The following is a 112251-nucleotide window of genomic DNA, read 5'->3' as shown; positions in this document are numbered from 1 at the left end:
CCTGTCTTCACCACGCGGCGCACCCGCCACGGCGACGTGGCGGCCTGCCCGGACTGCGGCACGGTCATCACCGACCTCGACGGCGAGCCGGTCAACCCGATCGCGCTCCAAGCCGAGGAGTGCCGCAGGAAGTGCGGCCACTGCGCCGCGCCCCTGTGGACACTGATCCGCCCGCGCAGTCTGTCCGGCAGCGACCAGTCCTCGGCCGTGCTCAAAGCCTTAAAGCGCATACCGACCATCGGAGAGGTCACCGCGCAGAAGCTGATGCAAAAGTTCGGTGACGGGTTCCTGGCGTCGATGCTCGGCGACAACATCCATGAGTTCATCAACCTCATGGATGGCAACGGCGAGCTGGTGTTTTCCGACCGTCAGGCCACGCGCATGGAACGTGCGATGGCCAACATGGAGTTCGGCTTTGGCGAGGGCGGCTATCAGCCGTCCGAGTTCATCAAACGCTACCTGCCGCAAGGCACGTTCGACCTGCTCATCGCCGATGAGGCACATGAGTACAAGAACGGGGGCAGTGCCCAGGGCCAGGCCATGGGCGTGCTGGCGGCGAAGGCTCGCAAGACCTTGCTGCTGACCGGCACGTTGATGGGCGGCTACGGGGACGACCTGTTCCACCTGCTGTTCCGAGCCCTTCCGGGGCGGATGATCGAAGACGGCTACCGCCCGACCACGAGCGGCAGCATGACCTCGGCTGCGATGGCGTTCATGCGCGATCACGGGGTGTTGAAGGACATCTACTCCGAGAGCACCGGCACGGCGCACAAGACGGCCAAGGGCACCAAGGTATCGGTGCGCACGGTCAAGGCCCCGGGGTTTGGCCCCAAGGGCGTGCTGCGCTGCATCCTGCCGTTCACGATCTTTCTCAAGCTCAAGGACATCGGTGGCAACGTCCTGCCGCCGTATGACGAGGAGTTCCGTGAAGTCGCGATGGACACGGCGCAAGCCGCGGCCTACCGCGATCTGGCGGGTCGGCTGACCGCGGAGCTGAAACAGGCTCTGGCGCGACGCGATACGACCTTGCTGGGTGTGGTCCTCAACGTGCTGCTGGCCTGGCCGGATTGCTGCTTCCGGTCGGAGACCGTGGTGCATCCGCGCACGCGCAACACCTTGGCGTTTGTCCCGGCTCAGTTCAACGAGTTCGAGATCAGCCCCAAGGAGCGTGAGCTGATCGACATCTGCAAAGCGGAGAAGGCGCAGGGCCGCAAGGTTCTGGCCTACACGGTCTATACCGGCACGCGGGACACCACGTCGCGCCTGAAGGTGCTGCTGGAGCAAGAAGGCTTCAAGGTGGCGGTGCTGCGCGCAAGCGTGGATGCCAGCCGCCGCGAAGACTGGATCGCTGAGCAACTGGATCGTGGCATCGACGTGCTCATCACCAATCCCGAGCTGGTCAAGACGGGATTGGACTTGCTGGAGTTTCCGACGATCGTGTTCATGCAGTCGGGCTACAACGTGTACTCGCTCCAGCAGGCGGCACGCCGCTCCTGGCGCATCGGGCAGAAGTTGCCGGTGCGCGTGATCTACCTCGGCTACGCCGGTTCTTCGCAGATGACCTGCCTGGAACTGATGGCCAAGAAGATCATGGTCTCGCAGTCCACCTCGGGCGACGTGCCCGAATCGGGGCTGGATGTCCTGAACCAGGATGGTGATTCCGTCGAGGTCGCACTGGCCCGGCAACTGGTCGCCGCCTGAACTTCACGCAATGCCGACGACCGAGAGGTCGTCGGCTCTTTTTTCAGCGCCTCGCAGCGTCAAATTGCACCTTGCCGTACACGCCTGGACAGTGATTCAGCGCTTTCCTTGCGCTCGCTGTAACGATCCACCAGATACGGCGCCACGTCGCGCGTGAGCAGCGTGAACTTCATCAGTTCTTCCATCACGTCCACCACGCGGTCGTAGTAGGCCGAGGGCCTCATGCGTCCGGCCTCGTCGAACTCCTGGTACGCCTTGGCGACCGAGGACTGGTTCGGGATGGTCAGCATCCGCATCCAGCGGCCCAGCACGCGCATCTGGTTGACGGCGTTGAACGACTGCGAGCCGCCCGATACCTGCATCACCGCCAGCGTCTTGCCCTGGGTCGGGCGCACCGCGCCGACCGACAGCGGAATCCAGTCGATTTGGGTCTTCATCAGGCCGGTCATCGCGCCGTGGCGCTCCGGCGAACTCCACACCATGCCCTCGGCCCATTGCACCAGTTCGTGCAGTTCCTTGACCTTCGGGTGATCGGCCGGCGCATCGTCCACCAGAGGCAGCCCGGACGGATTGAACAATCGGGTCTCGCCGCCCAGCGCCCGCAAGATGCGTGCGGCTTCTTCGGCTGCGAGGCGGCTGAACGAGCGTTCGCGCAGCGAACCATAGAGCAGCAGGAAGCGCGGCGCGTGCGTGGCCCGTGCCGGCGCGAACAGATGTTCGGTGTCCGGTTGCTGGAACAGCGCCGTGTCGATGTTCGGCAGGTCGAGACGAGATTCAGACACGGCGGCCGTCCTGATCGACCACCGGCTCGCCGTCTTCCTTGTTGAACGCGCCGCGCTGCGGCTGCGGCAGCAGGTCGAGCACGGCTTCCGAAGGCCGGCACAGGCGCGTGCCTAGCGGCGTGACCACGATAGGCCGGTTGATGAGGATGGGATGCTGGAGCATGAAGCCGATCAGGTCGTCGTCGCTCCACTTCGGGTTGCCCAGGTCGAGGTCGGCATAGGGCGTGCCTTTCTCGCGCAGCACGTCTCGCACCGGCACGCCCATCGCCGCGATCAGCGCCTGGAGCGTGTCGCGGTCGGGCGGCGTTTTCAGGTACTCGATGATGGTCGGTTCCTCGCCGCTGTTGCGGATCAGGCCCAGCACGTTGCGCGAGGTGCCGCAGGCTGGGTTGTGGTAGATCGTGATGGTGCTCATGGATGCCTCTTAGAGGTTACGAAGTGGTCGCGCGGCGTTCGTACCAGCCGCGTGAGCGATTGACCACGCGCACCACCAGCAGCATGACCGGCACCTCGATGAGCACGCCGACCACTGTTGCGAGTGCTGCGCCGGAATGGAAGCCGAACAGGCTGATGGCGGCGGCCACGGCCAGCTCGAAGAAGTTGCTGGCACCAATCAACGCGGATGGCCCAGCGACGCAGTGCTTTTCGCCCACCTGGCGGTTGAGCCAGTACGCCAGACCGGAATTGAAGAACACCTGGATCAGGATCGGCACCGCCAGCATGGCGATCACCAGCGGCTGCCGGATGATGGCCTCGCCCTGGAAGGCGAACAGCAGCACCAGCGTCAGCAACAGCGCGGCGATGGACAATGGGCCGATGCGTTCCAGTGCCCTGTCGAACACGGCCTGCCCCTTGCGCAGCAGCGCCCGGCGCCAGAGCTGGGCCAGGATGACCGGAATGACGATGTACAAACCCACCGACACCAGCAAGGTGTCCCACGGCACCGTGATCGACGACAGGCCCAGCAGCAGGCCGACGATGGGTGCGAAGGCGAACACCATGATGGTGTCGTTCAAGGCCACTTGCGACAGCGTAAATACCGGATCACCGCCAGTCAGCCGACTCCAAACGAAAACCATTGCGGTACACGGTGCAGCAGCCAGCAGGATCAGGCCGGCGATATAGCTGTCGAGCTGATCGGCGGGCAGCCAGTCGGCAAAGACGTGGCGGATGAAGATCCACGCCAGCAACGCCATTGAGAACGGCTTGACGGCCCAATTGATGAACAGCGTGACCCCCATGCCCCGCCAATGCTGGCGCACCTGGCCAAGCGCGGCGAAGTCCACCTTCAGCAGCATGGGGATGATCATTACCCAGATCAGCAGGCCGACCGGCAGGTTGACCTTGGCAATCTCCATGCGGCCGATGGCCTGGAATGCGGCGGGCGCGAACTGGCCCAGAGCGATCCCCGCGATGATGCACACCGCCACCCATAGCGTCAGGTAACGCTCAAAGCCGCTCATGGCGGAGTTTGCTGGCGCGGGGCCGGCAGTATCGGTTGCGCTCATCGGGCGGGCCTCACTGGCGGCCGATGTCGCGCAGTTCACGCTGCAACGACATGGCATCGAGACTCTTGATCGGAAGCGACAGGAACAACTCGATACGTCGGCGCAGCGTCATGGCGGTATCGAAGAACGCCTTGCTTTGTCGTTCCAGGGTGCCTTCCACGGCTGCCGGGTCAGGCACGCCCCAATGCGCCGACACCGGCTTGCCCGGCCACAGCGGACACGCCTCGCCGGCTGCGTTGTCGCAGACGGTGAAGATGAAATCGAACACCGGCGCATCGGGCTTCACGAACTCGTCCCAGCTCTTGCTGCGGTAGCCCGTTGTCGGAAGGTGCAGCCGCTCCAGCGTGGCGAGTGCCAGCGGGTGAACTTCGCCTTTCGGATGGCTACCTGCCGACCAGGCGTGAAACCGCCCTTGGCCCATGTCGTTGAGGATGCCTTCGGCGAGGATGGAGCGGGCCGAATTGCCCGTACAGATGAACAAGGCGTTGTAAGTGGTATCGGTCATGGTCAGCAGCAGGTCTTGGATGGAGAAACCTCGCATACGCCACCTTGGCAGCAATGCTCGGTCAGGTAACCGATCAGACCGTCCATGCGGCCGTACTCGGCGCGATAAATCAGGTTGCGGCCCTGCTGCTCGATGCTGACGAGGCCAGCATGGGCCAGTTCCTTCAAGTGGAAGGACAAGGTGTTGCGGGCCACGTCGAGCTGGTCAGCTAGCGTGCTCGGCGTCAGTCCGCCCGGGCCAGCAACGACCAAGGCGCGGAACACGCGCAGGCGCTGGGTGTGAGCCAGGGCGTTTAAGGCGGAAATGGCTTGATCCTCTTTCATGATTCGATAATACAACATTTATAGAATTAATGTGCAAACCACAGTTGGATTTGCGGGTTGCGCTATGTGTTGGACTGCAAAAGCGGGCACCCCCCAGTTCGCATTTCTGACTGACCGCGCAGCCGCGCGCAGCCAAGGTATCGGCATCGCAACAGAAGAGCCGATGCCATGCCTGCAATCCATGTATCCCGGTGTCTGGTCGGTACCAGCCTCCTGGCCGCAGCCTTGGCCAGCGGCTGCGCGACCACGCCACCGCCGCTGGCCGCCAGCACCGTCGAGGACGTCCCACCCGCGCCCGAGGCTGCACCGCCCGAGTTCATTCCCGTCGTGCGCTATGGCCGCTACACCCTGGTGGAGCTGGCGCCGATGGCGGCGCAGCGCGATCTGCTGGTGCAGACCATCGACGTGTCCATGCCCGAGGAGGTCCGCGCCACGGTCGGCGACGGGCTGCGGCATGTGCTCAAACGCAGCGGCTACCAGCTTTGCGAGACCCCGCATGCGGTGATCGAGCTGTACGCGCTGCCGCTGCCGGCGGCGCACTTGCATCTCGGCCCCATGACCTTGCGCGATGCACTGCTCACCCTGGCCGGTCCGGCTTGGGAACTGCACGCCGATGACCGGACGCGGCAGGTCTGCTTCGAGCGGCCTGGTCGCGACACCGGTGCCGAGCCGGTGTCCGAGCCGCCTGCTGCCGAGGCCGTGCAGACGTTCCCCTTTGCGGGAGGCCAGCCATGAACGCGGCACAGCCGCTCCGGCGCCCGACCGCCGCCGTGGTGTTGCAAAGCCTGCTCTGGCTTTGGCTGCTGGGTCTCAGTGTCTTCGCGATCCTGGGCCACCAGACGATGACCGATCAGGCCGACCAGCAGCAGCTCGATGTCCGGTTGCAGCGCCTCGAAGCCCAGGTGACCGGGCTGGCCGAGACCACGCGGGCCTTGCAGCAGCAGCCCGCAGCCGCCACCGCCGCAGGCCTGCAAGACGCTCGGCAGGCAATGGAGGCGCGCATCGTTCAAGCCGAACAGGCGCTGGGTGGCTATGCCACCGCCGAGGACGTTCAGGCGCTGCGTACCGAAGTCGAGCAGATCAAGGTGCGCCAAGCGACTGCGCGTGCAGCGGCGCCTACCCAGCGGCGCACCCCGAGCCAACCGGCCACCGCCAAGTCCGAACCGCCGCCGCTGCCATTTCGTGTCGTCGGCGCTGAGCTGCGCGCGGGTCAGCGCAGCGTGTCCGTCGCCCCGAGTGCCGGAGATTTCACGCCCGATCAGCTCCAGGTGCTGCTGCCGGGTGATGCGCTGGGTCCGTGGCGCCTGCAGGCGATCGAGGGCAATGCCGCGGTGTTCCAGGCCGGCGACCAGACCCGTCGCGTGGCGATTCCTTGACCGGAGCCCACCACATGAAGCCGTCGATCATCCTGTACGCGTTCCTGCTGGGCTCCATGCAGTTGCCCGCCTGGGCGCAGCAGCCCGCCACGACCCCCGCCCGCAATGCGCAGAGCCAGGAGCGCCCGCTGGCCGCCCGCATCCTGGACGACCGGGTGGCAGGCGAATGGGGCCTGCAACCGCAGGAATGGGCGCGCTATCGCGACTTGATGGATGGGCCGCTGGGCATCTACTCGCTAAATCTGGACCCGCTGTCCGCCCTGGGCATCGAGGCGCGCACCGACGAAGAACGGCGGCGCTACGCAGAGCTGCAGGTGCAAGTCGAAGCGCGCCGCGTGGAGAAGCTGCTCGCGTACCAGCGCGCCTACGACGAGGCCTGGCAGCGCCTGAACCCCGGCATGCAGCGGGTGAACCTGTCTGACGAGAGGCCAGGCGCCGCCGCTGCGCGGGGCAGCGGTCGCACGGCAGTGTTCATCAAGGACGGCTGCGCGGCTTGCGGGCAACTCGTCCAACGCCTGCAATCCTCGGGTGCCGAGTTCGACCTTTACATGGTCGGCAGCCGCCAGGACGATGCGCGCATCCGCGACTGGGCCAAGCGCGCCCAGATCGACCCGGCCCGGGTGCGCAGCGGCGGCATCACGCTCAACCACGACGGCGGCCGCTGGCTGTCGCTGAGCCTGCCCGGCGATTTGCCTGCGGTTGTGCGCGAAGTGAACGGCCAATGGCAACGCCAGCCGTAACGGCGCTGCTGCGCGCACTGGCGCTCACTGCGGGCCTGTTCGCCTGCGCCGCCCATGCCCAGGAGGTTCCGCCACCGGCCTACCAGCTTGCCGCACAGCGCGCGGGCATTCCCTCGACGGTGCTCTACGCCGTGGCCTTGCAGGAGAGCGGCATGCGACGCAATGGACGCATCGTCCCATGGCCGTGGACCCTGAATGTCGCCGGCCAGTCGCGGCGCTTCGCCACCCGTGCCGATGCCTGCGCCGGTTTGCAGCAGGCGATGCGATCTACGCCACCCACGCGCATCGACGCGGGCCTGGGCCAGATCAACCTGGGCTACCACCCGCACCGCTACACCCATGCCTGCGACTTGTTGGACCCGTACCGCAATCTCGCCAGCGCCGCCGAGATCCTCAAGGAGCAGTACACCCCCGGTGAAGACTGGCTGCTGGCCATGGGCCGCTACCACCGGCCCGCGGGCGGTGAGCCTGCCGCCCGCTATCGACGCAGCGTATCCCGACACCTCGCCCGCGTGCAGGGCACGCACTCAATCGCCACGGCGCGAGCCGTGCGTCAGGAGTCGACCCCATGACGAAACCGCTCTGGACCCTGCGGGGCCTGCTCGCGCTGCTGGCGGCGCTGCCGTTGGTCGCGCATGCCGCCGAACCGCTGATCGTGGTCGAGGACCGCGGCGGCGCGTCGGCGCTGCCGTACTACGAAGCGCTTAACCTGCAGCCACGCGCCAACAGCGCGTTGCGGCCTCCCATTCCGACGCCGCAGATTCCCGCCACCCCCGCTGACGAGGCAGCGATGCTGCCGGTACGCAGCGCGAAGCTGATGCCCGGCTTCGTCGCGCGGCGCGTGATCGAGGCACCGGGCCTGCGGCCTTTCGTGGTCATCGGCGACGATGAGACCTCGCAAGCCTGGCTGCGCCGTCACGCGGCGTCGCTGCACGACCGCGGCGCGGTCGGCCTGGTGGTCAATGTCGAGACCGCGCAGGCTTTGGCGCGGTTGCGCGCACTGGCGCCTGGCGTGCCGATGGCCCCCGTGGCCGGCGATGATCTGGCCGAACGCCTGGGCCTGCGGCACTACCCGGCGCTGATCACGGCGACCGGCATCGAGCAATGAGGCCATGTCGGGGAAACAGCCCGTCGAAGTCCTGTTGCGCCCAGCGGTGGAGCTATACACCGTCGCGGCATGTGCGGGCGCCGCGTTTCTGTCCCTGGTGGCCCCGTGGTCGCTCGCGCTGAGCCCAGCCATGGGCGTCGGTGCCGCACTGGCGTTCGGCGCCTATGGCGCGATCCGCTACCGCGATGCGCGGGTGATCCTGCGCTACCGCCGCAACATCCGGCGCCTGCCGCGCTACGTGATGACGAGCAGGGACGTGCCGGTCAGCCAGCAGCGCCTGTTCGTGGGGCGCGGTTTCCTGTGGGAACAGAAGCACACCCACAGGCTGATGCAGACGTACCGGCCGGAATTTCGTCGCTACGTCGAGCCAACACCGGCATACCGGCTGGCGCGACGCCTGGAGGAGCGGCTGGAGTTCGCACCGTTTCCACTGTCTCGCCTCGTACGGCTCACGGGCTGGGATGTGTCATTCAACCCCGTGCGGCCACTGCCACCGGTAGGCGGCCTGCCGCGATTGCACGGCATCGAACCCGACGAGGTCGACGTCAGCCTGCCACTGGGTGAGCGCGTCGGCCATTCGCTGGTGCTGGGCACCACGCGCGTGGGGAAGACGCGGCTGGCCGAGTTGTTCGTCACCCAGGACATCCGTCGCACGAATGCAGACGGTGAGCATGAGGTCGTGATCGTCATCGACCCCAAGGGCGACGCGGATCTCTTGAAACGCATGTACGTCGAAGCCAAGCGAGCGGGTCGCGAGGGCGAGTTCTACGTCTTTCACCTCGGCTGGCCCGAGTTCTCTGCACGCTACAACGCGGTGGGGCGCTTCGGACGCATCAGTGAAGTCGCCACGCGCATTGCCGGGCAACTCTCCGGCGAGGGCAACAGTGCAGCGTTCCGCGAGTTCGCATGGCGCTTCGTCAACATCATTGCGCGCGCATTGGTGGAACTGGGGCAGCGCCCGGACTACATGCTGATCCAGCGGCACGTAATCAACATCGACGCGCTGTTCATGGAGTACGCCCAACACTACTTCGCCAAGACCGAGCCCAAGACCTGGGAGGTGATCGTCCAGATCGAGGCCAAGCTCAACGAGAAGAACATCCCAAGGAACATGATCGGGCGCGAGAAGCGTGTGGTGGCGCTGGAGCAATACCTCTCCCAGGCGCGCAACTACGACCCTGTGCTCGATGGCCTGCGCTCGGCGGTGCGCTACGACAAGACCTACTTCGACAAGATCGTTGCATCGCTGCTGCCGCTGCTGGAAAAGCTCACCAGCGGCAAGATCGCCCAACTCCTGGCGCCGAATTACTCCGACCTGTCTGACGCGCGCCCGATCTTCGACTGGATGCAAGTCATCAGGAAGCGCGCCGTGGTCTATGTCGGCCTGGATGCGCTGTCGGATGCTGAAGTCGCCGCGGCGGTCGGCAACTCCATGTTCTCCGACCTGGTGTCGGTAGCCGGGCACATCTACAAGCACGGGATCGACGACGGCCTGCCGGGTGCCTCGGCTGGCACGCGCATTCCCATCAACGTCCATGCCGACGAGTTCAACGAACTGATGGGCGACGAGTTCATCCCCCTTATCAACAAGGGCGGCGGTGCCGGGCTGCAGGTGACCGCGTATACGCAGACGCTCTCGGACATCGAGGCCCGCATCGGCAACCGCGCGAAGGCCGGCCAGGTGATCGGCAACTTCAACAACCTGTTCATGCTGCGGGTTCGGGAAACCGCCACCGCGGAATTGTTGACCCGTCAATTGCCCAAGGTGGAGGTCTATACCACCACCATCGTCTCCGGCGCGACCGATGCCTCGGACATCCGCGGGACGACGGACTTCACCAGCAACACGCAAGACCGCATCAGCATGTCGAGCGTGCCGATGATCGAGCCATCCCACGTCGTCGGCCTGCCCAAAGGCCAATGCTTCGCGCTGCTGCAGGGTGGTCAGCTCTGGAAGGTCCGGATGCCACTGCCAGCGCCTGACCCCGATGAAGTGATGCCGGCGGACTTGCAGCAACTGGCTGGGTACATGCGTCAGAGCTACAGCGAGGCCACGCAATGGTGGGAGTTCACCAGTTCCCCAGCCTTGCAGGAGGCTGCCTTGCCCGACGACCTGCTGGATGACGCCGCTCCGGCCGAGCCTGACGCGGTGGCCACCGGCGCCGACGACAGCACCGGCGAGGCCGCACCATGAAGGATGCCGCCTCGACCGCGCAGCGGGAGCAGAACCAGCGCCAGGGGCTGATCGTCGGCACCATCACCTTGCCGTTCAGGCTGCTCGGGGTGCTGATCGGTTCGCTGCTGTTCTCGATCGTGGTGGAGTGCGTCGGCATGCACCTGTTCTGGAAGGACCAGGGCTGGCGCCACTCCCAGCAGATGCTGCAGTACGAACTCGGGCACCTGTCGAACCACTTCACGCGCAGCGTGGTGGTGCAGGAGCCCGGGCGCACGGCGCACGAGCTGGTGGATACCGGGTACGGGTGGGTGTTCGTGCGCTCGGGGTTGCTGGAGCGCATGAGCCAGACCGCCGAGCGCGCCCGTGCGCCCAGCCGCGAGCCGACGCGCAACTTCCGCTATTACATCAGCCAGGCCTATGTCTGGGCCGAGAGCTACCTGATCGCCGCGGCCTTCACGACGCTCACGTTCCTCGTGCGCCTGCTGGTCCTGGTGCTCACGCTGCCGCTGATCCTCACTGCGGCATTCGTCGGCCTGATCGACGGCCTGGTGCGGCGGGACGTGCGGCGGTTCGGCGCGGGCCGGGAATCCGGCTTCATCTACCACCGCGCGAAAGCGAGCCTGATGCCGCTGGCCGTGCTGCCCTGGATCACCTACCTCGCGCTGCCGATCTCGGTGCATCCGCTGCTGATCCTGCTGCCCAGCGCAGCCTTGCTGGGACTGGCCGTGAGCCTGACCGCGGGCAGCTTCAAAAAGTACCTCTAGGCCATCAATCCGGTCGCTTCCGGGTTCCTATTGTTTGCGGCCTGAAACAGCCCTGATCTCCACGATCAACCCATTGCTGATCACACAGGAATGGCGCGATGTTGGCTTCGATCTGGCTGCGCGCCGCGCATCGCGGCGTGCCCACTTTTCTCGTGACGGCCCTCGTGCTGGGCCGGTCCCCGATGGCCTTGGCCGAGTCCCCGGCGCAGCGCCAGGAGTTGGTCGCCGCGCTGCGCCAGCTCGACGCGCTGGAACGCACCGTCGCGGACAGCGCCGCGCATACCCCCATCACACCGGGCGAGCGCTACCACTTCGATTACCCGCGGCTCCAGGCTGACTTGGCGCGCGTGCGCGCCGGCATCCAATTTCACCTGACGCCATCGCGCGCTCAACCGCGCGCCCCCTCCGAACTGGCCGGCGAATACCGCACCGAACGGGCGACCGAGCCGCTGCCGGCGACGACTGCGGAGGGCAAGCAATGAACGGCGCCCAGGTCTCGGCATTTCAAGCCAACAGCGGTATCGCGCCTTCCGCGATGGCGACCGTTCTGGTCGGCGTCGTGTTCGCGGTCCTGCTCGTGTGGGGCGTCTGGGCCATCCGAACGGCCTACGTGGGGTGGTCCGAGAGCCGCCTCAACCAGCGCCAGTTCCTCGGCGTCTGCATCCGCTTCGTCGCGATGTACCTCGTCCTGAGTTTCTTCCTTCTGTCCTGACCTGAAAGGCCCGACCATGCACAACCGCAACCTCACTTCCCGTTTTGCCCAGCGCGCCGCCGTGGCCCTGGGCGCCGCCGCGCTGCCGGCGCTGTCGTTCGCGCAAGGTCTGCCGCAATTGGAGAACCCCACGCGCGGCACCGGCAACGGCATCATGGAGACGATCCGCAACTACGGCTACGACATCATCATGCTCGTGGCCCTGCTGGTGGTGGCGTCGATGTTCATCGGCGTCTGCTACCACGCCTACGGGACCTACGCGGAGATCCACACCGGCCGCAAGACGTGGGGCCAGTTCGGCCTCACGGTCGCTATCGGCGCCGTGCTGCTTGTGATCGGCATCTGGCTGCTCACCGAAGCCACCGGCATCCTGTAAGCGAGGCCGGTATGTCCGAGCAGCAGCACGTCCGTGCGGACGGAACGGTCACCTTCCTTCCGCACCGGCTCAACCGCCATCCCGTTGTGGTGCGCGGCCTCACCGCTGACGAACTCTGGATTTGCTGCGGCCTGTCCGGTGCCGCCGGCCTGCTGGTCGGCGCGCCGCTGTCCTGGGTGTTCCGCACGATCGCGCTGGCGCCGACCTTCGTCGTCCTGGGCGTGGCGCTCGGCGTCTTCATCGGCGGCGGCATCCTGCGCCGCCTCAAGCGTGGGCGTCCCGACACCTGGCTGTATCGGCAACTGCAATGGCGCATCGCCACGCGCCATCCGCTGATGGCCGGCTGGGTGGGTGGCCATGTGCTGATCTCGCGCTCGGGCTTCTGGTCCACCCGCAGGAGCATGCGATGAGCCGCTTCAAAAACGAGATCACCCACCTGCAGGCGCACATCAAGACCTTGCGGCTGGCCGCGGGCGCGCTGGTCGTCGTCGCCCTGGTCATGGGCGGCGGCTGGTGGAGCGCGCCGCGCGACCTGACCATCCACGTCCCGCCCGACCTGCGCTCTGGCAGTACCCGCAAGTGGTGGGAAGTGCCGCCCGAATCGGTCTATGCGTTCACGTTCTACGTGTTCCAGACGCTGAACCGCTGGCCAACCAATGGCGAGGAAGACTACTCGCGCAACCTCCACACGCTCTCGCCGTACCTCACCCCGTCCTGCCAGGCCTTCCTGCGGGCGGACTATGACTACCGCCGCTCCACGGGCGAGCTGCGTCAGCGCGTGCGCGGCATCTACGAGATTCCCGGCCGCGGCTATGGCGACGACCCCACGGCGCGCGTGCGCACCGTGTCCGATCGCGACTGGGTGGTGACGCTGGACATCACGGCGGACGAGTACTACGGCGCCGAGCAGGTCAAGCGCGCCCTGGTGCGCTATCCGATCAAGGTCACGCGGGTGGACGTCGATCCCGCCCGTAACCCGTTCGGCCTGGCGCTGGACTGCTACGACGGCGCGCCCCAGCGCATCAGTGCACCGGAGCCGACGCGCCCGGCGCCGAGTGGCCTGTCTCCGCAAGCGCCTCAAGGAGGAAACACCCCATGAAGCACCCTGTACTCGCGCTGCTGGGGCTACTGGCCGTGGCCGCGGCACCCGTCGCCCATGCAGTGGAAATCCTGCGCTGGGAACGCATGCCACTGGCAGTGCCGCTGAAGGTCGGTCAGGAACGCATCGTGTTCATCGACCGCAACGTGCGCGTGGGCGTGCCCGCGGGCGTGGGCGAACGCCTGCGCGTGCAGAGTGCGGGGGGCGCGGTGTACCTGCGCGCCAGCGAGCCGATCGAGCCCACGCGGTTGCAACTGCAGGACGCCGACACGGGCGCGCTGATCCTGCTGGACATCGCAGCCGAACCACCCAAGGACGGGGAAGCCGAGCTGGAGCCGGTGCGCATCGTCGAGGGTGACAGCGCACCGGGACGCTATGGCGAGCAGGCCGACAGTGCCGAGGCCCCGGCACGCGCCCAGGGCCAAGCAGGTGCGCGGACCGCGCGGCGCGAAACTCCGGTCCCTGTCGTGCTGACGCGCTTCGCCGCGCAGAACCTCTACGCACCGCTGCGCACCGTCGAGCCGCTTCCGGGCGTCATGCGGGTCAACCTGCCCCGCGACCTCGACCTGGACACACTGATGCCAACGCTGCCCGTGCGCGCGGTCGCACTCGCGTCGTGGCGCCTGGAGGACCAGTGGGTCACTGCCGTGCGCCTAACCAACGGCAGCGGCGGCTGGATCACGCTCGACCCGCGCGTGCTGCAAGGCGATTTCCTCACCGCCACCTTCCAGCACGAGGCGCTGGGCCCGCGCGGCACGCCCGAGGACACGACCGTCCTGTACCTGGTCACGCGCGGCCGCGGTCTCGCGCAGTCGCTGCTGCCGGCGATTCACCGCTTCGACCCGGCCGTGCATCTGCCGCAGCCGGACGGCGACGAGAACACCAAGGAGGCCCGCCATGCGCAGTAACGGCCTGCTCAAGTGGCTGATGATCCCTGTTGCCATCCTGGTGCTGTTCGTCGGTATCCGGCTGTTCTCGGGTGGAGGCAGCACGGCGCCACCCGCGGCGGACAACGGCGCCCAGCTCACGCCCGATGAAATGAAGGCGCTGGGCATCGAAGGCGACACCCCGCGCGACACCGTGGCGACGCTCGTTGCCCAAGTGAAGCAGTTGCGCACCGAGCTTCAGACCGCGCTCTCGGACAACAAGTCGCAGCGTGAAGAGAACCAGCGACTGCGCCAGCGCGAGAACTCCATCGACCAGCGCATCAACTCGGCGCTCGAATCCGAGCGGTCCAACCTGCGCCGCGACCAAGAGCAGGCGGCCAGCGCGCGCCAGCAGACCGAAGGGCTGCTCGCCGACCTGCAGCGGCGTCTGGACAGCATCGGCGGGCGCGGCGGCGGCCATGCGGACCTGCCCGTGGGCCTGGGGCTGCAGGGCGGCGACGAGGCAGGCATGGAGGGCGGCGTGCGGTGGGTCGAGCCGGACGACGCAAAGCCCGCCGAGGGGCGCAACGGGGGGCGTGGCGCGAGCGGCGGCATGAGCTTCCCCACGAGCTTCGGCCCGGCGCAGAGCACGCTCGAAACCACTGCGGAAACCGTGGCCAACGCGGGCGCCCGCGCCGCCGGGGTCAAGAGTGCCAAGCCGGTCTACACCGTGCCGACCAACTCCACGCTCATGGGTTCGGTCGCCATGACAGCGCTGATCGGCCGCGTGCCGATCGACGGCACGGTCAACGATCCCTATCCGTTCAAAGTTCTGGTCGGGCCGGACAACCTGACCGCCAATGGCATCGACATTCCCGACGTGGCCGGCGCCGTGTTCAGCGGCACCGCTTCGGGCGACTGGACGCTCTCGTGCGTGCGCGGCCAGGTGCGCAGCATCACGTTCGTCTTCCACGACGGCACGATTCGCACGATCCCCGAAGACCGCGAGGGCAACCAGCAGAACAACCAACAGCGCGATGGCTTGGGCTGGATCAGCGATCCCCACGGCATTCCTTGCGTCAGCGGCGAGCGGCGCAGCAACGCCCAGCAATACCTCGGCTCGCAGGCCCTGATCACCGCGGCCGGCGCCGGTGTGGCCTCACTCATCGAGAGCGACAGCGGCCGCATGTCCTATGTCGGCTCGGACGGCTCCATCGGCACCGTGGGCATCACCGGCCAGGAAGCGGTCGGCCAGATTCTGGCGGGCGGCGTGCGGGACATGTCGGCCTGGGTCAACAAGTTGTACGGCCAGGCGTTCGCCGCCGTCTATGTCCAGCCCGGCGCCAAGGTTGCCGTCCACCTCGAAAAGCCGCTCGCCATCGACTTCGATCCCGAAGGCCGCAAGGTCGATCACCGCGCAGGAGAAAGCCATGCACTCGAACTTGACTAACCTGGCCCGTGGCCTGGCACTGGCCCTCGCCGTCGCGGTGCTTGGCGGCTGCGCCACCAGCAAGGAAAAGCTGCTGACCCACGGTGACCGCACGATGATGGACATCTGGCAGCAGGAGGCCGGCGACGGCGGTGGCGCAGCCGGACGGAACGCCGGCCGCCAGCTGCTCGATGCGCGCCAGAGCCTGCGTCGGCCCCTGACCGACGCCGACGTGCAGGTCGCACCCGTCGAGCAGATGCGCTACACGCGCACCGCGCGCAATGAGGTCCACCGCCAGTTCCAGCGTCTGCCCAATCCCGATCTCGTCATGTACGTGTATCCGCACCTGGCGGGCACGGACCCCGTGCCGGTGCCGGGCTACACGACGGTCTTCCCGCTCAACCAGCGCATCCAGTACGCCATGCCAGGCGAGCGCGTGGAGGCCTACTGATGCGGTGGAAACTTCCCTGGCCTAAGCCGGCCGCGCCGAAGCTGGCCGCATCCGGCGCTGGTGATGATGAGCAGCCGGACGGCTGGCAGCGCCACGTCGAGGCCTTGCGGCAGGTCGGCATCCCCGAACCCGGCTCGGCAGTCCGGGGCCGCAAGCCGGCGACGGAGGCCGACGAGCAGGCGCTGTACGACGTCGCACCGTCCTTCGTGGAACTGCTGCCCTGGGTGGAGTTCTTGCCCGAGTCGAAATCGATGCTCCTGGAGGACGGCCAATCGGTGGCCGCCTTCTTCGAGCTGGTGCCGCTGGGGACCGAGGGCCGGGAACCCGGCTGGCTCGCGCACGCCCGCGACGCCTTAGAAAACGCGCTCCAGGACAGCTTCGATGAACTGGACGAGAACCCCTGGGTGTTGCAGCTCTACGCCCAGGACGAACCGAGCTTCGACCAGTACATGCAGACGTTGCGCGACTACGTGCAGCCGCGCGCCCGTGGCACGGTGTTCACGGAGTTCTACCTGCGGTTCTTTGCCCACCATCTGCGCGCGGTGGCCAAGCCCGGTGGCTTGTTCCAGGACACGGTGGTCACACGCTTGCGCTGGCGCGGCCAGACGAGGCGTGTGCGCATGGTCGTCTATCGCCGCGTGACCGGACAAGGACAGGGCCAGGCAAACCGCCGGGGCCAGACACCCGAGCAGATGCTGAACATCGTCTGCGACCGCCTGTGCGGCGGGCTGGCGAACGCCGGCATCCAGGCTCGCCGCCTGGGTGCGGCAGACGTCCATGACTGGCTGCTGCGCTGGTTCAACCCGCGTCCGACGCTGCTCGGGCCTGGGGTCGAGGACCGGGAGCGCTTCTATGCGTTCGCGCGCTACCCCGCCGACACCGAGGCTGGCGAGATCGAACTGGCGAGCGGGCGGGATTTTAGCCAGCGGCTTTTCTTCAGCCAGCCACGCTCGGACGTGGAGCATGGCACCTGGCACTTCGACGGCATACCGCACCGTGTGTTGGTCACTGACCGGCTGCGCATGCCGCCCGGAACGGGACACCTGACTGGCGAAACCCGCAAGGGCGATGCGATCAACACGCTGTTCGATCAGATGCCCGAGGACACGACGATGTGTCTGACCATGGTGGCGACGCCCCAGGACATTCTCGAATCGCACCTGAACCACCTGGCGAAGAAGGCAGTCGGCGAAACACTGGCATCGGAGCAGACGCTCAAGGACGTGCAGGAGGCGCGCTCGCTCATCGGCAGCGCGCACAAACTCTACCGCGGCACGCTGGCCTTCTATCTGCGCGGACGCGACGAAGCCGAGCTTGACCGGCGCGGTCTGGACCTCGCCAACGTGATGCTCAACGCGGGGTTGCAGCCCGTTCGCGAGGACGATGAAGTCGCGCCGCTCAACAGCTATCTGCGCTGGCTACCGTGCTGCTACAACCCCGCGCAGGATCGGCGAAACTGGTTCACCCAACTGATGTTCGCCCAGCATGTGGCGAATCTCTCGCCGGCGTGGGGTCGCAGCCAGGGTACGGGCCATCCGGGCAACACGTTCTTCAACCGCGGTGGCGGGCCGATCACGTTTGATCCGCTGAACCGCTTAGACAGGCAGATGAATGCCCATCTATTCCTGTTCGGCCCCACCGGCTCGGGCAAGAGCGCCACGCTCAACAACCTGCTGAACCAGGTCACGGCCATCTACCGGCCGCGCCTCTTCATCGTGGAAGCCGGCAACAGCTTCGGGCTGTTCAGCGACTTCGCCAGGCGCCTGGGCCTGACGGTGAACCGGGTCAAGCTGGCCCCCGGATCGGGCATCAGCCTGGCACCGTTCGCGGATGCCCGCCGGCTGATCGAAACACCCAGCGACGTGCAGACGCTCGATGCCGATGCGTTGGACGAAGACCTGCCACCGGATGCCTCGGTCATGGAGGCAGACGAACAGCGTGACGTGTTGGGCGAGTTGGAGATCACGGCACGGCTGATGATCACCGGCGGCGAGGACAAGGAGGAAGCCCGGATGACGCGGGCCGACCGTTCGCTGATCCGCCAGTGCATCCTCGACGCCGCCGAACACTGCGTGGCTGAGAAGCGCACGGTGCTCACTCGCGACGTGCGCAACGCGCTGCGCGCCCGCGGTCAGGACTCGACGCTTCCCGAGATGCGGCGCATGCGGCTGCTGGAGATGGCGGACGCGATGGACATGTTCTGCCAAGGCACCGATGGCGAGATGTTCGACCGCGATGGCACGCCGTGGCCCGAGGCCGACATCACGCTGGTGGATCTGGCGACCTATGCCCGCGAGGGCTACAACGCGCAGCTCTCCATCGCCTACATCAGCCTGATCAGCACGGTGAACAACATCGCCGAGCGCGACCAGTACCTGGGTCGTCCGATCATCAATGTGACCGACGAAGGCCACATCATCACGAAGAACCCGTTGCTCGCGCCCTACGTCGTGAAAATTACCAAGATGTGGCGCAAATTGGGCGCCTGGTTCTGGCTGGCGACCCAGAACATCGACGACCTGCCGCGTGCCGCAGAGCCCATGCTCAACATGATTGAGTGGTGGATCTGCCTGTCGATGCCGCCCGATGAGGTCGAGAAGATTGCACGCTTCCGTGAACTCTCACCAGCGCAGAAAGCGCTGATGCTTTCTGCGCGCAAGGAGGGGGGGAAATTCACCGAGGGCGTGATCCTGTCGAAGTCGATGGAAGTGTTGTTCCGCGCGGTGCCGCCGAGCCTTTACCTCGCGCTTGCGCAGACCGAACCCGAGGAGAAGGCCGAGCGCTACCAGCTCATGCAGCAATACGGCTGCACCGAGCTGGAAGCCGCCTTCAAGGTGGCCGAGAAGATCGACCAGGCACGCGGCATCGAGTCGCCCGCCTTGGAACTGTCGTAAGCCGGAGAACGCCATGGAACACAAACATCCTTCCATCCCGATGCAGGTGCAGGCGTTCCGCCGTCGGCGCTGGGGGACCCGCTGGCCGTGGGCGTTGGCTGCAGTGCTGGTTGCGCTGCTGCTGATCTGGCTCGTGTCCCGTTCGCCAGGCGGGTCCACACCTCAGACTTCGGCGCCAGTCAGCGAGACACAGGTGGCAGGGCCTCCGTGGCAGATGGGCAATCCGGAAGGTCGTTTCACACTGACGCTGTACGCGGACCTCGAATGCCCGTTCTGCCGGTCCTATTTCCCTGTGCTCAAACGTTGGGTGGCCGGCAATGCCGACGTGGCCTTGCAATGGCACCACCTGCCGTTGGCCGCACATGAACCGGCCGCTTCTGCCGAAGCGCGTCTGGCGGAATGCGCCGGCGAAGCCGGCGGGCATGCCACCTTCTGGCAAGCCGTCGAGTGGGTATATGCCCACACGCGCAGCGACGGCCAGGGCTTGCCCGAGGACCTGCGCTACCCCGACCTGACGCCAGCCATCGAGCAGTGCATCGCGAGCGAGCGGCCCGACGCGGCGATTCGTACCCAAACTGCGGAAGCCACGAACAGCGGCGTGACCGCCACGCCGTCGCTGCGGCTGCACGATCGCGAAAGCGGCAAGGCGATCCTGCTGCAGGGTCCGATCGAGGGCGATGCCTTGCTGTCAGCCATGGACATGCTCGCCGCCGGCGATCCCGCCACCACACCCACATCGGAAATGCCTGCCGACGTCGTCGGCGACATGCCCAGGTAGCCCCGGTCTTCAAGGCTACGGCGCAGTCCGCTGCGCTGACCGCAACCCGTTCGCCTCGCGTCCTGGCCGCGAACGATCACCGCTACCGCGGTGATGGATGCACCTTGTTCGTTCCCCAGGAGGGCTTGCCCTCCCAGGGCGCGCGCCCTCCGATCTCACCGTCTGGAGGTTCGCCATGTCTTTCGTCGTCAATGACTCCTACCTGGAGTCGCTTTCCGCCATCGCTACCCAACACGAGGACTGGATCATCCAGCAAGCCATCGTGCTGCTGGAGAGACGGATCTTCAAAGCTGGACCGTGCCTCAGCCGACCGGCCGCTGTGCGGGACTACCTGCGTCTGAAACTGGTCGCTGAGCCCAATGAGATATTCGCCGCTGTGTTCCTGGACAGCATGCACCAGGTGCTGGCCTACGAGCCGTTGTTCAGGGGCACGATCAACTCGACATCGGTCTATCCGCGTGTCGTCGCGCAGCGTGTGCTGGAGTTGAATGCCGCCGCGGTGGTCTTCAGCCACCAGCACCCCTCGGGCATCTCCGAACCGTCGAGCGCGGATCGCATGCTGACCCAGCAACTGCAGGTCGCGCTGGCGCTCATCGATGTGCGGGTACTGGACCACATCATCGTCGGCCAGGGTGCCCCGTTCTCCTTTGCGGAGTCCGGCCTGCTGTAAAGGTTGCACTGCTTCGTTGATCAGCGCGGAGGCTTCGGCCTCCGCTTTTTCTTCGCAGCGACGCAAGCAGGTATGCGGGGTGGCCGCGATGCGCATTGTTTGTTGGGGCCGCGTGGGGTTCGGCGTTTGACTATGGCCCTGATCAACTTCCGGGGCGCATGACATGCCAGCAGCTTTTACCCGGTTCGCACCAGGCTGGCGAACCCTTGGCCTGGCCGTGGCGCTGCCGGCATCTCTGGCCGTGTTCAGCCCGGCCACCTTCGCCGCCGACGTGGTGGTCGTCACCGACAGCCGCCACCCGGTCAAGACCGCCGGCGGCGAGCGGCTGATCGAGTTGGACGAAGCGCCCCGGATCGAGGCCGAGCTTTCCGCGGATCTGCCGGCCGACCCCGAGCGGGCAGCAGCCATCGTCCGGCAACGACTGAACCAAGGCGGCACCGATCTTCAGCGCCGCATCGGCACCGCCTACCAGGGCGTCGCCGATGCATGGAGCCTGGGCGTCGCCGCCATCCCGGCCGTCGTGGTAGATCAACGCTATGTGGTCTATGGCGAGCCGGACGTGGCCCGGGCGGTGTCCCGCATCGAGCAGTACCGGAGGACGCAGCCGTGACCCATCGCCCATTCGACTTGCTGCGCCGCCTGCGCGTCGCCGTGGCCTCGCTGCTGTTGGTCAGCGCCACCGGCAGCTACGCCCTGAACACCGCCACCATCGTGTCCTCCGTCATGTCGCCGGACTGCCTGGAATACCGGGTGGTGGGCATCTGCTACTGGCTCTACTGCACCTGGACGGGCTGCACGGTGCGCACGTCCACCAAGGTCCGGCACTACGTGCCCGATGCGGTCGTCTCCAGCTACAGCAACACCGGGGAGAACCCCTGGGTCGAAGTGCAGGCGATGAGCACGCCCAACCCATCCGCACAGGCAGGTGGGGATGGGACCACGAACGAAGACCACGAAAACAACCTCGCCAAATTCAAGAACAGCGATGTCATCGGCCATCCTGGCGGCGAGGTATTCAACCAGTTCGCATCGTCGTCGGGCTATTTCTGCCAAGGCGCGGGCACGGCCTTCATGCCGTATCTACTCAGCACGCTGGACACGCTGGCTTGGCGCTACAACGTGCCTGAAATGGCCTACCCGGAGGCGTTGATTCCGGGCATGCGCGAGGTCGGTGCGCGCACCACGATGAATCTCTGGGGCAACGTCTATCCGCGCGGCGGCTTCCTGCACCAGACCGACGACCAAAAATCCGGGGCTGTGGTGGCCCAGCGCGCGGGCGATGTCGTCACGCGCCGCGGGCAGATCCACGTGTACCAGCCGCTGCTTGCCAACGCCCGCGACGGCTACTGGCCGGCCGGCGAGCTGATGGAGGGTGATGCCTCTACGGGCAAGTGGCAGGAGCTGACGCCGCGCCTGTCCAACACCTGCGTGGTGTTCCCGCACAGCGGCACGCTGACCCAGGCCCAGCAAGGCGACTACGCCTGGGCGCTGTGGCGTCCCTATGCGTGCTGCGAACGCCGCGGTCAGGTGTTCCTGGGCAGCGTCGATTTCCTCTGAGGTGCCACGATGAAGCGTCCTGAACCGATGAACCTTTCCGCCAAGGCGTGCCGCCTGCTGCGCCCGACGGCGCTGGCCGGCACGCTCGCTCTGGTCTGCGGCATGGCGTGGGCGCAGGTCGGATACCAGAACAGCGGCCCCGTCCTCGGCGATGACGTCATGTACTCGATCGGCGGTGGCAGTGCGGTGTCCATGGGCCGCGCGGCCGGCATGCGTTCCATCGGGGTCGGCGTGGGGTGGAACAGCAACCTGATCTGCGGCGACATGAGCATCCAGACCACGCTGCGCAATCAGCTTAACGGCATCACGAACGGCTTTCAGCAGATCATGAGCAACGTGATCCAGAGCGCGACCAGCGCGGTTGCATCGCTGCCGGCGCTGATCATTCAGCGCGCCGATCCGGGCCTGTACAACCTGCTGACTAACGGCGTGCTGCAGGCGCGGCTGGACTTCGACCGCTCCAAGCTGACGTGCCGCGCCATGGCGGAGAAGATGGCCGAGACGGCGGGTGGCCAGCTTGGCTGGAGCCAGATGGCCGAAGGCATGGCCCTGCGTGACGCGGTTGGCAGCAACGATGCCGTATCGGCCGTCGAGCAGGCCGAGACGCGCCGCGGCAACGACGGCGTGCCCTGGGTGGGCGGCAGCAATGCCGGTGGCGCGGGCCAGTCCGCCATCCGGGTGGTCGGCGACGTCACCCGCGCGGGCTACAACCTGGTCAACGGTCGCGGCGTGACGGACACCTCCTCCATCGCGTCCACCAGTTGCGCGAGCCTGTCCTGCCAGACCTGGACGTCGCCGCAGCAGGCGACCGAATGGGCCACGCGCGCCCTCGGAGAGCAGGTGCAGCGCACGTGCGACTCCTGCACTAAGACCGAGACGGTGCCCGGCGTCGGGCTGACGCCGCTGATCCAGGAGGAGTACGAAGCCAAGCTGGAGGTCTTGCAGGAGCTGGTTTCCGGCACGCGTAATACCACCTTCGAGAACTTGCGCGAGGCCGGCAGCACGTCGCTGCCGATCACCCGCGGCGTGATCGAGGCGCTGCGCGACGAGCCGGACCAGGACCTGCTGGCGCGGCGCCTCGCGTCCGAAGTGGCGCTGTCATCGGTGCTGGAGAAGGCGCTCCTGCTCCAACGCACGCTGCTCACGGGCAAGAAGGAGCCCAACGTCGCAGCCAACGAACTTGCGGTGCAGGCCGTGAACCATGAGAGCGACACGCTCGACCGGGAGATCCGCAACCTGAAGACGGAATTGGAGCTGCGGCGCGAACTGGCGAACAACTCGCCGATGGCCATCATCCAGCGCCACGGCACGCGGGCGGCCGGCTCGCGCGGCATCTACGAGGGCGATCCGGTACCCGACCGCCTTGACCAGTTGCAGAAGGGCAATCCCGGAGCCAGGCCATGAACGCGGAGCGCATGGCCTGGCGCCCCTTGCGCTGGTCAGCGTGGCGCAGCCCGCGGATACCGGCTGGTCGCAGTCCTTCAGCACCATCAACAACCAGTCGGCGAAGGTGCCGGTGTGGTGGGCGTTCATGCACGCGCTCTCGCGCGCCGTCACGGGCGCTTCGGTGGCGGCAATCCCGTGCGGCACGGACCTGCGGCAGATGCGCATGGAGATCGACGCCACGCGCATCGATGATCCGGTGCTGGCTCAGGAAGTAGCGGATTTCTCTCGGGATTGCTATGGGCCTGCACGGGCCAAATTGTTCATGCAGCGCCCTCAACTTGATGAGCAGCAGATGCACGACGTGACCTGGATCGGATCGCGGTTCTTCACCGACACGAACGGGTACTACGACACGTATCGCTCCAGCACGCCGCGCGATGACTGGCCCTATGACAGCAACCGCGACGCTGGGCTGGCCCAGGTATCCAGTGGCGGTGGCTACCCGACCTGCAGGCAATGGTGGGCTGATGGCAGCAATGGCCTGCGGGCACGGCTGCTGGGACAGGTGGACCCGAGCCTGCTCAATCGCCTGGCGGGCTGGGCTGGCTTCCTGAGCCGGGCCGAGGTGGACAATTCGGTGATCCGCGCGATCGCGTCACCGCGGCAGCAGAAGCTGAACCAAGGCAGCGTCTATACCGACTACGGCGGCCAGATCGACAAGACCTTGCCAAACATCGTGACGCGGGCTACGGGAGACGTTGGAATGGCAGTTGGCGCGATTGCCTCGTTTCCCGCGATGGACGTCGTGCGGCAGGCGCTGCCGATGGTGCTCGCCTTGCTCAAGATGGCATTGGTAATCTGCATCCCGCTCGTGCTGGTCGTGGGCACCTATGACTTGAAGACGGTCGTCACGGTCAGCGTCGTGCAGTTCGCGCTGTTCTTCACGGATTTCTGGTTTCAGCTTGCGCGCTGGATCGATTCGACGATCCTGGACGCACTTTATGGCTGGGGGTTCGGCTGGAACCGGCCGCACACCAACTTCGACCCGCTGGTGGGGCTGAACAACGCCTTCGGCGACATGCTCCTGATGTTCGTCACAGGCACGATGTTTCTGGTCCTGCCGACGTTTTGGGTCGCTGCTTTGGGGTGGGTCGGAGTTAAGGCTGGGGTGATTGCTCAGAACCTTGCTGTCGGCTCCAAGGAAGCGCGTGATAGCGCCGGGTCAGGTGTAAACAAGGTAGCCGGCAAGGTTCTGTGACAAACAGGCCAAACCTCAGTCATCGAACGGATCGTTCGGGTTGTGAGGGTCGAGCCGCTGGCCATTGGAAGAATACAGGCCAAAGCCCGCCTCGCCATTGCGCAATTCATCCTGTTGCGTCCAGCGGTCTTCATCTCTAGCCGAATTGCCAGCCATCCATACCGCCGCAACGCCCAGCAGTAGCAACACCGCCAGCCAGAAGGTGGTGTACAGCAGCACCCCGAGCGCAACCAGCTTGACCACCCACACGAGCGCGGTGGCACCGGCCGCCGCCCCCCCCTTTGACACCAACCAGCTCGATGCCCGGCGTTCGCCGCGCACGTAGGCACGCCATCCGCGACCCAAGGTGCGGCCGAGTCGTTCTGCGGTACGGATGCGTGTCGTGGTGTTCATGGTCGTCTCCTGCTATTGAGCGATGCCTATTCCAGTTTGCTCCAATCCTGCTTGCTTGCCTGTATCAGCGCATGCCAGTCGTCTGGTGGGTTCCCGCGCCCGAGCATCTTCTCGAACACGACATACGGGTCCGATTTGCTACCCGAAGACCGCAGGGTCTGTTCATCGTTGACCCAGGCGTACACGATGACCTTCGCCTTCGAGTCATACCGGAAGAACAGCCGGAACCGCCGTCCGATCTTGGCCCTTCGCCAGTGGCGGTGGGCAGGTCCCAAGGTGTTGCCCTGGCGGTACTCGTCGCGTGCCGGATCGCCTGGCACCACATCCAAGATCAACTGGCTCAAGGCCCGGAAGAGCTTGACGTTGGCATTGGACTCGAAGCCCGTCGGGTCGTTCTCCTGCGCGCGCCTCGCGGTCGCATGCAGTTTCTGCAACTGCTCGATCACGCAGTCGTGGAAGAGCAGCGTCCAGCCATGCCGTTGCATCAGAGTTCCACTTTCCCGTCGATCTCCTCGTCCAGGTCCAGACCGTGGCCAGCATGCTCCAGCATGGCGCGGGCCAGATCCTCGGGCAGGCCCTGGACGTTCCGGCCAGCTTCGATGTCGCGGGCCAGCAGGCTCAGGAATGCGCCGATGGCGGGGTCCTCATGCTCGGCATCGACGCGGGTGACGACGACTTCGCTGCCCCGCAGATCGAACGCGAGCTTGCCACCGGCATCGACGCCGAGCGCCTGCCGGATGGGCTTGGGCAGCGTGATCTGGCCTTTGGAGGTCAGCGTGGCAACTTCGTGGATGGCAGGCATGGCGGCTCTCCTGATTGCGATACCCGCATGGTAAGGAAATTTCCTTACTTTGTCAACGTGAAGCCTCACGGCGTTCTCCGAGTCCAAGAATCGGCCCATCGTAGGGCGTGAACAGCCAGCCTTCCTGCATCAATCCGGCCCTGCTGCAACCCGCATTGGCGGTGGACGGTCAGCACCCGTCGCCCTATACCCAAAGGCTGTAAAGGGTCGAAATGGCAAGGGAATGGGGTGCAAGGGGAAAGGCTCTATCCCGAAAAGGCAAAAAGGCCTCCCCGCTCGGCCCGCGACAGGACACCCGCATGCTCTCTCTGTTCCAGCGAAAACGGCCCGCGGTTGCTGCTGCTCCGACGCCACCATCGGTCACCGACCTCCCGAAAGGGTTGATGCGGCCCGAGTCGGCCGCATCGCTGCTGGCCACCCCGCGCCGGCAGAAGCTGCTGGAGCACATCTGGCAGCGCACGTCGCTCTCACGTAAGCAGTTCGCCACCTTGTACCGGGCGCCACTGGAACGCTACGCCGAGCTGGTCCAGGCTTTCCCGGCTTCCGAGGCGCATCATCACGCTTACCCCGGCGGCATGCTGGACCATGGCCTGGAAATCGTCGCCTACAGTCTGAAGCTGCGGCAGTCCCATCTGCTTCCCATCGGCGCAAGCCCCGAGGACCAGGCTGCGCAGGCTGAGGCCTGGACTGCTGCAGTCGCCTATGCCGCGTTGTTGCACGACATCGGCAAGATCGCCGTCGATCTGCACGTCGAACTGGCCGATGGCTCGCTGTGGCACCCGTGGTACGGTCCGCTGCACCAGCCGTACCGCTTCCGCTACCGCGACGATCGCGAATACCACCTGCACAGCGCGGCGACGGGCTTGCTCTACCGCCAACTGTTGGACACCCAACTCCTGGACTGGCTCAGTGGCTATCCCGACCTGTGGGGACCGCTGCTCTACGTCCTGGCCGGCCAGTACGAGCACGCCGGTGTGCTGGGCGAACTGGTCGTGCAGGCCGACCGCGCTTCCGTGGCCCAGGAACTGGGCGGCGATCCGGCGCGCGCCATGGCCGCTCCCAAGCACGCGCTGCAACGCAAGCTGCTCGACGGGCTGCGCTACCTGCTCAAGGAACAGTTGAAGCTGAACCAGCCGGAAGCCTCCGATGGCTGGCTCACCGAGGACGCGCTGTGGCTGGTGAGCAAGACGGTATCGGACAAACTGCGTGCGCACCTGCTGTCCCAAGGCGTTGACGGCATTCCTGCGAACAACACCGCGGTGTTCAACGTCCTCCAGGATCACGGCATGTTGCAGCCGACGCCCGACGGCAAGGCGATCTGGCGCGCGACCGTGACCAGTTCCACCGGCTGGTGTCACTCGTTCACGCTGTTGCGCCTCGGGCCCGCGCTGATCTGGGAGCCAAGCGAGAGGCCGGCGCTGTTCGCCGGCACAGTGGCGATCGACGCGGCGGCCACGGACAAAGGGCCCGATGTGTCAGCCACTACTCCGCCGGCCGGAGCGCAGTCAGCCTCGGAGGGCCAAGAGGTTCCGCCATGGGAGGGAGGTAACCCCTCTCGTCCAGCGAAAGGTGAACCGCTGCCCGACGCCATGGAAGACATGCTTTCGATGGTGGGCATGGTGAATTCACCCGCAACCCGGCAGGACGCTGAAGCACCTTCGGAGCCGGTGTCTGCCGCGCGTACTGAAGCGACGACCTTGACCGCACCTCAGCGTTCGTCCCCAGCGCCCAAGCCCACGACAGCGCCATCCGGAGAGCACTTCATGGCGTGGCTGAAACAAGGCATCGCTTCCCGCCGGCTCATCATCAACGACGCGAAAGCGCTCGTGCATACCGCGAGCGGCACCGCCTACCTGGTCAGCCCCGGCGTATTCCAGCGCTATGCGCAGGAGCATCCGCAAGTCAGCGCGCTGGCCAAGCAGGAGAGCCAGCAAGACTGGCAGTGGATACAAAAGCGCTTCGAGAGGCTGCAGCTGCATCGCAAGCAACCGAACGGCCTGAACATCTGGACCTGTGAAGTAACCGGGCCTAGAAAATCCCGCCGTCTGCATGGATACCTTCTGGAAGATCCGAGCCTGCTTTTCTCGGAAACGCCTCCGAGCAATCCCTATCTATCCCTGTTGGGTGAGACCAGACACTGCGAACAGACTTCAGGAAAGCAAGGGGCGTCAACATGACCTCCTCAATTTCGCCGGGGCAGTCTATTGCCGCCAAAGCGCACCTTTATTCAGACAGAGCCAAAGGCCCGATGAGCGCAGCGATGATGGAACAAGGCAGCGCCTCTCCCGTCTCTGGGCTGCACTACGCCGGCAAGAAGCATAAGGTCATCGCTCCCGACCGGGAGATTGTCTTCGAGTTCTCGCAGGACTGTCTGGACTCGGGCCGATTCGCTCCTTGACACCACAAATACAGCTAACAGGAAAGAGCATTCATGAAGTCGATCAACGTTGAAGTCGGAGGGCTTGTATCGAGCCTGAGCGGTGAGGGAGTGCGCCGCAAGCTGCTGTATCTTCACGGCGTCCATAATGCGGATGCCAACTATGTTGCGGGAAGCGCAACGATTCATCTCGACGAGCGATGCCTCAGGGTCAAGGATCTGCGCCATTGCATCTCCGAATGCGGCTATCCGGCACCGAAGCTCACCCGGACTACTGCCGCAGATGGGGCAGTGCCAAGTCAAATCTTGTGACAAGCTCGCTGGAGGTCACGGCAACAGAACCACCATGCGCCTCCGCAATCGATTTCACGATGGCAAGGCCAAGACCGGCGCCCGCCGTATTTCGTTGCCGTGCCGGATCAACTCGGTAGAATCGATTGAAGAGCTTTGGTAGATCGGGCTCAGGAATTTTCTCACCGGGATTGACCACACTGATCGTTGTCCACTGCTCATCCTGCGAGAGCAAGACCGTGATGCTCTTCCCGCGAGGAGTGTGTCGAATTGCGTTCGAGAGAAGATTGTTCAGCGCCCGGGTGAGCATTTCCCGATCCGCCGCTATGCTGCCGATCGCCCCTTTAACGCCAAGCGTAATGCCGCTATCTTCTGCCAGCGCCTCGAAATAGTCGAACAGACTCCGCACCAATTCGGACAGATCAATTGTAGACAAGCGCAAGTTGCGGGGATCATTTTCCGTTTGGGCAAGAAACAGCATGTCTCCAATCATGCGTCCCATCCGATCAAACTCTTCCAAATTTGAATAGAGGATTTCTCTGTATTCCTCGTTGCTGCGCGGCTGGCCAAGCGCTACGTGAGTCTGCGTGACCAGGTTGGTGACGGGCGTGCGCAACTCGTGCGCTATGTCTGCGGAAAAGTGTGATAGCCGGGTGAAGCCTTCCTCGATTCTCGCCAACATATCGTTGAAGGCAAATACCAGTTCCGCCAGTTCGATCGGCACATCCCGAGGATCCAACCTCACATCCAGCTTTGAAGAGCGAATCGCCCGAATCTCTTCATTGACCTTGCGAATCGGCAGATGGCCCCACTGCACCGCCAGCCAAGCCACACCGAGCGCCAGACACATGACCAAGCCGGTTGCCCACCAAAGCATGCGCTTGAACTCCGCCAGGAAGTCGAGATGAAAGCCGATGTCCATGGCGGCGACGATGCGGTAGCCGGACGCCGCTGAATCGTCAGCAGGCAGTTGTACCACCACACCTCGATATGACCTCTGATCCTCGTGCCACACGATCAAATCGTCAGCGGTGATGCGGTTCACCAACTTTTTGTTACTGTCAAGTTTCGACAGGTCAGGACCGGGCGTGGCATAGATGCTATTGCCAGACCCATCGTAGACGCCGTACGTCATCCCATGATGTCCTGCGACTGCGTTGGCCAAGTGTTGCTTCAGTTCGTCGCTTGCGATGTCACTTGCAAGCTGGTGCAAGGGCTGAGCCAAAGCGGCTGTCACTGCCTCCAGTTCGTGGGCATCCTGTTGAGCAAAGTGGTGCTCCAACGACCGGAGAATGACCCAGTTGAACACAAGAAACACCAAGGTCGTGGCGATACCAACCAGGGCCGTGACCCTCAATGCAAGCGACGCTGGACGGCTTTGCCGCGGCTTATGGCGCAGGGGCATCATCGGGCGCATCGAGCGTGTATCCCATTCCACGCACGGTGTGGATGAGCTTCGGATTGAACGCATCGTCTATCTTCGCGCGTAGGCGGCGGATGGCTACATCGATGACGTTGCTGTCGCTGTCGAAATTCATGTCCCATACCTGCGACGCGATCAGAGAACGTGGAAGGACTTCCCCCTGGCGACGGGCCAGGAGCTCAAGCAACGCGAACTCCTTGCTGGTGAGATTGATGCGTTGGCCAGCGCGCGTTGCACGTCGGCGCGCCAAGTCCAGTACCAAATCGGCAACCTGGATGCGATCAGGCTGGCTCGGAGCGCTTCCGCGTCGCAGCAGCGTCCGCACCCGCGCCAGCAACTCAGAGAAGGCGAATGGCTTGACGAGGTAGTCGTCCGCTCCCAGTTCCAATCCCTTGACACGGTCGTCCACACCGCCACGCGCCGTCAGAAAGAGTACAGGGACCTGTTTACCGGCATCTCGAAGGGCACGCACGATGCGCCAGCCATCGACATCCGGCAGCATGACATCCAAGACCACCAGATCGTATGTCTCGCCCATGGCCAGGTGGTGTCCGTCCAATCCGTTGCGCGCCAGATCCACTACGAATCCCGCCTCCATGAGACCTTGGCGGACGTAATCCGCCGTCTTGTTCTCGTCTTCAACGACCAGCAGTTTCATCGCATGTCCCATGAAATCGCTGCGGCGCAGAAAAATAGCCGCTCACGATGTACGCATTCATCCACTTCAATCAGCAATTTACTGGTTGCCAGCTTCCACGAACATGACACGAACATTACATGAATGTAATTCAAGGGTCATTCGGTGGAAAGTGCCCAACCCATAGCATGACCTGCATTGCGTCGAACTGTGCCGCTCAGGATGGGGTGGCGTTTAGAACGACTTCCGAGTCATCTATGGAGGATTTCAGGCCATGCCGCCTCGTTCACCCTTTTTTATCGTGCCCCCACAGGGCCTTTCTCGTCGGCGTTTCGTCCAAGGGTTAGCCGCCGGCGGCGTTCTCGCTGGGCTGTCCACGCCGGCGTTCAAGGCATTTGCCCAGCAAGGCTCCGCGACGCGCGGTGCCGCCCCTGTGCTAAAAGGCACCGAGTTCGACTTGGTGATCGCCGAATCGCCCGTGAACTTCACGGGCAAGCCAGGCGTGGCTACGACCATCAACGGCTCGCTGCCGGCACCGACATTGCGTTGGCGCGAGGGTGACACCGTCACAATCCGTGTGACCAACAAGCTGCGTGAAGCCACATCCATCCACTGGCACGGGATCATCCTGCCGTATCAGATGGATGGCGTGCCGGGCATTAGCTTCAAAGGCATCGCTCCCGGCGAGACCTTCACGTACCGCTTCAAGGTTCAGCAAAGCGGCTCCTACTGGTACCACTCGCACTCCGGCTTCCAGGAACTCACGGGCATGTACGGGGCGATCATCATCGACCCCGCTGGCGCCGAGACCATCCGCGCCGACCGTGACCACGTGCTGCTGTTCTCGGATTGGACCGACGAAGACCCGATGCGGGTGTTCACCAAGCTCAAGTCCCAAAGCGACTACTACAACTACAACCAACCTACCGTCTTCGACTTCTTCCGGGACGCCTCGCGCGACGGCATGGCCGCTGCGATCGACAAGCGCAAGATGTGGAACGAGATGCGGATGAATCCGACGGATCTCGCCGATCTGTCCGCCGCCACGCTGACCTATCTGGCCAACGGCGTCACCCCCGCCGGCAATTGGACGGCGTTGTTCCGACCGGGGGAGCGCGTGCGGCTGCGCATGGTCAACGGTGCGGGCAACACCTTCTACGACGTACGCATTCCCGGACTGAAACTCACGGTGGTGCACGTCGATGGTGTTGACGTGGAGCCGGTGACGGTCGATGAGTTCCGATTCGGTCCGGGCGAAACCGTCGATGTGATCGTCCAGCCACGGGATGACGCTTACACGATCTTCGCCCAGGCGATGGACCGGACAGGCTACGCGCGTGCCACGCTGGCCGTGCGTGAAGGTCTTCAAGCTCCCGTGCCTGCCCTCGATCCGGTCGAATGGCTGACCATGAACGACATGATGGGCGGCATGATGGGGGGCATGGACCATGGCGGGTCCGGCCAGGCCATGGAGATGACCGGGATGACGGGCATGACGGGCATGACGGGCATGACCGGGATGACCGGGATGACCGGGATGACCGGGATGGGCTCGGGTTCGATGTCCGGGATGGATCATGGGGCGATGGCTGGCATGAACCACGGTGGCATGGCGATGGATCACAGCCAACACGCCGCGGCTGCGGGGGGACTGGCCGTGCCCAGCACTACTGCCCGCCACGCTCGCACCGAGTATGGTGCCAGCACGGACATGCGCGTTGACATGGCGCGCACCAACCTCGATGACCCCGGCATTGGACTGCGCAACAACGGTCGGCGCGTGTTGACCCTCGCGGATCTGCATACCCCGTCGGGGCCGCTGGACAAGAGAGGCCCTGGCCGGGAGGTCGAATTGCACCTCACGGGCAACATGGAACGCTACGCATGGTCCCTGGACGGGCTGGAGTTCGGAAAGTCCACGCCGGTGCACTTCAAACACGGCGAGCGGCTGCGGGTCATTCTGCACAACGACACCATGATGACCCATCCCATGCACCTGCACGGCATGTGGAGCGAGCTGGAAAGCCCCGACGGTCGCTTCCTTGCGCGCCGCCACACCCTGCCGGTGCAGCCGGCACAACGCATCAGCTTCCTGGTGACAGCCGACGCGCTCGGCCGCTGGGCGTGGCACTGCCACCTGATGTTCCACATGGATGCCGGCATGTTCCGCGAAGTCGTGGTGTCTTGAACCCAGCGCACAAGGAAGACCAAGAATGTCCAAAGCACTCCCCACTCGCGCACTGGCCACGACGCTACTGGCCCTGGTAAGCGTCGCCGCACAGGCACAAGCACAGAACGACCATGCTGCGCACGGCCAGGCCGACTCTCAAACGGCCGCGCCATCCACTCAGACCGTGGCTCCTGCCGCCGACCCGCACGCGGGTCACGCGGCGTCGGCGAGCGGCTCGACCGCGGCCCCGGCCATGGATCACGGCAACATGCAGATGCAGGGCGGGTCGGCGCCTCCTGACGCCCGCGATCCGCATGGCTACTCCAATGGCCTGACATTGGGATCGGGCGACTACGCCGTACCCGGTGTGCCGCGGCTGATGCTGGCCGACGAACACAGGTTCTTCTCGTTGCGCGGCGAAACCCTGGAACGCCGCTTCACGCGCAAAGGGGACGATTCCACGGCCTACGACCTCCAGGCGTGGTATGGGACGACCTACAACAAGGCCGTCGTGAAGGCCGAAGGCGATATCGCCAAAGGAAAGCTCGAAGAATCGCGTACCGAGCTTCTCTGGGGGCACGCCGTCGCACCGTACTGGGACACCCAGCTCGGCATTCGGGTGGATAACGGCGAAGGCCCGAGCCGTCAATGGTTGGCTTTCGGCATCCAGGGCCTCGCCCCCTACTGGTTCGAGCTGGAGGCGACGGGCTACGTGGGAAGTGGCGGACGTACGGCGCTGCGTGTCGAAGGCAGCTACGAGCTGCTGCTGACCCAGCGACTGATTCTGGAGCCTCGCGCCGAGTTGCAGTTCTATGGCAAGGACGACCCGGAACGCGGTATCGGCAAGGGCTTGGCCGAAGCGTCTGCTGGCTTGCGCCTGCGCTATGAATTCAGTCGCCAGTTCGCCCCCTATATCGGCGTGGAACGGGCGGGCAGCTTCGGACGCACCGCGGACTATGTGCGTGCCGAAGGCGGCCGCGCGCAGCAGACGCGCTGGGTGGCTGGCGTGCGATTCTGGTTCTAGAACCTAGCGGGTTTGATCATCTGATGAGAGGCAATCTATGAACATGCACTACGACAGAAGCCAGGGCAAAGTGCCGAGACGCCAGGCATTGATCGCTGGCTTGTTGGTGATGGCACTCGCAGGACCGAGCCTGGCGCAGAGCCGACCGATTGCCAAGGTCTGGAAGGACCCGAGCTGCGGATGCTGCAAGGACTGGGTCTCACACCTGCAAGGCGCAGGCTTCGATGTGCAGGTTCTCGACACCGGGAACACGGCAGCGCGCACGCGGCTGGGCATCCCGCAGAAGTACGGTTCGTGCCACACGGCGCAGATCGGCAGCTATGCCATCGAGGGTCATGTGCCTGCCTCGGACATTCAACGCTTGCTGCGCGAAGCCCCGCAGGCCATCGGCCTTGCGGCGCCCGGCATGCCGGTCGGTTCGCCCGGCATGGATGGTCCGGCCTATGGTGGACGCAAGGACGCCTACGACGTGCTGCTGATCGGGAAAAACGGTAGCAGCACGGTCTATCAGTCGCATCGCTGACCATCCATCAACCCTTCTCCGTGGAGATATGCCATGCAGCATCAGCACACACATACCCCCAGCGATCGTCCCCGGTTCTGGCGATCGCGCTACGGCGTGGCGTTCCTCATCATCGCCGCTGTCGCCGCGTATTTCCTGCTCAAGGAGCACACGGCACATGTTGCCGGCTATCTCCCCTTCCTGCTGCTGGCGGCTTGTCCGCTGATGCACCTGTTCATGCACCGTGGTCACGGCCACGGCGGACACGATCATGCCGCGCGTCAGGGTGAGGAAGGTGCCGCAGCCTCCAAGGAGCAGAAGCAATGAGTCGAGGCACTCGCACCGTGCGAGCACGCGACGCCGCGCTTGTCTCCTTGCGCGCGTGCGGCCTGCTGCGATCACCAGACACCAACGGTTAACGGCGGAGGGCACTTGTCACTATGAATTCACCCAGCAAGTCTTCAGGACATGAGCACGCAGGCATGGCGGCGGGTGCCACAACGTCCGGCACGCATACCCACCACCATCACGCCAGCCATGCTGGAAGTGACGATGCGGGCGGGCCCTCAAGCCACTCGCAGCCCGATGCCTCGACACGAGATCCGGTGTGTGGGATGGCGGTCACGGCGGCGTCGGAGCACCGCTCCACGCACTTGGGGAACACGTACCTGTTTTGCAGCACCGGATGCAAGGCCAAATTCGACGCCGATCCGGCGCGATATGCCAGCGGTGGCGCGGGCATAGGCACAGGCAGCGGCCATGCACCGCATCACCATGCCAGCACCGCGATTTCACCGGCCCCGGCGGCATCGCCAACCGCACCCGGAACAATCTACACCTGCCCGATGCACCCGGAGATCCGCCAGGATCATCCGGGAATCTGCCCCAAGTGCGGGATGACGCTGGAGCCTCTGCTGCCCGACCTCGACGACGACAACCCGGAGTTGCGTGACTTCTCGCGTCGCTTCTGGTGGACCTTGCCGTTGACGCTCGTGGTCCTGGCGCTGGCGATGCTGGGCGAGCGGCTACACCTGATGGACATGGCTACACAGAGCTGGGTCGAGTTGGTGCTGTCGTTGCCGATCGTGCTGTGGGCCGGCTGGCCCTTCTTCTCCCGCGGCTGGCTGTCCGTGGTCAACCGCAGCCCGAACATGTGGACACTGATCGGCCTGGGAACGGGTGCGGCATTCATCTACAGCGTCGTGGCAACCGTTGCGCCGGAAGTGTTTCCAGCTTCCTTCATGTCCATGGGACGGGTCGGCGTGTATTTCGAGGCCGCCGCCGTCATCATCTCGCTGACACTGCTCGGCCAGGTGCTGGAACTCAAGGCGCGCTCCCAGACTTCGGCGGCCATCAAGTCGCTGCTGGGGCTGGCGCCCAAGACCGCGCGGCGCATCAATGCGGACGGCAGCGAGGAAGACGTGCCGCTCAGCCATGTGCACGTCGGCGATCTGCTGCGCATCCGACCCGGCGAGAAGGTGCCGGTGGATGGCATCGTGCACGAGGGCAGCAGCTCGATTGACGAATCCATGCTGACCGGCGAACCGCTGCCCGTAAGCAAGCGCGCGGGCGACAAGGTCATCGGGGCCACACTCAACACCAGCGGCGCGCTGGTCATGCGTTCGGAGCGGATCGGCTCGGACACCGTTCTGTCGCAGATCGTCCAGATGGTCGCCCAGGCGCAGCGTTCCAAGGCGCCGATGCAACGCATGGCCGATGTCGTTGCCGGCTACTTCGTGATGGCCGTCGTTGCCATTGCGGTCACGACGCTCTTTGTATGGGGATTCTTCGGGCCGCAGCCCACCTGGGTCTATGGACTCATCAATGCGGTGGCCGTTCTGATCATCGCCTGCCCGTGCGCGCTGGGTCTGGCCACGCCGATGTCGATCATGGTCGCAACGGGCCGTGGCGCCACGCAGGGCGTGCTATTCCGCGATGCCGCGGCGATCGAGAATCTTCGCAAGGTCGATACCCTCGTCATCGACAAGACAGGAACCCTGACCGAAGGCCGACCTGCTTTCGATCAGGTCGTCGCAGCACCCGGCTTTACGAACGATGAGGTGCTGCGTCTTGCGGCCAGCCTGGACCAGGGCAGTGAACACCCCCTGGCCGACGCCATCGTGCAGGCCGCGCGTGCCCAGGGCCTCCAACTCGTGAAGCCTCAGAGCTTTGAATCGGGAACCGGCATCGGCGTGCGCGGAAAGGTTGAGCACCGGCAACTCGCGTTGGGCAACACAGTGCTGATGGAACAGTCTGGCGTATCGGTGGAACCGCTCGTACCCCAGGCCGAAGCTCTGCGCGGCGAAGGGGCAAGCGTCATGTACTTGGCTGTGGACGGGCAGCTCGCGGGCTTGCTCGCCGTATCCGATCCGGTCAAGGGCAGCACCCCCGAGGCCCTGGCCGCGTTGAAGGCTGCGGGCCTGCGGGTCATCATGGCCACCGGGGACGGGCAGACCACCGCCAAAGCCGTCGGTGCACGCCTAGGCATCGACGAGGTGCATGGTGAGGTCAAGCCGGCGGACAAGCTCATGTTGATCGAGCGGCTGCAGAAAGAAGGACGCATCGTCGCCATGGCCGGAGACGGCATCAACGACGCGCCGGCCTTGGCGAAGGCAGACGTGGGCATCGCCATGGGAACGGGGACCGACGTGGCGATGAACAGCGCCCAGGTCACGCTGGTCAAGGGCGACCTGCGTGGCATCGCTGTCGCTCGCACGCTCTCGGTGAGTACCGTGCGCAACATGAAGCAGAACCTCATGTTCGCCTTCCTCTACAACGCGCTGGGCATCCCCATCGCCGCCGGGGTTCTCTATCCCCTCACGGGCTGGCTGCTGTCGCCGCTGATCGCAGCATTGGCGATGAGCCTGAGTTCGGCGTCGGTCGTTGGCAACGCCTTGCGCCTGAGAGCGAGCCGACTGTGACCGGATTTTCTTTCTGAACCTACAGGAGCCTGCTATCGCCCAGCGAACCGTTTCTTTCGTTCCACGCCGTTGCGAAGGTGCAAGCCTTATCTCGGCACTTCGTTCTTAAACCACTCCTCACACATCAAGGTAGAAATCTCTATGACCCGTTCACATTTCATCGCCAAGCTCGTCGCGCCGATCGCTGCTGGTCTGTTCGCCACCGCCGCATTCGCGCATCCTTCGCTGGTGTCTTCAACGCCAGCCGACAAGTCGCAGGTTTCCGCGCCAGCCACCATCGAGCTGAAGTTCTCCGAAACGCTGGTGCCGCAGTTCTCCGCCGCGAGCCTTGTCATGACTGGCATGCCGGGAATGGCGAGCCATGGCCCGATGAAGATCAACGCCAGCGTCGCGGGTGCCGGCGACGGCAAGACCATGGTCATCACGCCAGCACAGGCGCTCCAGCCCGGCGACTATCGCGTCGAATGGCGTGCCGTCTCCTCGGACACGCATCCGATCACGGGTAACGTCACCTTCAAGGTGAAGTAAGCCCATGGCCGGGGATTGGTTGACCATCGTCCTGCGCCTGGCGCTTTATCTGGACCTGGCGGCGGCGTTTGGCGTCGCCATGTTCGGACTCTATGCTTTGGGCAACGACGAGCGATCCTCGACGATCTCGCGCCGCTATCGCGTCCTCATTGGCGCATCCGCTGCCATCGGCATTGCCCTGTCGATGTGGGGCATGACGGTCATGGCCAAGGCCATGTCCGGCGCCCAAAGCTACGCGGAGCTGTCAACGCACGTTTTCGACATGCTCATTACGGGCACGCACATGGGCATCGCCTGGTGCATTCGCATCCTCGCGCTGTTGGTGTGTGTGCTCGTCGCAATGTTGAAATTGAACGCTACCTTGCGATTTGCAGTGATGGCGCTCTCCACCGGCGTGGCGCTGGCGACCCTTGCGTGGGCAGGCCACGGCGCCATGGACGACGGCGTTCGCGGCTACATCCATCTTGCGTCGGATATCACCCACCTCTGGGCAGCGGGCGCTTGGGTGGGCGCATTGTTGGCGTTCTTGATGCTGGCATCCCACAAGCGGGATGTCGCGCAAGACCCGGTAGCGGTCCTCAGTCGGACGTCGAATGGCTTTGCTCGCATAGGTACAGCGATCGTGGCTGCACTCGTCGTGAGTGGAACTCTCAATTACCTGTTGATCGCCGGACCATCGTTTGATCCGCTCATCTCGACGCTGTATGGCCGGCTGCTGATGGTAAAGCTCCTGCTTTTCGCAGGCATGCTGGCGTTGGCTGCTGCCAATCGGTATCGGTTGAGCCCGAGCCTGGAGGCAGCTTTGAAGGCAGGCAATCGCGCACAGGCAGTCATCAAGCTTAGGCAGAGTCTGTTCACGGAGGCAACCTTGGCCGTTTTGGTTCTGGCGAGCGTTGCATGGCTTGGCATCTTGTCTCCCACTGGAACCTAATCCTTCATGGGCGGCAGATGACAGCGCATGAATTGAATGTAATGCACGGGTAAGCCCTCTGTAGACCGCCTGCTTCTACATTTAACGACGCGGCGCAAGTTGTCGTCGTTTTTACAAAGGAGTCGATCATGAAATCGCAAATTGTCATTGCCGCCCTGTTGAGCGCTCTCTCCGTGCCAGCCTTCGCCGGTCATGCAGCAGCCCAAGCAGCCAAGGAGATGGTTCCCTTGGCTGACGGGGGAACGCTGTACATCTTCAAGGACGGAAAGATGGCACAGGAAAGCCGCTTCGGGCGCGCCGTCTATCTCAATGTCGGGGCTTCGGTGTCGACGAAGGATGGGCGCAACATCGCGATCACCAGCAATGAAGTCGCTCGCCTCGGCTCGCTGCTACAAAAAGAGCACGGCGGATGACGCCGCGGGTGTGCGGTGCTTTTCAAAGCTTCTGCACAGTGTGACAGAGACGCGCGCCCCGATTGGGCGCGCGCGATTGGGACGCGTCACGAGCAACCACGAGCGCTCAAGATGCCAGTTTTTGCGATGTCAAGCGCATCAACTTCCCTGGAATGGATCCAGCCTCCACATCCACCGTGATTCGTCCACGGGACATCTTGCGCGAATGAGAACCTGCGAGGAGCCCGATTTATGGAGTTGCGTCATCTACGATGCTTTGTCGTCTTGGCAGAGGAGTTGCATTTCACGCGGGCGGCCGAGAGGCTGCATATAGAGCAACCCCCCTTGTCTCGCGCGATCAAGGAATTGGAAGATGAGCTTGGGGTCACGCTGTTTGACCGCGACCGCAGGGGTACACGGCTGACCGTGGCGGGGGCGGCATTCTTGCAGGACACCCGCCGACTCTTCACTGTCCTGGAGCAAGCGCGTGAGAATGCCAGAGCCATTGCCGCGGGCCTGAGGGGCAGCCTGCGCATTGCAATTTCCGATGGTGCGATGGACCCACGACTATCGGCGTTCCTAGCTCGTTGCCGCGCGGAAGAGCCCGAGGTCGAGATACGTCTCTCCGAGGTACCGCTGACCGAGCAGATACGGGGCCTACGGTCTGGCGACTTCACGATCGGATTTGCACACGCGGCGGATGTTGGCGAAGGCATCGTGGCTGAACCGATCTGGCGAGACCCGATTGTGATCGCCGTGCCAGCGCGGCACTCGCTTCTTGCGCACAAGCAAGTTCCGCTCAACGAACTTCAGGGTCACCCACTGGTTCTGTGCGACAAACTGGCCTGCGAAGGCTACTGCCGAGAACTAAATCGGCTGCTACAGGTTCTGGAACACAGGCTCAACGTTGTCGAAGAAGTGTCGTCGCTGGACATGATGCTAACGCTGGTCGGCGCAGGCTATGGGATTGGTTTCATGACAGCGACCAAGATTCCCATCAGCCAGAGGCCGGACGTGGTGATTCGCCCTCTGGCGCAGGACACGGCGGTAATCACAACCTATCTGCTTCGGCCAGAAAGCAGCAACTCATCGGTTTCGCTGGATCGCTTCATGGAACGTCTGCGAGGACCTCCGGATGACTAAAGCGTCAATGCCCATCTGAATCGTGCGCCGCAGCACGAAGATTGCGTTCGGCTGCGCTGACGAGTTCCGCAGCACTAAGCTTGAGTCCGGCGGCGATTCTTAAGATCAGAGCGAGAGTGGGCATGTGCTCCCCACGCTCTATTTTGCCCATGTGCGATCGCTCGATCCCTGCTTTCGCAGCCAGTTCTTCCTGAGCAATACCTTGCGTCAGGCGGGCGACACGAACGGCCGCTCCGAATGCCAACGCTGGCTCGGCGTCGAAAGTGGTAGTGCCTGGGGGACGGCCTCGTCGGACAGTTCGCTTCTCCATCCTTGGAAGCGTCGAACAGTCCCGACAATTTAACCACGTTAAGTTTAACTCAAACTAGCTATCATGAAGACTTTCCATCCTTGTCTTATCGCTTCTTGGGGCCTCTCATGCACGACGCCACCAGCCCACGCCCACAGCTCAGGCTCGCCATAGCGCCTGGTGTGGCCTCTTCGAACCTAGCTGCATTGCTTGCCCTGCAGCGCGCGGAGGAGCCCGAAGTTTTTATGGAATTTAATGAGGTTACGACGAGCGATCTCATTACAGGCCTCTACAAACGGCGCTTCGACGTCGGCCTTTCTCTGAAGCAGGTGAGCGATTCTTCGCTGAAGAGTCTTTCTCTTTGGTTTGAGGCGACAGCTCTTGCCACGCCGCTGGGATACCCACTGCTCCGGCAGCAGTCAATCAGAATAGACGAACTTAAGGAGCACTCCGTGTTTCGATGGAAGGCCGAATATTCTCCTTCGCTGGACCAGTACCTGTCCTCCATGTCATCAACGGAAAGGCCGAATGTCCAGCATGTCAGTTCTTTTGAGATGTTGTTGCTCTGGGTCGCAGCTGGATATGGCGTAGGGATTTCTTCGCGATCACGCATCGAAACCGCTAGCCAGTGCGGAATCTGCACGCGTCCAATAGCCGATGGCCCCTACGAGGTCATTACGCACCTGCAGCGACTCTCGGGACAGACGAATCTTGTAGCTGATCGATTTGAGCTTAGAGCCTTGCGAGTTGCCGAGGCGCGTAAAGCATGACAGCCACGTGCGGTGCCCGCCCTTGCCGGTGGATTTGCAGTGGATGCCGGTTCGGGCCAAGGCGCCGTCCAGACGCATCAATTCATCCTGGAAACTGACCTTGATCAATTCAACTCCCCACAACTTCCAATAGTATGTCCACATGATCGGCTTAAGGCGCCTTCTCGCAAGATGGAGCCGCTGGATTACCAGCGGCCTAGTCGTAACCTTGCTTTTCTCGCAGGTTGCGATGGCGATGTACGTCTGTCCCAAGCCAGACCCGAGGGCATCTGTGGAAACCACGCAAATGCGTGCCACGATCTCGATGCAGCAGGCTGACAAGTTGCCAATGTCGGATTGCACCGGCATGCCTGATTCCATGGACAGCGAAGCGCCACAGTTGTGCCACGCTCATTGCAGTGGCGATCGGGAGTCGGCGCTTTCATGGCAGGGGCTGGACATTCAGTTTCTCGCGGCGCACGTGATGTGGCTCGCCAACTCGCTGCCCGGGTTGGTTCTCGACCGGGTAGCCCTCAGGCGGCACGTTACCTACATTCCTCCCAATCCCCGCGCGGGCTTTCCGCCGATCTACCTCACGTTCCAAGTCCTGCGGAATTGATTTATGTGTCCGTGCTCGCCGCGCACCGATGCGGCAGACCACGTGATTTCGTGAACACCAATTCCGAGGACAACCATGTTTACTCCCTTTTTTGGCGCCCCCGAGGGATGCTCTGAACAATTCCTCGGCGACAATAGCGCAAGGTTCGACGGATGACGACGATGCAGCTGAGCTTCGGGGACGCGGAACACACGGGCAAGCGGAAGAAGACGCGACGCGAGATCTTCCTGGCGGAGATGGAGCAGGTTGTGCCGTGGAACGCATTGCTGGCGCTGATCGCACCGCACTACCCGAAGATGGGCCAGCGTGGCCGGCAGCCGTACGCGCTGGCGACGATGCTGCGCATCCACTTCCTGCAGCAGTGGTACGCGCTCAGTGACCCGGCCATGGAAGAGGCGCTGTACGACACGGCGGTGATGCGCCGCTTCGCCCGCCTCAGCGGGCTGGACAACATTCCGGACGAGACCACGATCTTCAGCTTCCGCCGGCTGCTGGAGACGCATGATCTGGCGCCGCAGCTCCTGGAGCGCGTGAACGCGCACCTGGCGCGCAAGGGCCAGAGCTTGAAGGCCGGCACGATCGTGGACGCCACGATCATCGCGGCGCCGAGTTCGACCAAGAACAGGGACGGCAAGCGCGATCCGGAGATGCACCAGACGAAGAAGGGCAACCAGTGGCACTTCGGGATGAAGGCGCACATTGGCGTGGACGAGGAGTCGGGCCTGGTGCACCACGTGGAGTGCACGGCGGCGAACGTCAACGACGTGACGCAGGTGCACAAGCTGCTGCACGGCAAGGAAGACACAATCTGCGGCGACAGCGGCTACACGGGCGCGGACAAGCGCGAGGAGCTGCAAGGCGTGGAGGCTGCGTTCTGGATCGCGGAGAAGCCGTCGAAGCTTCGTGCGATGAAGAACAAGCGTGATCGCAAATACGCCGAACGCTGGGAGCACTTCAAGGCCAGCCTGCGGGCGAAGGTGGAGCATCCGTTCCGAGTGGTGAAGCGGCAGTTCGGTTACACCAAGGTGCGCTATCGCGGGTTGGCGAAGAACACGGCGCAGGTGTTGACGCTGTTCGCGCTGTCGAATCTGTGGATGGCGCGGCGACGTCTGTTGCTGCCGACGGGGTAAATCCGTCTGTTGGACGGGGAAAGCCGTCGAAAAGCGTCAGAAACGGCGCAAAATCCATCATATCGAGGTCGACTTGGCGCCTTGACGCTGAAATCCAAGCATCAGAGCGCTTTGATCAGACCTTCCCGAGGGGCGCCCGTCAGCGTACGGCCGAGGCACAACGCCGGCCTCGATGCGATTGCATCGTCTGAAAGCTATCAGCATCGCGTTGGCAGGCAGTGCGCTTGTTTCGCCTGTGGCCTACGCCCTCGATTTTGCTGAGGCACGCCTTATCGCGGAGCAGCAGAGCCCGCGCATAAGCGCGCAGCAGTTGCAGGTCAACGTCGCCGAATCCGTGCAGAAGGCAGCAGGCTCGCTGCCCGACCCCAAGCTCTCGCTCGGCATCGAAAACTATCCCATCAGCGGCATGGATCGCTGGAGCATGACGCGCGAATCCATGACGATGCAGCGCCTGGCGCTCATGCAGGAAGTGCCCAACAGGGCCAAGCGCGACGCCCAGGTCGCCAGTGCGCAGGCGCGTGTGGATCGAGAGCGCGCGGCGCTGGTTTTGCAGCGATTGCAGATCCGCCAGGAACTCAGCCTGGCGTGGATCGCCGCGCAGGCGGTGGAGCAACGGGAGATACTGCTGACGGAACTGCTCGCGGAGAACCAGCGCCTGCAAGACAGTCTCCCCGCTCGCGTCGCCGGCGGCACGGCCCAGACTGGCGACCTGTTGGTCGCGCAACAGGAGGCGCTGACACTCACGGACCGCCGTGACGATCTACAGCGGGACCGGGCCAAGGCCAGGGCCGCATTGCGGCGCTGGGTGGGCTCCAGGGCCGACGAAGCACTGCAAGGCGATCCAGGCCCGCTCACTCACCCCGTCGCGCAACTGCGCACAGAACTGGCGAATCACGCGGAGCTTGAACTCTATCCGGCGATGCAAAGCATGGCCCGGGCCGAGTCCCGCGAAGCCCAATCAGAGACCCGCGGCGATTGGGCCTGGGAGATTGCCTATAGCCGGCGGGATCGCCGATGGGGCGACATGGTGTCATTCCAGGTGACATTCGATCTGCCATGGCAGAAGGATCGACGCCAAGTGCCCATGATCGAGGCAAAACGGCACGAGTTGGAGCGTCTGGACGCCGAACGCGAAGACGTGGCGCGGCGTCATTTGCAGGAGCTGGACGACAGCGCCGCCGAACTCCAAGCGTTGAACAGCCAGATCGACCGCCTGCAGACCGCAGGCTTGCAGCTGGTACGGAACCGAGCGGCGCTTGCGTTGAGCAACTACCGATCCGCCAAGGGGGACCTGAGCGCTGTGCTCAGTGCACGCGCCCAGGTACTGGAGACGCGCATGCGTCTGATCGACCTCGGAGCGCAGCGCGACAGCCTCGTCGCCCGACTGAACAGCCTGATCGCGGACTGAGTGGAGACCCTCGCCATGAACACCTCTTCGAGAAACATCCTTGCCGGCTTGACGCTGATTGCTGCCGGTATTGCCGTTGGATGGAGCGTCGCCCAATGGCGCGCCGGCCACCTCAGCGGCTCCCCCGCTGCCACCATTGCAAGTGCTCCGACCGAGCGCAAGGTGCTGTATTGGTACGACCCGATGGTGCCGGCCCAGAAGTTCGACAAGCCCGGCAAATCGCCCTACATGGACATGGCGTTGATGCCGAAGTACGCAGATGAAGACACTCAGGACAGCACGGGCCTGAGCGTGTCGGCGCAAGCGGTGCAAGCCCTGGGCCTGCGTACAACCGAAGTCGTGCAAGGCAAGATCGGCGCAGATGTGAACGTCGTGGGCACCGTGCTGCTCAACGACCGCGACGTCAGCATCGTGCAGGCGCGGACCGCTGGCTTCGTCGAGCGTGTCTACGCACGGGCTGCGGGCGACGTGATCGCAGCAGGGGCACCGCTGCCTGACCTATTGCTGCCGGAGTGGATCGCCGCACAGCGCGAGTTTCTCTCGGTTCGCGCGATGGGCGACGCACCGTTGACCGCAGCTGCCCGCCAACGGCTGCTGCTGCTCGGCATGCCGCAAGCCCTGATCGCCCAGGTGGAGCGCACAGGCGAGCCCAAGGGGCTGTACACGGTCACAACACCTCAAGGCGGCTTGGTGGCCGAACTGATGGTGCGTCAGGGCATGACGGTTTCCGCCGGGGAAAGCCTGGCCCGGGTGAATGGCTTGGCCACGGTGTGGATCGAAGCGGCTGTCCCCGAAGCACAAAGCGGGCCATTGCAGGTCGGCCAAACGGCGCAGGTCCGGCTGGCGGCGTTTCCCGGTGAAGTGCTCCAGGCGCATCGTGAGCATCCTGCCCGAAGCCAACCGCGACACCCGTACGGTGCGAGTGCGGCTTGAAATGGCCAATCCCGGCCAGCGCCTGAAGGCCGGCATGTCCGGCCAGATCGCGCTCAAAGGCAACGAACAGCCCGCGCTGCTTGTTCCCAGCGAGGCGGTCATCCGCACCGGCAAGCGCGCACTGGCCTATGTGGTCGATGGACCCGGCAAGTTCCATCCCGTGGAGGTCCAGGTGGGCGCGGAGGTAGGCGATCAACTGGTGGTCAACGGCGGGCTCGCGGCGGGACAGCAGGTGGTGGCCTCGGCGCAGTTCCTGATCGATTCGGAAGCCAGCCTGCGGGGCGTGCTGCCTGCAGGTGCCGCGGCGTCCGCGCCTGCATCGCCGCACAACGGGCACGGCACCTCGTCGCCACCGGCCGCGGCCACCAACGCTTTCGTGGTGCGCGGCGTGATCGAGGAGATGTCGCCCACCGAGCTGACGCTGGCGCACGAGGCCGTGCCAGCCCTCCAATGGCCGGCCATGACCATGGGCTTCAAGCTGAGCAGCCCGCAGCTCGCCGCGGGTCTTTCGGTTCGGCAGCAGGTGCGATTCACCTTCTCCAAGCAAGGTGAGGACTACGTGATCACCGCCATCGAAAAGGTGCAGCCATGATCGCCAAACTGATTCGATGGTCGGTGGCCAATCGCTTCCTGGTGCTGCTGGCCACCGCCATGCTCACGGCATGGGGCGTGTGGGGCGTTCGCAGCACGCCCGTGGATGCGCTGCCGGACTTGTCAGACGTGCAGGTCATCATTCGCACCAACTACCCAGGACAGGCGCCGCAGATCGTCGAGAACCAGGTCACCTACCCGTTGGCCACCACCATGCTGTCGGTGCCAGGGGCCAAGACCGTGCGCGGCTTCTCGTTCTTTGGCGACTCGTTCGTCTATGTCTTGTTCGAGGACGGAACCGACCTGTACTGGGCCCGCTCACGGGTACTGGAATACCTGAACCAGGTCCAGGGCCGATTGCCCGCCACGGCGAAGCCGGCCCTGGGTCCGGACGCCACAGGCGTCGGCTGGATCTTCCAGTACGCGCTCGTGGATCGCACGGGCAAGAACGATCTGGCGCAACTGCGTGCGTTGCAGGACTGGTTCCTGAAGTTCGAACTCAAGAGCCTGCCCAACGTGGCCGAAGTGGCATCGGTGGGGGGCATGGTCAAGCAGTACCAGGTCGTGCTCGACCCGATCAAGTTGGCGTCCTATGGCCTCAGTCAGGCTCAAGTCCGCGATGCCCTGATGGGGGCCAACCAGGAGACCGGCGGCTCCGTCCTGGAATTGTCAGGCGCGGAGTACATGGTCCGCGCGAGCGGATACCTCAAGACCCTGGACGAGTTCCGGGAGATCCCCTTGACGGCACGCGGCGGTGTGCCGGTGCGGCTGGGGGATGTGGCGACGCTCCAGATAGGCCCGGAGATGCGGCGTGGCATTGCCGAACTCGACGGAGAAGGCGAGGTCGCCGGCGGCGTGGTGGTGCTGCGCTCCGGCAAGAATGCCCAGGAGACGATCGCTGCCGTCAAGGCCAAGCTCGCGGAGCTGCAGGGCAGCCTGCCGCCGGGCGTCGAGATCGTCACCAGCTACGACCGCAGCGCGCTGATCGAGCGGGCCATTCGCAATCTCACGACCAAGCTGGGCGAAGAGTTTCTGGTGGTGGCGCTGGTCTGCGCACTGTTCCTTTGGCATCTTCGTTCTGCGCTGGTGGCCATCATCTCGCTACCTCTGGGCGTGATGACGGCGTTCCTGGTCATGCGCTACCAGGGCATCAACGCCAACATCATGTCGCTGGGGGGGATTGCCATCGCCGTGGGGGCGATGGTGGATGCAGCGGTGGTGATGATCGAGAACGCCCACAAGAAGCTGGAGGCTTGGCAGCACGCGCACCCGGATCAACGACTGCAGGGCAAGGAACGGTGGGACGTGATCACACAGGCCGCAGAGGAAGTCGGTCCTGCGCTCTTCTTCTCGCTGCTCATCATCACGCTCTCGTTCATCCCGGTCTTCACCCTAGAAGCGCAGGAAGGCCGGCTGTTCGGCCCGCTGGCGTTCACCAAGACCTACGCGATGGCCGCGGCCGCAGGGCTGTCAGTGACGCTGATTCCCGTACTCATGGGCTACTGGATTCGCGGGCGTATCCCGGATGAGCAGAAGAACCCCATCACCCGCATCCTGATTGCAGCCTACCGGCCAGCACTGGAGTGGGTACTGCGCCGGCCTAAGGCGACGCTGCTGATCGCCGTGCTGGCCTTGGCGACCACGGCCTGGCCCTTGGCGCGGCTCGGCGGTGAGTTTCTGCCGAGGTTGGACGAAGGGGACCTGCTCTACATGCCCTCGGCCCTGCCGGGACTCTCGGCGCAGCGCGCCACGGAGTTGCTGCAGCTGAGCAACCGCATGATCAAGACCGTACCTGAAGTGGACAAGGTGTTCGGCAAGGCAGGACGGGCCGAAACTGCGACCGATCCGGCGCCCCTTGAGATGTTCGAGACCACGGTGAAGCTCAAGCCCAGGGAACAATGGCGTCCAGGCATGACGCCCGAGAAGCTCGTGGAAGAGCTGGATCGTGCCGTGAAGATCCCGGGCCTGTCCAATATCTGGATTCCCCCTATCCGCAATCGCATCGACATGCTGGCTACCGGCATCAAGAGCCCGATCGGGGTGAAGGTGACCGGCAACGACCTGGGCGTGATCGATCGCATCGCTGCAGAGGTCGAGCAGGTCGCCAAGGGCATTCCCGGCGTGACGTCATCCCTCGCGGAGCGCTTGACGGGCGGGCGCTACGTGGATGTTCAGATCGACCGCGTAGCCGCCGGTCGCTACGGCCTGAACATCGCCGATGTCCAGGCCGTCATCGCCGGCGCGGTGGGTGGCGAAAACGTCTCGGAAACGGTCGAGGGGCTTGCCCGCTTTCCGATCAATCTGCGCTACGCGCGAGAATGGCGTGATTCACCACAACGGCTGGCAGAACTACCCATCTTCACGCCGATGGGTCAGCAGATCACGTTGGGGACCGTGGCACGCATCGCGATCACCGATGGGCCGCCCATGCTCAAGAGCGAGAACGCACGGCCCTCCGGTTGGGTCTATGTCGATGTGCGCGGCCGTGATCTAGCCTCGGTGGCCAACGAACTGCGCGATGCCATCGGGCAGCAGGTCAAGCTGGAGCCGGGTGTGAGCATCACCTACTCCGGGCAGTTCGAATACATGGAGCGGGCCAATGCACGCCTGAAGGTTGTGGTGCCTGCCACCCTGTTGATCATCTTCGTTCTGTTGTACCTGACCTTCGCGCGTGTGGACGAAGCGGGCTTGATCATGGCGACCTTGCCCTTCGCGCTCACGGGGGGCATCTGGTTCCTGTACCTGCTGAACTACAACCTGTCCATCGCCACCGGCGTGGGATTCATCGCGCTGGCAGGTGTGGCGGCGGAGTTCGGCGTGGTGATGCTCATCTATCTGAAGCAGGCCTTGGCGGAACGTTGCCCCGATGGACGCGACCCGACGCGAGAAGAACTGCTCGATGCGATCCGGGAGGGTGCCGTGCTGCGCGTGCGGCCCAAGGCGATGACCGTCGCCGTCATCCTGGCGGGCCTGGTACCCATTGTCTGGAGCAGCGGTACGGGCTCGGAGGTCATGAGCCGCATCGCAGCCCCGATGCTTGGAGGGATGGTGACCGCTCCGTTGCTGTCGCTCTTCGTGATTCCGGCTGCCTACATGCTGATGCGTAAGCCGCGCTAACGTTGCAACGCGGCAGGGTCTCATAACCAAGGCCCTGCCGTTTCCGGTGCGGCCTATCGGCACCCGAGCGAATAACCATTCGACACATGCGCTTTAGCCGGCGTAAGAACTGGCCGAAGGCGCGGAGGCACGACTAACCGCTTGGCAGTGACGAGCCATATCAGGGAACAAAACCTGACCCCGGCCGTTCAGACAGAATCGTCAGCATTTCTATGACAGCCCGAACCTTGGGCTGCAGGTAACGCGATTGCGGCCACACTGCATGGATAGGCATCTCACCACCTGCCCAGTCCGGCAGCAAGGGGATCAAGCGCCCCTGCCGTATATCTTCGGCCACCAGCCATGTCGGCATCTGCATGATGCCGCAGCCGGCCAGACCCGCCGCCAACATTGCTTCACCATCACTGAATTCATGGCGCGGATAGATTTCCTGCCGACGTACGCGCTGGTCCGATACGCGGAGCAACCAAGTGGGTCTCTGCCGTCCCCGAGGACCAGTGATGCAGTCCCGATGCCTTACCCCATTACTTCTCGGTAATTACTGCGGCGCGCTCACTAATACGACCACTACATTCTGGGACGACGTAGGGGCTGACTCAGTCCGGTTGTAGGCGCTCAGAAGGCTATGGCCTTCAGGATGGCCGCACGCCTCATCGCGCCGCGCCGTATGCGCTGCGGACTGCAAAGGCCCGCATCCTGTAGCTCACTTCCGACGGCCAAAGCATCCATCTTTGGCCGTCGGCCAGCGTCAGGCACTTTCGAGCATTGCCGCATCATTTAGCAACCGTTGAATGCGCTGGCGAATCTCCTCTGGAATACCTTGCGCAGACGAATCAGGTCCGGGCCTGTTTGGCTGCTGCTGGGTGCCCGCGATGACCCGCACGACCATGCCCAAATTTCCGGGTGTCACGATGTCGATGGCCGCGCGATCACCCAGATCCGGGTGTACGCGGGTCAGCATCCGGTACAAGTCCCACGAATCCGCGTGCGGACACTGGTTCATGAGCACCTGGGCCAGTTTGTGCTTGAGCGGCACCAGTTGCCAGTCGGGCACACGTTGCCCGCGATTGCCCAAGCTGATGGACAGCAGTTTGCCCGCCTTCAGCTCGCGGTTTATCTGGTCCTTGGACTTTCCGGCCAGCTTACCGAACAGCGGAACCGGCAAACTGCTCGGCGATTCGTAGATGGCGAGCATTTCCTCGCGCTCGCGCTGGATGGCGGATACTTCCGGCGCCGGCGCCGGCGCACGCGTCGGGGGCGGTGGCACCTGCGACAGCCGCTGGAAGGTGATTCCCGCGTCGTTTGGCGTCACGACAATGGGGGTGACCACCACGGGCGGAGCCGAAGCCGCAGAAGTGCCTGCAACGATGGCGTCGGGGTTGTCCTCCCCTGCGATGGCTGGCACGCCCTCGATATGGATGGTGAGGTGGGCGCTGGCCGCTTCGACCTGGCCCTGTTCGAGTAAGTCGAGGCGATCCGCCCAGTCCTGCATCATCCGACGGCGCGGCTCAACATACTTGGCGTGGTTGTAGGCCGAACTCACCTTGTTCGGGTCCGAGTGCGAAAGCTGCGCGTCCACCCAAATCTTGGGATAGCCGATCTCGTTGAGCGCCGTCGAGATGGTTCCGCGGATGCCGTGCCCGGTCAGTTGATCCTCGTAGCCCATTCGTTTCAAGGCCGCGTTGAGGGTGTTCTCGCTGATGCGCTTCTTGAGTTCGCTGCGGTGCGTGAGCAGATGGACCTGGGCCGGCTTCATCACACCCAACAGGTAGCGCACGATCTCGATGGCCTGCACGGACAACGGCACGATGTAGGGCGGAACGTCCTGCGGGCGCTTGCCGGCCTTGCGCATCTCGTCCTGGAGTTGTTTGACAATCTGCGGCGGGATGATCCACAGGCCACGGTCGAGATCGAACTGGTCCGGGGTCGCCAGCCGCAGCTCGCCGGTACGCACGCCGGTCAGGAACAGCAGCCGGATGCCGAGTTGGGTCTGCCAACCACGAGGGTTGTAGAGCCTGAGCTTGTGCAGGAACTCGGGAAGCTCCCGAAGATGCAGGTAGGGGTTGTGGTTCACCGGGGGCTTGGGCTCGGCCACCACGTCCAGGTCGGAGGCCGGATTGGCTTCCAGCCCCTCCACGATGACGAGGGCATAGCGGAACAACTGCCCCAGCCAGGTGCGGACCTTCTCGGCAGTGGTGAACGCCTTGCGCTCCTCGATCCTCGCCAGGACGCCCAGGAGTTGGGGCCGGCGAATGTCGTAGATCGACATCTGCTTGAGGCTGGGCAGCACGTCCTTGTTGAAGATCCGCAGGATCTGCGACAGCGTGCTGTTCCTGCCCTCCTTGATTTCCTTGCGGCGATGCTCGACCCACGCATCGAAGACGGCCTTGAAGGTGTAGTCGGCCGCAAGCTTGACCGCGTGTCGCTTCTGTTTGCGATCGGTATGGGGGTTGATGCCCTTTGCCAGAAGCGCCCGGGCTTCGTCGCGCAAGGTGCGCGCTTCGCGCAAACCGATCTCGGGGTAGTTCCCCAGGGAGATGCGCTTTTGCTTGCCGAGCCAGTAATAGCGCAAATGCCACGACTTGCCGCCGGTGGGGGCGACCACCAGGCCGAGGCCATCGGTGTCGGGGATGCTGTACGTTTTCTCGGCGGCCTTGGCTTGCCGCACGGTCAGATCAGAGAGTGTCATCATCAAGCTCCTAAGTCTTGGACTTAGGCCCGATGCTGCTTGTCATCCCGATCCAACCCCAGCAACAACCCGGAACCGGCACCACCCGCATTCTTTGGCCTTGTTTTTGGCCTCAAAAACGCTGGCTGTCAGTGGATTTCCGTGGCTTTCGCTGGAATGAAAAAAGGAGCCGAAGCTCCTCTTTTCAACGACTTACAGACGTCAGTGGAAGTCCGTAGATCATAACTTGGAGCGGGAGACGAGTCTCGAACTCGCGACCTCAACCTTGGCAAGGTTGCGCTCTACCAACTGAGCTACTCCCGCGGGGGTACTGCTGGGGTCCTGCTTATTACTACTAAGCTACAAGCTTTCGCTTGTTTTGATGAATGCCTGTTTTGGTATCAGGGCTGTTCACCAAAGACAGCGATTGTACATACTTTTAAGGGTCTTTGCACGGCAGACCGAAATCTGGAGCGGGAGACGAGTCTCGAACTCGCGACCTCAACCTTGGCAAGGTTGCGCTCTACCAACTGAGCTACTCCCGCATTTGCTAATACCCTCATCGCTGGCTGTGCGCTTGAGTCTTCAAGAAGAATCTTCAAGAATCTGGCGGCTGTCCAATCAGCGAGGCGAGAGTATACATTAATTTTTTCATCCATCAAGCCGGCTCGCATGTGCTGCATGAACTGGCTTTTCAGGCATGAAAAAAGGGCCTTTCGGCCCTTACTTTCAAAGATCTGTAGCTTTGAAAAAGCTGCACATCAAAATCTGGAGCGGGAGACGAGTCTCGAACTCGCGACCTCAACCTTGGCAAGGTTGCGCTCTACCAACTGAGCTACTCCCGCATTGGTTCCGCAAACTGCTCAGAACCGCTTTTCTTATTCACTCTGATCAACTTGGTTATCGATCAGAAGGCGCGCAGTCTAGCACGATTTTTTGAGCTTGTCCTGAGCCGCTGTGGCGGTTTCGATTCGAACTTCAAATCGGGTCAAGCACTCAATCAAGTAAACTGAGCGAAGACAGAAACTATAGCACACAACGTAGCACCCATGTCAAATTCCTTCGCCGGACCCGCGTCCGATTCGTTGTCTCCGGCCGTGCAGGACCTTACCCGTCTGAATACGCTGGGACTCGCGTCCCGGGCCGACGCCTTCGTCGCGCTGCGCGATCCGGCGCAATTGCCGGCCTTGTCGGCGCTCGCGCAAGCGGCGCCATCGCTGCTGGTGTTGGGCGGCGGCAGCAATGTGGTGTTGCCCGAGCGTGTGCCGGGCGTGGTCGCGCGCGTCGCGTTCGAAGGCGTGCGTCTGCTGGAGGCGCGGCCGGACGCATGGATCGTCGAAGCCGCGGGCGGCGAGAGCTGGCACGGATTCGTAGCGGCCTGCGTGGCGCAGGGATGGGACGGCCTGGAGAATCTGGCGTTGATCCCCGGTACCGTCGGCGCCTCGCCGGTGCAGAACATCGGCGCTTACGGCGTCGAGCTGCAGGAGCGGTTCCACAGTCTGACGGCCTGGGATGTGCGCGAGGCACGCTTCGTGGAAATGCGGGCGGCCGAGTGCAGGTTTTCATACCGCGACAGCACGTTCAAACATGATGAACCTGGCCGCTGGATCATCGTAAGCGTGCGTTTTGCGTTGCCGCGCCCCTGGCGGCCCGTGCTGGAATATCCCGATCTGCAACGTCATGCGCGGCTGTCGCACGGAGCGCCCCGCGCGCGCGACGTGTTCGAGGCGGTTTGCGAGATCCGGCGAGCCAAGCTGCCGGACCCCGCCGTCACGGGTAATGCGGGCAGCTTCTTCAAGAATCCGATCGTGCCGGCTGCGCAGCGTGAAGCGCTGGCGGCGCGTTTTCCCGGCCTGGTGTCGTATGCGCAGCCCGATGGCCGCTACAAGCTGGCCGCCGGCTGGCTGATCGATCAATGCGGCTGGAAGGGCAAGGCGTTGGGCGCGGCGGGTGTGCATGATCGCCAGGCGCTCGTGCTGATCAATCGAGGCGGCGCCACGGCCGAGGACATCATGGGCCTGGCGCGAGCGGTGCAGGACGCCGTGGCTGACCGTTATGGCGTGCGGCTGGAGCCGGAACCCGTCGTGGTGTGACCGGCCAGACCTGGCTGGCCGCGCTTAGCCAGCCGCACCTAGCCGGCCGCGCTTAGCCAGCCGCACCTAGCCAGCCGCACCTAGCCGGCCGCGCCAAAAGAACCGCAAGAACACGGCATGAAAAAAAGGACCCCGAGGGGTCCTTTATTTTTAGCGCCGTGAACCGGATCAGAGGCCCAGCACCGACTGCATGTCGTACAGACCGTTGCTCTTGCCGTCGAGGAAGCGCGCCGCGCGCAGCGCGCCTTCCGCATAGGTGGCCCGGCTGGACGAGCGGTGCGTGATTTCGATGCGCTCGCCGATGCCGCAGAACGACACTGTGTGATCGCCGACGATGTCGCCGCCACGCAGCACCGAAAAGCCGATGGTGCCGGGTTTGCGCACGCCGGTGTCGCCGTGACGGCTCCAGGTGGCGACGTCGGGCAGGGCGACGTCCCAGGCGGACGCAATCGTTTCGCCCATCTTCAGCGCCGTGCCCGAAGGCGCGTCGACCTTGTTGCGGTGGTGCGCTTCAAACACTTCGACGTCATAGCCGGCGTTCAGGATGCGGGCCGCCATGTCCAGCAGCTTGAGCGTGGCGTTGACGCCGACGCTCATGTTGGGGGCGAACACGATGGCGGTCTTTTGCGCAGCGACTTCGATTGCGGCGCGGCCATTGTCGTCAAAACCGGTGGTGCCGATGACGGCCTTCACGCCGTGCTTGACGCAGGCTTCCAGGTGCTTGAGCGTGCCTTCCGGGCGGGTGAAGTCGATCAGGCAATCGGCGCCGGCAAGGGCGTCCAGATCATCCGTGATGGCCACGCCCGTCTGCTTGCCCAGCTGAGCGCCGGCATCGCGGCCCAGCGAAGCGGAGCCCGGAACGTCCAGCGCAACAGCCAGCTCCAGGCCGTCGGCCTTCAGAATGGCTTCGATCAGCATCTGGCCCATGCGGCCGTTGGCGCCGGCGATAGCAATACGCATAAAAAAAGTCCTTCGGTTTAAAGCAGCGGCTCGGGCGCGTTGCCCGGCTGGCCTGGGTATTGGTTGAGCGGGCTGACGGGCGCATCGGCGTCGCGCTTCTGTTCGTCCTGCTCTTGCTTGATACGCTCTTCGTCCCGATTCAGACGCTTGTCGGCCTTTTCGTCGGCCACGGCATCCGGCGTGTTGATCTGGTAAGGCTGCAGATCAGGCTGCTTGTCGCCTTCCCAGCGCACGAGGCGGTCGTTTTCGAACCAGACGGTGAACTTGCGCTCTTGCGAGTTGCCGTAACCGGGCTTGAAGTAATACGGGTAGTCCCAGCGGTTGGCGTGCAGCACGCTGGTGAGCGTGGGGCTGCCGAGCGCGAAGCGGACTTGTTCGCGGGTCATGCCGGGCTGGAGCAGTGCGACCTGTTCCTGCGTGATCCAGTTACCCTGCTGGACCGGAGCTTTGTAAGGGAAGCCCCATTTGTTTGAGGTGCAGCCCGCCAAGGCGACGGCCAGGGCGGCGACGGCCAAACCGGTCTTCAGAGAGCGGGAGGGAATACGTGCAAACATGGACACTACGCGCCCCTATTATTTGGAAGCAAGCAAAACCGTTATCATAAAGGTTTCATCAGGATAGTTCCGCGAGGCGGCATGAATTCGGCGAGCCGGCTTGCGGTGACCCCAGTCCTTGCCCATGCCAACGCGGACGGAGAGCGATTACACCATGAGCGACCAAAGCGAACTGAAAAACATGGGTTTGAAGGCGACTTTTCCTCGCCTGAAAATTCTTGATATTTTCCGCAAATCGGGTGAACGGCACCTGAGCGCCGAAGACGTCTACCGCGCCCTCATCGGCGAAAACGTCGAGATCGGCCTGGCTACCGTCTACCGCGTGCTGACCCAGTTCGAGCAGGCCGGCATCCTGGCGCGCAGCCAATTCGACAGCGGCAAGGCCGTTTTCGAATTAAACGACGGCGACCACCACGACCACTTGATCTGCACCAATTGCGGCAAGGTTGTCGAGTTTTCGGATCCCGAGATCGAAAAGCGCCAGCAGAAGATCGCCAAGGACAACGCCTTCGCGCTGGAAAGCCATGCGATGGTGCTGTACGGCATCTGCGGTAGCTGCCTCAAGGGCCGGTAAGCCCAGGTCGGCAGGCTAGCGGCCGGTCCGTCCGGCTGCTTAGGTGAAAAACAAAGCCCCTTCGATGTGAAGGGGCTTTTTGCATTTGGCCATTGCGTGCGCGTCGGTCGAGGGATGCCCCAACGCGGGGTCAGACTCAGGGCGCGGTCTGCCCGAAGCCTTCCAGCATTTCGCGCGCGTGTTCCCGGGTGGTGGCGGTGAGCTTCATGCCGCCCAGCATGCGCGCGATTTCCTCGACGCGGGCTGGGGCGTCCAGCGGTTCGATGCTGGAGCGCGTGGTGCCGCGCGATTCGGCCTTGCTGACCAGGAACTGGTTGTTGGCGCAGGCAGCAACCTGGGGCAGGTGGGTGACGCACAGCACCTGATGGCGTTCACCCAGCTCGCGCAGCAGCTTGCCGACGGATTCGGCGACAGCGCCGCCCACGCCGCTGTCGACTTCGTCGAAGATCAGCGTGGGGACGCGCGCCGCGCGGCTGGCGATAACCGATAGCGCAAGCGAGATGCGGGACAGTTCGCCGCCCGACGCGACCTTGGCCAGCGGCCGCGGGGTGGTGCCGGCGTGGCCGGCGACCAGAAATTCGACCTGTTCGCTGCCGTGCGCGGAGGGTGCGGACGGCGTAAGCGCCGGTTCGAAGCGGCCGCCCTGCATTGCGAGCGTCTGCATGGCCTGGGTGACCTGCTTGCTCAGATCCTTGGCAACCTTGCGGCGCGCGGTCGACAGCTTGGCGGCGACTGCGTCGTATTGCGCCTGCGCCGCAGCCGCCTGGGCGCGCAGCGCGTCGATGTCGCCGGCGGCCTGCAGGGCCGCCAGCTCTGCATGCAGGGATTCCCGCAATTCGCACAACGCGTCGGGTTCGGTGCGGAACTTGCGGGCGGTCTCGAACACCAGCCCAAGACGCGCTTCCACGTCCGCAAGCCGCTTCGGATCAAGTTCGACCCGGCTGACATAGTTGTTCAGGTCGGACACGGCTTCGCTGATGGCGATGCGGGCCGATTCCAGTTCGTCATGGACGCCCTTCAGGCCCGGATCGTGCCGCAGCATCTGCTGCAGGCGCTGGTTTGCAGCCGTCACCCGGTGATGCGCGGAGTCGCCTTCGCCGTCCAGCGTTTCAAGGATCTGCGAAGCCCCGTCCAGCAGCGATTGCGAATGCGACAGGCGCGTGTGCTCGGATTGCAGGGCTTCCCATTCGTCCGGCCCGAGGTTGAGCTGGTCGAGTTCATTGACCCGCCATTGCAGGCTTTCGCGTTCTGTCGCGAGGCTTTCCGCGTCTTTTTCAGCGGATTCCAATTGGCGCGCCAGTGCGCGCCATTGCTTCCATGCCTGGCCGACCGCCTGACGCAGATCGCCATGGCCGCCGTGCGCGTCCAGCAGGTCGCGCTGGGCATCGGGCCGCATCAGACTTTGGTGCGCGTGCTGGCCGTGGATGTCGACCAGGCTGTCGCCGAGTTCGCGCAGCTGCGCCACGGTGGCCGGTGTGCCGTTGATATAAGCGCGGCTGCGGCCTTGCGCATCGATGACACGCCGCAGCGAGAGTTCGTCGTCGGCGTCGATCTCGCGTTCGGCCAGCCACGCATGCAGGGCCTTGGGGGTGTCGAAGACGGCGGTGATGTCGGCGCGGGTCGCGCCTTCGCGCAGCATGCTGGCGTCGCCGCGCTCGCCAAGGGTGAGGGCCAGCGCATCGACCAGGATGGATTTGCCGGCGCCGGTTTCGCCGGAAAAGACGGTAAAGCCGGGACCGAAATGGATTTCGGTCTGTTCGACGATGACGAAGTCGCGGATGTGCAGGGTGCGCAGCATGTGGGGGCGCTAACTACTCTACGTTGTCGGAGGCTTCGGGCATCAGGTTCCAGTGCAGCTTGCGGCGCAGGGTGGAGAAGAAGCTGTAGCCTTCGGGATGCACGAATCGGATGGTGTAGGGCGCGCGCTGCACGACGATGCGGTCGCCCGGTTGCAGGTCGGACCAGGTCTGCATGTCGAAATGCACGCTGGCGCCGACTTCGACGCGGCCCATGGCAGTGAGCGTCATGTTGAGCACACCGGTGTCCGGGATGACAATGGGGCGGTTCGACAGCGTTTGCGGCGCCACCGGCACCAGCACCATGGCGTTCATGCCCGGATGCAGAATGGGGCCGTTGGCCGACAGCGCATAGGCGGTGGACCCGGTGGGCGTGGCGATTATCAGGCCGTCGGCACGCTGCGTATACATGAAGGCGCCGTCCAATTCGACCCGGACCTCGATCATGCCGCCGCGTCCCGCACGGTTCAGAACCACGTCGTTCAGCGCCGAGGCGGAGTACATCTTTTGATCGCCGCGCCACACGCTGCCTTCGAGCAGCATGCGGTCTTCGATCTGGAAGCTGCCCTCGAGCACCCGGGCAAGCGCTGCGTGCGCGTCCTGCAAGGCGATGTCGGTGATGAAGCCCAGGCGCCCGTGGTTGATGCCGACCAGCGGCATGCCATAAGGCGCGAGATGGCGGCTGGCGCCCAGCACGGTGCCGTCGCCGCCCATGACCACGGCCAGCGAGGCGGTCTTGCCGATTTCCTCGAGCGTGGCGATGGGATATTCGGTCAGCCCGGTATTGCGCGCCGTGTCCGCGTCGATCAACACATGCCGGCCCGCTTGCGTCAGCGCGTGCGCAAGGGCTCTCAGCGGTGTGTCCAGGCCGGTGTCCTGGTATCTGCCGATCAGGGCGACGGTGGGAAAGTGCATGGCTGCGTACAAATGAAAAAGGGCAAAACCGTAAAGCTGAATGTACCCAGAATGGGTCAATTAGCCGATTATATGGGGCCGTATATCGGGTTGCGGGACAAAAATCGCCCCAACCGAAAAAGATTCCCTAAAATAGCCGCTATGGATGACCGCGCACGCGCATTACTGAAAGCGTTGATAGAACGCTACATCGCCGATGGGCAGCCAGTCGGCTCGCGGACGCTATCTAAAGTCTTCGACTTGTCCCCAGCCACCATCCGCAACGTCATGGCGGACCTGGAAGAGCTGGGGTTGATCCATAGTCCGCATACTTCCGCCGGCCGTGTACCCACGCCGCGCGGATACCGCATGTTCGTCGATTCGCTGCTGTCGGTACAGTCGTACCAGCTTCAGCCGCACAACATGGGCGAAATGCTCTCTGCCGCCGAACCCACCCGCGCCGTCAACGCGGCCGCCGCGTTGCTGTCGAATCTGACGCAATTCGCGGGCGTGGTGCTCACGCCCAAGCGGGCCCAGGTGTTCCGCCAGATCGAATTCATCCGCCTGTCCGACAAGCGCGTCCTGTTGATCATCGTGACGCCCGATGGCGACGTCCAGAACCGCATTCTCTTCGTCCAGCGGGATTACGCCGAATCCGAACTGCTGGAGGCCGGCAACTTCTTCAACATGCACTTCGCCGGCAAATCGTTCAATGCCGTGCGCCAGACGCTCTCGACCGAGCTGGCCCAGTTGCGCGAAGACATCTCGCGCCTCATGCAGGCCGCCGTCGAGGCCAGTGCCGAAGCCGCCGAGGACGGCGACGCCGTGGTCATTTCCGGCGAGCGCAAGCTGCTGGACGTGACCGACATCGCGTCCGACATGGACCGGCTGCGCAAGATGTTTTCGTTGTTCGAGAAAAAGACCGACCTGCTGCAGTTGCTGGATGTCTCCAGCCGGGCGCAGGGCGTGCAGATCTACATCGGTGGCGATTCGCAACTGGTGCCCCTGGAAGACGTTTCCGTCATCACCGCGCCGTACGGCGTGGATGGCAAGGTGGTGGGCACGCTGGGCGTCATCGGTCCGACCCGCATGGCCTACGAGCGCGTCATACCCATCGTGGACATCACGGCGCGCCTGCTGTCCAACGCCCTCAGCCACAACCAGTAGTTCCATTCAAAGCTACATCCTCCTTGCGGAGGAAGGGGAGTTTTTGTGTTTCTTCGCCTGTTCAAGTATCTCTGGCCTGAGCGCTACCTTCCTGAACCCGAGCAAGAAGACCCCTTCAACGAAGATCCGCCGCCGCGCGTGCCCGGCAAGGTCGGCGTGCTGCTGGTGAACCTGGGCACGCCCGACACGCCGACGGCCAAGGACATCCGCAAGTACCTGGGCGAATTCCTGTCCGACCCCCGCGTCATCGAGATCCCGCGCTACCTCTGGAAGCCCATCCTGCACGGCATCGTGCTCGTGCGCCGTCCCAAGCGGCTCGAGCCCCGCTATGGCGGCATCTGGATGAAGGAAGGCTCGCCCCTGATGGTCTACAGCCAGCGGCAGACCGACGGCGTGCGCGCCGCCCTGCAGGCGGCCGGGGTGGATGCCGCAGTCGAGCTGGGCATGCGCTATGGCAATCCCTCCATCCCGCACGCCATCTCCAACCTGCGCAAGCAGGGCTGCGAGCGCATCCTGACCGTGCCGCTGTATCCGCAGTACGCCGCCAGCACCACCGCCACCGTCGTCGACGCGGTTACCCGCTACATGGGCAAACTGCGCGATCAGCCGGAAATGCGCTTCATCAAGCGGTTTCACGACGACCCCGGCTACCTGGACCCGCTCGCCGCGCGCATCGAACGGTACTGGAGCGAACACGGCAAGCCGCAGAAGTTGGTCATGAGCTTTCATGGCCTGCCGCGCTACTCCATCGAACTGGGCGACCCTTACTACCGCGACTGCATGGAAACGGCCCGGCTCCTGGCCCAGCGACTTTCGCTGCCCCGCGACCAGATCGAAGTGACCTTCCAGAGCCGGTTCGGCACCGCCCGCTGGCTGGAGCCCTACACCGAACCGACCCTCAAGGCACTAGCCGCATCGGGGGTCACCGAGGTCGATGTAGTGTGTCCGGGATTTGTGGCAGACTGTCTCGAAACCCTGGAAGAAATCAGCCTGGAATGCCGCGATGCCTTTCTCGAGGCCGGTGGCAAGCAGTTCCGTTACATTCCTGCCATCAATGACGACCCGGCCTGGATCGCGGGGTTGTCGGGGCTGGTGGAACGATACTTGCAGGGGTGGGTTCCAGACACCACAGACTTGAAGGAGAAGGCGCATGCACCATGACCCGAAGACTGGCGAATCGGTCAAGAAGGGCAAAGTCAGCACTCCCGTCGACGAAGATCGCGTCGAACACGACCTGGACGAGGCCCTGGCCGACACCTTCCCGGCCAGCGATCCGGTCGCGATCCCGTCGGATCCAGATGCGGACGACAAGCGGGTGGACCGCGCACTGAAGGAAAGCTTCCCCGCCAGCGACCCCGTCGCTCCCGCGCAGCCAAGCAAAAAGTAGAAAACTGCCGCCGGGCGCCCGGCCGCGGTGCCGGGCCCTGGGGAATATTTCGCTTACCCGGGCTTGAATTAGGGGTATTGGCCCCCATTCATGTCTCCGAAAGCCATTCTTTTTGGAGGATTCCCCATGACGGCACCCCACGAGCCTGCTGACCAGGCGCCCGAAGTCGGCCAGAACGCCGATGCGGCACCCGCCGCCCAGGACGCCGCGCAGGCCGAGCTGAACGAGTTGCGCGCCCAGCTGGACGCCGCCCAGGCTACCGTCAACGAGCAGCACGACCAGCTTCTGCGTGTGCAAGCCGAAGCCGAGAACGTGCGCCGCCGCGCTCAGGAAGAAGTGTCTAAGGCGCGCAAGTTCGGCATCGAATCGTTTGCCGAAAGCCTGGTTCCGGTCAAGGACAGCCTGGAAGCTGCCCTGGCCCAGCCCGATCAGACGGTCGAAACCCTGCGCGAAGGCGTCGAAGTCACCCTCAAGCAGCTGGCTGCCGCCTTCGAGCGCAACCTGCTCAAGGAAATCGCGCCGGCGCAGGGCGACAAATTCGATCCGCACCAGCACCAGGCCATTTCGTCCATTCCGCATGAACAGCCCGCCAACACGGTGGTGCAATTGCTGCAGAAGGGCTATGTGATCGCCGACCGCACCCTGCGCCCCGCGCTCGTGGTCGTCTCGGCTGGCCAGGGCTGAACCGCCTTTCCGCCATGACCGACCCGCGCTTCGACCCGGCCCAGGTATTCCAGGTGTTCGGCATGCGACATGTCGACACCGCGGGATTCGACGCGGCCGTGGTGCAAGCGCCCGGCGCCGACCTGCGCTGTGTCTTCCTGTGGGGCCAGGATTGCTACAACTGCAACCTGTTCAAGCAGGCGGCGCTGCTGCATCAGGAAACGCTGCTGGGGCTAGGCCTTACATGGTTTGAAGCCGACGTCTACGCGGATGAACCGCTGGGCCGCCGGTTTTCGTTGCATGGCGTCCCCACTTTTGTGCTGTACCGGTCCGGCAAGCGCCTTGGGCGCATCACCGGCTGGCCCGGATTGCCCCAGTTCACTGCGGCAATCCAGCGCCTGCAGGACCCGGGCCCGGAAATTTCCAGCCCGGCGTCTTGAAAAACCCCACGGGCAGCCCCAGTTACGGGGAGACAAGCAGTTTTCCCCAAATTTTCATAGATTTAATAATCAAGGTAACCCACCATGAGCAAGATTATTGGCATTGACCTGGGAACGACCAACAGCTGCGTGGCTGTCATGGACGGCGGGCAGGTCAAGATCATCGAAAACGCGGAAGGTGCTCGCACCACTCCCTCCATCGTTGCCTACATGGATGACGGCGAGACCCTGGTCGGCGCGCCTGCCAAGCGTCAGGCCGTGACCAACCCGCGCAACACGCTGTACGCAGTGAAGCGCCTGATCGGTCGCAAGTTCGAAGAAAAAGCCGTGCAAAAGGACATCAATCTGATGCCCTACGCCATCGTCAAAGCCGACAACGGCGACGCCTGGGTTGAAGTGCGCGGCAAGAAGATGGCGCCTCCCCAAGTGTCGGCCGACGTGCTGCGCAAGATGAAGAAGACCGCCGAGGACTACCTGGGCGAAGAAGTGACCGAGGCCGTCATCACCGTGCCCGCGTACTTCAACGACAGCCAGCGCCAGGCCACCAAGGACGCCGGCCGCATCGCGGGCCTGGAAGTCAAGCGCATCATCAACGAACCCACCGCTGCGGCGCTGGCGTTCGGCCTGGACAAGACCGAAAAGGGCGACCGCAAGATCGCCGTCTATGACCTGGGTGGCGGCACGTTCGACGTGTCCATCATCGAAATCGCCGATGTGGACGGCGAAAAGCAATTCGAAGTGCTGTCGACCAACGGCGATACCTTCCTGGGCGGCGAAGACTTCGACCAGCGCATCATCGACTACATCATTGCCGAGTTCAAGAAGGAACAAGGCGTTGACCTGTCCAAGGACGTGCTGGCGCTGCAACGCCTGAAGGAAGCCGCTGAAAAGGCCAAGATCGAACTGTCGTCCGCGCAGCAGACCGAAATCAACCTGCCGTACATCACGGCCGATGCTTCCGGTCCTAAGCACCTGAACCTGAAGATCACGCGCGCCAAGCTGGAAGCGCTGGTCGAAGAACTGATCGAACGCACGATCGAGCCCTGCCGCGTCGCCATCAAGGACGCCGGCGTCAAGGTTTCCGACATCGACGACGTGATTCTGGTCGGCGGCATGACCCGCATGCCCAAGGTCCAGGAAAAGGTGAAGGAATTCTTCGGCAAGGATCCGCGCAAGGATGTGAACCCCGATGAAGCCGTCGCCGCTGGTGCCGCCATCCAGGGCTCCGTGCTGTCGGGCGACCGCAAGGACGTGCTGCTGCTGGACGTTACGCCGCTGTCCCTGGGTATCGAAACCCTGGGTGGCGTCATGACCAAGATGATCCAGAAGAACACCACGATCCCGACCCGGTTCTCGCAGACGTTCTCGACGGCCGACGACAACCAGCCGGCCGTGACGATCAAGGTCTTCCAGGGCGAGCGCGAAATCGCTGCGGGCAACAAGGCCCTGGGCGAGTTCAACCTTGAAGGGATCCCGCCGTCGCCGCGCGGCATGCCGCAGATCGAAGTCACGTTCGACATCGACGCCAACGGCATTCTGCACGTGTCCGCCAAGGACAAGGGCACCGGCAAGGAAAACAAGATCACCATCAAGGCCAACTCGGGTCTGTCGGAAGACGAGATCCAGCGCATGGTCAAGGATGCCGAGGCCAACGCCGAGGAAGATCACCGCGTCGCCGAACTGGCTCAGTCGCGTAACCAGGCCGACGCGCTGGTGCATGCCACCCGCAAGTCGTTGACCGAGTACGGCGACAAGCTCGAAGCTGCCGAGAAGGAAAGCATCGAGGCCGCCATCAAGGACCTGGAAGAAATGCTGAAGGAAGGCGACAAGGCCGCGATCGACGCCAAGGTCGAAGCCCTGTCCACGGCTTCGCAGAAGCTGGGCGAAAAGATGTACGCCGACATGCAGGCGCAGCAAGCCGCCGGCCAGCAGCAAGCGGCCGACAACGCGAAGCCGGTGGACGACAACGTCGTCGACGCCGACTTCAAGGAAGTCAAGCGCGACCAATAATGGCCGGGCACTGACCTGCCTCTGCCGCCCGGTAGCCGGAGAAATCCGCCTACCGGGCGTACTCATTCTGTAGCACTGAAAAGAAGGCTCGGTTTCGAGCCCACGGATCATGGCAAAACGCGACTATTACGAAATCCTGGGCGTGGCAAAAAACGCCTCGGACGACGATCTCAAGAAGGCCTATCGAAAGCTGGCCATGAAATACCATCCGGACCGTAATCCGGACAGCAAAGAAGCCGAAGAGAAGTTCAAGGAAGCCAAGGAAGCCTACGAGGTCCTGGGCGATGACCAAAAACGCGCCGCATACGACCGCTACGGTCATGCAGGCGTCGACCCCAACGCCGCCGGCATGGGCGGCGCGGGCATGGGCGGCGGTTTCGCCGACGCGTTCGGCGACATCTTCGGCGAGATCTTCGGCGGCGCCGGCGGCGGCCGTCGCGGCGGCGGCCCCCAGGTCTATCGCGGCGCCGACCTCAAGTACGCGCTGGAAATCACCCTGGAACAAGCGGCAGCCGGTTTCGACACCGAAATCCGCGTCCCCAGCTGGGAAAACTGCGACACCTGCCACGGCTCCGGCGCCAAGCCTGGCACCTCGCCCAAGACCTGCCGCACCTGCGGCGGCTCGGGTGCCGTGCGTATGCAGCAGGGCTTCTTCAGCGTCCAGCAGACCTGCCCCACCTGCCACGGCAACGGCAAGGAAATCACCGACCCCTGCCAGGCCTGCGACGGCGTCGGCCGCATTCGCCGCAACAAGACCCTCCAGGTCAAGATTCCGGCCGGCATCGACGACGGCATGCGCATCCGCTCCAGCGGCAATGGCGAACCCGGCATCAACGGCGGTCCTCCCGGCGACCTGTATGTGGAAATCCACATCAAGCAGCACAAGATCTTCCAGCGCGACGGCGACGACCTGCACTGCGAACTGACCATCCCGTTCACCACGGCGGCACTGGGCGGCGAACTCCAGGTCCCCACGCTGGGCGGCAAGGCCGAGATCTCCATCCCCGAAGGCACGCAATCCGGCAAAACCTTCCGCCTGCGCGGCAAGGGCATTCGCGGCGTGCGCGGCAGCTACCCGGGCGACCTGTACTGCCACGTCGTGGTGGAAACGCCCGTCCGCCTGAGCGACGACCAAAAGAACATCCTGCGCCAATTCGAGGCTTCGCTTAACGACGGTGGCGATCGCCACTCGCCGCAAAGCAAATCCTGGACGGACCGCGTCAAGGAATTCTTCAGCTGATCAGTCTTCAGCTAAACGCGCTGCCGCTCAGCGCAAAAAGCCGCGACGAGAGTCGCGGCTTTTTTTCGTTTGGTCGCCAACAATGCTTGGCGCGTCAGGGACAGTGCTGCGGGATCACGCAGAACCGCGAGCCCCTTAGCGGGTGCTCGGCGGGTAGTCGAGTTCGCCGAACGTGTACTCGCCGTTAGCCTTGGCGCGCTCAAGCTGGACGCGCACGTCCTGCTCGGTCAGGTTGGAGGTGCTGGGCTGTGCCGCCGGATAGTCCTGCTCGCCAAACGTGTATTGGCCGCTGACCTTGGCTTCCTGCAATTCGGCCGCCACCTGGGAACGGGACTTGGATTGTTCAACGCCAGCTGCGTGAGCGCCGGCGCCTGCCAGGGCCAGGGAAACAAACAGCGTCGTGGCCAGGATTTTCATGAGTGAGACCTCCAGATTGCTTAAGTGAAACCGAGTCCGGCGGCCCATCGTCGTGGTCCATCTGATGATCTCGATGGCCAGATGCAGCACGCCAAATCCCGGCATGAACCCGAACGGCATGAAACCACCTTCCAAATTGGCGAGATATCGAAGGGCTTCTAAAAATTACGCATATGCGGGAATACGCAGTCCAGGAAGCTTTCGCCAGCATGCAATGCATAGCCTGCATGCAGGTGCTACACCAGGCGCTCCATTAGGGGCGTAACGCAGCGCTGCCCTAAGCTCTCCACCAGCGCGCAACGCACACTTCTGCCCGGAACTCTCCACCATCGCGCGCATCGCACACTTCTGCCTAGGACTCTCCACCAGCGGGCAACGCACACTTCTGCCCAGGGCTCCCCACCAGCGCGCAGCGCACCCCCGCTGACGCAACGCATCGCGTAAGCGTTGCAAGGCCGCCCGCGCGGCCGATGCAACGCGGGCCCCGCAAGATCCTCCACAGGCGAAAGCTCGTCGCCAAAACGCCAAGAAATCCGCCCGTCCCAGCGTCCGAGGCCGTTCGACACGGCGAGCCTGGTGTGGCCGCGGCACTCGGCGCGCGGGGCGTCGATAAGCCCAACGGAATCCGAAGGAACCGCCGAAGGCGGTGACGAGGATGAGGCAGGGGAAGTCCGGAGCGAAGGCTCCGGACCGCAATCGTGGCCCCGCGCGCCGAGTGCCGTGGCCGCGCCAGGCGCTAAAGAACCCCAATGGCAGCCCAGCAAGTCCCGACGAAAAAAAGAGACCGCGACAATCGCCACGGCCTCTTCGCTACTACCACTGCAACTTCAACTGCGAACTTCAACTGCAAACTTCAACTGCAAACTTCAACTGCAAACTTCAACTGCGAACTGCAACTTCAACTGCAAACTGCAACTGCGAACTGCAACTGCGAACTGCAACTGCGAACTGCACTTCAACTGCTGACTTCAACTTCAACTGCTGACTTCAACGACTACTGCTACTGCTACTTCAACCGCCGCTGTACACCGAAAATACCGGCCTCAGGCCATGATGCCACCCGAGGCCGGCCGGGCTACAGCAAGCAGCTCACCGGCTGATCGGCGGGTACTCGAGCTCGCCGAACGTGTATTGACCGCTGGCCTTCGCTTGCGCCAGTTCCTGCTGGACGTCGGCCCGCGACTTCGCGCTGCCCGACGTTGCGACGACCGGCGGATACTGCAATTCGCCGAACGTGTATTGACCGCTGACCTTGGCTTGCTGAAGCTCGGCTTGCACTTCCTGCGAGCTCAGGCTGGTCTTCTGGGGCAGGGCGGGCGGATAGTCCAGCTCGCCGAACGTGTACTGGCCGCTTGCCTTCGCTGCTTGCAGTTCCGTCGCCACTTGGGCGCTGCTCTTTGCTTGCTCGACGCCGGCGGCTTGTGCGCCGAAACCGGCCAGGGCCAGGGATAGGAAAAGGGTGGTTGCTAGGGTTTTCATGGTGAGACCTCCAATTCGTCGTAAAGAGGGACCGAATCCGGCGGCGCTCCGTCGTGGTTCGTTTGCTGTTCCCGATGGACTGAATTGTGCGCGCCTTCCCACCTGGGATAAACCCTTAATCCCTGAAAACATCTTTCCAAATAACCGAGTAATAGGCCAGACCGAAAGAATTGGCCCCATAGATGGAATGGTCAAGCCCAATCCCAAAATCATCAAACCGCAACAGCCCACACACTATGCAAAAAAAAGCCCCTGCCGAGGCAGGGGCTTTTCCAAACATAGGGTGCATCAGGGCTTCTTGAAATCCCCCGCCAGCGCCGTGCTGAACCCGTCCGGACGCACATACTTGCGCAGCGCCGCGTTCACCGTCTCCGGCGTCAAGGCGGAAATCTTCTTGTCCATTTCTGCAGACCACGCAAACGTACGCCCGCGCTCCAGGTAATCCAGCCACGTGCTTGCCAACACGTCGTCCTGCGCCCGAGCCAGATTCCGGTAGTTCAGCAGCGCCGTAATACCCTCCGTGATTTCCTTCTCCGAGAAACCGTCCTTCAGCACTCGCGCCAGTTCCTCGTTGATCGCCTTCTCCAGCCGCTCGCGATTCTGCGGCGCGTAGATCGCGTAAATGCTCCAGCTTGCGGTCGGTTCAAACGCCGACACCGACAGCGAGCTGCGCACGTTATACGACAGGCCTTCCGTCTCGCGCACCCGGTTCCACAAGCGCGACGTTTCCGATGCGCCGAACAGGTAATTGGCCAGGTACAGCGCCGGATAGTCCGCGTCCGTGTCCTGCACCTTCAGCGGCATGCGCGACAGGTAGAACGCGTTGGCCTTGTCCGGCGTATCGATATCGAACTGCTTGGCCGGCACGTCGCGGTACGGGTTCGGCACGCGGGTGTAGGCTGGCGCCTTCTTCCATCCGGCCAGTCCCGTGCGCAGCGACTTTTCCACCGCTGCCGGCTCGAAATCGCCCACCGCCGAGAACTCGATATCGCCAGCGCCGTAGAACTTGGCGTGGAACGTTGCCAGCGCCTCGCGGTTCAGGCCGCGCACGCTAGCCAGCGACTCTTCGAACGTCGGCACATAACGCAGATCGTCCGCAGGCCACGGATTGTCGTGGCGCGCCAGCGCGCGGCCGGCCAGCGCCGACGGTTCCGTCATCGCATTCTGGATCGAGGTTTCAAGTTGGCGTTGATATTCCTCGACCTGCTCCTTCGGGAAGCTGGCGTTGCGGATGATTTCCAGCGCCAGCGCCGTCAATTCAGGCAGATTCTCGCCCTTGGTCGACATCGCCACCTTCAGCGTCGTGCCGCCGCCGGTAAAGCCAAGTTCAGCCTGCAGTTTGTCCAGACGGTCCTGGATATCCTGGCGCGACAGCTTGTCCGTGCCGCGCAGCAGCAGGTCCGCCGCCGCGCTGGAATTGACGCGCTGGCCCAGCAGGTCCTTCTCGTTGCCGAACTGGATCAGCATCTGCGCCTGCACACGGCTGCCGCGCGTCGCCTTGGGCAGCAGCGCCAGTTTCACCGGACCATTCGGCAGATCAAGCGTCGTGCGTTGCGTCAGCTTGTCGATGTTGGCCGGCGAGGGATCGAACGCCGACGCAGCCTTGAAGTCCGGATCGCCCTTGTAGTCCTTGAACACCGCCGTGAGGTCCACGCGTTCCGTCTGCGGCGCACGCACCGGCTTCTCGGTCGGAATGTAGCGGCCCTCGATGCGGTTGCTCTGCACCAGATAGGTCGTCGCGGCCTTTTGCACCTCGGCCAGCGTTGCCTTGCGCGCGCGGTCGCGTTGCAGGAAGAACAGGCGCCAGTCGCCCGCGGCGATCGCTTCGGACAGCGCCACGCCCACCTGTTCCGGATCGCTATACGTCTGTTCCCACGACGTCAGCCACTTGCTGCGCGCGCGGTCCAGTTCCTGCTCCGTGAAGGGCTTCTTGTCGAGCGTCTCCAGCGTGCCCGTCATCGCCTTCATGGCGGCGTCCAGATCCTTGCCCGGCGTCAGTTGCGCGGCGAACATCGCCAGTCCCGGGTCCAGGTTTTCCATCGTGAAACCGAACACGCCCGAGGCCAGCTTGGTCGGCACCAGGGCATGGTACAGGCGGCCCGACGGGGTGTCCGCCAGGATCGTGGTCGCCAGGTCGAACGGCACGAAGTCCGCGCTGCCGCCGGCCGGGATGTGATACATCGCCGCGACCAGCGGCGTGCCGCCGGTGCGGCGCAGCGTCACAGAGCGCTCGCCGTCCTGCGTCGGTTCCACCGTGTATTCCGGCGGCAGCTTGCGGTCGGGCTTGGGCAGCTTGCCCAGCGTGGCCTCGATATCCGCCAGCGTCGTCTGCGGGTCGAACTTGCCCGCCACGATCAGCACGGCGTTGTCCGGCTGGTAATACTCGTGATAGAAGGCGCGCAGCTGGCCGATATCCACGTTCTCGACGTCGGAGCGCGCGCCGATCGTGGTTTTGCCGTAGCTGTGCCACTGGTAGGCGGCAGCCTGCATCTTCTGCATCAGGATGCGGAACGGGTTGTTCTCGCCGCTTTCCATCTCGTTGCGGACCACGGTCATTTCCGAGTCCAGGTCTTCCTTGGCGATCAGCGAATTGACCATCGCATCGGCCTGCCAGCCGAGGTACCACTTCAGCGTCTCGGGGTTGGCCGCGAAGCTGGCGAAGTAATTGGTGCGGTCGCTGGACGTCGAGCCATTGGCCTGCAATCCGCGGCGGGAGAACTCGCCCATCGCGTTGCGGGTGGTCGACGTGCCCTTGAACAGCATGTGCTCCAACAGGTGCGCCATGCCGGTCTGGCCGTAGTTTTCGTTGCGCGAGCCCACCAGGTACGTCATGTTGACCGTGGTGGACGGCTTGGATTCGTCGGGTACCAGGAGCACCCGCAGGCCATTGGCCAGTCGGTATTCGGTGATGCCTTCGATCGAGGCGGCCTCCGTGACGCCGGCCGGCAGGCTGGCGGCTCCGGCCTGAAAGGCCAGGAAGGAGGAAAACAGCAGCACGCCTAGCGGGCGCGGCAGCTTCGACAGGGACAAGCGCATGGCGGACTATTCCTTTGGCATGGCAGAATCCGTTGGAGTGTATACGTTGGCAATGGTTCAGGCGGGCAGAAAGGGCGCCTTCGCCGCCATCGCAGGACTGCCATCGCCGGCCGCCATGCTGAGGAAGCTGATATGTCCCTGAACATCGAAGTCGAAACGCCCCGCCTCGTGCTGCGGCAATGGCGCGCGGCGGACCGCAAGCCTTTCGCCGCCCTGAATGCTGACCCGCAGGTGACGCAGTTCCTGTTGCCGATGACGCCCCAGGAAAGCGATGCCCTGGCCGACAGGCTGGCCGCCGGCATTGACGAGCACGGCTGGGGCTTCTGGGCCGTGGAGGCGCCGGGCGTCGCGCCCTTCATCGGCTTCGTCGGCATCAAGCCGCTGGCGCCCACGCTGCCTTTTGCGCCTGGCGTGGAGATCGGCTGGCGTCTCGCGCAACCGTTCTGGGGACGGGGCTACGCCAGCGAAGCGGCTGATGCCGCATTGCGGGTCGGCTTTGAACAGGTGGGCGCGGAAGAAATCGTTGCCTTCACGGCTACGGACAACGTGCGCTCACGCGCCGTGATGGACCGTCTGGGCATGGCCGCCGAACCCGAATGCTTTGACCATCCGGCCGTGCCGGCGGGACACCCGCTGCGTGCGCATGTGCTTTACCGGCTTGGACGTGAAGCATGGCGGCGGCGTCGGGAGGCGGGCGGCGCCAACGACGGCGCCATCTTTGCGGCGGCTTGATGCTCCGCCAAGCCGCGCCAGTGTTGATGTTGCGATGCAGCAGTTCAGCGCTCCCAGGCGATTTGAACCACTTCCCGTCGCGGGTGTAAGCTTTCAAGGACGCATTCACTGTTGCTGACGGGATGCGCGACGGCCGTCTTACCGGCTTCCCGTCCAACGCCAGACGCTGCCTCAGCGCGGCGCCGGTGCTTGTCGTTCGCGCCTTCGCCGCTGGCATCCTGCCGGCGCATTCTACGGAGGAACGACCCATGCTGACCGAAATCGTCACGCGTGCCTTGTCCCAGCTGACTGGCAGCGCCCTTAACGGCGATGGCATCAAAGGACAGTTTCAGTACGCTTATGCCAGTGATGACGGCCAATACGTGGCCATACTGACCCATGACATGACCACCTATGTGGTGGATCTGAGTACGCAGCGGTATTTCGCGGAGTGCGGTGGATCGCCTCGCGGATTTGCCGGCCATGTGCTTGAAATGGAGGGCGCCACCGCGCGCTCCCATCCGTGGCCCGCCGCGCAAGATTTGTTCGACCTGGACATGGACGCCGACGAATTGTCGTGGCGGCAATGCCCCGGTTTGCGCCACATGAGTACAAGCGCGCATCGATCTGTGGAGAGCCGCGCCGCCTGAGAGTGGCCAGAAGCGGCAACGTTTCACTGAACCGGCGTCATCGCCGGTTTTTTTTCGTCCGTTTGATACCGGCAGGCGGCGCCATCGCTAAAATTCCCGCCATGAAAACGCCCGCCGAATTCCGCGCCCCGCAGGGCGCCACGCTGGTTGACTGCACGCACGAGCGCCATGCCGACCAGATCCTGGCCATCTTCAACGACGCCATCGCGACTTCCACCGCGCTGTACGACTACAAGCCGCGGCCGCGCGAAGCGATGGACGGATGGTTCAAGACCAAGCAGCAAGGCGGCTTCCCCGTCGTGGGGCTTGAGAATGCGGACGGCGAGTTGATGGCGTTTGCCAGCTACGGCACGTTCCGCGCGTTTCCCGCCTTCAAGTATTCGGTTGAGCATTCCGTGTACGTGGACGGGCGCTTTCGCGGCCGCGGTCTGGGCGAAGCCATGATGGCCATCCTGATCGAGCGAGCGCGCGCCAATGGCGTGCACGTGCTGGTCGGTGGCATCGACGCCTCGAACCAGGGCAGCATCCGCTTGCATGAAAAGCTGGGGTTTGTACATGCCGGCACGATCCGCCAGGCCGGCTTCAAGTTTGGACGCTGGCTCGATCTGGCGTTCTATCAGTTGACGCTGGACACGCCCGACAACCCCGTCGACGGCTGACAGCGCCAACCGCGGCGGCAGCATCGCCGCCGCGACGGCGCAACTCCTACTTCGACAGCACCCGCATCGCCTGCTCCAGGCCTGCAACGGTCACGGGATACATGCGGTCCTGCATGATGTCGCGCATCAGCGCAATGGATTGGCGGTACTGCCAGGACGCCGTGGGCTCGGGATTCAGCCAGACCGACTTGGGCCACGCGTCCAGCAGCCGGCGCATCCATTCGGCGCCCGGTTCCTTGTTGTAGTGCTCGACCGAACCCCCCGGCTGCAGAATTTCGTACGGGCTCATCGTGGCGTCGCCCACGATGATCAGGCGCCAGTCCGGGTTGTACTTGCGCAGCACGTCCCAGGTGTCGAAGCGCTCGTTCTGGCGGCGGCGGTTGCTTTGCCACAGGCTTTCGTACGGGCAGTTGTGGAAGTAATAGACCTCAAGGTTGCGGAACTCGCTGCGTGCCGCCGAGAACAGTTCCTCGACCCGGCCGATGTGGTCATCCATGCTGCCGCCCACGTCCAGCAGCATCAGCACCTTCACCGTGTTGTGGCGCTCCGGGATCATGCGCAGGTCCAGATGGCCCGCGTTGCGCGCCGTGCTGGCGATGGTGTCGTCCAGGTCCAGTTCCAGTTCGGCCCCTTGGCGCGCGAAGCGGCGCAGGCGGCGCAGCGCCACCTTGAAATTGCGCGTGCCCAGTTCGACCTGGTCGTCGTAGTCCTTGAACTGGCGCATGTCCCAGACCTTGACCGCCGTGCGGTTGCCGGCCGATGCGCCGCCCACGCGGATGCCTTCGGGGTGATAGCCGCCGTTGCCGAACGGCGAGGTGCCGCCCGTTCCGATCCACTTGCTGCCGCCGGCGTGGCGTTCCTTCTGCTCGTCCAGGCGCTCCTTGAAGAGCTCCATCAGCTTGTCCCAGCCGTGCTTTTCGATGGCGGCCTTTTCTTCGGGCGACAGGCTTTTCTCGAACTGCTTGATCAGCCAGTCGAGCGGGATGTCCTTGCCCGCGGGCAGCGCGGCTTCGATGCCGCGGTAATACGCGCCGAAGGCCTTGTCGTAGCGGTCGTAGAGGGACTCGTCCTTGACCAGCGTGGCGCGCGCCAGGAAGTAGAACTCGTCCAGCGTGGGCGACATCAGGTCCTGGCGCAGCGCGTCCAGCAGCGTCAGGTATTCGTTGACCGAGACGGGCAGCTTGTGCGCCCGGAGGTGATAGAAGAAGTCGATCAGCATGTGCGGGCCGCCCGTGGATGCCGGATCAGCGGCGTTGGCCGCCGCGCGTCATGGCCGCCAGGCGTTCGAGCAGATGCACGTCCTGCTCGTTCTTGAGCAGCGCGCCGGCCATCAGCGGCACGGCGGTGGCCGTGTGGGCGTCGATCTGCGCGGCCGTGACGTCTTCGGCCAGCAAGAGGCGCAGCCAATCCAGGAGTTCGGACGTGGACGGCTTTTTCTTCAGTCCGGGCGCATCGCGCAGCGAGAAGAACGTGTCCAGCGCGGCGCGCAGCACGTCCTGCTTCAAGTCGGGATAGTGGACGGCCACGATGTCGCGCATCGTCTCGCGGTCCGGGAAGCGGATGTAGTGAAAGAAGCAGCGGCGAAGGAATGCGTCAGGCAGGTCCTTTTCGTTGTTGGACGTGATGATGACGAGCGGACGGTGGCGCGCGGCGATGGTCTCGCGCGTTTCGTACACATGGAATTCCATGCGGTCCAGCTCGCGCAGAAGATCATTGGGGAACTCGATGTCGGCCTTGTCGATCTCGTCGATCAGCAGCACCACCGGTTCGTGCGACTGGAACGCCTGCCACAGCGTGCCCTGCACGATGTAGTTGCGGATGTCGCGGACTTTTTCGTCACCCAGCTGCGAATCGCGCAGGCGCGACACGGCGTCGTATTCGTACAGACCCTGATGCGCCTTGGTGGTGGACTTGATGTGCCATTGCAGCAGCGGCCGGCCCAGCGCGCGGGCCACTTCCTCGGCCAGCATTGTCTTGCCGGTGCCGGGTTCGCCCTTGATGAGCAGCGGGCGCTGCAAGGTGAGGGCGGCGTTCACGGCGAGCTTGAGGTCATCGGTGGCGACGTAGCTGTCGGTGCCATCGAAGCGGACTGGCTTGGCGGAGGAGGCGGTCTGGGCTGCGGACATGGTCTGATGGCTTCTGTGGTTTGATTGGGATCAACACTAACGCAAGGTATTAATCCTGAGCAATTATCGTACAATCAGGCGGTTTTGCTTTGGGTTCCACCCGCAACGTGTTTGCAGAGGGCCTTTTCGTGTGAGCAGGCCCTAGTCCTTAGCCATACCAAGAAGAGTCATTCCAATGAAGTTGCGAACCTCTCTGAAGTACACGGTTTCCGTGTTGGCCACGATGGCATCCTGTGCGATCGCCGGCCAGGCTGTTGCTGCAGACGCAGCGCCGGTCGGTAATGTCCAGAATGCCCGCGACAAGGTTTCGATGTGCATCGGTTGCCATGGCATCCCTGGCTACAAGGCATCGTTTCCCGAGCTTTACCACGTTCCGATGATTGCTGGCCAAAATGCCAAGTACATCGAAACCGCCCTCAACGAGTACAAGAAAGGCGCGCGCAGCCATCCCACGATGGACGCCGTTGCCGGCAGCCTGTCCGATCAGGACATTGCCGACTTGGCCGCGTACTACTCGAATCTCAAATAAGGGGGCAAAATCATGAACCGCACCATGCTTGCCCTTGCGGGCGCGTCCCTGGCCATCTGGGGCTCTGCCGCCCAGGCGCAGGATCTGGCGGCCGGCAAGGCCGTCTTCGAGAAATTCAACTGCGCCTCTTGCCACGGCGCCGACGCCAAGACGGCGGTGGATCCGGCCTATCCGACGCTGGCCGGGCAGCACGCCGATTACCTGGCGCATGCGCTGAAGGCCTACAAGCGGGGCGCCTCCGGCAGCGCCGCCACGGCCAACGTGCGCAAGAACCCCATCATGGGCGCCTTCGCCACGCAGCTGTCCGACCAGGACATCTCCAACGTGTCGGCGTGGCTGGCCACGCTGCCCAGCGATCTGGGTGTGCGCCGCTAGGACGCAACGCTTTTCGGCCGATGTGAATGAAGAACCCTCGCTAGCGAGGGTTTTTTTCGTTGGGTCAGAGGCTGGCGCGGCGGCGGATCAGGTCGATGTAAGTGTCGCTGTCCAGCGGCGTGCCGAGGCGCTGCGCTTCCCAGACCACCTGGCCCAGGCATTCCATGATTTCGTGCGCGGCGTGATGCGCGTCCGAACGTGCGGTGAGCTGCTGGTAGGCCTGGCGAATGCCCGGCGGATGGTCGATTGACAATTGTTCCGCGATGGCCAGGTGCATGGACAGGTGCAGGAACGGATTCGTGCGGCCTTTTTCCACCGCGTATTCCGCCGTCATGGCGTCCGGGCTTTCGAGGTCCGCGTGGTATTCGGGATGCTCGATGATCCAATCCAGCGCAATAGCCTCCAGCGGGGTCAGGACCTCGTTGGCGCGATGTTTGCGCCAGGTTTCAATAAAGAATTCGCGGACTTGGTCGCGGGAGGGATTGAACATTCGGGAGGGGGCCAAAAGCAGGATGTGGGCGCTTTATTTTACCGCCCCGCGCGGCCCGCCGGTTTCGCCCGGCGCTTTGCGATATAGAATGGGTTGCTATCCGCCATCCGGTGTGCGGTTCGCAGGAGGCGGTATAACCCGCGGAATCGGACGCTGTCCGATCCTGGCGCGTGCAGAAAAACCACCCGGAGCAAATGGAGCATTCATGTCCTACCAACATATCAAGGTTCCCGCCGGCGGCCAGAAAATTGCGGTCAACGCCGATTTCTCGCTGAATGTGCCTGACCAGCCCATCATTCCCTTCATCGAAGGCGACGGCACGGGCGCCGACATCACCCCCGTCATGATCAAGGTCGTCGACGCGGCGGTGCAGAAGGCCTACGGCGGCAAGCGCAAGATCCATTGGATGGAAGTCTATGCCGGCGAAAAGGCCACCAAGGTCTACGGTCCTGACGTGTGGCTGCCCGACGAAACCCTGGAAGTCGTCAAAGACTACGTGGTTTCCATCAAGGGCCCGCTGACCACCCCGGTCGGCGGCGGCATCCGGTCGCTGAACGTGGCGCTGCGCCAGCAGCTTGACCTGTACGTCTGCCTGCGCCCCGTGGCGTACTTCAAGGGCGTGCCGTCCCCGGTGCGCGAACCCGAAAAGACCAACATGGTGATCTTCCGCGAGAACTCGGAAGACATCTACGCCGGCATTGAATACATGGCCGAAAGCGAGCAGGCCAAGGAGCTGATCCAGTTCCTGCAGACCAAGCTCGGCGTCAAGAAGATCCGTTTCCCGAACACCTCGTCCATCGGCATCAAGCCGGTGTCGCGCGAAGGCACCGAGCGCCTGGTGCGCAAGGCCGCGCAGTACGTCATCGACAACGACCGCACGTCGCTGACGCTGGTGCACAAGGGCAACATCATGAAGTTCACCGAAGGCGGCTTCCGCGATTGGGGCTATGAGCTCCTGCAGAAGGAATTCGGCGCGCAGCTGATCGACGGCGGCCCGTGGTGCAAGTTCAAGAATCCCAAGACCGGCCGCGAGATCATCGTCAAGGATGTGATCGCCGATGCGTTCCTGCAGCAGATCCTGCTGCGGCCGGCCGAATACGACGTCATCGCCACGCTGAATCTGAACGGCGACTACATCTCCGACGCGCTGGCCGCGCAGGTGGGCGGCATCGGCATCGCGCCGGGCGCCAACATGTCCGACTCCGTGGCCATGTTTGAAGCCACCCACGGCACGGCGCCCAAGTACGCGGGCAAGGACTACGTGAATCCCGGTTCCGAGATCCTGTCGGCGGAAATGATGCTGCGTCACATGGGCTGGACCGAAGCCGCGGATCTCATCATCTCCAGCATGGAAAAGTCGATCCAGTCCAAGAAGGTCACGTACGACTTTGCCCGTCTGCTGGAAGGGGCGACGCAGGTGTCGTGCTCGGGCTTTGGCCAGGTGATGATCGAGAACATGTAAGCCTCGGCCGGGGCTCCTCGCCAGGCTGCCGCTGTGCGCTTGGGGCCCCATCTCGAGTTTGAGCAAAACCCGCCCGCCGTCATGGCGGGCGGGTTTTGTCTAACCACCCGCATCATGCGTATTGCGTGTGCATTGTTCTTTTCAGGTTGATTGTTGTGCCCCGAATGTATGTAAATCTGGTCGCCTGGCTGGTGTTGCTCATGCCCGCCCTGGCGCTGACCAGTCCCGTTGGCGGTCCCGCCGTGCTGTACCTGAGTGCATTGATCGCGCTGACGGCCATTGCCGTCAATGCGGTGAAGCGCTACGAGCCCATGGATTTCCAGGCGCTTTGGCCCATGGCGTTGGCGTTGCTGTCCCCGCTCGTCTGTATGCTGATCACGTCTTCCGTGAAAAGCGTGTGGAGCAATTCCGAACTCGAAAAGCTGCTGCGCTTTGCATTGGCCCTGCCCGTGTTGTGGCTGCTGCTGCGCGCGCCGCAGCGGCTGCTGCGCCATATCGAATGGACCGTATTGGCCGGCGCGCTTGCCGGCTCCATCCTGCTGATCACGATGATGCTTACGGGCGGCCGCGGCGCGGTGGTCGAGGTTGGCGGACGCTATAACGCCGTGGCCTTTGCGAACATGGTGCTGCTGTTCGGGGGAATGACCGTGCTGTCGCTCGGCTGGGGCCCCGGATCGCGCTGGCCGCGACTGGAGACCGGCCTGAAGGTCCTGGCCGCGGCGCTGGCCGTGTGCGCGACCTGGATGTCCGAAACCCGCAGCAGCTGGATGCTGCTGCCCATTCTGGGACTCGTCTTCCTGCTGGGCCTGCGCAACTGGCGGCGGCGCCACAAGGTGTACTGTGCACTGGCCGTGAGCGTGGCGCTGGTCGTCAGCGCGGCGGCCATCTGGACGTTCAGCAGCCGCATGCAGGAGATCACCCACGACGTGCAAGGGTTCGCCACCTCGGCCAACCGTGACACGTCCTTCGGCATCCGGTTGCAGCTGTGGCATGCCGCAATCCTGATGTTTGAAAAAAGCCCGGTCGTGGGCATTGGTCCCAGCAAGTTCCGCGACGAGCTGCGCGTGCTGCAAGGGCAGGGCATCGTGACGCAGGAAGTCGTCGACGGTTTCGGCGAGCCGCACAACGACCTGCTGGCGGCGCTGGCGGGGTACGGCGTGCTTGGCCTGCTGAGCATGCTGACGCTGTATCTGCTGCCGGCAGCCATTTTCTTCCGGCGTTTGGCCAGTGATGACCGCGTGATCCGCGTGGGCGCCCAGATGGGCCTCCTGTTCTGCCTGAGCTATTGCGCCTTCAGCCTGACCGAGATGATGTTCCGCAACATGCGCAGCGTGCCCACTTACGCGCTGATCACGGTGACGCTGATTGCGCTGACGACGGCGCGTCCGGTGCGCAGGGTCCCCCCGGCGTCCCAGTCCGTCGCTTGAATTCGCGCGGGCCAGTCCCGCAACCGGCTTCCATAAGAAACGCAAGGCGCGACGCGCCTTGCGTTTTTTTTATCGGACTTGAGCTAGATCAAAGTGACTAGTCAAATCGAATTCAAACGAAGTTTGAAAGGGTATGCTCGACGGCCAAATTACATAAAACGTCACATCCAGCTAGATATTGTTTCTAATTGGTGGCGTGTCAAAGAGAGTCGATGAGTACTTCCAGCTTGCGTAGGGAACTGTTGTGGTTCGTGTTTGCCATTGGCGCCGCCGTCCTGGCGCTGGGCGTGTGGGACGCCTGGCAGCGCCGTGCCGAGATGGTGGACGACCGCAAGACGGAGCTTCGCCATGTCCTGGATATGGCCGCGGGCATCGTCCGCGGCGGCAAGCAGCGCGTGCAGGAAGGTGTGCCGCTGGCCGAGGCCAAGCGCGACGTGGCCCGCCAACTGTCGCAATTGCGGTACGGCGGGGACGGTTATGTGGGCGCGTTTGGCGACGACTACGATCTGCTGGTGCATCCCGACGCGAAGCTGGTGGGCACCAACGTGCGCGCCACGCGCGACAGCCAGGGGCAGCCGCTGTTTGAAAACCTTTACGCGCAGGGAAAGGCGGGCGGTGGCTATGTGCGCTACCTGTTTCCGCGCCCCGGTTCCGAGGACCCGTTGCCCAAGCTGACCTACGCGGCCTATGACGCGGAATGGGGCTGGCTGATGTTCACGGGCCTGTACGTGGACGACGTCGATGCAGCGTTCTACGGCACGCTGTGGCGGCAGGGCAGCGTGACGCTGGTGCTGCTTGCGCTGGTGCTGACGGCGGCGCTGCGCTTTTTCAGCACACACATCCTGCGGCCGTTGAACGAGGCAGTGGCCGTGTGCGAGCGCGTGGCCGATGGCGACCTGTCCAGCGGCATCTCGCGTCATCACCGGGGCGAGATCGGCCGCCTGTTCGACGCAATGGCGCGAATGCAACAGCGGCTGGACGCGGCGGTGCGCAGCATCGTGCATTCCACGGCGTCCATTGCGGCCGCATCGCGCCAGATTGCCGCGGGCAGTGTCGACCTGTCCGACCGCACCGAAAAGCAGGCCGCCGCCTTGGAACAGACTGCGGCCAGCGTTGAGGAAATCACCGCCACTGCACGCCAAAGCGCCGAGCACGTGCGTGAAGTCAGCGCGCTGGCCGGCGAGGCCGCGCGGCTGGCGCGGCAGGGCAGCGACGAGACGCAGCATGCGATCGACGCGATGCGCGAGATCTCGCAAAGTTCGCAGCGCATCGACGAGATCATCGGCCTGATCGACGTGATCGCGTTCCAGACCAACATCCTGGCACTGAACGCCGCCGTCGAAGCCGCCCGGGCAGGCGAACAGGGGCGCGGTTTTGCGGTGGTGGCCGGCGAAGTGCGGGCGCTGGCGCAGCGGTCCGCCACCGCCGCCAAGGAGATCAAGTCGCTGATCGAAGCGTCGGCCGACTCGGTGGCGCGCGGCAGCCAGCGGGTGGAACAGGCGAGCGCCACGATGGGACGCGTGCTGGAATCGGCAGCCACCAGCGCGCCGCTGATGAGCGAGATCGCCACGGCGTCGGGCGAACAGAGCGCGGGCATCGAGCAGATCAACCAGACCGTGACGCATCTGGACGAAGCGACCCAGCAGAACGCTGCGCTGGTTGAGGAGTTTGCGGCGTCTGCCGCGGCGCTGCACGGTCAGGCGGGCGATCTGGCCCGCGCCGTGTCGATCTTCAGGCTGTCTGCAGCCGCTCAGCCGATGCCGGGATAAGGCTCATGGCCCGCCTCAGCTTCGCGCCCAGGTCGCGGCTGGCGGGCATCATCGGCATGCGCAACTCGTCGGCGATGAGGCCCTGCATGGCCAGCGCGCGCTTGACCGGCGCGGGATTGGGCTCGCTGAACAGCAACCGGATCAGGGGGCGCAACGGGTCGAAGCAGTCGCGCGCGGCCTCAACCTGGCCGGCTTGCACAAGCTGCATCATCTCGACGAAGCGTTCCGGAAAGAGGTGCGCGGCCGCCGGAATGGCGCCGCGCCCGCCCGCCAGGAAGTGATCCAGCAAGGCCAGGTCCTCGCCACAGAGCGCATTGAGCCTGCCACGCACATTCAAGGCGCCGAGCACGGCGGGATTGCATTCCTTCACCGCCCCGAAATTGGGCAGCACGGCCAGCGCTTCCATGGTTTCGACCGTCATGGCGACGCCCGCGCGTTTGGGGATGTTGTACAGGATGATGGGGCGTTCGGTGGCCCATGCGATCTGCCGGTAATGCCACAGGATGCCGGCCTGCGACGGCCCCAGATAGTACGGCGGGGGAACCAGGTAGCCGGCGGGCGCGTAGCGGTCCAGCCGGCGCACCGCGGCGGCCACGCCCCCTGTGTCGACGCCGCCCACGCCCAGCACCAGCGGCAGCGCATGCGCGTCGCTGGCGATGGCTTCGATCATGTCGGTCTTCTCGGGCATGCTGAGCAGGTTGCCCTCGCCGGTGGAGCCAAAGAGGACCAGGCCGGCGATGCCGGCGTTGCGGTAGTAGCGGGCCAACGCCTGCGCGGCGTCCAGGTCCACATGACCCCGCGCAGGGGCGTCACCATCGGCAGCCACAGGCCTTCGAATGCGGGTTTGGCAAGGGTGTCCATGGCTCATCGCTCCGTAATGGCGGCGGCCGGGCGCGCCGGTCCGAATTCAGCGCAGGGCAGGCCGCGCATGATCGCGGCCATCATGGCGTCCAGTTCGCCGCGTTCGCATTGCAGTTCGAGCGTGCTTTGGGCGTGCGCATGGTCGACCGACAGCAGGTAGACCCCGATGCGATCGCCCAGTGCGCGGTGCAAGGCCAGCCGCACGTTCAAGGCGTCCAGCGTATCGATGCGCACGGTCAGCGCGATCAGGCTGCATTGCGGCTGCGGCGCGGGCTGGGCAGCTAGGGCGGCGTCGAGGGGGGCCGGGCGACGGTGCGATCGGGGAATCATGGCGGTGAGGGGGCGGGGCCGAAGACGGCGACCCGCGAATCCGGTGGTTGACGACGATTCCACTATAGGAATGCCGCCGTAAATCCTGCCGATAAATGCGGGGGCGCCGTATAAAAACGGCGTCAACGGCCGCGGCGTTTCAGAACGTCTTGGTCACCGACAGGAGGCCCGTGGCGCGGCCCATGTCACGGCCGCGCGTGTTGGTGTAGACGGCGCGGTCGGCGTTGGTGTCCAGATAGGCCAGCGAGACCGACAGCACCTGCCCGAAGTCCTTGGTCACGCCCAGCTTCCAGTCGGTGTAGGAGCCGTTATCCACATTGCGCACGATCTGGCGGCCCGCATGAACGTTGACGACGAGCCCCCAGACGCCGGTATCGAAGTTGCCGGACAGGTCGAAGTATTGGCTGTACCTGCTGTCGGCAAAGCCGAACAGGTTGGTCAGCGCAAGGGAGTACTTGAACATCACCGGGCCGTACCCGATGCCGGCGTAGAGTTCGGTGGTGTCGGGGTGTAGCCGGACGGATAGTCGCCTGGGTAGTAGTACTGCAGCACGCCCAGGTCGACGGGCACGTTGTCCGAGAGGTTGCCCTTGTAGCCGCCGTAGAAGTCCATCTCGACGGGCGCGGACACGTCGCTGTTGCTGTCGTTCAGCCAGCTGATGCTGGAGTTCCAGTTGCCCAGGTAGAAGCCGCTGGCGTGCGTGAGGTCGAAGCCGCCCTGGACGGCGGGCTGGTTGTTGGTCTGCATGAGGCCGCGATAGCGGTACTGGCTGGCGAGCGTGACGTTGGCCGTCAGCGAGTACGGCGATGCGGCGTCGGCGGCGCTGGGGGCGTCGGCGGCCTGTGCCGTGGGGATTAGGGAAAGCAGCGCCAGCGTGGCGACGGTGGTGCGGGGCATGTGAAGCCTCCTGGTGTTGAGCGGACCGCAACAATAGGAGGATCGGCGTAAAGCGCGAGACAAGACTCGCGGCCTGCGCGTAAAGGGCGCATCAAAAAGCGGGTTTTGAAAGGCGGGTTTTGAAATGGCGTCTATCGAAGCCGGCGTTGAACGCGTCTGCTCAGCCCGCGAAGCGATAGCCCACGCCGATCTCCGTCAGCAGGAACACCGGTTGCGCCGGGTCGGCTTCGAGCTTCTGGCGCAGATGACCCATGTAGATCCGCAGGTAGTGATTGCTTTCGACATGGGACGGCCCCCACACCTGCCGCAACAGCTCGCGGTGCGTCATGACCTTGCCGCGATGAGCCAGCAGCGCGGCGAGCAGGCGGTACTCCATGGCGGTCAGGTGCACGTGCTGGCCAGCGCGTTCGACCACGCGCCGCGAGAAGTCCACGCGCACGTCGCCAAAAGCGATCTCGGCGGCGTTGCCCGCACCGCCTCGGCCATGCCGGCGCAGCAACACGCGCAGGCGCGCCAGCAGTTCGCTCACGCCGAAAGGCTTGGCCAGATAATCGTCGGCACCCGCGTCCAGCGCCGCCACCTTGTCGGCCTCGGCGCTGCGTGCGGACAGCACCAGTACCGGCACCTCGGTCCAGCTGCGCAGCTCGCGGATCAGGGTCATGCCGTCGTCGTCGGGCAGGCCAAGGTCGAGCACGATCGCGTCCGGCTGGCGGGTGCCGGCCTCGATCAGGCCGCGTTTGACCGTGTCGGCCTCGTGCACCACGCAGCCTTCGCTTTCCAGCGCCTGGCGGACGAACCGCCGGATGTTGGCGTCGTCTTCGATGATGAGGACTATGGGCTGAAAATCGAACATGGCGCGGACTCAGGCGGTTTCGGGTTGGATCGGGGGCGGGGCGCCCAGCGGCAGGCTGAAGACGAACTGCGCGCCGCTGGCCTGGCCCGGCGCGTGTTCGACCCAGATGCGGCCGTGATGGGCGGCGACGATGGCTTCGCACACGGCCAGGCCCAGGCCGACGCCGGGCGTGGCGGACTCGCGTTCGCCCCGCGTGAATTTTTCGAAGATGCGGCGCTCGGCGCCCGGCGCGACGCCCGGACCGTTGTCGGTGATGGCCACGCGCATTTCGGCATGGTGCGGCACAGTCATTTGCGTTTCTGCCGTGTGCACTTCGGCCTCGTGCATCCCGGCCTTGCGTATCCCGTCTTCATGCACGTAGGCATGGATGCGCAACGTGCTGCCGGCCGGCGTGTACTTGGCCGCATTTTCCAGCAGGTTGCACAGCACGCGTTCGATCAGCACGCCGTCGCACTCCACCAGCGGCAGCGCCGACAGGGGCGAAACGTCGACCTTGCGGCCCGCCAGCGGTTCGCGCATGGCCGCCAGCGCGGCGCCGACCAGCTCCTCGATGGATTGCCACTCCATACGCAGCGGCGCGTCACGGCTTTGCAGCCGCGCCATGTCCAGCAGGTTGACGACCAGCGCGTGCATGCGCTGCGCTTGATCGCGCATGGCGCGCACGGTGTCCTGCACGCCGTCGGGCAGCGCGTGGTGCTGGCGCATCAGCGTATCGGTCATGCCGACCAGGCTGGTCAGCGGCGTGCGCAGGTCGTGCGACACCGCGGCAAGCAGCGAGTTGCGCAGTTTTTCGGATTCCATGCTGACCACGGCCTGCTGCGCGACTTCCACGTAATGCAGGCGTTCCAGCGCAATGGCGATGAGCGTGGCGTAGGCCTCGACCTGGCGGCGTGTGTCGGGATTCGCGTAGAGGCTGCGGCGGGGGGCATCCAGCACCAGCACGCCGCGCGTGCGCATGGGCGCCTTGAGCGGCAGGTACAGCAACGCGCTGTTCGAAAGGGTGGCGGTGCCCGCGCCCGCGGGCTGACCGTGGTCGTACACCCACTGCGCCAACGCCGATTCCGGAGTGGTCGTGTCGCCGCTTTCGGGCGAGGCGAGTTTCAAGCGGTCGTCCAGGCCCAGGATGTAAAGCGAGCAGCGCGCGCCGAACGTGGCATGCACGAACGAGCCGGCGAGCGCGACGATCTGCCCGGGCAGCAGGGCGGACGACAGTTCGCGCGCGAACTCGTAGAGGCTGCGCGCATCGGCTTCGCGCTTGACCGAGGCCTGCGCCTGCAGCCGCAGGCCGGCGGTAAGTTGGCCGATCAGCAGCCCCACGCCCAGCAGCACGCCGAAGGTCAGCAGATACTGCACGTCAGACACGGCGAACGACGACAGCGGCTGCACGAAGAAAAAGTCGAACAGTCCCACGCTGACGACGGACGCCAGCGCGGCGGGCCCGCGCCCGTGGCGCAGCGCCACTGCGGCCACCGCCAGCAGAAAGAGCATGACGATGTTGGTCTGGTGCAGCGTCGGGAACGCAAGCGCCGACAGCGCCGTGGCCACCGCGCAATAGCACAGCGCCCACGCATAACCTGCAAGCGGCCGCGCCCCGCGTTCGTCATCGGACGGGCGGGCGCGGCGTCCCAGCGTGAACGGGTCGCGTCCGGGCGGCGCCTGCGCGGGCAGGGGCGGCGCGCCCAGCCGGATGATGTCGATCTCCGGGCAGCCGGCGGCCAGCATGTCGGCAAAGCTGTGGCGCCGCCACAGCCATCCCGGCGACATGACGGCGGTAAGCAGCGCGGTCAGCGACAGCCGCAACCGCTGCCAGCCGCCCGCGCGGGTCCGGCCCACGATCGCCTTGGTGATGTTGTGGCGGCGGACGTAGCGGACGACGGCATCGACCATGTCGCCACCCGCCAGCGTCTCGGTGCGCGCGCCCAGCGCGTCGGCGAGCGCCAGGCTGTGCTGCAGCCGCTCGACGTCGGCCGCCGCGGGCGGCGCGGCGCGCGGCGTGTCGATGGTGACGACGTGCAGATCGCAATCGAGCTGCTGGCTCATGCGATGGGCGCTGCGGATCACGTATTCGGCGTCTGTATCGGACCCGACGCAGGCGACGATGGCTTCGCGCGTGCGCCACACCGAATCTATGGCGCGGTCGCGGCGATAGGCCTGCACGTCGTCGTCCACGTGCTCGGCGGTGCGGCGCAGCGCCAGTTCGCGCAGCGCGATCAGATTGCCCTTGCGAAAGAAATTGCGGGCCGCGTGGCGCGCCTGTTCCGGCAGGTAGACCTTGCCTTCCTTCAGGCGGCGCAGCAGTTCGTCGGCCGACAGGTCGACCAGCATGACCTCGTCGGCCGCGTCGAACACGTCGTCGGGCACCGTTTCCCAGACGCGCACGCCGGTGATGCTGCCGACGGCCTCGTTCAGGCTGTCCAGATGCTGCACGTTCAGTGTCGTCCAGACGTCGATGCCGGCCGCCAGCAGTTCCTGGATGTCCTGCCAGCGTTTGGCGTGACGCGAACCCGGGGCATTGGAATGGGCCAGCTCGTCGACCAGCACGAGCGCGGGGCGGCGCAGCAGGGCGCCGTCCAGGTCGAACTCTTTGAGGGTGTGACCGCGGTAGGCCACGTCGTTGAGCGGCAGGACCGGCAGGCCGTCGAGCAGCGTGGCGGTCTCGCGGCGGCCATGGGTTTCGACGATGCCGGCGAGCACGTCCGTGCCCTGCGCCGCCTGCGCGCGCGCCGCGGCCAGCATGGCGTAGGTTTTGCCCACGCCGGCCGACGACCCGAAGTACACGCGCAGCTTGCCGCGCACCGCCTGGCGCTCGGCGGCGTCCAGGGTCTTCAATAGCGCGTCCGGATCGGGACGCTCGCCAGCGATGTCAGCCATGAACGCGCAAGGGAGGGGAGGAAACGGCTGGCAATACTATACGCCGCCGCATCAGGGCGCCACGCGCAGCTTGTCCAGCGCCAGGTTCAGCGTCAGCACGTTGACGGCGGGGTCGCCCAGCACGCCCAGCGACGGGGCGGCGGTGTGCGCCCGGATCAGCGCATCGACCTCGCCACGCGGCAGGTTGCGGGCGCGCGCCACGCGGTCGGCCTGGTACGCCGCGGCCGCCGGACTGATGTGCGGATCCAGCCCGCTGCCCGATGCGGTGATCAGGTCGACCGGAACGGGCGCGGCATTGTCCGGGTCGGCCGCTTTCAGGGCCGCGATGCGCGCTTCGATAGCCTCGGCCAGCGCGGGGTTGCGCGGGCCGAGATTCGAGCCGCCGGAAGCCGCCGCGTTGTACGGCATGGGCGCGGTGGCCGACGGGCGGCCCCAGAAGTATTGCGGCGAGGTGAACGATTGGCCGATCCATTCCGAACCGATCACCTTGCCGTCCTGCTCGATCAGCGAACCTGCGGCCTGGTGGGGAAACACGGCGGACGCGATGCCGGTGGTCAGGAAGGGATACGCCAGGCCGGTAATGAGCGACAGCGCGGCGAAGAGGGTCAGCGCGGGGCGCAGGATGCCGCCTTGGCGCGGCGTGGAGGTTGCTGAGTTCATGAGGATTTCCTTTGCGTAGGGGCTTGATCGCGGGCGGGCATCACACCCAGCCCAACGCGGCCAGCACCATGTCGACCAGCTTGATGCCGGCAAACGGCACCAGGAGGCCGCCCAGGCCGTAGATGAGCAGGTTGCGGCGCAGGAGCACCGAGGCACCCAGCGGGCGGTACCGCACGCCCTTCAGGGCCAGCGGGATCAGCACCACGATGATCAACGCGTTGAAGATCACGGCCGACAGGATGGCCGAGGACGGCGTGGCCAGCCCCATGATGTTCAGCACGTCGAGTTGCGGATACACCGTGGCGAAGGCGGCGGGGATGATGGCGAAGTATTTGGCGACGTCGTTGGCCACGCTGAACGTGGTCAGCGCGCCGCGGGTCATCAGCATCTGCTTGCCGATCTCGACGATCTCGATGAGCTTGGTCGGGTTGGAATCCAGGTCCACCATGTTGCCGGCTTCCTTGGCGGCCTGCGTGCCGGAGTTCATCGCCACCGCCACGTCGGCCTGCGCCAGCGCGGGTGCGTCGTTGGTGCCGTCGCCGGTCATTGCGACCAGACGGCCTTCCGACTGGTAGTTGCGGATGAGCTTGAGCTTGGCCTCGGGCGTGGCTTCGGCCAGGAAGTCATCGACGCCCGCTTCGGCCGCGATGGAGGCGGCGGTCAGCTTGTTGTCGCCGGTGATCATCACCGTCTTGATGCCCATGCGGCGCAGCTCGGCAAAGCGCGACTGGATGCCGGGCTTGACGATGTCCTTGAGCTCGACGACGCCCAGCGCGCGGTTGCCGTCGCTGACCATCAGCGGCGTGCTGCCGCGGCGCGCCACGTCTTCGGCCAGGCGCAGGGCCTCGGCCGGCACGGTGGCGCCCTGCGCGGCCAGCCAGGCCTGGATCGCGTCGACCGCGCCCTTGCGGATCTTGCGTTCGCCCAGGTCGACGCCGCTCATGCGGGACTGCGCGGTGAACGGCACGAACTCAACGCCGGTCATGCGCGGGGCCGGCGCATGGATGGCCTTGTCCGCCATCGCCACGATGCTGCGGCCTTCCGGCGTCTCGTCGGCCAGCGACGCGAGGCGCGCGGCGTCCGCCAGTTCGCGCGCGGACACGCCGGGCGCGGGCAGGAAGGTGGAGGCCTGGCGGTTGCCGAAGGTGATGGTGCCGGTCTTGTCCAGCAGCAGCACGTCGACGTCGCCGGCCGCTTCGACGGCGCGGCCCGAGGTGGCGATCACGTTGGCGCTCATCATGCGGCTCATGCCGGCCACGCCGATGGCGGACAGGAGGCCGCCGATGGTGGTGGGGATCAGGCAGACCAGCAGCGCGACCAGCACGGTCACCGTGACCGCCGCGCCGCCGCCGGCTGCCGAGACGGCATACAGCGAGAAAGGCATCAGCGTGACGACGACCAGCAGGAAGACCACGGTCAGACCCACCAGCAGAATGGTCAGCGCCAGCTCGTTGGGCGTCTTCTGGCGCTTGGCGCCTTCGACCATCGAGATCATCCGATCCAGGAAGCTCTCGCCGGGGTCGGCGGCGATGCGCACGAAGATCCAGTCCGACAGCACGCGCGTGCCGCCGGTGACGGACGAGAAATCGCCGCCCGACTCGCGGATGACGGGCGCGGATTCGCCGGTGATGGCGCTTTCGTCGACCGAGGCGACGCCGGCGATGACCTGGCCGTCGCCGGGCACCGTGTCGCCGGCTTCGACCAGCACGACGTCGCCGCGGCGCAGCAGGCCTGAGGGCTGGCTGACCGCCTGGCCACGCCATTGCGCGGGGTCGGCATCTGCCGCATCGGCGTCGCGAAAGCCCTTGAGCAGCCGCGCGTCGATGGTGGTGCGCAGGCCGCGCAGCGTGGCCGCCTGCTGCTTGCCGCGGCCTTCGGCCAGCGCCTCGGCGAAGTTGGCGAACAGCACGGTGAACCATAGCCACACCGTGATGCCCAGGATGAATCCCGGCGGTGCTTCGGCCTGCCCGCGCAGGGCCATGATCCACAGCACAGTGGTGAGCAGGCTGCCCACGTAGACCACGAACATCACGGGGTTCTTGAGCTGCGCGGCGGGCGACAGCTTGCGCAGGCTGTCGACGATGGCGGGGCCGACCAGCGCGCGGGACCACAGGCCGAATGCAGGCGCCGCCTCGGGTCCGGTTGCGCCGGAGCGCGCCGCGTCAGGCCGGGCCGCGTCAGGCCGGGCCGTGACAGGCTGCGCGCCCGCAGCGGGCGCCCGGGCCACGCTGCCGCCCGAGCTGGTTGTTTCCATTTCAATCTTGGCCATGTTCTTTCCTAGCCTGTTGCATCAGGGTTGCAGGTGTTCCGCGACCGGGCCGAGGGCCAGTGCGGGCACGTAGGTGAGGGCGCCGACCAGCAGCACCGCGCCGATCAGCAGCGTCACGAAGAGCGGGCCGGTGGTCGGCATGCTGCCGGGGCCGGCGGGCAGCCGGCGCTTGGCGGCCAGCGAACCGGCCATCGCCAGCACGGCAACGATCACGGCGAACCGGCCGAACCACATCGCGATGCCCAGCAGCACGTTGTAGAAGGGCGTGTTTGCCGACAGCCCGGCGAAGGCGCTGCCGTTGTTGTTGGCGGCCGACGAAAGCGCGTAGAGGATTTCCGAGAAGCCGTGGATGCCCGGATTGATCACCCCGGCCTGGCCCGCCGTCACAGACACGGCCAACGCCGTGCCGCCCAGCACGAGCAGCGGGGTGGCCAGGATGACGATGGAAACCATCTTCATGTCGAAGGCCTCGATCTTCTTGCCCAGGTACTCGGGTGTGCGCCCGATCATCAGCCCGGCGATGAAGACGCCCAGGATCGCAAAGGCCAGCATGCCGTACAGCCCCGAACCCACGCCGCCGTACACGACTTCGCCCAACTGCATCAGCAGCATGGGCGACAGGCCGCCCATCGCCGACAGCGAGTCGTGCATGCCGTTCACCGCGCCGCAGGAGGCAGCGGTGGTGACCGTCGCAAACAGCGAGGTGGCGGCGATGCCGAAGCGCGTCTCCTTGCCTTCCATGTTGCCGCCGGGCGTCACGGCCCCGGCCTGGACGGCCATCGGATTGGGCTGCTGCTCGAAGTACGCGGTGGATAGCGCGAAGACGGCAAACAGCGCCGTCATCGCCGCCAGGATCGCGATGCCCTGGCGCCGGCTGCCCACCATCTCGCCGAAGGTGAAGCACAGGGCGGCGGGGATGGCCAGGATCGCCAGCATCTGCAGGAAGTTCGACAGGGGCGTGGCGTTTTCAAAAGGGTGCGCCGAGTTGGCGTTGAAAAAGCCGCCGCCGTTGGTGCCCAGCAGCTTGATCGCTTCCTGCGACGCAACCGGCCCCATGGCAATCGTCTGTGTGCGCGTCGTGACCGGGTCGGTGACCGCCGCGCCGGCTGCGTCCAGTACGGGCTGGCCCTGCGCGTCCAGGCGCGGTGCGTCGTAGCGCACCGCTTCGACCGTCTGCACTTCCTGGTAGGCGCTGAAGTTCTGAATCACGCCCTGGCTGACCAGCGCCACCGCCAGGACCAGCGACAAGGGCAGCAGCACATACAGCGTGCAGCGGACCATGTCGGCCCAGAAGTTGCCCACCGTGGCCGAACAGTGCCGCGCCAGTCCGCGGATCAGCGCGAACAGCACGGCAATGCCGGTCGCGGCAGACACGAAGTTCTGCACCGTCAGCGCCAGCATCTGCGTCAGGTAGCTCATCGTGGATTCGCCGGCATAGCCCTGCCAGTTGGTGTTGGCGACGAAGCTGATGGCGGTGTTCAGCGCCGAATCGGGCGACACGGCGCCCAGGCCCGCGGGGTTCAGCGGCAGAAGCCCCTGCACGCGTTGCAGCGCGTAGACGGCGGCAATGCCCACCAGGTTGAAGACCAGCACGGCGGCGGCATAACGCTTCCAGCCCATTTCTGCCTGCGGGTCGATGCCCGCCATCCGGTAGATGCCGCGCTCGATCGGCCGGCCCCAGGCGGTCAGCCGGGATCGGCCGTCTTCCATGGCGATGCGGATGTAGCGGCCCAGGATGGGCGCGATCGCAAGCAGGACTGCCAGGTACAGGACCAGCAGCCCGACGAATTCGGGGGTCATCAGAATTTCTCCAGTTTGAACAGCGCGACCAGCAGGTACACGAACAGGAACGCGGCCGTCAGGCCGCTCAGCCAGTAGAGCCAGTTCATGGCTGGTCTCCGGCGGACAATGCGTCGCAGAACCGGACAAGGGCCCAGGTCAGCCCGGCCATCACGGTGAAGATGGCGATATAAATGAGATCCACGTTTTTTCTCCCCGGGAGGCTTGCTCCCTTCGAACAGGCCTGCGCGGCAGAAAGCGGATGCGCGCCGGGCAGGCGAGGTGACCCTTCAGGACACCGGCAGGTTACGGAGCGGGGGGTAAAAACGGGGTATAGCTTGGCGGGCGGGGTGTAAACGGCGCGTAAAGATGATCTGGAATGCTGTGGGTTCCATGCCCGGAATCGGGCGCTTCGCGATGCACGGACTTGGACGGCCAGCGCCATCGGCCACGATCACTAACTGAGCACTGCTCAAGAATTAGGCGGTACGATGGGCCGATTTGCCGGAAAAATCCCAATATTTAGTACAGCGACCCCAAAATGCACTAATATGGTGCATGAAATATGTAAATGAATGCTCCGTCTTAGGGCATTCCCCTAGTGTGGCATTCCCGCATCTGGTGCAGAATCTCTTCCCATGCAGGTGAGGAGACAAAGCCCTGCATGGGCAAATACCGGCGGCACCGGTACATAAAAAAAGTAAAGCAGTACTCAAAAAAAGCAAACGCACAACGGCTGGCACCAGGAAGTGCCAGCCGTTGTCGCATAAAAAGCCGGCAAATCAAGCTTCAGGGCTTTTCAAGCGCTGCGTTTGGCGATATTCAGATGGGATCTGCTTATCCACGCTATGCCGCAAACGCGCCTTACTCCGTCCCGGACATCCATCACGCCCTACTGGCGCCGCAATCTGCGGCTGATCGTGCTGCTGCTCGCCGTCTGGGCGGCGCTGACCTTCATCCCCTCGTACTTCGCACGCAGCCTCTCCTTCGACTTCATCGGTTGGCCCTTCGCCTTCTGGATGGCCGCCTATGGCGCTCCGCTGGCCTACCTGATCATCATCGCCGTCTACGCCCGGGTCATGAATCGCGCCGATGAGCGCGCCGACGAAACCGGGGAGCCGCGCTGATGCCGTTTTTCACCGGAGACACCCCGCAGGAGTTCCGCATCCGGCTGCGGCGCATCTATGTGCTGTACACGGCCGGCTTCGCGCTGATGATCCTGCTGATGGCGCTGGCCGAGATCCTGGGCATGCCGCGCAACTGGATCGGCTATGTGTTCCTGCTGGTCACCGTCAGCCTGTACGCCGGCATCGGCATCGTCTGCCGCACGTCCGACCAGGTCGAATACTACGTCGCCGGCCGGCGCGTGCCGGCCATCTACAACGGCATGGCGACGGCGGCCGACTGGATGTCGGTGGCTTCCTTCATCGGCGTGGCGGGCACGCTGTACCTGACCGGCTACGGCGGGCTGGCCTACATCATGGGTTGGACGGGCGGCTATGTGCTGGTGGCGATGCTGCTGGCGCCGTATCTGCGACGCTTCGGCCAATACACCATTCCCGATTTCATGGGCGCGCGCTACGGCGGCAACCTGCCTCGGCTGGCCGGGGTCTTCTGCGCCATTCTGTGCTCGTTCACATATCTGGTAGCCCAGATCTACGGCGTGGGCATCATCACCACCCGGATGACCGGCATCTCGTTCGAACTGGGCATCTTCGTGGCGCTAGGCGGCATGCTGGTGTGTTCGTTCCTGGGCGGCATGCGCGCGGTCACGTGGACGCAGGTCGGGCAGTACATCATCCTGGTGATCGCATACCTCGTGCCGGTGATCTGGCTGTCGGTCAAACACACCAACATGCCGTTGCCGCAGTTGTCGGGCGGGGCGGTGCTGCAGCAGGTGACCGAAAAAGAGGTCTACCTGCAGAACGATCCCTCAGAGATCGAGGTGCGCCGGATCTGGCAGCAGCGCGCCGACGAAATGGGGCGCCGCCTGCAGGCGCTGCCCGAGTCGTGGACGCTGGAAAAGGACAAGCTGCGCAGCCGGCTGGCCCAGTTGAACGCGGGCGATGCGCCCATGGTCGAGATCCGGTCGGCCGAGCGCGAACTGGCCGCCTATCCGCCGACCGTCGAAGATGCGCGCGCCACGTGGTCGCAGGCCAAGGCGACCTTCGAGGCCCGGGCCGCGCCGCCCACGCCACATGCCGAGCCGTTCCCTGCGAAGGACGCTGAGGAACGCAGCAACATGCGCATCAACTTCCTGGCGATGGTGCTGTGCCTGATGCTGGGCACCGCGGGCATGCCGCACATTCTGATGCGCTCCTACACGACACCGTCCGTCATCGAGGCGCGCAAATCGGTGTGCTGGTCGCTGCTGTTCATCCTGCTGTTGTATTTCATGGCGCCCGCGCTGGCGCTGCTGGTCAAGTTCGAGATCTATACGCAGGTCGTTGGATCGAACTTCCTCAGCCTGCCCAACTGGGTGCATGCCTGGAGCGCGGTCGACACCAACCTGCTCGACGTCAGCGACATCAATCGCGACGGCGTCGTGCAGCTCAGCGAAATCAGCATGGGGGCGGACGTGGTGGTGCTGGCCATGCCAGAGATCGGCGGGCTGCCTTACGTGATTTCGGGGCTGGTTGCAGCGGGCGGGCTGGCGGCGGCGTTGTCCACGGCCGACGGTCTCCTGCTGACGCTGTCCAATTCGCTGTCGCACGACATGTGGTACCGGGTCGTGTCGCCGCGGATGTCGGCGGCGCGGCGGGTGATGGTGTCCAAGATCCTGCTGCTGGTGGTGGCGTTTGGCGCGGCGTGGGTCGCGGCGCGCAAGCCCGCGGACATCCTGTTCATGGTGTCGGCCGCGTTTTCGTTCGCGGCCTCGTCGTTCTTTCCGGCGCTGGTCATGGGCGTGTTCTGGCGGCGCGCGAACAAATGGGGCGCCACGCTGGGCATGGCGGCCGGGCTGGCCGTGACGTTCGCCTATATGACGCATACGCATCCGTGGCTGCGGGAGTCGGTGCTCGGCATCGCCCGCACGCAACCGGTGGATCTGTGGTGGGGCATCCAGCCGATCGCGGCGGGCGTGTTCGGTGCGCCGGTGGCGTTCCTGACGATCGTGGTGGTGTCGCTGCTGACGCCGCCGCCTGACCGGGCCACGTTGGCGCTGGTGGATTACCTGCGCAATCCGGACGCGCGTCACCCGCAGCCGGACAACACCTAGGGGGCGGGGCAGGCGGCCGGGTGGCGGTCGTCGGGATCGGCGCAGGCTGCCCAGGCGGCGTCGGGCATGGCCTGCAACAGCGTCAGGACCTGACCCGGCGCCCATAGCCATTGCACACCGCCGGGCGCGCGGCCCGCTGCCTTCCAGATACGTTGGCGGGCGTCGGCGCTAAGGTCGAAGCGCCCATTGGCGCCGCTGTTGCCGCTGGCCAGCACGGACGACGGATCGCGCTTGGCGTCGTAGACATCGGCGTCGCCACGCGGCTGCACGATGGCCCAGTCGTAGTGGTAGGAGTCCAGCGCCGGCGGCTGCCAGTTGGGGCTGGGCAAGACGAGGATCGGGTGTTCGCCCTGGACTGCGCGATACGGCAATGCCGCCTGCGCGCCCAGGCCGTCTTTAGTGTCGCGGACCGGCCGCAGGTAGCGCTGGGCGGCTCCGCCTTTTGCGTCATGCACGATGACCTCGTTCGCCTCGCCGGTTTCGGGCGCGTGGCGGATGGTCCGTAACAGGCGGCCTGCGGCGTCATGGACGTAGCGCACTTGCGGGCGCGTGGCGCCGTCGCAGGCGCCGTCGGCCAGTTCCGCCAGCCAGCCATTGGCGTCGTAACGCAGGCAGTTCCGGACCGCGCGATTCTCGCGGCCGTCCCAGGCGCGCGAGCGGATGTCGTAACCGGTCAGCCTGCCGGCCGCGTCGTACCGAAAGCGAGTGTCGTTGTCCGGCGGCGGCAGGGCGGGGCCGGGCTGGGCGCGCGCCTCATCCACCGTGTGCGGGTTGTATTGGACAATGCCGCAAAGGTGCTGGCGGCCGTCTACGCCGCGTTCGAAGCGCAGCACGGTGACGCCGATGCGCGCGCCGGGTTCGGCTGCATAGACGGACCAGTCCACGCGTTCGGCCCAGAGGATCGGCGTGGCGCGCGGACCGTCTGGCACCTGGACAGGGGGCAGCCAGCTCCGGACGCGGGAGCCGTCTTTGCCCAGCAACGTGTTGGTGTCGTCGAGCCGGACGTCGGCGACGACGGTCAGCTTGTCGCCCGAAGCCAGCGGCAGGCACAGGGCCAGCGCAAGCCCCGGCGCCGCGGAAAGCGCGGCAAGGGCAAGCAGGCGCAGGACGAAATCAGTTCGCGGCATTGTGCAGCCATGCAACGAGGCCCCACAACTCGGCGCTGACACCGCCCAGCCTCAGCGTCCCGTCGCGCGACTCCATCAGCAGGAAGGGATAGGCCTTGCGCTCGAGCGTGCCTGCGGGCGGCAGCCGGTAGGGGGTGAAGTGGCCGGACGACAGCAGGTAGGTGTTGGTCATGTCGCCCACGTCCACATGCAGATACCAGACGATCAGATCCGTGCCCTTGAACGCGGCATCGGATTCGGGATACGTGCCGCCTTGGCCGGCGGGAATGCCGCTGGCCAGCACGCCCAGGAAGACCGAGCGCGGTCCGTATTGCGGGCGGTAGTCGCCGTCGCCGGAGTGGCGGGTGAAGGCCTGCCGGATGAAGCCGGCGGCTCGCGAGCCGGGCACCACGGATTTGTCGAACATCGCATCGAGCTGCGCGTCGTTCAACGGGCCCCGTGCGGCGGCCAGCCGGTCTATGTCCTGCGTGAAGACGGTCAGCCAGGCCCGGTAGCGCTTGAGCTCGGCCGCGCGGGCAAAGTCGTGGGCGGATGCGCTGCCGGCGAATAGGCAGGCCAGGCACAGGAAGGCCGCCAGCGCGCGGCGCAACGTGCCCTGCGCGAGGAAGCCCTGCGCCAAAAAGCACCGCGCGAGGACCCCGGCGACGGCCGTCAATGCGAGACGGATTTGGAGAAAACGTTCATCACCACCACACCGGCGATGATGAGGCCGATGCCGATGAGCGCGGGCGTGTCCAGGTGCTGCTTGAACAGCACCGCGCCTACGATGGAGATCAGCACGATGCCGACGCCGGACCAGATCGCGTAGGCAATGCCCACGGGGATCTCGCGCAGCGTCAGCGACAGGAAATAGAAGGAGATCAGGTAGCCGAAGACCGTGATGACGGACGGCACCAGCCGCGTGAAGCCTTCGGACCCCTTGAGGGCGCTGGTGGCGAAGATCTCGGCGACGATCGCCACGCCCAGGTACAGCCATTTCATTTGCGCGGGCCCTCAGACTGCCGCAGCAGCACCAGCAGGGCGCCGGCGCCGCCTTCGCGTTCGGGTGCTTCGGAGAACGCCATGACCTCGGCCTTCTGGACCAGCCACGTGCGCGCCTTGTCCTTCAGGACCGGCTCAAGGCCTTCCGAGTTGTAGCCCTTGCCGTGCACGATGCGCACGCAGCGGATGCCGTGTTCCTGGCATTCGTCCAGGAACGACAGCAAGGCATGGCGGGCCTGCTCGACGCGCAGTCCGTGCAGGTCGAGTTCAGCCCCGGCGCGCCATTGGCCGCGGCGCAGGTTGCGCGCGGTGTCGGGCGCCACGTCGCCGCGCACGAAGGCGGTGCCGCCTTCGGACAGCAGATGGGTGATCTCGCCGCCGTCCGAGACGCCGGCATCGGCGCGGCTGGGCGTTTCGCCCAGCGCGTTGGCGCGGCGCAGGGCGGGCGCGGGTTCGGCGGGGGGCTTGTGCGTGACGCGTTCCGTGTGCCGGATCGGCGTGACGGACTTCATCGAACGCTTGAACGCCGCCAGATCGTCCTCGGGGGGCGATGCCGCGCGCGCCGGCGCTGCCGCCGCCCGTGGCGGGGCGAGGGCGGCGCGCTCGCGCTCTTCCTGCAGGTCTTTCTTCAGGCGTTTCAGGTCGGCCACGCCGACCTTATTGCCCCGCATTCTCCAACCACCGTTGGGCGTCCAGGGCGGCCATGCAGCCCGTGCCGGCACTGGTGATGGCTTGGCGGTAGACGTGGTCCTGCACGTCGCCGGCGGCAAACACGCCGGGCACCGAGGTCATGGTGGCCATGCCGGACAGGCCGCTCTTGGTGACGATGTAGCCGTCTTTCATTTCGAGCTGGCCCTGGAAGATTTCCGTGTTGGGCTGGTGGCCGATGGCGATAAAGGCGCCGGTGACGGCCATGTCTTCGGTCGCGCCGGTGTCCACGTGGCGAACACGCACGCCGGTCACGCCGCTGTCGTCGCCCAGCACTTCTTCCAGCGTGTGGAAGAGCTTGAGCTCCATGTTGCCGTTTTCGACCTTGCTCATCAGCTTGTCGACCAGGATGGGCTCGGCGCGGAACTTGTCGCGGCGGTGGATCAGCGTGACCTTGCGGCAGATGTTGGACAGGTACAGGGCTTCCTCGACAGCGGTATTGCCGCCGCCGACCACGACCACGTCCTGGTTGCGGTAGAAGAAACCGTCGCAAGTGGCGCAGCCGGAAACGCCGCGGCCCATGAAGGACTGTTCGGACGGCAGGCCCAGGTATTTGGCCGAGGCGCCGGTCGCGATGATCAGCGCGTCGCAGGTGTAGATCTTGCCGGTGTCGCCGGTCAAGGTGAAGGGACGCTTGGAGAGGTCGACCTTGGCGATGTGGTCGAACAGCATTTCCGTGTTGAAGCGTTCGGCGTGCTTCTGGAAGCGCTGCATCAGGTCGGGGCCCTGCACGCCATCCGCGTCGGCCGGCCAATTGTCGACGTCCGTGGTGGTCATGAGCTGGCCGCCTTGGGCCAAACCTGTAACAAGAACAGGGTTAAGATTGGCGCGTGCCGCATAGACGGCCGCCGTGTAACCGGCGGGGCCGGAACCGAGTATCAAAACTTTAGCGTGCGTAGGCGTGGACATGGGCAGGTATCTTTAGGGTAACGCCCAATTATAATGAGCCGCATGCCGCGTATCTCGACTGCTTCTCCGCGCGCCTCGCGCAACACCCGCAACGGACCTTCGCCGCTGCAAACGCGCATTTCCGCGCTGTTGCGTGAAGCCCGCTGGATCCTCTTTGCCGCCCTGGCGGCCTGGCTTACCCTGGTGCTCGCCACCTGGAGCGCGTCCGACCCTGGCTGGTCGCACTCGGTTCCGGGCGATGTCGTGCGCAACCAGGGGGGACGCCTGGGCGCCTATCTGGCCGACATCCTCCTCTATCTATTCGGTTTTTCCGCCTGGTGGTGGGTCATCCTGCTGCTGCACCGCGTTCGCGCCGGTTATCGGCGGCTGGCCGCGCAGTTGCGCGTCGCCAATAGCAAGCAGCCCGAAGTGCTGCCGCGTGTCCATTGGGAAGAGGGCATCGGCTTCTTTCTGCTGATGGTGGGCTCGCTCGGCATGGAAGCCCTGCGCCTGGCCAGCCGCGGCACGCACCTGCCCGGCGCCTCGGAAACGGCCAGCGGCGCGGGCGGGGTCATCGGCCAGATGCTGGCCGGCCTGATCGGCAGCAGCATCGGCTTTACCGGCGCCACGCTCGCCTTCCTGGTCATGCTCGCGATCGGGCTCAGCCTGTTTTTCTCGTTCTCGTGGCTGGCGGTGGCCGAGCGCGTCGGTTCCTGGCTGGAAGGCCTGGTCCGCAAGATGCGCAATTCCTATACGGCGCGTCAGGATCGCAAGGTCGGCGAAGTCGCCAAGGCCGTGCGCACCGAACAGGTTGTGGCCAAGCAGGAAAAGCTGGTCCACGAGCAGCCGGTGCGTATTGAGCCGGCCATCACCGTGGTGCCCAAGTCCGAGCGCGTCGAAAAGGAAAAGCAGCAATCGCTGTTCTTCCCGCCCACGGGCGGCGCTGAAGGCGACCTGCCCACCCTCGGTCTGCTTGATCCTCCCCTGAACAACCAGGAAACCGTCTCGGCCGAGACCATCGAATTCACCTCGCGTCTGATCGAAAAGAAGCTGGCCGACTTCGGCGTGTCGGTCACCGTGGTCGCGGCGCAGGCCGGCCCCGTCATCACCCGCTACGAGATCGAACCGGCCACCGGCGTGAAGGGCAGCCAGATCGTCAACCTGGCCAAGGACCTGGCGCGGGCGCTCAGCCTGGTCAGCATCCGCGTGGTCGAGACCATCCCCGGCAAAAACCTGATGGGGCTGGAACTGCCCAATCCGCGCCGCCAGATGGTGCGCCTGTCCGAAATTCTGGGTTCGCAGACCTATCACGCCAGCCATTCCGTCGTGACCATGGCGCTGGGCAAGGATATCGCCGGCAACCCGGTGGTGGCCGATCTGGCCAAGATGCCTCACCTGCTGGTGGCCGGCACAACCGGCTCGGGCAAGTCCGTCGGGATCAACGCGATGATCCTGTCGCTGCTGTACAAGGCCGACGCCTCGCACACCCGCCTGATCCTGATCGATCCCAAGATGCTCGAAATGAGCGTCTATGAAGGCATCCCGCACCTTTTGGCGCCGGTCGTCACCGACATGCGCCAGGCGTCCAACGCGCTGAACTGGTGCGTGGGCGAAATGGAAAAGCGCTATCGCCTCATGAGCAAGATGGGCGTGCGCAACCTGGCCGGCTACAACACCAAGATCCGCGACGCGATCAAGCGCGAAGAGCCGATCCCCAATCCGTTCTCGCTGACGCCCGACCAGCCCGAGCCCCTGTCCCCGCTGCCGACCATCGTCGTCGTCATCGACGAGCTGGCCGACCTGATGATGGTCGTCGGCAAGAAGATCGAAGAACTCATCGCCCGTCTGGCGCAGAAAGCGCGCGCAGCCGGCATCCACCTTATCCTGGCCACGCAGCGTCCCAGCGTGGACGTGATCACCGGCCTGATCAAGGCCAACATTCCGACCCGCATCGCGTTCCAGGTGTCGTCCAAGATCGACTCGCGCACCATTCTTGACCAGATGGGCGCGGAAACCCTGCTGGGTCAGGGCGACATGCTGTACATGCCGCCGGGCACGGGCCTGCCGGTGCGCGTGCACGGCGCGTTCTGCAGCGACGACGAAGTCCATCGCGTGGTCGAGAGCCTGAAGTCGCAGGGTGAGCCCAATTACGTCGAGGGCCTCCTGGAAGGCGGTCTGGACGGCGACGGCGCCGAGGGCGCCAGCAGCGTCACGGGCATCGGCGGCGACGCGGAATCCGACCCGATGTACGACCAGGCCTGCGAAGTCGTGCTCAAGCACCGCCGCGCGTCGATCTCGCTGGTGCAGCGTCACCTGCGCATTGGTTACAACCGTGCAGCCCGGTTACTCGAGCAGATGGAGCAATCGGGTATGGTGTCGGCGATGCAATCCAATGGGAACCGCGAGATCCTGGTTCCCGCAGCCGCCGCCCGAGAGGAAGCATGATGAAGACGTTTCAAAGGCTGGCCGCCGTCGCGGTCCTGGGCCTGTCGCCGACTTTGGTGCTGGCCGCCAGCGCGCAGGAGCAATTGCGCGCTTTCGTGAGCACGGTCACCTCGGCCACCGGATCGTTCTCGCAGTACACCGTCAACGATCAGGGCCGGACGCAGCCCGCGCAGACCGGGGTGTTCTCGTTCCAGCGGCCCGGCAAATTCAAGTGGGCCGTGCAGAAGCCTTATGAGCAGTTGGTGATTTCCGACGGCCGCCAGGTGTTCCAGTACGACCCGGACCTGGCCCAGGTCACCGAGCGCAAGGTTGACGCGGCTATTGGCACGTCGCCTGCGGCCATTCTTTTCGGCTCCGGGTCGCTTGAGCAATCGTTCGACGTATCGGCGTTGCCCGCCAAGGACGGCGTGGACTGGCTGCGCGCCAAGCCGCGCACGGCCGACGCCGGGTTCTCGCGCGTGGACATCGGCATGAAGAACAACCTGCCGGTGCGTGTGGAGCTGCTGGATTCGTTCGGCCAGACCACTCGCGTCGACCTGTCTGGCATTCAGGCCAATCCGCAATTGCCCGCCAAGGAATTCCAGTTCACCGCGCCCAAGGGCGTGGATGTGGTGAAGATGTAGTGCGGTGCTGGCTCCAGCCCAATGCAGAATGCCCGGTGGAAACCGGGCATTTTCGTTTTGACGGCGGGGTCAGACACCTTCCGTTAGCATGCGCCACGCCGCCGGGCCGCCCCAAGGCGGGGCAGCCCTTGGGGGGCAGCTAGACCACGTTAGTGGTCGCGGCGTGGGGGCTCCTATACGCCACGCAATCGACTTCCACTTTCGCATCCACGACCAGACTCGACTGCACGCAGGCACGCGCTGGCGGATTCGCGCCGAAATACTCTTTGAACACCTTGTTGAACGACGCGAAATCCCGCGCGTCGTCCAGCCAGACGCCGCAGCGCACGACGTGTTCGGGACCGTAGCCGGCTTCCTGCAGGATCGCCAGCACCTGCTGGATGGCCTTGTGGCTTTGCGCGACGATGCCGCCTTCGATCACTTCGCCGTTGTCCATCGGCACCTGGCCGGACACATACAGCCAGCCGTCCGCAGCGACGGCGCGGGCGAAGGGCATGTGCGAGCCGCCCTGGCCGGTGCCACCGGCCACGCCGTAGCGGGTGATGCCGTTGTTGTCGGGAGTGGGGGTAGCGCTCATGGGATGGTTCTCCTTGAAGATGTCCGGATGCCGCCGCAGTCAGGCGGCCGAAAGATCGGGGTAAGACTTTCGCAGGTCGCCGCTGCGCGGCAGCCAACGGCCAGCGCGCTCGCCGGTGGCCTGGCCCTTGCGGTAGGACAGGACGCCATTGACCCACACCGCCTCGATGCCCGCCGCAGTCTGGACGGGCTCAGCGAAAGTGGCGCTGTCGATGACGGTGTCGGGGTTGAACAGCACCAAGTCAGCGTGATAACCCTCGCGCACGAAGCCGCGCTCGGCCAGGCCGAATCGGGCGGCAGACAGGCCGGTCATCTTGTGCACGGCCTGGGCCAGCGGAAACAGGCCTACGTCGCGGCTGTAATGACCCAGCACGCGCGGGAAGGCGCCCCACAAGCGCGGATGCGGCATGGGGTCGTTCGGCAGGCCGTCTGATCCGACCATCGTGAGGCGGTGCGACAGCACGCGTCGCACGTCGTCCTCGTGCATGTTGTGATACACCGCACCGGCCGGTTGCAGCCGCTTTGCCGCCTCCAGCAAGGTCACGCCCCAGTCGGCCGCGATGGCCGCGAGCTTGCGGCGTGCCTGTTCCGGATGCGGCTCGGACCACGTGATGTCGATGTCGAATTCGTCAGTGACCTGCTTCAGATCCAGCGTCGACGAACTGGCCGAATACGGATAGCAGTCGCAACCCACGTGCTGCATGCGCCCCGCGTTCTCCAGCGCGAACAGCACCTCTTTCGTGCGGCCCCAGTTGCCGGCCCCCGCGCATTTCAGGTGCGACACCACCACCGGCACGCGCGCATGCAGGGCGATGTCGAAGGCTTCCTGCATGGCCTCCAGGATGGCGGCGAACTCCGAGCGCAGATGCGTCGTGTACAGCGCGCCGAACTCGTCCAACGCCTCGGCCAGCAGCTTGACCTCGGCCGTATCCGCCTCGAACGCCGACGCATAGGCCAAGCCCGTGCTCAAGCCGATAGCGCCGTGCGCCAGCGCGTCGCGCAACTGTTCGCGCATCGCCAGCACTTCTTCCCGCGTCGCCGCCCGGTCCAGCCGGTCCATGTGATTGCTGCGCAAGGCGGTATGCCCGACCAGCGCGGCCACGTTGACGGCGGGCTGCGCGGCTTCGATGGCGCGGGTGTAGTCGGCAAAGGTGGCGTAGCGGAAGTCTTCGCGCTTGCCCAGCAGGTTCATCGGGTCGGGCGGATCGCCGCGCAGCGTCACCGGCGAGGCGCTGATGCCGCAATTGCCCACGACCACCGTCGTCACACCCTGCGACAGCTTGGGTAGCATGTCCGGCGTGCGGATGACGTTGGTGTCGTCGTGCGTGTGGACGTCGATGAAGCCGGGCGCCAGCGCCAGGTCGGTGCCGTCGATGATCTGGCGCGCAGGGGCGCCGGGCAGGTCGCCGATGGCGGCAATGCGGCCATCTGCCAGCGCCACGCTGGCGCGGATTTCCGGACCGCCGGAGCCGTCCAGGATCCGGACGTTGCCTATGAGGGTGTCGTACATCTTGTTTCCAGATCAATCGCCCAGCGGCAGGCGGTTCGGCCCGCCGCGGTGCTCGTCCAGCGCCAGCTTGATGCGGCGCAGGCGTTCGCGGTTTTCTTCCTGGTTCAGCATGGCCAGTTCGGTCGACAGCAGGTCGATGGCCAGCATCATCGCGTAGCGCGAGGCGGAGGGCTTGTAGATGAAGTCGGTTTCGTCGGTGCGGATGGGCAGCACGACGTCGGCCAGTTTCGCCAGTTCGGACGAGGCGTCCGTGATGGCGACGATGCTGGCGCGGTATTGCTTGACGATGCGCGCCGCTCCGACGATTTCAGGCGTGAGGCCCGAGGCCGACAACACCAACACGGCGTCGCGCTCGTCCAGCGTGGCCGCCACCATGCGCAGCAGCACGGCATCGCTGTAGACGGCGATGGGATAGCCCAGCCGCACCAGGCGCGACTGCACTTCCTGCGCCAGCACCGCGGATGCGCCGCCCATGCCGAAGACATAGATCATGCGCGCGCCGTCGACGATGGATGCGGCCGCTTCGAAGAGCTGCTCGGTGAAGGCCGGAAGATGCGCGCGCAGCGTGCTCTCGATGTCGGCGTAGATGCGCGCGTAGAACGTGCTTTCTTCGGCCGGCGCGCTGGGATCCAGAAAGCGGCTGCCCACCGTGCTGGCCTGCGCCAGCTTCATCTTCAGGTCGCGCGTGTCGTCGCAGCCCACCGTGCGCGCAAAGCGCGAGATGGTGGCGATGCTGACGCCGGCCTTGGCGGCAAGCTGGTCCACCGTGGCGCTTGCGCTCCAGATGATGTCGTCCAGAATGGCGTCGGCCACCTTGCGTTCGGTCACGCTCAATGCGTCCCGCCGACTGCGTATCTGGAAGACGATGTCGCGGATGATGTTCATGTGTGATTCCTGGATCAATTCGGGCGGGCTCAGGCCGCAAGCGCGGGATCGTCGAGTCGGATGCAGGACACGTAGTGGTCCGCGCTGACGCCGACGGCCGGCGGCACGGCCGCGGCACAGGCGTCGATGGCGTGCGGGCAGCGCGTGCGGAACACGCAGCCGGAAGGCGGGTTCACCGGGCTCGGGATATCGCCCTTCAGGAGGATACGCGAACGCGGGGCGCGCGGATCCGGCACGGGCGCGGCAGACAGCAGCGCGCGGGTGTAGGGATGGCGGGGGCGGGCGTAGACCTCGCTGGTCGGCCCGCGCTCCATGACGCGGCCCAGGTACATCACCACGACGTCGTCGCAGAGGTAATCCACCACGGCCAGGTCATGCGCCACGAACAGCATCGTCAGGCCCAGGTCGCGTTGCAGGTCCTGCAGCAGGTTCAGCACCTGCGCCTGCACTGACACGTCCAGCGCGGATACGGGTTCATCGGCCACGATGAAGTCGGGTTCAACCGCCAGCGCGCGGGCGATGCCGATGCGCTGGCGCTGGCCGCCGGAAAATTCGTGCGGATAGCGGCGGCTGTGGTCCGCATTCAGGCCCACGCGTTCCAGCAGTTCGCCGATCCGCTCGGCGCGGCGGTTCTGCGCCAGCTTGTGCGTGTCCAGCGCCTCTCCCAGGATCTCGGCCACCGTCATGCGCGGATTCAGGCTGGCGTACGGGTCCTGGAACACGATCTGCATGCGGCGGCGCCACGGCAGCATCTGCTTTTCGTTCAGCGTGGTGATGTCCTGTCCGTCGAACACGATGCGGCCGGCAGTGGGGGCAAACAGGCGCAGCAACGCGCGGCCGGTGGTGGTCTTGCCGGAGCCGGATTCGCCGACGAGGCCGACAATGGTGTTGCGCGGCACGTCGAAGCTCACGCCGTCCACGGCGCGCACGACGGGGGCGTTGCGCGCCTGCGAGGTCGGAAAGTGGACCTTCAGGTCGTCGATGCGCACCAGCGGCTCGGCGGCGCGGGGAGTCGGAATGCTCGTCATATCGGGTTCACCTTGATGCAGCGGGCGCGGTGTTCGGCCTGCACCGTCACCAGGTCGGGAACGCCCGCGCGGCAGTCGTCCGCGGCCAGCGGGCAACGCGGCGCGAACGTGCAGCCTGCCGGCAGCGACAGCACGCTGGGCACGTTGCCCGGAATGGCGCGAAGACGTTCGCCCGACCCCAGCAGCGCGGCGGTCGGCAGACAGGACAGCAGCCCGCGGGTGTAGGGATGCGTGGGCTTTTCGAACAGGTCGTAGACGCCGGCGTCTTCCACCACGCGACCGGCGTACATGACGGCCACGCGATGCGCGATCTCGGCCACCACGCCCAGGTTGTGCGTGATGAAGAGGATGCTCATGTTCATCTCGGCCTGCAGGCGGCGCAGCAGGTCCAGGATCTGCGCCTGCACCGTCACGTCCAGCGCCGTGGTGGGCTCGTCGGCGATCAGCACCGCGGGATTGCACGCCAGGGCCAGCGCAATCATCACGCGCTGGCGCATGCCGCCCGACATCTGGTGCGGGTATTCGTTGACGCGGCGGTCGGCCGCCGGAATCTCGACGCGCTCCAGCATCTCGCGGGCGCGCTTCAATGCCGCGGCGCGCGAGCCGCCTTCGTGCTGCAGCACCGCTTCGGCAATCTGGTCGCCCACGGTGTACAGCGGATTCAGGCTGGTCATGGGCTCCTGGAAGATCATCGCGATCTCGGCGCCGCGGATGCGTTGCAGCGTGGCCGGCGCGGCGTGCGCCAGATCGTGCTGGACGCCCTGGCGGTCGCGGAACAGGATCTTGCCGGCCTCGATGCGGCCGGCCGGTTTGGGCAAGAGGCCCATGATGGACAGGCTGGTCACGGATTTGCCGGAACCGGATTCGCCGACGATGGCCAGCGTTTCGCCGCGGGCCAGGTCAAACGTGACGCCGTCCACCGACTTGGCGATGCCGTCGCGGCTGTGGAACCAGGTCTTCAGACCTTCCACCGACAGCACGATGTCTCGGGTGCTTGCGGTCATGTTTACAGCTCCTTGCGCAGGCGCGGATCGAGAACGTCGCGCAGGCCGTCGCCCACCAGTTGCAGCGACAGCACGGACAGCACGATGGCGATGCCGGGAAAGATCATGATCCAGTCCGCCGAGCCCATGTACTGCTGGCCGGCGTTGATCATGGTGCCCCAGGTCGGAATGTCGGGCGACACGCCCACGCCCAGGAACGACAGGCCCGCTTCGGCCAGGATCGCGTACGCGAAGATGAAGGTGCCCTGCACCAGGATGGGAGACACCAGGTTGCGCAGCACGTGCACGGTGACGATGCGCCACGTGGGCACGCCCAGCGCGCGGGCCGCTTCCACGAAGGGCAGCTCGCGGATCACCAGCGTCGAGGCCCGCACGATGCGCGCCAGGCGCGGCGTGTACACGATCCCCAGCGCGATCACCACGTTGACCAGCGACGGCCCCAGCGCGGCCACCAGCGAGATCGCCAGCAGGATGTCCGGGAACGCCATCATCGCGTCGATCAGCCGCGACACGAACTTGTCGGCGGTGCGGAAGAAGCCGGCGATCAGTCCCAGCGCAATGCCCAGCACGCTGGACAGGATGACAACGGAAAAGCCCACCATCAGCGAAAGCCGTCCGCCGTGGATGACGCGGCTGAACACGTCGCGGCCGAAGTCGTCGGTGCCGAACCAGTGCGCGGCGCCTGGCGCCTTCAGGCGGTTCATGATGGACAGCTTGAACGGATCGTAGGGGCTGATCCACGGCGCCAGCAGCGCGGCGGCCGCCAGCACGACGATCACGATGAGGCTGATCAGCACCGTCTTGCGCGACACCAGCAGGCGCAGGACCTGCCAGCGGTCCGAGCCGGGATTCATGGAAGTTGCAGTCGTCATGTCGATGGCTCAGTAACGCACGCGGGGGTCGACCACCAGATACAGCAGGTCGATGAACAGATTGATCAGCACATAGATGGCCGCGATGATCAGCAGCGCGCCCTGGATGACGGGGTAATCCCGCCGCAGCACGGCCGACACCACCAGGCTGCCCACGCCGGGCAGGCCGAACACGGTCTCGGTCACCACCGCGCCGCTGATGAGCAGCGCCGTGGTCAGGCCCAGCACCGTCAGGATCGGGATCAGCGCGTTGCGCACCGCGTGCTTCAGGATGACCTTGCGTTCCGGCAGGCCCTTGGCGCGCGCCGTGCGCACGTAGTCGTCGCGCAGCACGTCCAGCATGCTGGCGCGGATGAAGCGGGTAATCAGCGCCGAATTCACCAGTCCCAGCACGACCGCAGGCAGGATCAGGTGCGACAGGCGCGTGGCCAGCGAGGCGTCCGGTCCGCCATAGCCGGCCACCGGCAGCCAGCCCAGCTTCACGGAGAACACCTGCATCAGCAGCAGCCCCAGCCAGAAGCTCGGCACGCTGGATGTGAACATCGAGAACGACAGCACCGATTGGTCCAGCGTGGTGCCCCGCTTGACCGCCGACAAAATGCCGACGGGCAGCGCGATGGCGCTGGCGATCAATAGCGACATCAACGTCAGCAGGATCGTGGGTTCGGCGCGGTCGGCCAGCGCCGCCAGCACCGGCTTGTTCATAAAGATGGACTGGCCCAGGTCGCCCTGCAGCAGCTTGCCCAGCCACGACACGTACTGCATCGCCACGGGCTGGTCCAGCCCCAGCTGCGCGCGCAGGGCGGCGATGTCCTGCTGGCTGGCCTGCGGGCCGAGCATCACGGCGGCCGGGTCGCCGGGCGTGAGGCGGATGATGACGAACACGATGGTCGCGACGATGAACATCACGGCCACCAGCCCGACCAGCCGATTCAAGAGATAACGCAACACGGTGGAGTCCTGGAAATCATTCTCGTGGGCGCGAGCGGATCGCGCGGTCTGCGGTGGCGGGCGGCTGCGGCCGCCCGCCGGGGCAGGGGCTTACTTGGCCGCCTTCCAGGCGTTCCAGAAGTACGGCCACGGCACCGCCTGCGTGCCTTGCAGCGATGGCGAGCGCGCAGCCTGCGCGTTGAAGTCGCCCACCTTGATGAACGGCACTTCGTCGTACACGGCCTGCTGCACGTCGGCCCAGCGCTTGACGCGCTCTTCCTGCGACCCGGCCTGGTTGAAGGCGTCCAGCACCTGGTTGCGGCGCGGCGTGTCCCACCAGCCCGGCGCGTCCTTGGACGGGAAGTCGATCAGCGCGGGCTCAGGCAGGAAGGGGCTGTGGGTAATGAAAATGTCCCACACGGCCGGATCCTGGCGGCGTTGCGTCAGCGTGGCCCAATCCACGACCTGCATGTCCACCGTGAAGCCGGCGGCCTTCAGGTATTCGGCGGCAACCAGCGCCATCTTGTAATGGAACTCGTACTGCTGGCTGGTCAGGATGCGGATCTTGCGGTCATGCACGTTGGCGCTGTCGACAAGCTTCTTGGCTGCCGCGGCGTCGCCCTTGTTGTAGACCTTGCCGCCCAGCGATGTGGCCCACGGGAAGCCTTCGGGATACAGGTCGCCGTTGAGCTTGTAGAAGTTCTTGTCGCCGAACGCCGCGAACAGCATGTCTTCTTCGTTCAGGGCCAGCTGCACCGCCTGGCGCACGGCCTGGTTCGACATGATGCCCTGCTTGGTGTTGAGCACCAGGCGAGGCCAGCCGAAGGGCTTGAGCATGACCGGATCGGAGCGGCCATTCTTCAGCTTGGGCAGCGACTCCACGGGCAGCGAGTCCACGTAGTCGAACTGTCCCGCCACCGCGCTCTCCACGCGGGTGTTGGCATTGCTGACCGGCACGAAGCGGATCTCGTCCAGGTACTGCTTGCGCGCGCCGCCGTAGCCGTTGGGCTCGCCTTCGCGCTGCTTGTAGCCGTCAAAGCGCACCAGTTGCACGTACTGGTCGGGCACGCGGGCCTTGAGCTGATAGGGGCCGGTGCCGACGAATTCGGTCAGGGCCGGCGCGATCTTGCCCTTGGGCATGACGACCGCGGCGCTGTTGTTCATGGCCAGCAGGGCGGTCAGCGGCGCGTACGGCTGCTTGAGCGTGATGCGGATCGTGTTGGCGTCCGGGGCCTCGATGCCGCTGATGATCTTGGCGGCCATCTTGCCGCGCGTGGCGGTCTCGGTCCAGCGCTTCAGCGACGCCAGCACGTCCGACGAATCCATCTTCGAGCCGTCATGGAACGTGATGCCCTGACGCAGCGGGATCGTATAGACCAGCCCGTCGGCCGACACTTCCGGCATCTTGTCGGCCAGCAGCGGCGTCAGGTTCCACTTGGCGTCAAAGGTGTACAGCGTCTCGAAGAAGTGCTGGGTCAGGATGCCAACCAGGTCGGCCGTGCTGGTCATCGGGTCCAGCGTCGGCGGCTCGCCGATGGTGGCGACAGAGATCGTGCCTCCCTTGACCGGCGTGGCACAGAGGGCGGGGGTCGACAAAGCGGTCAAGCCAATTGCGCCGGCCGCGAGCAGGCTCTTCAGCCCACCGCCTCGCCGGGAGGTACGGAAGTTCATGATTCTCTCTCCAGAGGAACAGAAACAGGTTGTCGCGTGAAATCGGATGCGCGCCGGTGCCCGGATGCTGCGGTCCCCGTGGGGCCTGGCGCGGTGCCGCGGGCAGGGGACTAGAAGAAGGTTTCGGCCACGCCGGTGACGCCGTAGTGCTCGTTCACCAGCAGCACCTGGCGCCATTTGTCGAACGTCAGGCAGGGATGCGAAATGTCGAAGGCGATCATGTCGCCGACCTGGATGTCGTCGCCGTCGCCCACCTGCATGAAGGCGTGCTGGTCCATCATGGCGGACAGCTTCCAGTGGGCCGGCGCGGCGCCGGGCTGCACCGAACCGGGCCGGTACAGCAGGGCGGGGGTGGGCAGGCCCGCGTCAAAAGCGGCGTCGCGCTTGCCAAGCGCGATGATGGCGCGGCCGGGTTCGGGCAGTGACTGCACGTAGGCCCAGACCTGCAAGGCGGGCTGCAGGCCGGGCTCCATCTTGCGCGCCACCGGGTTCTGCGCATTGATGCGCTCGGCGGCGGTGCGGTAGATGCCCACGTCATGCGACAGGTAGCAACCCGGACGCAGCACCACTTCCAGGGCGCCGCCGATGTCCAGTTGCGAAAATTCCTCGGCGACCACATCGAACCAGGCCGAACCGGCGCCGGAGATGATGGCCGGACCATTCTTGCGCAGTCGGCCCGCGGCGGCCAGGCCGCGCAGCGCATCGGTGGCGCGGCGCAGAAACGCGCGGATGGCGCCTTCTTCCTGCAGTACGCCTTCGTAGACTTCGATGCCGGCCAGCGCCAGGCCGGGCCAGCGGGCGATCTCGTCGGCCACGGCCTGCAACTGTGCGTCATCGCGCACGCCGGTGCGTCCGCCGGCCGGACCCAGTTCGATCAGCACGGGCAGCACCTTGCCCTCGTCGCCGAAGAACTTGCCCAGTTGCGCAGCGTTGGCGACCGAATCCACGATGCAGAAGAACGTAAAGGCGGGATCCTGCAGCAGGCGCGCAATGATGGCCATGTTGGCGCGGCCCACGAGCTGGTTGGCCATCAGCACCCGGCGCACGCCGTGCTGGTAGGCCGCCAGCACCTGCGGCGCGGTGGCCAGCGTGATGCCCCAGGCGCCGTTGTCGATCTGGCGCTTGAACAGCGCCGGGCTCATCGTCGTCTTGCCGTGCGGCGCCAGCTTGACGTGATAGGCCTCCATGAACTGCTGCATCCACTGCAGGTTGTGGCGCACGCGCGCTTCGTACAGCACGGCCACCGGCAGGCTCACGTCTTCGTTCAGCAGATTCCAGTTCAGCGCCGCCACGTCGGCGGTGGTACAGGACTCGGGAAACGCGCCCAGGCCTTTGCCGTTCACGTCCAGGGGCGCTGCGGGGGAGGAGGAGTTGGTCATGGCGGCGGTCCGGTATGGAAAATATTTACGTCAAACCTGGTTTTTTTCATTATCGTGAAAGAAATTTACAAGCGGGAGCTAGGAGTTTCCCGTAGCCCCGGCCGCGCCGACGGTGGGAAAATAGGTCCATGCTGCGCGCCCCACAGGGCGCTCTCGTGCTTCGACAAAGGAAAAGCCATGCTGAAAGTCGCCCTGGGCCAGTTCGCCGTCAGCCGCGTCTGGGAAGAAAACGCGCAGGTCTGCGTGGACCTGATGGAACGCGCCCGCGCTGGCGGGGCGGGGCTGCTGGTTCTGCCCGAAGGCATCCTGGCCCGCGACATCACCGACCCGCAGATCGTGCTCAAGGCCGCGCAGCCGCTGGATGGCCCGTTCATCACGCGTCTGCTCGACGCCAGCCGCGGTTCGGACCTGGCCACGATGATGTGCGTCCACGTGCCGACGGGCGAGGGCCGCGTCTGGAACACGCTGGTCACCATCCGCGACGGCCAGATCCTGTCGCAGTACCGCAAGCTGCACCTGTACGACGCCTTCACCATGAAGGAGTCCACCAATGTCACCCCCGGCACCGACATCCCGCCGTTGCTGGATATCGGCGGTCTGCGCGTGGGCCTCATGACCTGCTACGACGTGCGCTTTCCCGAACTGGCCCGCCGGCTGGCGCTGGACGGCGCCGACCTGCTCGTGCTCCCGGCCGCCTGGGTGCGCGGTCCGCTCAAGGAAATGCACTGGGAGGTCCTGGTGATCGCGCGGGCGTTGGAAAACACCTGCTACGTCGCCGCCACTGGCGAATGCGGCGAACGCAATATCGGGTGCAGCATGGTCGTGGATCCGCTGGGGGTGGTCACGGCGCGGGCCGGCGAAGCGCCTGCGCTGGTCTTTGCGGACATTGACCCCGAACGGCTGGCCCATGCCCGCAAGGTCTTGCCCGTGCTGGCCAACCGACGGTTCGGTCCGCCCGAACTGGCGTAGGCCTGGCGCGGGGGGCGGCTGGCAGGCAAGGGGGCCGAGCCGGACATGGTGTAATGCAGGCTTGAAATCCTTGCTGTATTCCTTCATCTGCTGCCAATGAGCAACGATCTCTTCGCGGCCGATCCTGCGCATCGGCCTTACGTTCCCCTGGCCGAACGCCTGCGTCCCCGCACCCTGGCCGACGTGGTCGGTCAGTCGCACCTGCTGGGACCCGACAAGCCGCTGCGCGTCGCCTTCGAATCCGGCCGTCCGCACTCCATGATCTTCTGGGGGCCGCCGGGCGTGGGCAAGACCACGCTGGCGCGTCTGATGGCCGACGGCTTTGACGCGCAGTTCATCGCCATCTCGGCCGTGCTTGGCGGCGTGAAGGACATCCGCGACGCTGTGACGGTGGCGCAGATCGCGCAAGGCCAGGGCCGCCGCACGATCCTTTTCGTTGACGAGGTTCACCGCTTCAACAAGGCGCAGCAGGATGCCTTCCTGCCGTATGTCGAAAGCGGGCTGTTCACGTTC

At 64.9% G+C, this 112251-nt stretch carries 106 protein-coding genes, 3 tRNA genes and 5 pseudogenes (2 of these 114 running past the window's edge); 65 read left to right on the top strand and 49 right to left on the bottom strand.

Translation table 11 applies throughout. The features are described from left to right. On the top strand, positions 1–1701 hold the 3' portion of the coding sequence (locus B3098_RS08885; RefSeq protein WP_013391793.1) for a helicase-related protein. Its footprint begins 579 nt before the window's first position; the window shows 1701 of its 2280 coding nt (coding positions 580–2280); its start codon lies beyond the left edge, outside the window; the stop codon is at positions 1699–1701. A gap of 59 nt (positions 1702–1760) precedes the next feature. Here B3098_RS08885 and arsH read toward each other — a convergent pair whose 3' ends face one another. Genes arsH through B3098_RS08860 form a run of 5 tightly spaced genes read right to left on the bottom strand, consistent with a single transcriptional unit; the run spans position 1761 to position 4837 of the window. Then, positions 1761–2483, bottom strand: a complete 723-nt coding sequence (gene arsH, locus B3098_RS08880; protein WP_134540573.1) for an arsenical resistance protein ArsH — start codon at positions 2481–2483, stop codon at positions 1761–1763. Beyond that, entirely contained in the window at positions 2476–2898 is a 423-nt protein-coding gene (gene arsC / locus B3098_RS08875) for an arsenate reductase (glutaredoxin) (RefSeq protein WP_013391795.1), read from the bottom strand. The genes arsH and arsC overlap by 8 nt, the downstream gene beginning before the upstream one ends. Positions 2899–2914: 16 nt before the next feature. After that, a complete protein-coding gene (arsB, locus tag B3098_RS08870; RefSeq protein ID WP_013391796.1) occupies positions 2915–3991 on the bottom strand; it encodes an ACR3 family arsenite efflux transporter in 1077 nt (358 codons plus the stop codon). Positions 3992–4001: 10 nt separating this feature from the next. Next, complete coding sequence (locus B3098_RS08865; RefSeq protein ID WP_013391797.1) at positions 4002–4496, bottom strand: arsenate reductase ArsC; 495 nt, start codon at positions 4494–4496, stop codon at positions 4002–4004. A 2-nt stretch (positions 4497–4498) separates the two neighbouring features. Then, positions 4499–4837, bottom strand: coding sequence for an ArsR/SmtB family transcription factor (locus B3098_RS08860; RefSeq protein ID WP_013391798.1), 339 nt, complete (start codon positions 4835–4837; stop codon positions 4499–4501). Between the two features lie 150 nt (positions 4838–4987). On the opposite strand from B3098_RS08860, the gene B3098_RS08855 reads away from it, so the two are divergent. The 22 genes and pseudogenes from B3098_RS08855 to B3098_RS08750 all read left to right on the top strand — a co-directional run. After that, a complete protein-coding gene (locus tag B3098_RS08855) occupies positions 4988–5554 on the top strand; it encodes a PilL N-terminal domain-containing protein (RefSeq protein WP_013391799.1) in 567 nt (188 codons plus the stop codon). Next, a complete protein-coding gene (locus tag B3098_RS08850; protein ID WP_013391800.1) occupies positions 5551–6195 on the top strand; it encodes a hypothetical protein in 645 nt (214 codons plus the stop codon). The genes B3098_RS08855 and B3098_RS08850 overlap by 4 nt, the downstream gene beginning before the upstream one ends. Positions 6196–6209: 14 nt before the next feature. Further along, positions 6210–6935 (top strand): TIGR03759 family integrating conjugative element protein, encoded by a 726-nt coding sequence (locus B3098_RS08845; RefSeq protein WP_286894561.1) that lies wholly within the window; start codon positions 6210–6212, stop codon positions 6933–6935. Beyond that, positions 6917–7507, top strand: a complete 591-nt coding sequence (locus B3098_RS08840; protein ID WP_013391802.1) for a transglycosylase SLT domain-containing protein — start codon at positions 6917–6919, stop codon at positions 7505–7507. Before B3098_RS08845 ends, B3098_RS08840 begins: the two co-directional genes overlap by 19 nt. Beyond that, positions 7504–8043 carry an integrating conjugative element protein gene (locus tag B3098_RS08835; protein ID WP_013391803.1) on the top strand — a complete coding sequence of 180 codons (540 nt, stop codon included), beginning with the start codon at positions 7504–7506 and terminating at the stop codon, positions 8041–8043. The genes B3098_RS08840 and B3098_RS08835 overlap by 4 nt, the downstream gene beginning before the upstream one ends. A gap of 4 nt (positions 8044–8047) precedes the next feature. Next, positions 8048–10237 carry a type IV conjugative transfer system coupling protein TraD gene (gene traD / locus B3098_RS08830; protein ID WP_013391804.1) on the top strand — a complete coding sequence of 730 codons (2190 nt, stop codon included), beginning with the start codon at positions 8048–8050 and terminating at the stop codon, positions 10235–10237. Then, the gene (locus tag B3098_RS08825; protein ID WP_013391805.1) at positions 10234–10983 is read left to right on the top strand and encodes a TIGR03747 family integrating conjugative element membrane protein; all 750 of its coding nucleotides are present in this window, start codon (positions 10234–10236) and stop codon (positions 10981–10983) included. Before traD ends, B3098_RS08825 begins: the two co-directional genes overlap by 4 nt. Positions 10984–11081: 98 nt before the next feature. Further along, positions 11082–11465 carry an RAQPRD family integrative conjugative element protein gene (locus tag B3098_RS08820; protein ID WP_013391806.1) on the top strand — a complete coding sequence of 128 codons (384 nt, stop codon included), beginning with the start codon at positions 11082–11084 and terminating at the stop codon, positions 11463–11465. Beyond that, positions 11462–11695 (top strand): TIGR03758 family integrating conjugative element protein, encoded by a 234-nt coding sequence (locus B3098_RS08815; RefSeq protein ID WP_003050225.1) that lies wholly within the window; start codon positions 11462–11464, stop codon positions 11693–11695. The genes B3098_RS08820 and B3098_RS08815 overlap by 4 nt, the downstream gene beginning before the upstream one ends. Positions 11696–11711: 16 nt before the next feature. Continuing rightward, positions 11712–12071: a TIGR03745 family integrating conjugative element membrane protein gene (locus B3098_RS08810; protein ID WP_003090173.1), complete on the top strand. Its 360-nt coding sequence runs from the start codon at positions 11712–11714 to the stop codon at positions 12069–12071. Between the two features lie 11 nt (positions 12072–12082). Continuing rightward, entirely contained in the window at positions 12083–12481 is a 399-nt protein-coding gene (locus tag B3098_RS08805) for a TIGR03750 family conjugal transfer protein (protein WP_003050133.1), read from the top strand. Next, positions 12478–13170 (top strand): PFL_4703 family integrating conjugative element protein, encoded by a 693-nt coding sequence (locus B3098_RS08800; RefSeq protein WP_003116810.1) that lies wholly within the window; start codon positions 12478–12480, stop codon positions 13168–13170. Before B3098_RS08805 ends, B3098_RS08800 begins: the two co-directional genes overlap by 4 nt. Beyond that, the gene (locus tag B3098_RS08795) at positions 13167–14078 is read left to right on the top strand and encodes a TIGR03749 family integrating conjugative element protein (protein WP_003116809.1); all 912 of its coding nucleotides are present in this window, start codon (positions 13167–13169) and stop codon (positions 14076–14078) included. The genes B3098_RS08800 and B3098_RS08795 overlap by 4 nt, the downstream gene beginning before the upstream one ends. Next, complete coding sequence (locus tag B3098_RS08790; protein WP_003116808.1) at positions 14068–15486, top strand: TIGR03752 family integrating conjugative element protein; 1419 nt, start codon at positions 14068–14070, stop codon at positions 15484–15486. The genes B3098_RS08795 and B3098_RS08790 overlap by 11 nt, the downstream gene beginning before the upstream one ends. After that, a complete protein-coding gene (locus B3098_RS08785) occupies positions 15467–15916 on the top strand; it encodes a TIGR03751 family conjugal transfer lipoprotein (protein ID WP_003116807.1) in 450 nt (149 codons plus the stop codon). Before B3098_RS08790 ends, B3098_RS08785 begins: the two co-directional genes overlap by 20 nt. Beyond that, on the top strand, positions 15916–18810 hold the full coding sequence (locus B3098_RS08780) for a conjugative transfer ATPase (protein ID WP_013391807.1): 2895 nt from the start codon (positions 15916–15918) through the stop codon (positions 18808–18810). The genes B3098_RS08785 and B3098_RS08780 overlap by 1 nt, the downstream gene beginning before the upstream one ends. Before the next feature lie 13 nt (positions 18811–18823). Then, complete coding sequence (locus B3098_RS08775; protein ID WP_003116805.1) at positions 18824–19588, top strand: DsbA family protein; 765 nt, start codon at positions 18824–18826, stop codon at positions 19586–19588. Positions 19589–19763: 175 nt separating this feature from the next. Next, on the top strand, positions 19764–20258 hold the full coding sequence (locus B3098_RS08770; RefSeq protein WP_003116804.1) for a JAB domain-containing protein: 495 nt from the start codon (positions 19764–19766) through the stop codon (positions 20256–20258). 163 nt (positions 20259–20421) lie between these two features. Further along, positions 20422–20868 (top strand): TIGR03757 family integrating conjugative element protein, encoded by a 447-nt coding sequence (locus tag B3098_RS08765; protein WP_003116803.1) that lies wholly within the window; start codon positions 20422–20424, stop codon positions 20866–20868. Further along, positions 20865–21815: a TIGR03756 family integrating conjugative element protein gene (locus B3098_RS08760; protein ID WP_003116802.1), complete on the top strand. Its 951-nt coding sequence runs from the start codon at positions 20865–20867 to the stop codon at positions 21813–21815. The genes B3098_RS08765 and B3098_RS08760 overlap by 4 nt, the downstream gene beginning before the upstream one ends. A 9-nt stretch (positions 21816–21824) precedes the next feature. After that, positions 21825–23219, top strand: a complete 1395-nt coding sequence (locus B3098_RS08755) for an integrating conjugative element protein (protein ID WP_013391809.1) — start codon at positions 21825–21827, stop codon at positions 23217–23219. Between the two features lie 34 nt (positions 23220–23253). Beyond that, a pseudogene (locus B3098_RS08750) lies at positions 23254–24459 on the top strand (conjugal transfer protein TraG N-terminal domain-containing protein); the annotation flags it as partial. 15 nt (positions 24460–24474) lie between these two features. Here the strand turns inward: B3098_RS08750 and B3098_RS08745 are convergent. From B3098_RS08745 to B3098_RS08735, 3 genes are read right to left on the bottom strand one after another with little or no spacing between them, the layout of a single operon-like run. Then, positions 24475–24852 (bottom strand): DUF3742 family protein, encoded by a 378-nt coding sequence (locus tag B3098_RS08745; protein WP_286894548.1) that lies wholly within the window; start codon positions 24850–24852, stop codon positions 24475–24477. 26 nt (positions 24853–24878) lie between these two features. Then, positions 24879–25337 carry a type II toxin-antitoxin system YhaV family toxin gene (locus B3098_RS08740; RefSeq protein ID WP_013391813.1) on the bottom strand — a complete coding sequence of 153 codons (459 nt, stop codon included), beginning with the start codon at positions 25335–25337 and terminating at the stop codon, positions 24879–24881. Beyond that, positions 25337–25654 carry a type II toxin-antitoxin system PrlF family antitoxin gene (locus tag B3098_RS08735; RefSeq protein ID WP_013391814.1) on the bottom strand — a complete coding sequence of 106 codons (318 nt, stop codon included), beginning with the start codon at positions 25652–25654 and terminating at the stop codon, positions 25337–25339. Before B3098_RS08735 ends, B3098_RS08740 begins: the two co-directional genes overlap by 1 nt. A gap of 299 nt (positions 25655–25953) precedes the next feature. On the opposite strand from B3098_RS08735, the gene mobH reads away from it, so the two are divergent. The 3 genes from mobH to B3098_RS08720 are packed head-to-tail and all read left to right on the top strand — an operon-like array spanning position 25954 to position 28343. Next, positions 25954–27831: a MobH family relaxase gene (mobH, locus tag B3098_RS08730; protein ID WP_016445100.1), complete on the top strand. Its 1878-nt coding sequence runs from the start codon at positions 25954–25956 to the stop codon at positions 27829–27831. Next, the gene (locus B3098_RS08725) at positions 27828–28052 is read left to right on the top strand and encodes a hypothetical protein (RefSeq protein ID WP_034012201.1); all 225 of its coding nucleotides are present in this window, start codon (positions 27828–27830) and stop codon (positions 28050–28052) included. The genes mobH and B3098_RS08725 overlap by 4 nt, the downstream gene beginning before the upstream one ends. A gap of 33 nt (positions 28053–28085) precedes the next feature. Further along, positions 28086–28343: a heavy-metal-associated domain-containing protein gene (locus tag B3098_RS08720; RefSeq protein ID WP_013391817.1), complete on the top strand. Its 258-nt coding sequence runs from the start codon at positions 28086–28088 to the stop codon at positions 28341–28343. On the opposite strand, the gene B3098_RS08715 is transcribed toward B3098_RS08720, so the two are convergent. Together B3098_RS08715 and B3098_RS08710 are read right to left on the bottom strand one after the other, a co-directional pair. After that, the gene (locus B3098_RS08715; protein ID WP_013391818.1) at positions 28303–29739 is read right to left on the bottom strand and encodes a heavy metal sensor histidine kinase; all 1437 of its coding nucleotides are present in this window, start codon (positions 29737–29739) and stop codon (positions 28303–28305) included. The two genes, B3098_RS08720 and B3098_RS08715, sit on opposite strands and share 41 nt — an antisense overlap. Continuing rightward, complete coding sequence (locus B3098_RS08710) at positions 29711–30403, bottom strand: heavy metal response regulator transcription factor (protein ID WP_003097513.1); 693 nt, start codon at positions 30401–30403, stop codon at positions 29711–29713. The genes B3098_RS08715 and B3098_RS08710 overlap by 29 nt, the downstream gene beginning before the upstream one ends. 253 nt (positions 30404–30656) lie before the next feature. On the opposite strand from B3098_RS08710, the gene B3098_RS08705 reads away from it, so the two are divergent. From B3098_RS08705 to B3098_RS08665, 9 genes are all read left to right on the top strand, one after another. Continuing rightward, positions 30657–32570: a copper resistance system multicopper oxidase gene (locus B3098_RS08705; RefSeq protein ID WP_197638379.1), complete on the top strand. Its 1914-nt coding sequence runs from the start codon at positions 30657–30659 to the stop codon at positions 32568–32570. A 25-nt stretch (positions 32571–32595) separates the two neighbouring features. Further along, entirely contained in the window at positions 32596–33576 is a 981-nt protein-coding gene (locus tag B3098_RS08700; RefSeq protein ID WP_013391821.1) for a copper resistance protein B, read from the top strand. A 37-nt stretch (positions 33577–33613) separates the two neighbouring features. Then, positions 33614–34099, top strand: a complete 486-nt coding sequence (locus B3098_RS08695; RefSeq protein ID WP_013391822.1) for a DUF411 domain-containing protein — start codon at positions 33614–33616, stop codon at positions 34097–34099. Between the two features lie 33 nt (positions 34100–34132). Then, positions 34133–34405: a DUF2933 domain-containing protein gene (locus B3098_RS08690; RefSeq protein WP_013391823.1), complete on the top strand. Its 273-nt coding sequence runs from the start codon at positions 34133–34135 to the stop codon at positions 34403–34405. Between the two features lie 287 nt (positions 34406–34692). After that, positions 34693–36999, top strand: a complete 2307-nt coding sequence (locus B3098_RS08685) for a heavy metal translocating P-type ATPase (protein ID WP_013391824.1) — start codon at positions 34693–34695, stop codon at positions 36997–36999. 141 nt (positions 37000–37140) lie between these two features. Then, the gene (gene copC, locus B3098_RS08680; protein WP_008063308.1) at positions 37141–37527 is read left to right on the top strand and encodes a copper homeostasis periplasmic binding protein CopC; all 387 of its coding nucleotides are present in this window, start codon (positions 37141–37143) and stop codon (positions 37525–37527) included. Between the two features lie 4 nt (positions 37528–37531). Beyond that, complete coding sequence (copD, locus tag B3098_RS08675; RefSeq protein ID WP_016445094.1) at positions 37532–38458, top strand: copper homeostasis membrane protein CopD; 927 nt, start codon at positions 37532–37534, stop codon at positions 38456–38458. Between the two features lie 128 nt (positions 38459–38586). Further along, entirely contained in the window at positions 38587–38871 is a 285-nt protein-coding gene (locus tag B3098_RS08670) for a CopK family periplasmic copper-binding protein (RefSeq protein ID WP_003090336.1), read from the top strand. Positions 38872–39102: 231 nt separating this feature from the next. After that, entirely contained in the window at positions 39103–39993 is an 891-nt protein-coding gene (locus B3098_RS08665) for a LysR family transcriptional regulator (RefSeq protein WP_013391826.1), read from the top strand. A gap of 4 nt (positions 39994–39997) precedes the next feature. Here B3098_RS08665 and B3098_RS08660 read toward each other — a convergent pair whose 3' ends face one another. Continuing rightward, the gene (locus tag B3098_RS08660) at positions 39998–40303 is read right to left on the bottom strand and encodes a helix-turn-helix domain-containing protein (protein WP_013391827.1); all 306 of its coding nucleotides are present in this window, start codon (positions 40301–40303) and stop codon (positions 39998–40000) included. Between the two features lie 107 nt (positions 40304–40410). On the opposite strand from B3098_RS08660, the gene B3098_RS08655 reads away from it, so the two are divergent. The 6 genes and pseudogenes from B3098_RS08655 (at position 40411) to B3098_RS08630 (ending at position 48829) form a co-directional block, all read left to right on the top strand. Next, a complete protein-coding gene (locus tag B3098_RS08655; RefSeq protein ID WP_013391828.1) occupies positions 40411–41052 on the top strand; it encodes a LysR substrate-binding domain-containing protein in 642 nt (213 codons plus the stop codon). A 286-nt stretch (positions 41053–41338) separates the two neighbouring features. After that, on the top strand, positions 41339–41650 hold the full coding sequence (locus B3098_RS08650) for a hypothetical protein (protein ID WP_006226245.1): 312 nt from the start codon (positions 41339–41341) through the stop codon (positions 41648–41650). Positions 41651–41811: 161 nt separating this feature from the next. Next, on the top strand, positions 41812–42780 hold the full coding sequence (locus B3098_RS08645; RefSeq protein ID WP_016445093.1) for an IS5 family transposase: 969 nt from the start codon (positions 41812–41814) through the stop codon (positions 42778–42780). A 172-nt stretch (positions 42781–42952) separates the two neighbouring features. Further along, positions 42953–44188, top strand: a complete 1236-nt coding sequence (locus tag B3098_RS08640; protein WP_013391831.1) for a TolC family protein — start codon at positions 42953–42955, stop codon at positions 44186–44188. A gap of 15 nt (positions 44189–44203) precedes the next feature. Continuing rightward, a pseudogene (locus B3098_RS29105) lies at positions 44204–45713 on the top strand (efflux RND transporter periplasmic adaptor subunit). Further along, positions 45710–48829, top strand: a complete 3120-nt coding sequence (locus B3098_RS08630; protein ID WP_016445091.1) for an efflux RND transporter permease subunit — start codon at positions 45710–45712, stop codon at positions 48827–48829. The pseudogene B3098_RS29105 and the gene B3098_RS08630 overlap by 4 nt, the downstream one beginning before the upstream one ends. A gap of 160 nt (positions 48830–48989) precedes the next feature. Here B3098_RS08630 and B3098_RS08625 read toward each other — a convergent pair. The 5 genes and pseudogenes from B3098_RS08625 to B3098_RS08605 form a co-directional block, all read right to left on the bottom strand. Then, positions 48990–49334 (bottom strand): annotated as a pseudogene (locus tag B3098_RS08625) (LysR substrate-binding domain-containing protein); the annotation flags it as partial. A gap of 243 nt (positions 49335–49577) precedes the next feature. Continuing rightward, the gene (locus B3098_RS08620; RefSeq protein ID WP_016445090.1) at positions 49578–51518 is read right to left on the bottom strand and encodes a tyrosine-type recombinase/integrase; all 1941 of its coding nucleotides are present in this window, start codon (positions 51516–51518) and stop codon (positions 49578–49580) included. 227 nt (positions 51519–51745) lie between these two features. Continuing rightward, positions 51746–51821 (bottom strand) — tRNA-Gly (locus B3098_RS08615). A 145-nt stretch (positions 51822–51966) separates the two neighbouring features. Then, positions 51967–52042 (bottom strand) — tRNA-Gly (locus B3098_RS08610). A 224-nt stretch (positions 52043–52266) separates the two neighbouring features. After that, positions 52267–52342, bottom strand: a tRNA-Gly gene (locus tag B3098_RS08605). Positions 52343–52546: 204 nt separating this feature from the next. On the opposite strand from B3098_RS08605, the gene murB reads away from it, so the two are divergent. Continuing rightward, on the top strand, positions 52547–53590 hold the full coding sequence (murB, locus tag B3098_RS08600; protein ID WP_286894502.1) for a UDP-N-acetylmuramate dehydrogenase: 1044 nt from the start codon (positions 52547–52549) through the stop codon (positions 53588–53590). 168 nt (positions 53591–53758) lie between these two features. On the opposite strand, the gene dapB is transcribed toward murB, so the two are convergent. Next, positions 53759–54550, bottom strand: a complete 792-nt coding sequence (dapB, locus tag B3098_RS08595) for a 4-hydroxy-tetrahydrodipicolinate reductase (protein ID WP_175123167.1) — start codon at positions 54548–54550, stop codon at positions 53759–53761. 17 nt (positions 54551–54567) lie between these two features. Then, positions 54568–55104 (bottom strand): outer membrane protein assembly factor BamE, encoded by a 537-nt coding sequence (locus B3098_RS08590; protein WP_175137203.1) that lies wholly within the window; start codon positions 55102–55104, stop codon positions 54568–54570. A gap of 154 nt (positions 55105–55258) precedes the next feature. On the opposite strand from B3098_RS08590, the gene fur reads away from it, so the two are divergent. Continuing rightward, entirely contained in the window at positions 55259–55678 is a 420-nt protein-coding gene (gene fur, locus B3098_RS08585; RefSeq protein ID WP_056321269.1) for a ferric iron uptake transcriptional regulator, read from the top strand. A gap of 136 nt (positions 55679–55814) precedes the next feature. On the opposite strand, the gene recN is transcribed toward fur, so the two are convergent. Both recN and B3098_RS08575 read right to left on the bottom strand, forming a co-directional pair. Continuing rightward, complete coding sequence (recN, locus tag B3098_RS08580; protein ID WP_286894498.1) at positions 55815–57476, bottom strand: DNA repair protein RecN; 1662 nt, start codon at positions 57474–57476, stop codon at positions 55815–55817. A 13-nt stretch (positions 57477–57489) separates the two neighbouring features. Beyond that, complete coding sequence (locus tag B3098_RS08575) at positions 57490–58389, bottom strand: NAD kinase (protein ID WP_105237577.1); 900 nt, start codon at positions 58387–58389, stop codon at positions 57490–57492. Between the two features lie 141 nt (positions 58390–58530). Here B3098_RS08575 and hrcA point away from each other — a divergent pair, with 141 nt between their 5' ends. The 7 genes from hrcA to dnaJ all read left to right on the top strand — a co-directional run bounded on the left by hrcA (position 58531) and on the right by dnaJ (position 65275). After that, complete coding sequence (gene hrcA / locus B3098_RS08570; protein WP_062840377.1) at positions 58531–59535, top strand: heat-inducible transcriptional repressor HrcA; 1005 nt, start codon at positions 58531–58533, stop codon at positions 59533–59535. A gap of 45 nt (positions 59536–59580) precedes the next feature. Next, complete coding sequence (gene hemH, locus B3098_RS08565; protein ID WP_286894493.1) at positions 59581–60696, top strand: ferrochelatase; 1116 nt, start codon at positions 59581–59583, stop codon at positions 60694–60696. Then, the gene (locus B3098_RS08560) at positions 60686–60922 is read left to right on the top strand and encodes a hypothetical protein (RefSeq protein ID WP_175123163.1); all 237 of its coding nucleotides are present in this window, start codon (positions 60686–60688) and stop codon (positions 60920–60922) included. The genes hemH and B3098_RS08560 overlap by 11 nt, the downstream gene beginning before the upstream one ends. 126 nt (positions 60923–61048) lie before the next feature. After that, positions 61049–61606, top strand: a complete 558-nt coding sequence (gene grpE / locus B3098_RS08555) for a nucleotide exchange factor GrpE (RefSeq protein ID WP_175123162.1) — start codon at positions 61049–61051, stop codon at positions 61604–61606. Positions 61607–61620: 14 nt separating this feature from the next. Continuing rightward, the gene (locus B3098_RS08550) at positions 61621–62025 is read left to right on the top strand and encodes a thioredoxin family protein (protein ID WP_175184126.1); all 405 of its coding nucleotides are present in this window, start codon (positions 61621–61623) and stop codon (positions 62023–62025) included. 84 nt (positions 62026–62109) lie between these two features. Further along, complete coding sequence (dnaK, locus tag B3098_RS08545; RefSeq protein WP_286894489.1) at positions 62110–64035, top strand: molecular chaperone DnaK; 1926 nt, start codon at positions 62110–62112, stop codon at positions 64033–64035. A 109-nt stretch (positions 64036–64144) separates the two neighbouring features. Beyond that, complete coding sequence (gene dnaJ / locus B3098_RS08540) at positions 64145–65275, top strand: molecular chaperone DnaJ (protein ID WP_175123159.1); 1131 nt, start codon at positions 64145–64147, stop codon at positions 65273–65275. Positions 65276–65410: 135 nt separating this feature from the next. On the opposite strand, the gene B3098_RS08535 is transcribed toward dnaJ, so the two are convergent. Then, positions 65411–65812 carry a DUF4148 domain-containing protein gene (locus tag B3098_RS08535; RefSeq protein ID WP_286894488.1) on the bottom strand — a complete coding sequence of 134 codons (402 nt, stop codon included), beginning with the start codon at positions 65810–65812 and terminating at the stop codon, positions 65411–65413. 629 nt (positions 65813–66441) lie between these two features. Between B3098_RS08535 and B3098_RS08530 the strand changes: the two genes are divergently transcribed. Then, complete coding sequence (locus B3098_RS08530; protein ID WP_286894487.1) at positions 66442–66792, top strand: hypothetical protein; 351 nt, start codon at positions 66442–66444, stop codon at positions 66790–66792. Here the strand turns inward: B3098_RS08530 and B3098_RS08525 are convergent. Together B3098_RS08525 and B3098_RS08520 are read right to left on the bottom strand one after the other, a co-directional pair. After that, positions 66782–67171, bottom strand: coding sequence for a DUF4148 domain-containing protein (locus tag B3098_RS08525; protein ID WP_279974832.1), 390 nt, complete (start codon positions 67169–67171; stop codon positions 66782–66784). The two genes, B3098_RS08530 and B3098_RS08525, sit on opposite strands and share 11 nt — an antisense overlap. A gap of 288 nt (positions 67172–67459) precedes the next feature. After that, a complete protein-coding gene (locus B3098_RS08520) occupies positions 67460–70207 on the bottom strand; it encodes a M16 family metallopeptidase (protein WP_286894486.1) in 2748 nt (915 codons plus the stop codon). A 132-nt stretch (positions 70208–70339) separates the two neighbouring features. Between B3098_RS08520 and B3098_RS08515 the strand changes: the two genes are divergently transcribed. From B3098_RS08515 to B3098_RS08505, 3 genes are all read left to right on the top strand, one after another. Further along, complete coding sequence (locus tag B3098_RS08515) at positions 70340–70939, top strand: GNAT family N-acetyltransferase (protein WP_218344901.1); 600 nt, start codon at positions 70340–70342, stop codon at positions 70937–70939. A gap of 248 nt (positions 70940–71187) precedes the next feature. Continuing rightward, positions 71188–71568 (top strand): hypothetical protein, encoded by a 381-nt coding sequence (locus B3098_RS08510; RefSeq protein WP_286894484.1) that lies wholly within the window; start codon positions 71188–71190, stop codon positions 71566–71568. Positions 71569–71669: 101 nt separating this feature from the next. Then, on the top strand, positions 71670–72227 hold the full coding sequence (locus tag B3098_RS08505) for a GNAT family N-acetyltransferase (protein ID WP_175123153.1): 558 nt from the start codon (positions 71670–71672) through the stop codon (positions 72225–72227). Positions 72228–72273: 46 nt separating this feature from the next. Here the strand turns inward: B3098_RS08505 and B3098_RS08500 are convergent, their stop codons facing one another. Next, complete coding sequence (locus B3098_RS08500) at positions 72274–73446, bottom strand: vWA domain-containing protein (protein ID WP_286894483.1); 1173 nt, start codon at positions 73444–73446, stop codon at positions 72274–72276. A 25-nt stretch (positions 73447–73471) separates the two neighbouring features. Further along, positions 73472–74353, bottom strand: coding sequence for an AAA family ATPase (locus tag B3098_RS08495; RefSeq protein ID WP_175123151.1), 882 nt, complete (start codon positions 74351–74353; stop codon positions 73472–73474). A 175-nt stretch (positions 74354–74528) separates the two neighbouring features. Here B3098_RS08495 and B3098_RS08490 point away from each other — a divergent pair, with 175 nt between their 5' ends. After that, positions 74529–74882, top strand: coding sequence for a c-type cytochrome (locus tag B3098_RS08490; RefSeq protein WP_056568700.1), 354 nt, complete (start codon positions 74529–74531; stop codon positions 74880–74882). A 12-nt stretch (positions 74883–74894) separates the two neighbouring features. Continuing rightward, a complete protein-coding gene (locus B3098_RS08485; protein WP_279974830.1) occupies positions 74895–75257 on the top strand; it encodes a c-type cytochrome in 363 nt (120 codons plus the stop codon). Between the two features lie 64 nt (positions 75258–75321). Here the strand turns inward: B3098_RS08485 and B3098_RS08480 are convergent, their stop codons facing one another. Further along, the gene (locus tag B3098_RS08480; RefSeq protein WP_056321316.1) at positions 75322–75747 is read right to left on the bottom strand and encodes a DUF1841 family protein; all 426 of its coding nucleotides are present in this window, start codon (positions 75745–75747) and stop codon (positions 75322–75324) included. A 205-nt stretch (positions 75748–75952) separates the two neighbouring features. Here B3098_RS08480 and icd point away from each other — a divergent pair, with 205 nt between their 5' ends. From icd to B3098_RS08465, 3 genes are all read left to right on the top strand, one after another. Beyond that, the gene (gene icd, locus B3098_RS08475; RefSeq protein WP_056568692.1) at positions 75953–77209 is read left to right on the top strand and encodes an NADP-dependent isocitrate dehydrogenase; all 1257 of its coding nucleotides are present in this window, start codon (positions 75953–75955) and stop codon (positions 77207–77209) included. Positions 77210–77364: 155 nt separating this feature from the next. Next, the gene (locus tag B3098_RS08470) at positions 77365–78636 is read left to right on the top strand and encodes an O-antigen ligase family protein (RefSeq protein ID WP_286894478.1); all 1272 of its coding nucleotides are present in this window, start codon (positions 77365–77367) and stop codon (positions 78634–78636) included. A gap of 212 nt (positions 78637–78848) precedes the next feature. Further along, on the top strand, positions 78849–80405 hold the full coding sequence (locus B3098_RS08465; RefSeq protein ID WP_286894477.1) for a methyl-accepting chemotaxis protein: 1557 nt from the start codon (positions 78849–78851) through the stop codon (positions 80403–80405). Here B3098_RS08465 and B3098_RS08460 read toward each other — a convergent pair. From B3098_RS08460 to B3098_RS08420, 9 genes and pseudogenes are all read right to left on the bottom strand, one after another. Then, a pseudogene (locus B3098_RS08460) lies at positions 80368–81266 on the bottom strand (dihydrodipicolinate synthase family protein). The gene B3098_RS08465 and the pseudogene B3098_RS08460 sit on opposite strands and share 38 nt — an antisense overlap. 3 nt (positions 81267–81269) lie before the next feature. Further along, positions 81270–81596: a hypothetical protein gene (locus tag B3098_RS08455; protein ID WP_279974826.1), complete on the bottom strand. Its 327-nt coding sequence runs from the start codon at positions 81594–81596 to the stop codon at positions 81270–81272. A 139-nt stretch (positions 81597–81735) separates the two neighbouring features. Next, positions 81736–82493, bottom strand: a pseudogene (locus B3098_RS08450) (TorF family putative porin). Positions 82494–82653: 160 nt separating this feature from the next. Then, positions 82654–83346 (bottom strand): two-component system response regulator KdpE, encoded by a 693-nt coding sequence (gene kdpE, locus B3098_RS08445; RefSeq protein WP_279974824.1) that lies wholly within the window; start codon positions 83344–83346, stop codon positions 82654–82656. A gap of 9 nt (positions 83347–83355) precedes the next feature. After that, on the bottom strand, positions 83356–86217 hold the full coding sequence (locus B3098_RS08440; protein WP_286894475.1) for a sensor histidine kinase: 2862 nt from the start codon (positions 86215–86217) through the stop codon (positions 83356–83358). Between the two features lie 51 nt (positions 86218–86268). Then, the gene (gene kdpC, locus B3098_RS08435) at positions 86269–86877 is read right to left on the bottom strand and encodes a potassium-transporting ATPase subunit KdpC (RefSeq protein WP_279974822.1); all 609 of its coding nucleotides are present in this window, start codon (positions 86875–86877) and stop codon (positions 86269–86271) included. Positions 86878–86917: 40 nt separating this feature from the next. Next, positions 86918–89146 carry a potassium-transporting ATPase subunit KdpB gene (kdpB, locus tag B3098_RS08430; RefSeq protein WP_286894474.1) on the bottom strand — a complete coding sequence of 743 codons (2229 nt, stop codon included), beginning with the start codon at positions 89144–89146 and terminating at the stop codon, positions 86918–86920. A gap of 21 nt (positions 89147–89167) precedes the next feature. Continuing rightward, on the bottom strand, positions 89168–90946 hold the full coding sequence (gene kdpA, locus B3098_RS08425) for a potassium-transporting ATPase subunit KdpA (RefSeq protein ID WP_286894473.1): 1779 nt from the start codon (positions 90944–90946) through the stop codon (positions 89168–89170). After that, positions 90946–91035 (bottom strand): potassium-transporting ATPase subunit F, encoded by a 90-nt coding sequence (locus tag B3098_RS08420; protein WP_286894471.1) that lies wholly within the window; start codon positions 91033–91035, stop codon positions 90946–90948. The genes kdpA and B3098_RS08420 overlap by 1 nt, the downstream gene beginning before the upstream one ends. A gap of 738 nt (positions 91036–91773) precedes the next feature. Here B3098_RS08420 and B3098_RS08415 point away from each other — a divergent pair. Then, entirely contained in the window at positions 91774–92052 is a 279-nt protein-coding gene (locus B3098_RS08415; RefSeq protein WP_175123140.1) for a DUF4212 domain-containing protein, read from the top strand. After that, a complete protein-coding gene (locus B3098_RS08410; protein WP_175123139.1) occupies positions 92052–94142 on the top strand; it encodes a sodium:solute symporter family protein in 2091 nt (696 codons plus the stop codon). The genes B3098_RS08415 and B3098_RS08410 overlap by 1 nt, the downstream gene beginning before the upstream one ends. Here the strand turns inward: B3098_RS08410 and B3098_RS08405 are convergent. From B3098_RS08405 to trxB, 5 genes are read right to left on the bottom strand one after another with little or no spacing between them, the layout of a single operon-like run. After that, positions 94139–95269, bottom strand: a complete 1131-nt coding sequence (locus tag B3098_RS08405; RefSeq protein WP_286894468.1) for a hypothetical protein — start codon at positions 95267–95269, stop codon at positions 94139–94141. The two genes, B3098_RS08410 and B3098_RS08405, sit on opposite strands and share 4 nt — an antisense overlap. Then, on the bottom strand, positions 95256–95888 hold the full coding sequence (locus B3098_RS08400; protein ID WP_279974818.1) for a hypothetical protein: 633 nt from the start codon (positions 95886–95888) through the stop codon (positions 95256–95258). The genes B3098_RS08405 and B3098_RS08400 overlap by 14 nt, the downstream gene beginning before the upstream one ends. A gap of 32 nt (positions 95889–95920) precedes the next feature. After that, positions 95921–96250, bottom strand: coding sequence for a DMT family transporter (locus B3098_RS08395; protein ID WP_056568656.1), 330 nt, complete (start codon positions 96248–96250; stop codon positions 95921–95923). After that, positions 96247–96921, bottom strand: coding sequence for a Smr/MutS family protein (locus B3098_RS08390; RefSeq protein WP_279974817.1), 675 nt, complete (start codon positions 96919–96921; stop codon positions 96247–96249). Before B3098_RS08390 ends, B3098_RS08395 begins: the two co-directional genes overlap by 4 nt. Next, on the bottom strand, positions 96908–97867 hold the full coding sequence (gene trxB / locus B3098_RS08385; RefSeq protein ID WP_076519114.1) for a thioredoxin-disulfide reductase: 960 nt from the start codon (positions 97865–97867) through the stop codon (positions 96908–96910). Before trxB ends, B3098_RS08390 begins: the two co-directional genes overlap by 14 nt. 42 nt (positions 97868–97909) lie before the next feature. On the opposite strand from trxB, the gene B3098_RS08380 reads away from it, so the two are divergent. Beyond that, a complete protein-coding gene (locus B3098_RS08380; RefSeq protein WP_175123135.1) occupies positions 97910–100291 on the top strand; it encodes a DNA translocase FtsK in 2382 nt (793 codons plus the stop codon). Next, positions 100291–100914 carry an outer membrane lipoprotein chaperone LolA gene (gene lolA / locus B3098_RS08375; protein ID WP_175123354.1) on the top strand — a complete coding sequence of 208 codons (624 nt, stop codon included), beginning with the start codon at positions 100291–100293 and terminating at the stop codon, positions 100912–100914. Before B3098_RS08380 ends, lolA begins: the two co-directional genes overlap by 1 nt. Before the next feature lie 139 nt (positions 100915–101053). Here lolA and B3098_RS08370 read toward each other — a convergent pair whose 3' ends face one another. The 9 genes from B3098_RS08370 to B3098_RS08330 all read right to left on the bottom strand — a co-directional run bounded on the left by B3098_RS08370 (position 101054) and on the right by B3098_RS08330 (position 110769). Beyond that, complete coding sequence (locus tag B3098_RS08370) at positions 101054–101491, bottom strand: RidA family protein (RefSeq protein ID WP_175123134.1); 438 nt, start codon at positions 101489–101491, stop codon at positions 101054–101056. Between the two features lie 39 nt (positions 101492–101530). Beyond that, positions 101531–103000 (bottom strand): N-acyl-D-amino-acid deacylase family protein, encoded by a 1470-nt coding sequence (locus B3098_RS08365; RefSeq protein WP_286894462.1) that lies wholly within the window; start codon positions 102998–103000, stop codon positions 101531–101533. Positions 103001–103012: 12 nt separating this feature from the next. After that, on the bottom strand, positions 103013–103885 hold the full coding sequence (locus tag B3098_RS08360; RefSeq protein WP_175123132.1) for a MurR/RpiR family transcriptional regulator: 873 nt from the start codon (positions 103883–103885) through the stop codon (positions 103013–103015). 29 nt (positions 103886–103914) lie between these two features. After that, positions 103915–104913: an ABC transporter ATP-binding protein gene (locus B3098_RS08355; RefSeq protein ID WP_175184148.1), complete on the bottom strand. Its 999-nt coding sequence runs from the start codon at positions 104911–104913 to the stop codon at positions 103915–103917. Further along, the gene (locus tag B3098_RS08350; protein WP_286894458.1) at positions 104910–105917 is read right to left on the bottom strand and encodes an ABC transporter ATP-binding protein; all 1008 of its coding nucleotides are present in this window, start codon (positions 105915–105917) and stop codon (positions 104910–104912) included. Before B3098_RS08350 ends, B3098_RS08355 begins: the two co-directional genes overlap by 4 nt. A 2-nt stretch (positions 105918–105919) precedes the next feature. Next, the gene (locus B3098_RS08345; RefSeq protein ID WP_056568629.1) at positions 105920–106789 is read right to left on the bottom strand and encodes an ABC transporter permease; all 870 of its coding nucleotides are present in this window, start codon (positions 106787–106789) and stop codon (positions 105920–105922) included. Between the two features lie 9 nt (positions 106790–106798). After that, entirely contained in the window at positions 106799–107740 is a 942-nt protein-coding gene (locus tag B3098_RS08340; protein ID WP_175184149.1) for an ABC transporter permease, read from the bottom strand. 90 nt (positions 107741–107830) lie between these two features. Further along, entirely contained in the window at positions 107831–109390 is a 1560-nt protein-coding gene (locus B3098_RS08335; RefSeq protein ID WP_286894455.1) for an ABC transporter substrate-binding protein, read from the bottom strand. Between the two features lie 110 nt (positions 109391–109500). Continuing rightward, positions 109501–110769, bottom strand: coding sequence for an amino acid deaminase (locus B3098_RS08330; RefSeq protein ID WP_286894454.1), 1269 nt, complete (start codon positions 110767–110769; stop codon positions 109501–109503). A 177-nt stretch (positions 110770–110946) separates the two neighbouring features. Here B3098_RS08330 and B3098_RS08325 point away from each other — a divergent pair, with 177 nt between their 5' ends. Together B3098_RS08325 and B3098_RS08320 are read left to right on the top strand one after the other, a co-directional pair. Next, positions 110947–111738, top strand: coding sequence for a deaminated glutathione amidase (locus tag B3098_RS08325; RefSeq protein WP_286894453.1), 792 nt, complete (start codon positions 110947–110949; stop codon positions 111736–111738). 96 nt (positions 111739–111834) lie between these two features. Next, positions 111835–112251 carry the start of a replication-associated recombination protein A gene (locus tag B3098_RS08320; protein ID WP_056568621.1) on the top strand. The gene runs 924 nt beyond the window's last position, so the window shows 417 of its 1341 coding nt (coding positions 1–417); its start codon is at positions 111835–111837; its stop codon lies off the right edge, out of view.

Source organism: Achromobacter sp. UBA2119 (assembly GCF_002331005.1).
In the GTDB taxonomy this organism is placed as follows: Bacteria; Pseudomonadota; Gammaproteobacteria; order Burkholderiales; family Burkholderiaceae_B; genus Achromobacter; species Achromobacter animicus.
The sequence above is the reverse complement of the archived record's forward strand: the minus strand, read 5'-3'. Positions and strand labels throughout refer to the sequence as shown.

What these genes read in the sequence shown, in the direction of transcription:
- B3098_RS08840 (WP_013391802.1), top strand. Translation starts at nt 6,917, where the DNA reads ATGGCAACGCCAGCCGTAACGGCGCTGCTGCGCGCACTGGCGCTCACT.
- B3098_RS08805 (WP_003050133.1), top strand. Translation starts at nt 12,083, where the DNA reads ATGTCCGAGCAGCAGCACGTCCGTGCGGACGGAACGGTCACCTTCCTT.
- B3098_RS08355 (WP_175184148.1), bottom strand. Translation starts at nt 104,913, where the DNA reads ATGACGAGCATTCCGACTCCCCGCGCCGCCGAGCCGCTGGTGCGCATC.
- dnaJ (WP_175123159.1), top strand. Translation starts at nt 64,145, where the DNA reads ATGGCAAAACGCGACTATTACGAAATCCTGGGCGTGGCAAAAAACGCC.
- B3098_RS08645 (WP_016445093.1), top strand. Translation starts at nt 41,812, where the DNA reads ATGCAGCTGAGCTTCGGGGACGCGGAACACACGGGCAAGCGGAAGAAG.
- B3098_RS08820 (WP_013391806.1), top strand. Translation starts at nt 11,082, where the DNA reads ATGTTGGCTTCGATCTGGCTGCGCGCCGCGCATCGCGGCGTGCCCACT.
- B3098_RS08590 (WP_175137203.1), bottom strand. Translation starts at nt 55,104, where the DNA reads ATGTTTGCACGTATTCCCTCCCGCTCTCTGAAGACCGGTTTGGCCGTC.
- B3098_RS08365 (WP_286894462.1), bottom strand. Translation starts at nt 103,000, where the DNA reads ATGTACGACACCCTCATAGGCAACGTCCGGATCCTGGACGGCTCCGGC.
- B3098_RS08495 (WP_175123151.1), bottom strand. Translation starts at nt 74,353, where the DNA reads ATGTCCGCAGCCCAGACCGCCTCCTCCGCCAAGCCAGTCCGCTTCGAT.
- B3098_RS08800 (WP_003116810.1), top strand. Translation starts at nt 12,478, where the DNA reads ATGAGCCGCTTCAAAAACGAGATCACCCACCTGCAGGCGCACATCAAG.
- B3098_RS08795 (WP_003116809.1), top strand. Translation starts at nt 13,167, where the DNA reads ATGAAGCACCCTGTACTCGCGCTGCTGGGGCTACTGGCCGTGGCCGCG.
- B3098_RS08415 (WP_175123140.1), top strand. Translation starts at nt 91,774, where the DNA reads ATGCCGCAAACGCGCCTTACTCCGTCCCGGACATCCATCACGCCCTAC.
- hrcA (WP_062840377.1), top strand. Translation starts at nt 58,531, where the DNA reads ATGGATGACCGCGCACGCGCATTACTGAAAGCGTTGATAGAACGCTAC.
- B3098_RS08505 (WP_175123153.1), top strand. Translation starts at nt 71,670, where the DNA reads ATGAAAACGCCCGCCGAATTCCGCGCCCCGCAGGGCGCCACGCTGGTT.
- B3098_RS08490 (WP_056568700.1), top strand. Translation starts at nt 74,529, where the DNA reads ATGAAGTTGCGAACCTCTCTGAAGTACACGGTTTCCGTGTTGGCCACG.
- arsC (WP_013391795.1), bottom strand. Translation starts at nt 2,898, where the DNA reads ATGAGCACCATCACGATCTACCACAACCCAGCCTGCGGCACCTCGCGC.
- B3098_RS08755 (WP_013391809.1), top strand. Translation starts at nt 21,825, where the DNA reads ATGAAGCGTCCTGAACCGATGAACCTTTCCGCCAAGGCGTGCCGCCTG.
- B3098_RS08855 (WP_013391799.1), top strand. Translation starts at nt 4,988, where the DNA reads ATGCCTGCAATCCATGTATCCCGGTGTCTGGTCGGTACCAGCCTCCTG.
- B3098_RS08775 (WP_003116805.1), top strand. Translation starts at nt 18,824, where the DNA reads ATGGAACACAAACATCCTTCCATCCCGATGCAGGTGCAGGCGTTCCGC.
- icd (WP_056568692.1), top strand. Translation starts at nt 75,953, where the DNA reads ATGTCCTACCAACATATCAAGGTTCCCGCCGGCGGCCAGAAAATTGCG.
- B3098_RS08735 (WP_013391814.1), bottom strand. Translation starts at nt 25,654, where the DNA reads ATGCCTGCCATCCACGAAGTTGCCACGCTGACCTCCAAAGGCCAGATC.
- murB (WP_286894502.1), top strand. Translation starts at nt 52,547, where the DNA reads ATGTCAAATTCCTTCGCCGGACCCGCGTCCGATTCGTTGTCTCCGGCC.
- B3098_RS08785 (WP_003116807.1), top strand. Translation starts at nt 15,467, where the DNA reads ATGCACTCGAACTTGACTAACCTGGCCCGTGGCCTGGCACTGGCCCTC.
- B3098_RS08380 (WP_175123135.1), top strand. Translation starts at nt 97,910, where the DNA reads ATGCCGCGTATCTCGACTGCTTCTCCGCGCGCCTCGCGCAACACCCGC.
- B3098_RS08370 (WP_175123134.1), bottom strand. Translation starts at nt 101,491, where the DNA reads ATGAGCGCTACCCCCACTCCCGACAACAACGGCATCACCCGCTACGGC.
- B3098_RS08330 (WP_286894454.1), bottom strand. Translation starts at nt 110,769, where the DNA reads ATGACCAACTCCTCCTCCCCCGCAGCGCCCCTGGACGTGAACGGCAAA.
- B3098_RS08725 (WP_034012201.1), top strand. Translation starts at nt 27,828, where the DNA reads ATGACCTCCTCAATTTCGCCGGGGCAGTCTATTGCCGCCAAAGCGCAC.
- B3098_RS08410 (WP_175123139.1), top strand. Translation starts at nt 92,052, where the DNA reads ATGCCGTTTTTCACCGGAGACACCCCGCAGGAGTTCCGCATCCGGCTG.
- B3098_RS08660 (WP_013391827.1), bottom strand. Translation starts at nt 40,303, where the DNA reads ATGGAGAAGCGAACTGTCCGACGAGGCCGTCCCCCAGGCACTACCACT.
- B3098_RS08440 (WP_286894475.1), bottom strand. Translation starts at nt 86,217, where the DNA reads ATGGCTGACATCGCTGGCGAGCGTCCCGATCCGGACGCGCTATTGAAG.
- B3098_RS08535 (WP_286894488.1), bottom strand. Translation starts at nt 65,812, where the DNA reads ATGCCGTTCGGGTTCATGCCGGGATTTGGCGTGCTGCATCTGGCCATC.
- B3098_RS08790 (WP_003116808.1), top strand. Translation starts at nt 14,068, where the DNA reads ATGCGCAGTAACGGCCTGCTCAAGTGGCTGATGATCCCTGTTGCCATC.
- B3098_RS08455 (WP_279974826.1), bottom strand. Translation starts at nt 81,596, where the DNA reads ATGATTCCCCGATCGCACCGTCGCCCGGCCCCCCTCGACGCCGCCCTA.
- B3098_RS08405 (WP_286894468.1), bottom strand. Translation starts at nt 95,269, where the DNA reads ATGCCGCGAACTGATTTCGTCCTGCGCCTGCTTGCCCTTGCCGCGCTT.
- B3098_RS08770 (WP_003116804.1), top strand. Translation starts at nt 19,764, where the DNA reads ATGTCTTTCGTCGTCAATGACTCCTACCTGGAGTCGCTTTCCGCCATC.
- recN (WP_286894498.1), bottom strand. Translation starts at nt 57,476, where the DNA reads ATGCTGCGCACCCTGCACATCCGCGACTTCGTCATCGTCGAACAGACC.
- kdpB (WP_286894474.1), bottom strand. Translation starts at nt 89,146, where the DNA reads ATGGCCAAGATTGAAATGGAAACAACCAGCTCGGGCGGCAGCGTGGCC.
- B3098_RS08850 (WP_013391800.1), top strand. Translation starts at nt 5,551, where the DNA reads ATGAACGCGGCACAGCCGCTCCGGCGCCCGACCGCCGCCGTGGTGTTG.
- B3098_RS08520 (WP_286894486.1), bottom strand. Translation starts at nt 70,207, where the DNA reads ATGCGCTTGTCCCTGTCGAAGCTGCCGCGCCCGCTAGGCGTGCTGCTG.
- B3098_RS08845 (WP_286894561.1), top strand. Translation starts at nt 6,210, where the DNA reads ATGAAGCCGTCGATCATCCTGTACGCGTTCCTGCTGGGCTCCATGCAG.
- dnaK (WP_286894489.1), top strand. Translation starts at nt 62,110, where the DNA reads ATGAGCAAGATTATTGGCATTGACCTGGGAACGACCAACAGCTGCGTG.
- B3098_RS08860 (WP_013391798.1), bottom strand. Translation starts at nt 4,837, where the DNA reads ATGTTGTATTATCGAATCATGAAAGAGGATCAAGCCATTTCCGCCTTA.
- B3098_RS08335 (WP_286894455.1), bottom strand. Translation starts at nt 109,390, where the DNA reads ATGAACTTCCGTACCTCCCGGCGAGGCGGTGGGCTGAAGAGCCTGCTC.
- dapB (WP_175123167.1), bottom strand. Translation starts at nt 54,550, where the DNA reads ATGCGTATTGCTATCGCCGGCGCCAACGGCCGCATGGGCCAGATGCTG.
- B3098_RS08345 (WP_056568629.1), bottom strand. Translation starts at nt 106,789, where the DNA reads ATGACGACTGCAACTTCCATGAATCCCGGCTCGGACCGCTGGCAGGTC.
- arsB (WP_013391796.1), bottom strand. Translation starts at nt 3,991, where the DNA reads ATGAGCGCAACCGATACTGCCGGCCCCGCGCCAGCAAACTCCGCCATG.
- B3098_RS08810 (WP_003090173.1), top strand. Translation starts at nt 11,712, where the DNA reads ATGCACAACCGCAACCTCACTTCCCGTTTTGCCCAGCGCGCCGCCGTG.
- B3098_RS08515 (WP_218344901.1), top strand. Translation starts at nt 70,340, where the DNA reads ATGTCCCTGAACATCGAAGTCGAAACGCCCCGCCTCGTGCTGCGGCAA.
- B3098_RS08835 (WP_013391803.1), top strand. Translation starts at nt 7,504, where the DNA reads ATGACGAAACCGCTCTGGACCCTGCGGGGCCTGCTCGCGCTGCTGGCG.
- B3098_RS08485 (WP_279974830.1), top strand. Translation starts at nt 74,895, where the DNA reads ATGAACCGCACCATGCTTGCCCTTGCGGGCGCGTCCCTGGCCATCTGG.
- B3098_RS08630 (WP_016445091.1), top strand. Translation starts at nt 45,710, where the DNA reads ATGATCGCCAAACTGATTCGATGGTCGGTGGCCAATCGCTTCCTGGTG.
- copC (WP_008063308.1), top strand. Translation starts at nt 37,141, where the DNA reads ATGACCCGTTCACATTTCATCGCCAAGCTCGTCGCGCCGATCGCTGCT.
- grpE (WP_175123162.1), top strand. Translation starts at nt 61,049, where the DNA reads ATGACGGCACCCCACGAGCCTGCTGACCAGGCGCCCGAAGTCGGCCAG.
- B3098_RS08720 (WP_013391817.1), top strand. Translation starts at nt 28,086, where the DNA reads ATGAAGTCGATCAACGTTGAAGTCGGAGGGCTTGTATCGAGCCTGAGC.
- B3098_RS08665 (WP_013391826.1), top strand. Translation starts at nt 39,103, where the DNA reads ATGGAGTTGCGTCATCTACGATGCTTTGTCGTCTTGGCAGAGGAGTTG.
- B3098_RS08670 (WP_003090336.1), top strand. Translation starts at nt 38,587, where the DNA reads ATGAAATCGCAAATTGTCATTGCCGCCCTGTTGAGCGCTCTCTCCGTG.
- lolA (WP_175123354.1), top strand. Translation starts at nt 100,291, where the DNA reads ATGAAGACGTTTCAAAGGCTGGCCGCCGTCGCGGTCCTGGGCCTGTCG.
- B3098_RS08740 (WP_013391813.1), bottom strand. Translation starts at nt 25,337, where the DNA reads ATGCAACGGCATGGCTGGACGCTGCTCTTCCACGACTGCGTGATCGAG.
- B3098_RS08575 (WP_105237577.1), bottom strand. Translation starts at nt 58,389, where the DNA reads ATGCACTTTCCCACCGTCGCCCTGATCGGCAGATACCAGGACACCGGC.
- B3098_RS08395 (WP_056568656.1), bottom strand. Translation starts at nt 96,250, where the DNA reads ATGAAATGGCTGTACCTGGGCGTGGCGATCGTCGCCGAGATCTTCGCC.
- B3098_RS08510 (WP_286894484.1), top strand. Translation starts at nt 71,188, where the DNA reads ATGCTGACCGAAATCGTCACGCGTGCCTTGTCCCAGCTGACTGGCAGC.
- B3098_RS08525 (WP_279974832.1), bottom strand. Translation starts at nt 67,171, where the DNA reads ATGAAAACCCTAGCAACCACCCTTTTCCTATCCCTGGCCCTGGCCGGT.
- B3098_RS08765 (WP_003116803.1), top strand. Translation starts at nt 20,422, where the DNA reads ATGCCAGCAGCTTTTACCCGGTTCGCACCAGGCTGGCGAACCCTTGGC.
- mobH (WP_016445100.1), top strand. Translation starts at nt 25,954, where the DNA reads ATGCTCTCTCTGTTCCAGCGAAAACGGCCCGCGGTTGCTGCTGCTCCG.
- B3098_RS08700 (WP_013391821.1), top strand. Translation starts at nt 32,596, where the DNA reads ATGTCCAAAGCACTCCCCACTCGCGCACTGGCCACGACGCTACTGGCC.
- B3098_RS08390 (WP_279974817.1), bottom strand. Translation starts at nt 96,921, where the DNA reads ATGCGGGGCAATAAGGTCGGCGTGGCCGACCTGAAACGCCTGAAGAAA.
- B3098_RS08560 (WP_175123163.1), top strand. Translation starts at nt 60,686, where the DNA reads ATGCACCATGACCCGAAGACTGGCGAATCGGTCAAGAAGGGCAAAGTC.
- trxB (WP_076519114.1), bottom strand. Translation starts at nt 97,867, where the DNA reads ATGTCCACGCCTACGCACGCTAAAGTTTTGATACTCGGTTCCGGCCCC.
- copD (WP_016445094.1), top strand. Translation starts at nt 37,532, where the DNA reads ATGGCCGGGGATTGGTTGACCATCGTCCTGCGCCTGGCGCTTTATCTG.
- traD (WP_013391804.1), top strand. Translation starts at nt 8,048, where the DNA reads ATGTCGGGGAAACAGCCCGTCGAAGTCCTGTTGCGCCCAGCGGTGGAG.
- B3098_RS08360 (WP_175123132.1), bottom strand. Translation starts at nt 103,885, where the DNA reads ATGAACATCATCCGCGACATCGTCTTCCAGATACGCAGTCGGCGGGAC.
- B3098_RS08550 (WP_175184126.1), top strand. Translation starts at nt 61,621, where the DNA reads ATGACCGACCCGCGCTTCGACCCGGCCCAGGTATTCCAGGTGTTCGGC.
- B3098_RS08815 (WP_003050225.1), top strand. Translation starts at nt 11,462, where the DNA reads ATGAACGGCGCCCAGGTCTCGGCATTTCAAGCCAACAGCGGTATCGCG.
- B3098_RS08500 (WP_286894483.1), bottom strand. Translation starts at nt 73,446, where the DNA reads ATGCTGATCGACTTCTTCTATCACCTCCGGGCGCACAAGCTGCCCGTC.
- B3098_RS08685 (WP_013391824.1), top strand. Translation starts at nt 34,693, where the DNA reads ATGGCGGTCACGGCGGCGTCGGAGCACCGCTCCACGCACTTGGGGAAC.
- B3098_RS08865 (WP_013391797.1), bottom strand. Translation starts at nt 4,496, where the DNA reads ATGACCGATACCACTTACAACGCCTTGTTCATCTGTACGGGCAATTCG.
- B3098_RS08745 (WP_286894548.1), bottom strand. Translation starts at nt 24,852, where the DNA reads ATGAACACCACGACACGCATCCGTACCGCAGAACGACTCGGCCGCACC.
- B3098_RS08650 (WP_006226245.1), top strand. Translation starts at nt 41,339, where the DNA reads ATGCGTGCCACGATCTCGATGCAGCAGGCTGACAAGTTGCCAATGTCG.
- B3098_RS08705 (WP_197638379.1), top strand. Translation starts at nt 30,657, where the DNA reads ATGCCGCCTCGTTCACCCTTTTTTATCGTGCCCCCACAGGGCCTTTCT.
- kdpA (WP_286894473.1), bottom strand. Translation starts at nt 90,946, where the DNA reads ATGACCCCCGAATTCGTCGGGCTGCTGGTCCTGTACCTGGCAGTCCTG.
- B3098_RS08640 (WP_013391831.1), top strand. Translation starts at nt 42,953, where the DNA reads ATGCGATTGCATCGTCTGAAAGCTATCAGCATCGCGTTGGCAGGCAGT.
- B3098_RS08695 (WP_013391822.1), top strand. Translation starts at nt 33,614, where the DNA reads ATGAACATGCACTACGACAGAAGCCAGGGCAAAGTGCCGAGACGCCAG.
- kdpE (WP_279974824.1), bottom strand. Translation starts at nt 83,346, where the DNA reads ATGTTCGATTTTCAGCCCATAGTCCTCATCATCGAAGACGACGCCAAC.
- B3098_RS08325 (WP_286894453.1), top strand. Translation starts at nt 110,947, where the DNA reads ATGCTGAAAGTCGCCCTGGGCCAGTTCGCCGTCAGCCGCGTCTGGGAA.
- B3098_RS08530 (WP_286894487.1), top strand. Translation starts at nt 66,442, where the DNA reads ATGGCAGCCCAGCAAGTCCCGACGAAAAAAAGAGACCGCGACAATCGC.
- B3098_RS08825 (WP_013391805.1), top strand. Translation starts at nt 10,234, where the DNA reads ATGAAGGATGCCGCCTCGACCGCGCAGCGGGAGCAGAACCAGCGCCAG.
- B3098_RS08715 (WP_013391818.1), bottom strand. Translation starts at nt 29,739, where the DNA reads ATGCGCCCGATGATGCCCCTGCGCCATAAGCCGCGGCAAAGCCGTCCA.
- B3098_RS08690 (WP_013391823.1), top strand. Translation starts at nt 34,133, where the DNA reads ATGCAGCATCAGCACACACATACCCCCAGCGATCGTCCCCGGTTCTGG.
- B3098_RS08350 (WP_286894458.1), bottom strand. Translation starts at nt 105,917, where the DNA reads ATGACCGCAAGCACCCGAGACATCGTGCTGTCGGTGGAAGGTCTGAAG.
- B3098_RS08780 (WP_013391807.1), top strand. Translation starts at nt 15,916, where the DNA reads ATGCGGTGGAAACTTCCCTGGCCTAAGCCGGCCGCGCCGAAGCTGGCC.
- kdpC (WP_279974822.1), bottom strand. Translation starts at nt 86,877, where the DNA reads ATGAACTCAGCAACCTCCACGCCGCGCCAAGGCGGCATCCTGCGCCCC.
- B3098_RS08620 (WP_016445090.1), bottom strand. Translation starts at nt 51,518, where the DNA reads ATGACACTCTCTGATCTGACCGTGCGGCAAGCCAAGGCCGCCGAGAAA.
- fur (WP_056321269.1), top strand. Translation starts at nt 55,259, where the DNA reads ATGAGCGACCAAAGCGAACTGAAAAACATGGGTTTGAAGGCGACTTTT.
- B3098_RS08655 (WP_013391828.1), top strand. Translation starts at nt 40,411, where the DNA reads ATGCACGACGCCACCAGCCCACGCCCACAGCTCAGGCTCGCCATAGCG.
- B3098_RS08710 (WP_003097513.1), bottom strand. Translation starts at nt 30,403, where the DNA reads ATGAAACTGCTGGTCGTTGAAGACGAGAACAAGACGGCGGATTACGTC.
- B3098_RS08420 (WP_286894471.1), bottom strand. Translation starts at nt 91,035, where the DNA reads ATGAACTGGCTCTACTGGCTGAGCGGCCTGACGGCCGCGTTCCTGTTC.
- B3098_RS08480 (WP_056321316.1), bottom strand. Translation starts at nt 75,747, where the DNA reads ATGTTCAATCCCTCCCGCGACCAAGTCCGCGAATTCTTTATTGAAACC.
- B3098_RS08465 (WP_286894477.1), top strand. Translation starts at nt 78,849, where the DNA reads ATGAGTACTTCCAGCTTGCGTAGGGAACTGTTGTGGTTCGTGTTTGCC.